Raw genomic sequence first — 112,843 nt, forward strand, 5'->3', positions numbered from 1 at the left:
TCTTGACGACCATAGAGCATTGGAACCACCTGATCCCATCCCGAACTCAGCAGTGAAACGATGCATCGCCGATGGTAGTGTGGGGTTTCCCCATGTGAGAGTAGGTCATCGTCAAGATTAAATTCCAGAGCCCCTGTTTGCTAACGCAAACAGGGGCTTTGTTTTGGGCGGTCGAAAAGTGCAGGTATGAAGGCATCGCGATGCGCCAACGATAATGTGTGCTTTCCTGATAGGCCCAGCTCCCAAACTTCCCGCTACCTCCGGGCCATGGGCGCTAAATCCCGGCCGTACAAAAGCCCAACCCTCTCCCCGAAATCGCCAATATCAGCAAACGCTACGTCCTCCCATTATTGCGCCGCATGCCGCGACGGCCTGCTTGACCAGCGGTTGAATCCGTCCCACAAATTTGCACAGTTATTTCTGAACCAGACCATTAGAATAGGCACCTAACCTTTTTTAGAGTTCGAGCCCTAACTATGCCCGATCCGGTTGATACCCCAGCGGTGTCGGATTTACCCCTGGACGATCTGGTGGCATGCCATGAGTGCGACTTGCTGATGCGCAAGCCCACGCTCGCTCGAGGCGAAAAGGCTCAATGCGCACGCTGCGGTTACGAGCTCTATGCTCACCGCTACAATGTCGTTGAGCGCAGCCTCGCCTTGGTAATCGCCGCACTTTTGCTGTATATCCCCGCGAACTTTTTACCCATCATGCAGCTCAATCTACTCGGGCAGTCCTCAGAGGACACCGTTTGGAGCGGCGTTGTAGGTCTGTTCGATACCGGCATGCAGGGCGTCGCCGCAGTGGTGTTTCTGTGCAGCATGGGCATCCCATTGCTCAAATTGCTCTGCCAATTGGCTGTGCTGTTGAGCATTCGCTGGAAGATCGGCCGCAGCTATGGGTTGTTCCTCTACCGCATTTACCATCACTTGAAAGACTGGGGAATGTTGGAGGTCTACCTGATGGGCGTGCTCGTGGCGATCGTCAAACTCGCCGACATGGCCTCCATCACGGTCGGCCTGGGGCTTATCTGTTTCGTCAGTCTATTAATGGTTCAGGTGCTGCTTGAGGTGGTGATGTCGCCCCACCAGATCTGGCAAGCGTTGTCAGGAGAGGATGATCATGCGGGCGATTGATGCAGGCATTCTGATTTGTACCGAATGCCATGAGCTGAACAAGCAAGAAGCCGACACCGATGAGCAGCTCTGCACCCGTTGCGGTGCGCTGGTCCACGCCCGTCGTCCCAACAGCCTTACGCGTACCTGGGCGTTACTGATCACGGCGGCGATCCTGTATATCCCCGCCAACCTGTTACCAATCATGACCATCAACTCCCTTGGTCAGGGCGATCCAAGTACCATCATGGCCGGCGTGATCCAGTTGGTGCAGCACGGCATGTTCCCTATCGCTGCTGTGGTGTTTATTGCCAGTATTCTTGTACCGACATTCAAGCTGGTGGGCATTGGCCTGCTGTTGTTCTCGGTGCAGCGTCGCCAGCCGTTGTCCGCGCAACAACGGATTATCATGTACCGCTTCATCGAATTCATTGGCCGCTGGTCCATGCTGGATATCTTCGTGATCGCCATCCTGGTAGCGGTTGTTAACTTTGGGCGACTTGCCAGTGTCGAGGCTAATCTCGGTGCTGCAGCGTTCGCCAGTGTGGTGATCTTGACGATGCTTGCCGCAGTAACTTTTGATCCCCGACTGATTTGGGACAACACGGAGTCGGACGACGACCATGAGTGATTTGCCAAAAGCTAAAACCCGCCCGGCCTCCAACTGGTCGGCCATTTGGGTGTTGCCCCTGATAGCCCTGATCATCGGTGGTTGGCTGGGATGGCGTGCCTATTCCCAACAAGGCATCGAGATCCAGGTGCGCTTTGAAAGTGGCGAAGGCATCCAGGCCAACAAGACCGAAGTGGTCTACAAAGGCATGCCCGTGGGCAAGGTCAAGACCCTGGCCCTGGACGACGAGGGCAACAATCGCGGGGTGATCGCCACCATCGAGATGAACAAGGATGTGGAGCAATACCTCAAGACCAACACCCGTTTCTGGCTGGTCAAACCCAGTGTGAGCCTCGCCGGTATCACCGGTCTGGAAACCCTGGTCTCGGGTAACTACATTGCGGCCAGCCCTGGTGACGGCGAGCCGTCGCGCAAATTCAAGGCCCTTTCCGAAGAGCCGCCTTTATCCGACGCCAAGCCCGGCTTGCACCTGACCATCAAGGCCGATCGCCTGGGCTCGCTCAACCGTGGCAGCCCGGTGTTCTACAAGCAGATTCAGGTTGGCCAGGTCAAAAGCTACCTGCTGTCCGAAGACCAGAGTACGGTCGAGATCAAGGTCTACATCGAGCCCACTTACGCCAGCCTGGTGCGCAAACATACGCGCTTTTGGAACGCCAGCGGCATCAGCATCGACGCCAACCTCTCCGGCGTGAAGGTGCGCAGCGAGTCGCTCTCGAGCATCGTTGCCGGCGGCATCGCTTTCGCTACACCCGAGAACCGCAAGGACAGCCCTCCCACCGATCCAAGCCTGCCGTTTCGCTTGTACGAAGACTTCGACGCAGCGGCGGCCGGTCTCAAGGTCAAGGTCAAACTCACCGACTTCGAAGGCCTTCAGGCCGGGCGCACACCGGTCATGTACAAAGGTATTCAGGTTGGTAGCCTGAAGACCCTGAAGATTGACCCTGACCTGTCCAGCGCCAATGCCGAGCTCACCCTCGACCCGCTTGCCGAAGACTACCTGGTGCAAGACACCCAGTTCTGGGTGGTCAAACCGTCCATCTCGCTTGCCGGTATCACCGGCCTGGAAGCGCTGGTCAAAGGTAACTACATCGCCATTCGCCCTGGCGACAAAGGCAGTGCGCCGCAGCGCGAATTCGTCGCTCGGGCCAAGGCACCACCGTTGGACCTGCGTTCCCCCGGCCTGCACATGGTGTTGTTCACCGACAGCCTAGGCTCGCTGGATGTCGGCAGCCCGATCCTCTACAAACAGGTCAAGGTGGGTTCGGTACAGAGCTACCAGTTCTCGCGCAAGAACAAGCAATTGGTGATCGGTGTCCACATCGAGAAGGAATACGAAAACCTGGTCAACGGTTCGACGCGCTTCTGGAATGCCAGCGGCGTGACGCTGACAGGCGGGCTCACCGGGGGCATCCAGGTCAAGAGTGAATCCCTGGCCAGCTTGATGGCCGGCGGTATTGCCTTCGAAACCCCGGAACCGAACGTGCCGCTGAAAAAACGTATCCCGCGTTTCCGTCTGTTTGCCGATCGCGAAGCCGCCAATCAACACGGCACGCTGGTGACCATCAAGGTCGATCGTGCCGACGGCCTGCGCCCCGGCACCGCGGTACGCTTCAAAGGCCTGGACGTGGGCAAGATCGAGAGCGTCGACCTCAGTGCCGACATGCAGTCGGTGTTGCTCAGCGCGCGCATCACCCAAGTGGCAGATCGGATCGCCCGCGCCGGCAGCCAGTTCTGGGTGGTCAAGCCTGAGTTGGGCCTGATGAAAACCTCGAACCTGGAAACCCTGGTCACGGGCCAATACATCGAGGTGCAGCCATCTGCGAAAAACGCTGGCCCACAAAAGAGCTTCGTCGCGTTGGACAAGCCACCGGAGGCGGCCCGTCAGGAGGAAGGCCTGAGCCTGGTACTCAGCGCCGCACGCCGTGGCTCGTTGAAGGAAGGCGTGCCGGTCACCTACCGTGAGGTCACCGTCGGCAAAGTCACCGGCTACGAGCTGGGTCAAACCGCCGACCGCGTGCTGATCCATATCTTGATCGAGCCCAAGTACGCGCCACTGGTGCGCAGTGGCAGCCGCTTCTGGAACACCAGCGGTTTCGGTCTCGACTTCGGCTTGTTCAAAGGTGCGACAGTGCGCACTGAATCCCTGGAGACGCTGGTCGCCGGCGGTATCGCCTTCGCCACGCCAGACGGCGAGCGCATGGGCAATGCTGCCCGGCCGCAGCAGACCTTCCCGCTGTTCGACAAGTTTGAAGATGAATGGCTGACGTGGGCACCTAAGATTTCGCTCGGCAAGTAAACCGAGGCGCGGCCATCGCGGGCAGGCCCGGCTCCCACATTCAAGCGCATTTATCCTGTAGAAATGCGGTCACCTGTGGCAGCGAGCTTGCCCACGAAGAGGCCATAACCGGCGAAAAAAAAAGGCCCCTGGGTACTCACCCAGGGGCCTTTTTGCATTTCAGCTCAGTGGCTCAAACCTCATCCAACTCCGGCTCATCCGCCTGCACATTCACGGTCGCCTTCACTGCATCGTGACGACGGATGTACTTCCAGTCCGCCTCATCAATGTAGATGCCGTTCGGCCCGCTGCCACCTTCCAGGTCGATCGCCACCTGGGCGGACACCTGCGGCTTCACACTGGCCAGAATCGGCACAAAACCCAGCTGCAAACTGGTTTCCAGCAGCGCCGCCTGGTTCTTCTCATCGATGTCCGCTGCCTCATCGAGGTAGTACGGCAAACGCACGCGCCCGGCCTGATCACGGTCCATCAAGTGCAGCAACAAGTACATGTTGGTCAGCGCCTTGATGGTCATGGTGGTGCCGTTGGATGCCGCGCCGTCGATATCGGTGTGAATCACCGGCTGGCCATGCACCTTGGTGATCTCGAACGCCAGCTCGAACAGGTCCTTGAGGCCCAACTGGTTATGGTTGGCGGCCACAAGGCGGGCCAGGTATTCCTTGGCCTCTTCGTTCTTGTTGTCCTGCTCGGCGCTCTGGCTGAGGTCAAACACCGACAACGTCTCGCCTTCTTCATACTGACCGGCACTGTGGATGATCTGGTCGATATGCTTGAGGGCTTCCTTGTTCGGCGCCAGCACAATGCGGAAGCTTTGCAGGTTGGACACCTGGCGCTTGTTGATCTCGCGGTTGAACAAGGCCAACTGGTGTTCCAGGCTGTCGTAGTCGCTGCGGATATTGCGCAGGGTGCGCGCAATATCGGTGACGGCTGCACGGCGCGCCTTGCCCAAGGTCAGGGCTTCGTCAGTGCGGTGCGCATACGCGTTGATCAGCAGTTGCAGGCGGCGTTCGACGTCATCCTCGCTGTCAAACTTGGCCACGCCTTTAAGGCGAACCTGCGCATACAAGGCTTCGATCTGGCCGTCGGCGCGCAGCAAACCCTGCCAGCTGTCCTGATAGTCATTGAGCAGCGGCAGCAGGTTATCCATGGAGTCATCGACCGGGTCCATGAACGGCGTGCCGAACGGCAAGTCTGCCGGTAGCAGCTGGCGACGGCGCAACGCGTCATCCAGGGTGCGTTGCTTGGCTTCCATATCGCCAATCTGACGCCCAACCAATTGCAACTTGGCCGACAGCTGCTGCACGCGTTCGGTGAAGGCGTCGCTGGAGCGCTTCAACTCATCCTGGGCGGCTTCCATTTGCGCCAGGTTTTCCAGCTTCTCGCCTTCTTCAGCGCTCAGGGTCTGGGCGCGACGGAAGTCCTCCAACGCCTTCTGCGCATCCAGCACTTGCTGGTACAGCGCTTCAGTCTGGGTCTTGCTGGCTGCGCGGTCGGAGGCTACGGCCTGCTGGGTCTTGAGTTGCTTGAGTTCTTTTTCCAGGCGCTCTTTCTGGTCGCGCAACGCCGCGCGGTCCGCCAGGGCCTGCAACGCCGGTGGCTCGATGTGCGAGATGTCGATGGACAGCCCCGGCACTTCGAAGCGCTCGCCTTTGAAGCCGTCGAGGATCTGCTCCAGGGATTTGACCCACTGGCCGTCCTCATCCAGCGTAATGCCGTGCTCGCCCAATGGCAGGCTGAACAACGAGCTGTTGAACAGGCGCATCAGACGCTCGACATCCTGCTGCGAAAACTCTTCGCGCAGTTTGGCGTAGCTGTTGTTGTCCGCGTGGTCGAGCTGCTGCTTGACCGACTTCAAGCGTTTTTCCAGATCGCGCAAGCGCTCGTCCAAATCCTCGGCGCTGAACTGCCGCGACTGCGCCAGGGCGCCCGCCAACTCATCGTGAGCATCCTTGGCCGCCAGCAGCTGCTGTTCCAGCACCTTGACGTCATCCACCAGGGCGAAGCGATGCTTGAGCACCGACAGCTCGCCCAGCCAACGCTGGATGCCGCTGATTTCCCGCTCCAGGCGCATCAGCTCCTGGGTGCCACCGCGCTGATCGTTTTGCAGCGCGTCCTGCTCATTGCGGTAATGCTCGGCCTGGATCGTCAGCTCTTCCTTGCGTGCACTGGCGTAGTCCGACCAGGTGCCCAGCAACGAATCCAGCAAGGGCGACAGGCGATGCAGTTTGCCGCGCAGAACATCGCGCTGCCGAACGCCATTTGCCAATGCCTCAACCAACGGGCCGGCAGCCACCAGCGAGTTGTAATCCTGCTCCATGCGTCGTACATCACGGAACGCTTCTTCGCACGCCGCGATGTAGTCCACGCTGCCGGAACGCAGGCTGTGTTCAAAGGCATCCAGGAACAATTGCTTGAGCTTGGCCGCGGTGATTTCGCGCATGTGCAACAGGTTGATAAACAGCGCGCGGAAGGTTTTCAGGCTCTGCTCGCTGGTGGAGCGCAGCGGAATCAGGGTCAGGTCCAGCGGGATCGAAGTGTGGCCGCCCACCAGCAAACGGCGCAGTTCGTCCGGCTTGAGCTCGTAGGCTTTCAGGCCTTCGCGCTCAAGGTTGGTGAACAGCTCTTTCTGACGCAGGCAAGTGTCGTTTTTCTGGTAATGCGCCAGGTCCAGCTTGCCGGCATAGGCAAAGAACTGGTGCCCGAAACCACCGCCCGGGCCACGCCCGACCACGCCGATCACGTGCGGGCCGTGGGGCAGCGAGACTTCCACGAGGATGTAGCTGGTGTCGGTGGCAAAGTAGAAGCGCCGCGATTGCTCCAGGGTGTACTTGCCGAAACTCATGTCCGACATGCGCGCCAGAATCGGGAACTGCAGGGCGTTGATCGAGGCGGATTTACCCAGGTTGTTCGCGCCGTACACCGACAACGGTTCTTCCAGCGGGAACAGGCCCAAACTGTAACCGGCGGTGTTCAATAGGGCGAAGCGGCGGATGCCGTAGCGTTCCTTGCTCATGCGTCGGTCTCCTGTTCTTCGGCAATGGCGCGGGCCAGGGCGTCTTCTTCGCTGTCTTCGTCAAAGTCGCTCAAGTCCAGCGGGTCGTCGGTCTTGAGCAGTTTTTCATCGCTGTCTTCGTCGATGATCACCGGCGCCGGCAAAGGCAGCACGCTGTGCACACTGGCGGCGAGGTCGCGGTCCTGCTGCACCGACAGGCACACGTCGAGGAAACGGTGCATCGGCGGCAGGAAGCGATACACGCCGTTGTCCTCGCTGGCAAAACCCAGCTGGGTCATGCGGCGCATGATTTTTTCTTCAAGTTCTTCCTGGGTCTGCACTTCGGCCTGGATAAACAGATCGCGGTACTTCTCCAGCAACGACGGCAATTCGTCGCGGCCCAGGCTGCCGCCGTCGAGCACGGCGATCGGGTCGCGGCCCTGGTCGGCCAGGTGCTCGACAAGGATGAAGGTGAACAGCGCCAGGCGTTGGGCAGTCTTGTTCACTTGCGCGCTGGCAATCGCCGAGTCCGGCACAAAGTAATAGAAGCCGCGTGTATCGCACACCAGCTCAAAGCCCAGCGCCTTGAACAGCGTGCGGTACTGGTCCTGGAAGTTCGACAGCTGCGCGTACAGCTCCGGGTCGCGGCGGCTGACGTGGTAACCCTTGAACAGCTCGCGAAAGATCGGCGCCAGCTGGGACAGTTCGGATAGATCAAGATGCATGAGGTGTACTCGCAGAATGCTCGGCGGCATCGGTGCCGGCCGGGAGCAGGGCGAAGGAGCGCAGGCTGACCTGGTGCTCGTGTGTGTGGTAGTCGCGGCGTTCCAGGCGTTCGCGCTTGAAGCGTTTTTCACGCGAGAGCCGCGAGAACCAGTACAACAATTCGTCGGTGGCGCCGTCCGGTTCCTGCTCCAGCAGCCAGGTCATCAGGTCTGGCATCGGCAGCGCGTCTTCGCAGCGCTCGAGCATTTCCTTGACCGTGCGCGGTGCACGCTGGGCGTCGCCCTTGTGGGATTTGTGCGCCTTGGGGAAACGCGCCGGTTTCGGCTCGAAATTCGCCAGCGCGTACACATAGGCCTCGACCTGGCTGGCACTGCCGAGAAAGGTGCTTTGCGGTCGCGTGAACATCGGCATCGCCGCTTGCGGCACGGCGTCCAGACCTTTACGGCGGATGGCCGACAAGGCCAGCGCGGCGCCACGGGTCACGGCGTTGTGCCGGCGTGCTTCTTCACGCAACGGCAGCAGCAGTTCGCGCGCATGACGCAAGGTCAGCTGGGCGCTGGTCTGCATTTCGAGGATGCGCGCGTGGGTGCGCAGCAGCATGTCGTCATCGACCAGGTGGCCGAGGCGTTGTTGCTCGGTGAGCATGCGCAACAGCACGTTTTCGACCTTGCGCACGCCTTGTTCAAAGGCGCCGTCGGCGTTCACCAGCTGGATCATCGGCTCGACGTATTCGTCCCAGGTCGCCAGCACTTCGGCATACCGCTGGCGCAACGGAATCTGCCGGTCGCTGGTCTTGGCGCGGTCGGCCACGGCCGCGAGGGCTTGCTCGTCGTTGGCGAGTTTTTTCAATACATCGCGTACGCGCATGTCCAGCAGGCGCAGTTGGCGGGCCAGGTCGTGGCCATCCCGGATGTCGAAGGCGTCCTGAATGTAGCCGGCCAGGCGCTCGAGGTGGCGCAGGTAGGCTTCAATTTCCAGGCACAGGCCAAGCCGGTGCTCCTTGCGAAGATAGGCCAGGAAATCGTGGATCTGTGCGTTGAGCTCGAAACGGTTCGGGCTCTTGGCGACAGGCACCAGGATATCCAGGCGAATCCACACGTCCAGCAGGCTCGTGATGTCCTGGGGCGTGCTGTCCAGTTGTTGGGCGGCCAGTTGCGCGCGCAGTTCGCCAAGGCTCAAGGTGCCTTGGTCGAAGTGTTCGCACAGTGGCTCAAGTAAGGCCCAGTGTTCGGCGAGGGCGCGCAGGACGCGCTTGGGTTCGATCATGGGAATGGCCGGCTGGTTGGCGATTAAAAGTCGCGATTGTACTGCATCAGGCGCGGGATTTATCCACAGCCGGTCAGTGCACAGTGGGCGATTGTTACCGAACAGCGGTAGAATCCCCGCTCTTTAGTTATCCACAAGTGGCCGAGCTGTGCTTATCGAGTCCCGACGTCGCGCTTACTTGACCGCCATGCAGGTGGTCAACTGGCTGCCCCGCACCGAACTGCCGTTTGCCGCCCCATCGCGGCCCGAGCTGCTGCAGGCGCTTGAGCCTTATGAGGCGTTCGACGTGTCGGGGGAAGAGGCGGCTGCGCCGGTGGCCGTGGTCAAGCCCACGCCTGAATCGCGCCCTGTCGTCGAGCGGGTGAAGGTCGAAGTGCCGCGCCCGGCGCCAATGGCCAAGCCAGTGGTGGCCGAAACGGTTGCGCCGGTGGCCAAGGCGCCGGTGGTGCCGCCGCCGCGCTTTGCCCTGCAATTGCTGCGGGCCGGGCGTTGTCTGCTATTGGTGGAGTTACCCACAGGCGAGCGCTTCCAGACGCGCGACCCGGCTTACATGCTGCTCAAGGACATGCTGCGTGCTGCCGGCCTGCCCGACAGCCCGCAAATCGTCGGCGACCCGGTGCGCTGGCCGCTGCTGGTGCGTGGCAACATGGACCAGGGCCCGGAAGCTGCGCGGGATTTTGTGCAAGGTTTTGTTTCGGCGCGCCTCGAAGACGAGCCGTGCGTGTGCCTGTGGTTGATCGGCCTGCCCGCCGTGCGGTTTGCCGGCGAGGCGAATGCCGAGGCCTGGTACCGTGAACTGCAGGTCGAAGGCCTTGGGTCGGTGTGGGCCCTGCCGGGCCTGGAATTATTAATGGAAGAGCCACAGCGTAAGGCTGATGTATGGCAAGCCATGCGCCGGCTGATGGCGCGCTGGAAAAGTACCGATGAGTGAAGCTTTATCTTTCCGCCCAATGACCGAGGCGGACCTCGACGCTGTACTGAAGATTGAATACGCGGCGTTCAGCCATCCCTGGACCCGCGGGATTTTTCTCGACGGCTTGGGCAAGTACCAGATCTGGCTGATGTTTGAAGGTGAGCAGCAGGTAGGCCACGGCGTGGTGCAGATCATCCTCGATGAAGCGCATCTGCTGAACATTACCGTCAAGCCGGAAAACCAGGGCCGGGGTTTGGGCCTGGCGTTGCTGGAACACTTGATGTCCCGCGCTTATGCCGCCAATGCCCGCGAGTGCTTCCTGGAAGTACGCGACAGCAATACGGGGGCGTTTCGCCTGTACGAACGTTACGGTTTCAACGAAATCGGCCGTCGGCGCGATTACTACCCCGCCGTGGGTGGCCGCGAAGATGCCGTTGTGATGGCCTGCACGTTAGTGGACTGAATACACACGCCAATGTGGGAGCGGGCTTGCTCGCGAATACGGTGCATCAGTCAAAGATTTACTGACTGACCAATCGCATTCGCGAGCAAGCCCGCTCCCACATGTTGAACCGCGCTGTATCAGCGGTTGCCGTCGACCGGGTCGATGTCGGCCAGCTCAGCCTCATCCAGCCCGTTGCCGCCGCCGATCTCATCTTCATCGACGATGCTTAGATCGTAATCCGCCGGGTTATCCTCGCCTTCCTCCCGCGCATCCCGCGCACCGTCCTCATGGATAAGGGTTTCGGGGCTCATATCGTCGTCGGTCGGCTCATGGTCCTGCGTAGAGGCCCCGGTCATCCCGGCTTCGCGTACCCGTTCGTCGGGCATCAGGTGCTCGCGCTCGCCTGCCGGGATCTCATCGCCGATTTCCGCGGTCGGTCCTTCCTCGTCAAAATCCAGCTCGCGCATCGAGCCCATGCGGTCTTCGTTGTCGTCAATCGGTTCCGGCTGCGTAGCGCCGTAGGGACGTCGTGATTCAGTCATGGCCAATCCTCATACTGTGGGGCTTATAGTGTGTGGACAGGCACGGCGCCCTAAAGATTCAAGCTAATTACGGCTTGGCGTGACCCGGACGAGCGGTTGTCTGTCACACAGCTGCGCATCATTCCTGAGGCTTTCCCTGATGAACGAACTACAAGACCTGCTTGATAACAACGAACGCTGGGCGGACGCGATCAAACAGGAAGATCCCGAATTCTTCGCCAAGCTTGCCCGCCAGCAAACCCCGGAATACCTGTGGATCGGTTGCTCCGACGCCCGCGTACCGGCCAACGAGATCGTCGGCATGTTGCCGGGTGATCTGTTCGTGCACCGCAACGTCGCCAACGTGGTGCTGCACACCGACCTCAATTGCCTGTCGGTGATCCAGTACGCAGTCGATGTGCTCAAGGTCAAACACATCCTCGTCACCGGCCACTATGGCTGCGGCGGTGTGCGCGCGTCGATGCAGGACCGCCAGTTCGGCCTGATCGACGGCTGGCTGCGCACTATTCGTGATCTTTATTACGAAAACCGTGACCTGCTGGCCCAGCTGCCGACCGAAGAAGAGCGCGTCGATCGCCTTTGCGAGCTGAACGTGATTCAGCAAGTGGCCAACGTCGGCCACACCAGCATTGTGCAAAACGCCTGGCACCGTGGGCAGAGCCTGTCGATTCATGGCTGCATCTATGGCATCAAGGATGGCCGCTGGAAAAGCTTGAACACCACCATCAGTGGTTTTGAGCAGCTGCCGCCGCAATACCGCCTGCGCCCGTTGGGCGAAGCCTAAGGTCGTTTGCGTTCACGCCACCGGGCCATGAACGCCTGACCTTCGCTGTTTAACGGCTCCTGGTTGCCGGTGATCCAGCCCCGGCAGTTCAGCTCGCCGCACAGGCAAGCGAACTGCTGGGGCAGCGCGTCCTCGGTACTGGCGTAATCCAGCGTCAGCAAGGTGCCGGGAGCGATCGGCTGTACGGTCCAGAGCTCCAGGTCTGTGGTGTCGAAAAACACATTCGGGTCGCAGGAGTGCATCAACAGGCCGCAGAACCAGGAGTCATACAGGTGGATACGGGGTGACAGCTGCAGCGTATGCGGGCGCCGCTCCCCCACGGCGTAGCCGGAGACCTTGGCGATGCGCACACGGCTGTCGAAGGCGATGCGAGCCTTGACCCCGGCAGGCAATCCGTTAGCGTCCTGAATGGGCTGGAATTGCTCGGTCGAAGGATAGCCCGGTTCAAAAAGCAGGGTTTTGAAAGGGTAAAGACAGTCCTTTGTGCTGGTTTTAGCCTTATCCATGGCTTGAGTTTTCATAACTCTCCTGGCTTAGGCTGCATCGACCTACTGAGTTGTCTGACGGCCAGTCTTGCAGCGAATGTGTGCGGCCCCAGACTCGCCCAAGTTGAATTCGATTTCTACTGTCAAATCTGACAGTAGAAACCGTTTTGTTTGTGCGTTTTATAGCGCTGGCGCGGTGAGCGACGCTGCCGGCACCACGCCTTTGAGCTGTTTCAACTGGGCCTTGATCGTAGGCGTGGCGCATTTGGCGTTGGCCTGTTCCGGGGTCAGGTTGCGTACCGAGGTGTAAAACAGCTCACAGGTCTGCTCCTTGCGCGTGACCTGCCAGGTGTTCATGCATGCCTTTAGCAACACATTCGGATCGCTGGCGGGCTTCTGCCCCATGCCGGCTTGCCAGCAGGCAGCGCTCAAATCCTGGCCCATCACCTTCAAACCGGCTTCGTCGGCTTTTTGTTCATTGCCGTCGTAGGTGGCAGGGTCTGCCGCGTACCAGATGTAGCTGGGGTGGTTGGCGCCCAGCACCGACACGGGTTTGCCCTCGGTCGGGCTGATCTGCGCCAGGCCCAGCACCGCCACCGTCTGACCGTACTGTTGTTTGATCCAGCTGCGCACCGGCGCACCGAACGCCACCATCGGCAATGAGCCGTTGGCGTGCAGGCTCAGTTCCTTGACCATGCGGGTCTGATAGTCGGTGAAATAGCTGTAGACCGTTTCCAGGTCCTTGCCCGCGTTGGACGGCGCGGCGATGGGGGCGATATCGATGATGGTCTGGTAGGCCGGGGTTTCGGTGGCCGGAATGCCGTTGTCGGTGAGCAACGTGGCCCAGCGATCGGTGGTGGCCGATTCCAGGTAATCCTGGGCCTGGGTCAGCGAGTAATCCGGCGGGAAGTGCAGCAGCTCGATGCTTTTGCGGTTTTCCAGGGCCATGCCCAGCGGCAGGAACAGGTACCAGTTGTAGGCCCATTTGCCGTCGGTGTTGAGCTTGCTGGCGCCTTGGTAGGCCAGGTCAGCGGTGTTGAGCAGCGTGGTGAGGGGCTGGCCGTAGTGGTCGGGTACGCCGCTGAAGGTCGCCACGACCTCGCCGTCATGGGTTTTCACGCTGACCTTGGCGCGGCTGTACCCGTCGCGCTGCAAGCTCTGGTTCAGGTAGTGCTCGGCGGTCTGCTCCAGCGTCCATGGCCGAAAGCAGATCACGTTGCAATTATTGGGAAACGCGAACAATTGGGTGACGCGTTGCGTGCTGCCCAGTGGTACTTCGATATCGGCGTGTACGACCGCACTGGCCAGCAGTGCGACCAAGGTGAAGGACAGCCTGGTCGGTTTGAACATAGTTGGTTCCTTGTCAGCGAAAGCCCGTCTGCGCGGGGTGAAAGCCCACCTCCACACAGTAGCGGCTGACCAGGAAAACCGCGTGCTAAATCGCCAGGCGTGTCGCTATTGGATAAGAAAACCTACACCTTGAATTGCAATGCGTTGCTCAAATCGCCCATGGGCGTCTGGCCGCGGGAAATCATCGCGTCGTCGCGCTGCTTGAGGCCGTCCAGTTTCTCCAGCTGGAACACCCTGGTGATCAAACGCAGGATCGATGCCGTGTCGTAAACCGTGTGGTCCACGGTGCCTTTGCGCGCAAACGGCGACACCACCAGCGCCGGAATTCGCGTGCCCGGGCCCCAGCGGTCGCCTTTGGGCGGCGCCACGTGGTCCCACCAGCCGCCGTTTTCATCGACGGTCACCACCACCACCATGTTTTTCCACTGCGGGCTTTCCTGCAGCACTTTCAAGGCGCGAGCGATATGGCGATCGCCCGAGGCTACGTCGGCGTAACCGGCGTGCATGTTCAGGTTGCCCTGAGGCTTATAGAAGCTCACGGCAGGCAGCTTGCCGGCCTGGGCGTCGGCGAAGAATGTGTTGGTGCTGGCCTCATCACCCAAGCCGCCATCGCGCAGGCGTTTATCACGCTCGGCGCGGTTTTCTGGCCCTTGTTGCTTGAAGTAGTTGAACGGCTGGTGGTGATACTGAAAGTTGGGGATTTTCGGGATGCCGCCCGAATCCTTGAACTGGTCGAGGGTCGCTTGCCACGCCCCGGCGTACCAGGCCCAGTCGACGTTCTTTTTCGACAGCTTGTCGCCGATGTGTTCGTGGGTTTGCGGCACGAGCACGTTGGGCAGGTCGGGTTTGGAGTAATCCGGGTTTTGCGGGTCGCGAATCCAGGTCGGCCAGTACGGCGGGGCGAGGGTGTTCACGCCGTAGCCGTCCGGCGTCAGTGCGCTGGGGCCAAACTGCGGTGGGCCGGTCATGGCACTGGCGGGTGACTTGTCCAGCGGCTTGAGGCGCGGGTCGGCAGGGTCATCGCTTTGCAGCGTGGCAATCTGCGCCTTGGCCACCGACTGCGCGGCGTTTGGATAAAACGGCGCCGTGGCGCTGATCAGGTACTGGTGGTTAAGAAACGAGCCACCAAATGCACCCTGAAAGAAGTTGTCGCACAGCACAAACTCCTTGGCCACATCCCACAGGCGCAAGGAATAACGGCTCTGGGCGTAATGGCCCATCACCAGGCCACCGGAATCGCCCCAGGCCACAAAGTTGTCGTTCTTGCCGCCGTTGATCTGCATCTGGTTCTGGTAGAACACGTGCCACAAATCGCGCGTGACCAGGCTCAAAGGCAGGTCTTCGGCGTTCGGGCCTTTGAGGGCGAACGGTGCGTTGGGCAGGTTTTCCTGGAATTGCACTTCGCTGGGGTAGGTCACCCCATCCACGCTTTGCGGGCCGACTTGCAACACACCGCCCCAGGTTGGCGGCAGGCTGGTCAGCAGGCTGCCGTCGCGGTCGCGTTGCTGGGCCTCGGCGCCGGAGAGTGCCGAGAGTGGTTTTTCCACGCCAGGGAAATCAGCAAACAAATTGTTGAAGCTGCGGTTTTCGGCATAAATCACCACCACGGTTTTCACCTGGTCGTGCAAGGCCTTGTCCAGCTCTTGAGGTGTGAGCGGTCGCGTCACCGGTGTGCTCGGTGTTTCACCGGTGTGGCCACAGGCACTCAAGGTCGCGCCGACCCCCAGCACTGCCGCACCCCCCAAGAAACGCCGGCGGCTGGTGTCTACCGGCGGTTGAGCGATGGAATCGGGGGAAGGGCGGTCTTCGTGCTCGTCACTCATTGCTGGGAGTCCCTGCGCGGTGGTTGTTTCAAGATATTTCGCAGGACGGTAGCAACGCAATGTGACGAAAAGAAGACAGCCGGGTTAAAGCCGCAGATCGAAATAGGGCAGCGGGCTTGCTCGTGAAAGCGCAGTGTCGGCCAACCGTTTCACTGACCCCGCGCATTTTTGCCAGCAAGCCCGCTTCCACCCTGACCGTGTTATGGCATGACGGGTGGCAAATACTTCAATGTCGTCCCCAACGCCCACAACAGGAACAACACCAGCGGCGTGTGCACCAGCAACTGCACAAACGAAAACCCGATCAAATCCCGCGCCTTGAGCCCCAACACGCCCAGCAGCGGCAGCATATAGAACGGGTTGATCAGGTTCGGCAGCGCCTCGGCCGCGTTGTAGATCTGCACTGCCCAGCCCAGGTGGTATTGCAGGTCGTTGGCCACTTGCATCACGTAAGGCGCTTCGATGATCCATTTGCCGCCGCCCGACGGAATAAAGAAGCCCAGCACCGCCGAGTACACGCCCATCAACAGCGCGTAGGTGTCGTGTGAAGCAATAGAGGTGAAAAAGGTCGAGATATGGTGCGCCAGGGTTTGGCCGTCGCCGCCCTTGACCACCGTCATCAGCGCCGCGATGGAGCCATACAGCGGAAACTGGATCAGCACGCCGGTGGTGGTCGGTACGGCGCGCGCCACCGCATCGAGGAAGCTGCGCGGGCGCCAGTGCAGCAGTGCGCCGACCATGATGAACAGGAAGTTATAGGTGTTGAGGCCCGAAATTGCACTGATCGCCGGCTTGGTCGAAAACTCATGGAACAGCCAACCGGCCGCCAGCAACGCCAGCAGAATAGTCAGCAGCGGGCTATGTTCCAGCCATTCGCCCGGGCGGGTGGGCGCTTGAAGCTTAGGCAGGTTGAACGCCGGGTCGACGCCGCAGGCCTTTGCATCACGGGCGCTGTTCGGGCCGGGCGCGGTGGCGTAGGCGATGATCAACGAGACCACGATCAGCGCCAGCAACATCACCCCGGATTGCCACAGGAAAATCGTGTCGGTGAAGGGGATCACCCCCGTAATCGACAGGATCGACGGCGGCAGGCTGGCCGGGTTGGCCTGCAATTGCGCGGCCGACGACGACAGCCCCAGCGCCCACACCGCGCCCAGGCCCAGATAGGCCGCAGCACCGGCTGCGCGGTAATCCATGCGTAAATCCGTGCGGCGGGCCAGTGCGCGCACCAGCAACCCGCCGAACACCAGCGACAAGCCCCAGTTGAGCAGGGACGCGACCATGGAAATCAATGCAACCCAGGCCACCGCCGAGCGGCCGTTTTTGGGGATACGTGCCAGGCGGTCAATCAGTTTCACCGCCGGTGGCGAACTGGCCACCACGTAACCGCCGATCACCACAAAGGCCATCTGCATGGTGAATGGGATCAGGCTCCAGAACCCGTCACCAAAGGCTTTGGCGGCTTCGGTGGGTGCGGCGCCCATGCCCAGGGTTGCCACGGCGACGATGATCACCGCGAGGGCGGCAAACACCCAGGAATCCGGAAACCAGCGTTCGGCAAAGTTGGAGCAACGCAGGGCAAATCGGGCATAGCGGCTTTCTTCGATAGCATCGGCCACGAGTCATTCCTCTTGTATTTATTATGGTGTTGGCAGTTTTACGGCATGTTCCGCTACGGCCATTGATATGGGAATGCAGTTATCTTCATCGATCCATGAGTAAAACAAATATATCCGTCGCGATTGCCATCACCGGACTCAACTCATAACCTGCACGCCATTTTGTTTGTCTGCCGAGCTTGCACATGACTGCCACCTTTTCCCCACAGGCGCAGCGTTTTTCCCGCTCCGACTACAAAACCCTGGGCTTGGCCGCCCTTGGTGGCGCCTTGGAAATCTACGATTTCATCATCTTCGTATTCTTTGCGCTGACCCTCAGCCAACTGTTTTTCCCGCCCGAAATGCCCGAGTGGCTGCGCCTGCTGCAAAGCTTCGGGATCTTCGTGACGGGCTACCTGGCGCGCCCGCTGGGCGGCATCCTGATGGCGCACTTTGCTGACCATCTGGGGCGCAAACGCGTGTTCAGCCTGAGCATCCTGATGATGGCGTTGCCGTGCCTGCTGATCGGGATCATGCCGACCTACGCGCAAATCGGCTACTTCGCCCCGCTGATCCTGCTGATGCTGCGCGTGCTGCAAGGCGCCGCAGTGGGCGGCGAAGTACCCAGCGCCTGGACATTCGTTGCCGAGCACGCACCGCGTCATCATCGCGGCTACGCGCTGGGTTTCCTGCAAGCCGGCCTGACCTTCGGCTACCTGCTGGGCGCACTCACTGCCACGCTGCTGGCGCAAGTCTTCACCCCAGCCGAAATCCTCGATTACGCCTGGCGCTTCCCGTTCCTGCTCGGTGGCGTATTCGGCGTGATCGGCGTGTGGCTGCGCCGCTGGCTCAGCGAAACTCCGGTGTTCCTCGACATGCAGGCCCGCCGCCAGGCGGCCGCCGAACTGCCGCTGCGCACCGTGCTGCGCGACCATCGCGCCGTGCTGCTGCCGGCCATGATCCTCACCTGCGTGCTCACCTCGGCCGTGGTGGTGCTGGTCGTCATCACCCCGACCCTGATGCAAAAAACCTTCGGCATGAGCCCCAGCCACACCTTCGCCTTGAGCGCGCTGGGTATTGTCTTTCTGAATATCGGCTGCGTCCTCGCCGGCCTGCTGGTGGACCGCATCGGCGCCTGGCGCGCGGTGCTGGTCTACAGCCTGTTGCTGCCAGTGGGGATTGCGCTGCTGTACGCGAGCCTTATCAACGGCGGCGTGTGGCTGGGCGCGGCGTACGCCGTGGCGGGCTTGAGTTGTGGCGTGGTGGGCGCGGTGCCGTCGGTGATGGTCGGCCTGTTTCCGGCGCATGTGCGAGTGTCGGGGATTTCCTTCACCTACAACATTGCCTACGCGTTGTGGGCGAGTACGACGCCGTTGTTGCTGATCGCGCTGATGCCCACGCGCCCGTGGATTTGCGTGGGCTATTGCGTGGTGATGGGCGCGGTCGGGGTGGCGAGTGTGGCGCTGTTTGGCAAGCGCCACACCTTGGTTACCTGAAGCTCAGGTCAGAAAGTGCCAGAGCAACAGCGTGCCGACCAGGCCGACCACGGAAACGATGGTTTGCAGCACCGACCACACCCAGATCGTCTGCTTCAATTGCAAGCCAAAGTACTCGCGCACCATCCAGAACCCGGCGTCGTTGACGTGACAGAAGAACACCGAGCCTGCGCCAATCGCCAGCGCCACCAGTGAACTCTGCGTCGCCGCCAAACCCGCCATCATCGGCGCGAGAATGCCCGCCGTGGTTGTCGTGGCGACGGTCGCCGAACCAGTGGCCTGGCGCAGGGCCACGGCAATCAACCAGGCCAGCAGCAGATACGGCATGTGCGCGCCTTCGGCGACTTTACTGATGGTCTGGCTGACGCCGGCATCCAGCAACGTTTGCTTGAGGCCGCCGCCGGCGCCGATGGTCAACAGCAACACGGCGATGGGCGCGAGGGCTTTGCGCAGCGTATTGCCGACCTCGGCGCGTGGCATGCCGGCGGCCCATCCCAGGCAGATCACGGCGGCGATGACAGCCAGGCCGAGGGCGATCAGCGGTTCACCGAGAAACTTCAAGGTCAGTGCCAGCGGGTTTTCCGGCGCCATCGCAACTTTGGCCAAGGTGCTGCCGAGCATCAAAATCACCGGCAACAAAATGATCAGCAACGACACCCCGAAACTCGGCTGGCGCGGTGCCTTGGGCGGTGCGCTGAACAGCGCGCCGATGTCGGCCGGTTCATCCACCTGCATGCGCTTGGACAGCCAGTTGCCATACAGCGGGCCCGCGAGAATCACTGCTGGCACCGCCAGGCAGAAGCCCAGCAACATGGTCAGGCCCAAGTCGGCGTGCAATGCGCTCACCGCAATCAGCGGCCCCGGGTGCGGTGGCATCAGGGCGTGCAAGGTGGTCATGCCCGCCAGTGCCGGAATGGCGATTTTCAGCAGTGGCTGATTCGAACGTTTGGCCATTACGAAGATGATCGGCACCATCATTACCAGCCCGACTTCGAAGAACAGCGGCAAGCCAATCACCATCGCCACCAATGCCATCACCCAAGGCAACGACTTGCCTTTGCCCAGCCCGAGCAAGGTGGTGGCGATACGGTCGGCGGCGCCGGATTCGGCCATTAACGCACCGAGCATCGAACCCAGAGCAATGATGATCCCGGCCTCACCGAGGATTGCCCCGGCGCCTTTGCTGAAGGCCTTGGCGACTTCTTCCGGCGGCAACCCCGCGCCGACGCCGGCGATAAACGTACCGATCAGAATCGATAAAAATGGCGGCAGCTTGGTCGCGCTGATCAACACAATGATGCTGGCGATGGCCAGCAGAACGCAGAACATGAGACGGGTGTCGTGAACCATCCACGCGGCAGTCGATAACTCCAAAACGGGACTCCTTATCGAACAGGTTGGCTAATTTGTTTCTTTTTGTTTCCTGCTCGAAAAGCATACCTGATAGAACTGTTGCAGAGCGTCCATGTGCGATTTTGGTGCGCGCGATATAACGACGAGCTGTCGCGCAGATGACAAATTTGCAACCCCTGCGCGGGGATCTGGCCTATAGCTCTATGATCAACGAACCCCACTTATCGAGGAATTTTCATGAGCGCAGGACATAACCACGGTCAGGTACGCGCCGGCCACGAGCGTCTTCTATGGATCGCCCTGGGGCTGACCAGCAGCTTCATGATTGCTGAGGTGATCGGCGCGTTTATCACCGGCAGCCTGGCGCTGTTGTCCGACGCCGCGCACATGATGACCGACGCCCTGGCGCTGGCGATTTCTCTGGTGGCCATCCAGGTCGCCAAGCGCGCGGCCGACCGCAAGCGCACCTTTGGCTACGCGCGTTTCGAGATCCTCGCGGCGGCGTTCAATGCGCTGCTGTTGTTTGGCGTGGCGTTTTACATTCTGTATGAGGCCTATCAACGGCTGCAGGCACCGGCTGAGATCCAGTCAACCGGCATGCTGGTGATTGCGTTTTTGGGGCTGATCGTCAACCTGATCTCGATGAAACTGCTGAGTGCCGCCAGCGGTGAAAGCCTGAATGTGAAGGGCGCTTATCTGGAGGTCTGGAGCGACATGCTCGGTTCCATCGGCGTGATGATCGCGGCAGTGGTGATCATGTTCACCGGCTGGGGCTGGGTTGACTCGGTGGTGGCGGCGGCGATTGGTTTCTGGGTGTTGCCGCGCACTTGGACGCTGCTCAAGGAAAGCATGAACGTGCTGCTGCAGGGCGTGCCGGACGGCATCGATATCGATCAGGTCGAGCAGGCCATTCGCGGTGTGCCGGGGGTCAAGGACGTGCACGACCTGCATATCTGGGCCCTGACCAGCGGCAAGAATGTGCTGAGCACGCACTTGGTGGCGGATGCTGCGCTGAACACGGAGCAAAAAATCCTTAGTCAGGTGACGGAATTGCTGCACGAACAATTCGATATTTCCCACGCCACGATTCAGGTGGAAGGCGAAGGTTTTGTGCACGACGAGCATGACGAGGTGCATGCCTGAGCCCGGCTAACGGATTTGTAATGTTTCGCCCACGGCCCTGATAAGTACCGAAAGCTACATTGCCCCCCGCTGGGAAATCTCAGCGACTTCATGGGCGTGGAACTTTCGTTATGGCACTTTCCGTTAGAACACTTTTGGGGGCAGCAGCGTTGTGGGTGGCCGCAGGCGCTGCCCAGGCGCAAACCCTCTCTCTGGATGCAGCCCTGCAAGCCGCCTTCGCCAACAACCCTGACCTGGCCGCTGCGCAATGGGAAATCGACATTGCCCAGGGCGGTCGCCAGCAGGCCGGCTTGATCCCCAACCCGGTGGCTTCCTGGGATGCCGAAGACACTCGCCGCAACACGCGCACGACCACCCTCAAACTCAGCCAGACCCTGGAACTGGGCGGCAAACGTGGCGCGCGCATTGACGTCGCGACGCGCGCCCAGGACGCCGCGGCGCTGACCCTGGAGCAGCGTCGCAATGGCCTGCGCGCCGACGTAATCGACAGTTACTACAGTGCTTTGCGGGCCCAGCAGCGCCTCGACTTGGCGCAACGCTCGATGGCCCTGGCCGAGCGTGGCCTGGTGGTCGCCAAAGGTCGCGTCACCGCCGGCAAATCATCGCCGGTGGAAACCACTCGCGCGCAGGTGCAGGTGTCGCAGATCCGCCTGGAATTGAACCGCGCGCAAATCGGCCTCAGCGATGCCTATCGGCGCCTGGCCGCCAGCACCGGCAGCGCCACGCCTGACTTTGAGGCCGTGGCCGCGCAAAGCCAATCCGCGCCGCCCTTGCCGGCCGCCGCGCAATTGCTCGCGCGGCTCGAGCAAACCACCGAACTGCGCCTGGCCGACCTGCACATTATTCAAAGCGAAGCCAGCGTGGGCCTGGAAAAGGCCCAGCGGATTCCCGACCTCGATGTGTCCATCGGCAGCCAGTACGACGCCAGCGTGCGTGAACGCGTGAACCTGGTGGGCGTGTCGATGCCGATCCCGCTGTTCAACCGCAACCAGGGCAATGTGCTCGCCGCCAGCCGCCGTGCCGACCAAGCCCGCGACTTGCGTAACGCGGTCGAACTGCGCCTGCGCACCGAAACCCGCCAGGCCCTGGACCTGTGGCAAACCGCCGATACCGAAGTGCGCGCATTCAACCAACACATCCTGCCCGCCGCCCAGAGCGCGGTGGACAACGCCACCCGTGGCTTCGAGATGGGCAAGTTCAACTTCCTCGACGTGCTCGACGCCCAGCGCACCTTGATCGCAGCCCGCACCCAATACCTGGTGGCGACCGCTCAGGCGACCGACGCCTGGGTGCGCATCGAACGTATTTACGGCGACCTCGCCCGGTTTTGATCTTTTCTGGAGTCTTTTATGAAGCCTAAACACGGTGTGGCGCTCGCCGTCGCCCTGAGCCTGATGCTGTCCGGTTTTGCACAGGCCGAGGAGGAGGAAGGCACACTCGAACTCACCGAGCAACAGATCCAGGCGGCCGGTATTCAGCTCGCCCAAGCCCAACCGCGGGCGATCAGCACGCTGCTGACGCTGCCGGGAGAAGTGCGTTTTGACGAGGACCGTACCTCGCACATCGTGCCGCGTGCGGCCGGTGTGGTGGAGGCGGTAAAGGTCAACCTTGGCCAGTCGGTGAAAAAGGGCGAGGTGTTGGCCGTGATCGCCAGCCAGCAGATTTCCGACCAGCGCAGCGAGTTGGCCGCCAGCGAGCGACGCGTCGAGCTGGCGCGTACCACCTTTGAGCGTGAGCGCCAGCTGTGGAAGGACGAAATCTCCGCCGAGCAGGATTACCTGCTGGCGCGCCAGACCTTGCAGGAAGCGGAAATCGCGCTGAACAACGCGCGTCAGAAGATGACGGCGCTCAGCGGCAGCGCCGTACTGGCCGGCGGTAATCGCTACGAGCTGCGCGCGCCATTCGCCGGTGTGGTGGTGGAAAAACACCTCGGCGTGGGCGAAGTGGTAGGCGAAACCAGCAACGCCTTCACGCTCTCGGATTTGTCCCAGGTGTGGGTCACGTTCGGCGTGTTTCCCAAGGACCTGAACAAGGTGCGCGTCGGTAAACCGGTGAAGGTCAGCTCCACGGAAATGGGCACCGACGTTCAAGGCACCGTGGCCTACGTCGGCAACCTGCTCGGCGAGCAGACGCGCACCGCTACCGTGCGCGTGACTGTGCCCAACCCTGACGATGCCTGGCGCCCAGGGTTGTTTGTGACTGTGCAACTGGCCACCGACACCTACCAGGCCAAGGTCACCGTGCCGCAAACCGCCATCCAGACAGTCGAGGAAAAACCCTCGGTATTCGTGCGCACGGCGGACGGTTTCATCACCCGCCACCTCGAACTGGGCGTGAGTGAAAACGGCTACGTCGAAGTGCGCCAAGGCCTGGAAGCCGGTGCGCAAGTGGCGACCGAAGGCAGCTTCATCCTCAAGTCCGAACTGGGTAAAGGCTCGGCCGAGCACGCCCATTGATCCTGCGAGTGATTCCCCATGTTTGAGCGCCTTATCCAATTTGCCATCGAGCAGCGCATCATCGTGCTGCTGGCGGTGCTGTTGATGGCCGGTGTCGGCATCGCCAGTTATCAGAAGTTGCCCATCGACGCGGTGCCCGACATCACCAATGTGCAGGTGCAGATCAACTCGGCGGCAGCCGGCTTCTCACCGTTGGAAACCGAGCAGCGCATTACCTTTCCCATCGAAACCGCCATGGCCGGCCTGCCGGGTTTGCAGCAGACGCGTTCGTTGTCGCGCTCTGGCCTGTCCCAGGTCACGGTGATCTTCAAAGACGGCACTGACCTGTTCTTCGCCCGCCAATTGGTCAACGAGCGCCTGCAGGTGGCCCGCGAGCAATTGCCCACCGGCATCGAAACCGCGATGGGGCCGATTTCCACTGGCCTCGGGGAGATTTTCCTGTGGACCGTCGAAGCCGAAGACGGCGCGCTCAAGGAAGATGGCACGCCTTACTCGCCGACCGACCTGCGCGTGATCCAGGACTGGATCATCAAGCCACAACTGCGCAACGTGCCGGGTGTGGCCGAGATCAACACCATCGGCGGCTTTGCCAAGGAATACCAGATCGCGCCGGACCCAAAACGCTTGGCAGCCTACAACCTGACGCTGACCGATTTGGTCACCGCGCTTGAGCGCAACAATGCCAACGTTGGCGCCGGTTACATCGAGCGCAGCGGCGAGCAGCTGTTGATTCGCGCACCGGGGCAAGTGGCGTCGATCGATGACATTGCCAACATCGTGATCACCACGTCGGACGGCACGCCGATCCGCGTGCGCAATGTGGCGCAAGTCGACATCGGCCGTGAGCTGCGCACCGGCGCCGCCACCGAAAATGGCCGTGAAGTGGTGCTGGGCACGGTGTTCATGCTGATCGGTGAAAACAGCCGCACCGTGTCCCAGGCGGTGGCGAAAAAACTCGAAGAGATCAACCGTTCGCTGCCCCAGGGCGTGGTTGCCGTGACCGTTTATGACCGCACCAACCTGGTCGAAAAAGCCATCGCCACGGTGAAGAAAAACCTCTTCGAAGGTGCGCTGCTGGTGGTCGCGGTGCTGTTTCTGTTCCTGGGCAATATCCGCGCGGCGTTGATCACCGCGATGGTGATTCCGCTGGCGATGCTGCTCACCTTTACCGGCATGTTTACCAACAAAGTCAGTGCCAACCTGATGAGCCTTGGCGCGCTGGACTTCGGGATTATTGTCGACGGCGCGGTGGTGATCGTCGAAAACGCCATTCGCCGGCTGGCCCATGCGCAGCAGCGCCACGGCCGCTTGCTGACCCGCAGCGAGCGCCTGCACGAAGTGTTCGCTGCGGCCAAGCAAGCGCGGCGCGCACTGATCTTCGGGCAACTGATCATCATGGTGGTGTACCTGCCGATCTTCGCCCTCACCGGGGTGGCCGGGAAGATGTTCCACCCCATGGCGTTCACCGTGGTCATCGCTTTGCTCGGTGCGATGATTCTGTCGGTGACCTTTGTGCCGGCCGCGATTGCGCTGTTTGTCACCGGCAAGGTCAAGGAAGAGGAAAACCTGGTGATGCGCACGGCGCGTCGGGCCTATGCGCCGGTGCTGGATTGGGTCATGACGCGCCGCCCGCTGGTGTTCGGCCTGGCGGTGCTGACCATCGTCGCTTCGGGCGTGGTGGCCAGCCGCATGGGCAGCGAATTTATCCCCAGCCTCAGTGAAGGCGACTTCGCTCAACAGGCCCTGCGCGTACCCGGCACCAGCCTCACGCAATCGGTGCAGATGCAGCAGCAGCTGGAAAAAACCTTGATGGCCCAGGTGCCGGAAATCGAGCGAGTCTTTGCGCGCACCGGTACCGCGGAAATCGCTTCCGACCCGATGCCGCCGAATATTTCCGACAGCTATGTGATGCTCAAGCCCAAGGACCAGTGGCCTGATCCAGCGAAATCCCGCGAGGCGCTGATCGAAGATATCCAGCGCGCCAGTGCGATTGTGCCGGGCAGTGCGTATGAGCTGTCGCAGCCGATCCAGTTGCGCTTCAACGAGTTGATTTCCGGGGTGCGCAGTGACGTGGCGGTGAAGGTGTTTGGCGACGACATGGCAGTGCTCAACAAGACCGCCGCAGAAATCGCCGAGACCTTGCAGACGCTTGATGGCGCCTCGGAAGTGAAGGTCGAGCAGACCGCTGGCCTGCCGGTGCTGACCATCAATATTGATCGCGACAAGGCCGCGCGGTTTGGCCTGAACGTGGGCGACGTGCAGGACACCATCGCCGTCGCCGTGGGTGGGCGCCAGGCCGGCACGCTGTACGAGGGTGACCGCCGCTTCGACATGGTCGTGCGTTTATCCGATGCGCTGCGCACCGATATCGAGGGCTTGTCGCGGCTGTTGATCCCGGTGCCAGCGCTGGCCAGCAACGCCTCGGGCCAGTTGGGGTTTATTGCCTTGTCCCAGGTCGCCAGCCTGGACCTGGTGCTGGGCCCGAACCAGATCAGCCGTGAGAACGGCAAGCGCCTGGTGATTGTCAGCGCCAATGTGCGCGGGCGTGATATCGGTTCGTTCGTCGAAGAGGCCGAGTCTGCCATCAGCACTCAGGTGAAGGTCCCGGCGGGTTACTGGACCACCTGGGGCGGCCAGTTCGAACAGCTCAAGGAGGCCTCCGAGCGCTTGCGTATCGTGGTGCCGGTGGCGTTGCTGCTGGTGTTCGGGCTGTTGTTCATGATGTTCAACAACCTCAAGGATGGCCTACTGGTGTTTACCGGGATTCCGTTCGCGTTGACCGGTGGGATCATGGCGCTGTGGCTGCGCGATATTCCGTTGTCGATCTCGGCGGGGGTGGGGTTTATTGCGTTGTCGGGGGTGGCGGTGCTTAACGGGCTGGTGATGATTGCCTTCATCCGCAACCTGCGTGAGGAAGGGCGTCCACTGTCGGTGGCGATCCATGAAGGGGCGCTCACACGTTTACGCCCGGTGTTGATGACTGCGCTGGTGGCATCCCTGGGGTTTATCCCCATGGCCTTGGCCACCGGCACCGGCGCCGAAGTACAGCGCCCGCTGGCGACGGTGGTGATCGGCGGGATTATTTCTTCTACGTTGCTGACCTTGCTGGTGCTGCCGGCGTTGTATCAGTGGGCGCACCGCAAGGAGGAATGATGCGGGTGGGGTGAGCGGGCTCTCTGTGGTGAGCCCGCTTACTGTGGCGAGCGGGCATGTTGTGGCGAGCGGGCTTGCCCCGCGTTGGGTGGCGAAGCCGCCCCAAATCTTTCGCCACGGTATATCAGGGATACCGAGGTGGGCCTGATGGGGTCTGCTGCGCAGCCCAACGCGGGGCAAGCCCGCTCGCCACAACAAGCACGCTCAGCCTTGAGGGGCTCATACCTGAGGAAACACCAGGCGAAACACGGTGAAAGCGCCGGGCGAACTGCGCACGTCGGTTTGCCCCTGGTGCAGGGTCATGATCGATCGCACGATGGCCAGTCCCAGGCCGGTGCCGCCCTCGGTTCGCGCGCGGCTGCTGTCGACACGGTAGAACCGTTCGAACAGGTGCGGCAGGTGGTGCGCTTCAATCCCCGGGCCTGGGTTGCTCACAGACAACGATACGCTGTTGCCGTAAGCCTCCACTCGCAACGAGATATGCGCGCCCGCTGGGCTGTGGCGGATCGCATTGGACAGCAGGTTGGAGAGCGCGCGTTGAATCATCAGGCGATCGCCGTGCACCTGGGCCTCGCCGCTGAGGGTCAGGTGCAGTTGTTTGTCTTCGGCACTCAGGGCGAATAAATCCATGACCCGATGAGCTTCGTCCGCCAGCGATACTGCGGTAAACGAAGCACGCGCTGCCGGGTGGCTGACCTGGGCCAGGAACAACATGTCGGAAACGATGCGTGCCAGGCGCTCCAGCTCTTCGGTGTTGGATTCCAGCACTGCTTTGTATTCGTCCGGTGGGCGTTGACGCGACAACGTGAGCTGGGCTTTGCCCATCAGGTTGGTCAGCGGTGCACGCAATTCGTGAGCAAGGTCGTCGGAGAATTGCGACAGTTGCTGCACCCCGGCGTCCAGGCGGTTGAGCATCACATTGAAGCCTTGCGCCAACTCGCCCAGCTCCTTGGGCAGGTTGTCGACGGACAAGCGATGGGTCAGGTCCTGGGTGGTGACTTTGGCCGCCACATGGCTGAACTGCTTCAACGGCGCAAGCCCGCGCTGCACCAGCCACCAGGCGCCCATGCCGATCAGCATCAACAACATGGGCAAGGCGATCACGGTGGCGCGCAGGTAGGCACTGAGCAGCGCCTGATCGTCCATGCGGTCCAGCGACAACAGCACGCGTACGCGTTCGCCGCTGGCCAGGCGCATCAGGCTGGAGGCGCTGAGCACCTGGTTGCCATTGCTGTCGGCCCAATTGAGGTAGCCGAGCGTTTCTCGCGGTGTGAAGTTTGTCAGCAGCGGCTCCTGAGGCTTGGCACCGATGCTCAGCAACACCGTTTCATCGGGCGCGGTGCCGACGATAGTGAGGTAAAAATTGTCATGGCCGATCACCAGGTCCATCAGCGAATGCGGGCGCGCCCGGATGGCGTGGGCGTCGAGGCCTTGAGACAGGCTGTGCTGGATCTGTTCCATCTTGCTTTCCAGGCCTTTGCGCGCCAGTTTTTCCAGTTCGTGGGTCAGGGCGAGATACGCCAACGTCGCCAGCAACAGCACCAGGCCCGCGCCCATGAGGCTGACCGTCAACCCCAGACGCATCGACAAACTGCCGGTTTTCATGGCCGTGCTTCCAGCACGTAACCCACGCCGCGAATGGTGTGGATCAGCTTGACGTCGCTCTGATCGTCCACCTTGGCCCGCAGGCGGCTGATGGAGACTTCCACGACGTTGGTGTCACAGTCGAAATTCATGTCCCACACCAGCGAAATGATCTGCGTGCGCGTCAGCACTTCACCGGTCTGGCGCATCAGCACCTGCAGCAGTGCGAACTCCTTGGTGGTCAAGTCAATGCGCCGTGTGCCGCGGTACGCGCGATGGCGGCGGGGGTCCAGTTCCAGGTCCGACACGCTGAACACTTCCGGCTGTGGGATGTGCTCGCTGCGCCGCAGCAGGGTGCGTACCCGCGCCAGCAATTCGGGAAATTCGAAGGGTTTGACCAGGTAGTCATCGGCGCCCATGTCCAGGCCCTTGATCTTGTCGGCCAGCCGCCCGCGGGCGGTCAGCATCATCACGCGCTGGGTGCCGTTGCGGCGCAATTGCTCCAGCACTTCCCAGCCATCCTTGCCCGGCAGGTTGACGTCAAGAATCACCAACTCATAGGCGTGCTGCTCAGCCAGGTGCAGGCCATCAATGCCATTGGACGCGCAGTCCACGACGTAGCCACTTTCATTCAGGCCTTGCTGCAGGTAGTCAGCGGTTTTTTGCTCGTCCTCAACCACAAGGATACGCATGGGGATTTACCTTTTACTGAAAGAGAAGGGTTCCATTTCCCTATGGATTCGGGTGTGTTGTGAGTAGGAAAATTCTGAAGTGTGAAGCAGCTTCAGGGTCAACTGCGGCAATGGGTCGCGACTAAGCCTGCGCGCAAAAAAAACGCCCCAGAGGGGCGTTAAAAAAATCATCTCTTTCCAAAGGAGCTAAAAAAAGCTTCAGAGACGAATGTTGCTCGGTGCTGACACGTTGAAGCGAGTATAGGAAGTTCAACTTAACGGGACGCTGGGGCCAATGTTACAGTTTTGATAGATAGCAATTTGTGAACAGATGTTAGTCAAGCGCGAACGAATGTAAGCACTCGACTGGGCGATTGTTCAAAGTGCGACCAATGGGTATTGCGCAATTAGGCGAACTTCTTCCAGGTCTGACTCAAACGCACTGGAGCGCACGGTGGCCTGGCGCAAGCGCAATGACAAATCTTTCAGGCTGCCGCTTTGCACCACGTACTCGGCCTCGACATCCCTTTCCCAGCGGCGTTGATCTGTCAGCGGGTTGCCGGATGCATCGCGGCGCATGTACACCGCGTTGGCGTGGCTGTAATCGGCGCCGGTGCCTTTGGCATAACGGGTCATGAACGACAGGCCAGGTATACCGAACGCCTGCATGTCGAGGTCGTAACGGGCCATCCACGAACGCTCCTTGGGCGAATTGAAGTCGCTGTACTGGATCGAGTTATTGAGGAAAATCGAGTCCGATTGGCGCAGGTAATCGAAGTCGTCATCGCCGTTGTTGCGCTGGTGCGAGAGGGCCAAGCTGTGAGCACCGACCTTTACGCCGAGCCTGGCACTCCAGATGGTGTTGTCGAATTTGCCCAGCAGCTGTTTGCCTTCGTCCACGGCCTTGTAATAGTTGAAATCGCCGAATAACGACACGTCGTCGGTCAGTGGGTAACTGGCGGCACTGCCGACGTAGTACTGGTCCCAGGCGTCCTTCAGGCGGCTGCTGTAGAGGCTCACGTTCAGGTGTTTGCTGACGGCGTACTCCCCCCCGAAATAGCCGATCTAGGGTGAGTCGACCTTGCCCGCGTAGAAGGTCGCGAAGCCCTTGTTCATCCCGCTTTCGCTTGGCTGGCTCATGCCGCTCAGGCGTCCGCCTTGCAGGCTCAAGCCCTCAAGGCTGGTGTTCTGCGCGGTGACGCCGCGAAAGCTTTCCGGCAACAACCGCGAATCGCCGTAGGCCACCACCGGCGTAAGCGGGAACACATCGCCGGCCTTGATAACCGTGTCCAGCACGCGCAATTTCGCCGCGCCGCCGACTTTGCTGTAGCTGCCTTCGGGGTGATTGTCGCTGTCCACCGGCAGCACGCCGAACGAACCCTTGCCGCCGCTGCGACCGGTGCCCGAGTCGAGTTTCAGGCCGTACATGGCAAACGCATCCAGGCCAAAGCCTACGGTGCCTTGAGTAAAGCCGGATTCGAATTTGCCGATCAGACCCTGCGCCCAGGCTTGGGAATACCCATTGCCGGTCGGGCTGGACTGGCCCTTGCGGTCATCGCGATTGAAGTAAAAGTTGCGCGCCAGCACGGTTACGCTGCTGCCTTGGATAAAACCATCGGGCGTGTCTTCCACCGCCACGGCTGCCAGAGGCAGTGCAACAATCAATGAAAAGGGAAGGGTGTAGTAAGCAATGCTCATGTTTCGCTCCTGGGTGTTGGCAGTTTTCAGCTTCTTATAGGTAGGGGCGTTTTTATTGATCTGGCCCCGGCTGATAGTTGCAAACAGTGGATAACGGTCAGGTGGCGCGAACATTACAATTCTGGAAGCTCACCGCGATCTAACAGATAAGTAATGTTTTGGTGAACATGGCGACAGGGTTGATTGATTAGTCTCGTGACTGAACTTATCAACCGAGGAACCTGTAATGACATTTTATAAAATTGGCTTGGGTGTATTAGCTGCAGTCCTGTCACTGAGTGCGATGGCCGAAGGCGGAGGCGACCGCACGTTTGCGCTGATGATGGAGCGTAATCAAAAAGCCATGGCGGCTTACGCGCAAAAAAACGGCCAGCCAGCACCCCAGGTGCAGGCGTATCGCTATGGCATGGCGCTGGATATTGCCAAGGTCGTCAACGTTACGCCGCCGATCAGTTCGTGCAATGCCGTGCCTTCACGCATGACCTATGAAGACTCCAGCGGCAAGCTCAATACGGTGGAATACAAGGTGATGGGTGTTTGCCGAAACAACGGCAGTTAATGGATCCAAAAAAACAGTTGGGCGCGCCACACAAAAGCGCTTCAGAAAACCTCGTCAGCGCCGATGCAGGTCAGATCCATCTCCCCAAATGACCATCGGTGCCCCATGTTCAACACCCGTTTGAAGCAGGAGCTGTCGGCTCTTCGCGAAGAGTTGTCCAGCTTGCAACAGGTCAAGGAGAGCCTGGAAAGCGAAATGCTGTGCCTGACGCTGGACGCCGAAGGCCGGGTGGAGTGGGCAAATGCCAACTTCCTGCAAGAGCTGTCGTACCAGGCCTCCAACATAGTGGGGCGGCACATAGACGAGCTGGTGCCCACGCACCTGCGCCAGGACGAATTCCAGCAGCGCTTTCGCAATGCCCTGGTGCGCGGCGAACACTTCGCCGGCACCGTGCGCCTGATGCGCGGCAACGGCAAAGAGGCATGGTTGCGCTCGATCCTGCAACCGGTGCGCAGTTCTGACGGGCGCATCAAGCATTTTTCGATTTACTCCAGCGACCTCACCCGCACCATCGAGGGGTCGCGCGAGCATGAGAACCTGATCACCGCGCTGGTGCGTTCTACTGCAGTGATCGAGTTCGACCTCGGCGGCCATGTGCTGACCGCGAACGACCGGTTCCTCGGTGGCATGGGCTACAGCCTGGCGCAGATCCAGGGCAAACATCACCGTATGTTCTGCGAACCGGAGGAATACAACAGCGCCGAGTACCAGCATTTCTGGAAACGTTTGAACGCCGGTGAGTTTGTGGCGGCGCGCTTCAAACGGGTCGACAGCCATGGCCGTGTGGTGTGGCTGGAGGCGACCTACAACCCGGTGCTGGATGCCAATGACCGCCTTTACAAAGTGGTCAAGTTCGCCACGGTGATCACCGACCAGGTCAACCAGGAACAGGCCGTGGCCGAAGCCGCAAACATCGCCTACAGCACTTCGCTGCAAACCGACAACAGTGCCCAGCGCGGCACCACTGTCGTGACGCAGGCGGTGGATGTCATGCGTGATCTGGCCAGGCACATGCAGCAGGCCGGTGATGGCATCGAGGCGCTGAACGCTCAGTCCCAAGTGATCGGCACCATCGTCAAGACCATCAGCGGCATCGCTGAGCAAACCAACTTGCTGGCGCTCAACGCGGCCATCGAAGCGGCGCGGGCCGGCGAGCAGGGCCGTGGCTTTGCGGTGGTGGCCGATGAAGTGCGTCAGTTGGCCTCGCGCACCAGCAAGGCCACCGAGGAGATCGTCGGCGTGGTTCGTCAGAACCAGGACATGGCCCGCGATGCGGTGTCCTTGATGAACGAGGGCCGTTTGCAGGCCGAGCAAGGCTTGGCCCTGGCGGCCGAGGCGGGCACGGTGATTGTGGAAATCCAGGACGGTGCACAAAAAGTGGTGAGCGCGGTCGGGCAGTTTGCCAATCAGCTGTCGAGCTGACCCGCAGGGCTTGTGCTTGAGGTATCGTAGGTTTTTTCTTGCTTGAAGAGCCGTCCCTCCATGAGCCCTACCCACCGTCGTCCCGTACCTTTGTCCAAGGCCTACCGTTTGCTCAATCACGGGCCGACCGTATTGGTGAGCGCGGCCCACGATGGCAAGCGCAATATCATGGCTGCTGCCTGGGCCATGCCGCTTGATTTCGAACCGCCGAAGGTCGCCGTGGTGCTCGACAAGGCCACCTGGACCCGCCAACTGCTGGAAGCCGCCGGCACCTTTGTGCTGCAGGTGCCTTGCGTGGCCCAGGCCGATCTGGTGCAGACGGTCGGCAACACCACGGGCGCAGACACCGACAAATTCGCCACCTATGGCTTGCAGACATTCAGCGGTGAACACACCGAAGCGCCGCTGCTGGAAGGTTGCGTAGCGTGGCTGGAATGCCGCCTGCTGCCCGAGCCTCACCACCAACAGACCTACGATTTATTCCTCGGCGAAGTCGTCGCGGCCTATGCCGACGCGCGCGTGTTCAGCGACGGGCACTGGCATTTCGAAGGCCATGACGAATTGCGCACCTTGCACCATGTCGCGGGCGGAAATTTCCTGAGCATCGGCGAGCCGGTGGTCGGGCGCCAGCTGTAGGCTTTACCAGCGGGCGTTTGCCAGTGCTTGGGCAAACGCCATCAGCTTGGGCGAATACTGCCGGGACGGCGGATAGACCAGTGAGATCGCGCGACTGCGCCCGGCCACGTCTTCCAGCAACGGCACCAGGCGCCCGGCGGCCATGGCCTCGCGCACCGCAAAATCCATCACCTGGGCGATGCCGAACCCCCCCACCGCGCCGTCTACCAGCGCATCGCCGCTGTCGAAAATAAGCCGCCCCTCGACGCTCACGTCCTGCACTTTGCCCTCGCTCATGAACTGCCAATCCACCATGCGCCCGCTGCGCAAGTTACGCACAGTGAGGCAGCTGTGGTCCTTGAGTTCGTCCACCGTTTGCGGCGTGCCGCAACGCGCCAGATAAGCCGGCGAGGCCACCGTGACCCAGCGCAACGGCGGCAGGGCACGGGCGATCAGGCGTTGATCCTGGATCTCGCCCGTGCGCAACAGGGCGTCGAAACCTTCGTCGACGATATCCACCAGCCGGTCAGTCATCACCGCTTCGATGCGCAATTGGGGATAGCGCAATGTCAGCTCGCCGATCACCGGCATCACCACCTTGCGACCGAACAACGACGGTGTGCTGATTTTCAACAGGCCGGACGGGCTGCTGCGTCGGTCGAGCATCAGCTTTTCGGTTTCAGCCAGTTCTGCCAGTAACGGCGCGCTGCGCTCGTAGAGCATCTGACCGTCGGGCGTAAGGCTGACGCTGCGCGTGTTGCGCTGCAGCAAGCGCACACCCAGCTGGCTTTCCAGGCGCGAGATGGCGCGGGACAGCCCGGACTGAGTCAGCCCCAATTCGCCGGCCGCGCGGGTAAAGCTGCGGGTTTCGGCCACGCGGACCAAGAGTCGAACAGCGTTCAGATCCATGATTAAAGTCATTACTGAAAGAGTGATAGCGCTATTTATCATCTGTCAGGCATGAAAGAAACTGGCACCTCTTATTTTCGGACTGGACGCTGTGATGTCTCCCTCTCGACCCTCTGGCTGGATGCTTTTATTGCTGGCCACCGCACAACTGATCATCGCCCTGGATGCCACCATTGTGTTTGTCGCCCTGCCGCAGATTGGCGCGCACCTGGATTTTTCCGCGCAGCAATTGCAATGGGTGGTGAGCGCCTACAGCGTGGCGTTTGGTGGCTTTCTGTTGCTGGGTGGCAGGGCGACGGACTTGCTTGGCAAGCGCCGTTTTTACCGGGTGGGCCAGTCGCTGTATGCGCTGGCCTCCCTGGCGGCGGTGCTCGGCGGCAGCGCGGTGTTGCTGGTGCTGGCGCGGGCGGTGCAAGGCGTGGGCGGGGCATTGTTGTTCCCGGCCACGTTGGCGTTGATCAACACGCACTATGCCGAAGGCCCTGCACGCAATCGGGCGTTTGCGGTGTGGAGTGCAGCCTCGGCAGCGGGGCTGGCACTCGGTGCATTACTGGGCGGCGTGCTGACTCAGGTGTGGGGATGGGAGGCGGTGTTTCTGGTGAATGTGCCGTTGGCGGGCGGCTGCGCGTGGGCGGCGCGTTACTGGATTCCAGCCGATGGCGAGCGTGTACGTGGGCGCAAATTCGACATCGTCGGCGCCTTGACTGTGACCGTCGGCGGCACGTTGCTGGTATTCGCGCTGGTGCAAGGCCCCGAGTGGGGCTGGTCGGCGCCGCAGACGCTGGGCTGCATCGCCTTGGCGCTGGCGTTGCTTGGGTTGTTCGCGTGGATCGAGCACCGCGGCAGCGATCCGCTGATGCCGCTGCGTTTGTTTGCCTACCGCGAACTGCGCATGGCGATGCTGCTCACGGCGGTGTTCATGAGCAGTTTTGGCGTGCAGTACTACTTCCTGGCGCTGTATTACCAGCAGGTCTATGGCTACAGCGTATTGCAGGCCGGTTTGGCGTTTTTACCGGCGACCCTGGTGTGCACGCTCGGCATCTGGTTGGCAGAGCGTTCGCTGGCCAGGCTGGGGTTGCGCAACACTTTGGTCAGCGGGCAACTGGCGGGCGCGGTGGGCATTGCACTGGTGTGTTGGGCGTTGCCGAAGGGCGTAGGGTTTTGGTCGCTGTTGCCGGGCATCTTCATTTTGAGCATCGGGCAGGGCATGACCTGGACAGCGATGTGGGTGGCGGCGGGGTTGGGCATTCGGCCTGGGGAGCAGGGCGTGGCGGCGGGGATGGCGTCTACCAGCCAGCAGATCGGCGGGGCGTTGGGCCTGGCGGTGCTGGTGTCGGTGGCGAATGCGGGCGGGATCGAGCTGGCGCTGTGGTGGAGCGCGGCAATTGCCTTGGTGGGCGCGGTGGTGGCGTTGCGCCTCAAAACGCAAGCGCCCGCGCCGAATGCGATAGTGGAAACAACATAGAACCCATGTGGGAGCGGGCTTGCTCGCGAAGGCGGTGGATCAGTCACTCATAAGTCGACTGACACTGCGCTTTCGCGAGCAAGCCCGCTCCCACATTTTGAATGCGTTTCACATCAGCGCCCGAGCATCTTCACCCAGCGCGACGGCGGCATGCCGTAGGTGCTGCGAAACTGTCGAGTCATATGGCTCTGGTCGGTGAAACCGGCGGTCAGCGCCGCGTCCACCAGCGATTGGCCCTGGGCCAGCAAGCCGCGCACCAGGTCCAACCGTCGCATGGTCAGGTACCGATAGGGACTGGTGCCGAACAACAAGCGAAAATCCCGCGACAGCGCCCAGCGATCACGGCCGCAATGGTCGGCCATTTCATCCAGGGTGATGCTGCGGCCCAAGGCGCTGTGGATAAATTCCCGCGCGCGCTCGGCGGCGACGTAATCGAAGGATTTACGGCTGATGATCACCCCCGAGGCCGCGCTCAGGGCTTGCGCCAGGTCGTACAGCGCGTCCTGTTCCTGCATCGGGTCAATCGGGCAGTCCAGGCTTTGGAGCAACACCTCGCTGGCGCGGAACAGCCGTGGGTCAGTCGACAAGCCGTTGTGGATAAACGGCAACGGCCGGCCGCCGAGAATCTGCTGGATCAGCGCCGGCTCCACATAAATCATGCGGTACTTGAAGCCTTCCACACTGCTGGCGCGGCCGTCATGGGATTCGTCGGGGTGAATCACCATGGTCGTGCCGGGCAGGCTGTGGGTCATGCAGCCACGGTAGTGATAACTCTGCACGCCAAACAAGGTGCGCCCGATGGCGTAGGTGTCATGGCGATGCGGGTCGAATGCAAAGCCGGCAAAATACGCTTCGATACGGTCCAGGCCGCTGGCGTGTGGGGCGCGGTGCAACCAATCGAGGGTGGAAGTGGGTTGGCCCATGGTGACTTGTCACAAATAGAGGTGGGAAACACGTTAACCCAGTCTGGCGTGCCGTGTCTGTCGAGGTCTTGAACGATTGTGCGTGCTTGAGAGGAGGTATTCGGCAGCGTAAATGTTGATCTGGGTTAATAAATGATTGTTTTACGATAATTAATCTATTATTTTTGCGACCTCACTCATTGATCGAGGTTGCTTATGAATACCCAACGTCTGGCTCAACTCAGCCAGCGCATGTCGCTGCTTACGCTCTTGCTGATTGTCGTCATGCTGGTGCTCAACACTGGCGTCTGGCTGTTTCCGGTGCTGGGTTCTTCCGCCGATGGCCTGGGCCTCAGCTTTTCCTTGAGTGACCGGATTCAGGACAGCGGCGTGCAAATCGCGCTGCTCCCGTGGTGGCAAAAACTCGGCGGGATTGTTCTTTCCAGCATCCCGCTGGTGGCCTTGGTGTCGGGCTTGAACCATCTGCGCCAGCTGTTTCGCAACTACGCGCGGGGCGAGTATTTCTCCAGCGCGGCGGCGCAGCACTTGGGCAAAGTCGGTCGCGCCGTTGCCTTGTGGGTACTGCTGGACTTTTTATGCGAGCCGTTGCTGGGCCTTTGGGTCTCGATGAACGAGCCGTTGGGCCAGCGATTTTTCACCTTGAGTCTGACCCCGCCGAGCTTCGTCGCGTTGTTTCTCGCTGCCTGTATCGCAGTAATCGCGCGTATCCTGTGGCAGGCCAGCGAAGTGGATTCTGAAAACCGCACTTTTGTTTGAGATCGAAATGCCCATTGTGATTGAACTGGACGTTATGCTTGCCCGGCGCAAGGTCAAATCCAAAGACCTGGCAGCCGCCATCGGGATTACCGAACAGAACCTGTCGTTGCTCAAACAAGGCAAGGTCAAGGGCATACGGCTGGGTACGCTGGATGCGATCTGTGCCTACCTGGACTGCCAGCCTGGCGACCTGCTGGTGCACACGCCTGAACCTGCGGGCGAATAGGTTTAACCATTTACCAAGAGGGATCGCCCCATGCTGTTCTCCGATCTGCCGTATGTCGCGCCGTTGTTGTCGCTGGGGCTGCTTTGGACCGTCGCGGTGGTGACGCCGGGGCCGAACTTCTTCAATACTGCCCAACTGGCGGCGAGCTGTTCGCGTCGGCATGGCGTGGTGGCGTCTGCCGGAGTGGCCACGGGCACGGTGATCTGGGGGCTGGCGGGCGGTTTGGGCATCAAGTCGCTGTTCACTGCGGCGCCCATGCTCTATCTGGCATTCAAGATCATCGGTGGCTGCTACCTGATCTACCTGGGGCTGAAACTGTTCAAGCGTTCGGCGCCAACCGCGAGCCAGACAGTGTTGCCCGACGAACCCACGCGCTCGTTGTTCTCCGCCTGGCGCTTCGGTCTGCTGGGCAACTTGTCCAACCCCAAGGCCGCGCTGTTCGTCGCCACGGCCTTCGCTTCGACCATGCCGCCTTCACCGTCGCCGACATTGTTGGCCCTGGCGGTGATTACCATGGCCACCTTGTCATTCAGTTGGTACACCAGCGTAGCCCTGGTGTTTTCCAGCGAGCGCATGGCCAATCTCTACAGCCGTTCACGCAAGTGGCTCGACCGGTTTGCCGGTGGGTGCTACCTGTTGTTCGGCGCACATCTGGTAGCGAATCGCTGACCGCTCATGGTAAGAAGCCTTACTTTCAACAGTGAGGCCGAGTCATGAGCAAGGTGCGGGTAGGTATTATTTTTGGTGGCCGTTCGGCCGAGCACGAGGTCTCGCTGCAGTCGGCGCGCAACATCGTCGATGCACTGGACCGCTCGCGCTTCGAGCCGGTTCTGATCGGCATCGACAAGGCCGGCCACTGGCACCTGAACGAAACCTCGAACTTCCTGATCAACCAGGAAAACCCGGCCCTGATCGCTCTCAACCAGTCCAACCGCGAACTGGCGGTGGTGCCGGGCAAGACCAGCCAGCAAGTGGTGGAAACCTGCGGGCAAAGCCTGCTGGAACACATCGATGTGATCTTCCCTATCGTCCACGGCACCCTTGGCGAAGACGGCTGCCTGCAAGGCCTGCTGCGCATGGCGGACCTGCCTTTCGTGGGCTCCGACGTGCTGGGCTCGGCGGTGTGCATGGACAAGGACATCAGCAAACGCCTGTTGCGCGATGCCGGTATTGCCGTTACCCCGTTCATCACCCTGACGCGTCGCAACGCGGCGCGCAGCGCTTTTGATACAGCAGTGAACAAGCTTGGCTTGCCGATGTTCGTCAAACCCGCCAACCAGGGTTCCTCGGTGGGCGTGAGTAAAGTCACCAACGAGGCCGAGTACCATGCCGCGGTCGAACTGGCCCTGGGCTTCGATGAAAAAGTGTTGGTGGAGTCCGCTGTCCAGGGGCGTGAAATTGAATGCGCCGTGCTGGGCAACGACAACCCTGTCGCCAGCGGTTGCGGCGAGATCGTGGTGGGCAGCGGTTTCTATTCCTACGACAGCAAATACATCGACGCCCAGGCCGCCCAAGTGATGGTGCCGGCTGATATCAGCCTTGAGGCCAGTGAGCGTATTCGCCAACTCGCCATTGAAGCGTTTGAGCTACTGGGCTGCGCCGGGTTGGCGCGAGTCGACGTGTTCCTCACCGACGGCGGCGAAGTGCTGATCAACGAAATCAACTCACTGCCCGGCTTCACCCGCATCAGCATGTACCCCAAGCTGTGGCAGGCGGCAGGCATGAGTTACAGCGAGTTGGTAAGCCGCTTGATTGAGTTGGCGCTGGAGCGACATGCGGGGCGCAAGGGGCTGAAGATCAGCCGCTGATAATCGTTGGGCCCGGACGAACGCTGTGGCGAGCGGGCTTGCCCCGCGTTGGGCTGCGCAGCAGCCCCATAACCAGGCTGCTCGTTTCTGTCTGAGACAACAGGGTGAGTTTGAGGGGGCTGCTGCGCAGCCCAACGCGGGGCAAGCCCGCTCGCCACAACAGCCCTGCTAGCCACAACAAGCTCGTTTGCCATAACGAGCCTGCCAACCATCGCAGGGTCAGGGGGCTTTTCAGGATTTGCGGGCGATCCACGAATAGATCAGCGTCTTTGGCTCCTCAGGGTGGTGAGTTCTCCTGCGGTAGCTGGCGAAGGTTGGTGATGTGCAATACGTGCACACCTCGCTGACGTCGATCTGCTCACGCTCAAGGCCCGCCGCTTGCAACAGCATCACCCCGTAACCACTCAAGTCGAACCACGCACTTCCCGCTTGCCGCGCGTGGGGCGGTGCAATCTGGGGTGACAGCCGTGGCGTCGGTTGCTCGAAGCACCATGGCGCCTGACCGTCACGCCACACGTGGCCCTGGCTCGCCTGAAATTGCGCGATAAACTCGGCGCTCACTTCATAACAACACGGCTTGATCGACGGCCCGATCGCCACCCGCAACTGGTCAACGGCAATGCCCTCGGCAGCCAATTGTTTCACCGCGTTGGCGATGATCCCCCCTTGCAAGCCCTTCCAGCCGCCATGCACGGCGGCAACCCGATCACCACTGTGTGCGGCGATAAGAATGGGCAGGCAGTCAGCGGTGATCACTGCAATTGGCGCAGACGCGTGCGTGAACACGCCGTCTGCCTCAATGGTATTGGCCACCTGTTCCGCCTGCCATTGGATCACCGAAGCACTGTGCACCTGCTTGCAGATGAACACCCCGTCCGGCCGCAATGGATCATTGATCGAACAAAAACCGTGGTCGACGCCGGGGATGGCGCCGAGATTGTTTGCCTGTTGCAAGGGGCTCTCTCCGCTCAATAAAGTCAGTCGCCGACCGCTTCGCCTTCGCGCCGAGGGTCGGCGCCGCCGCTCAGCGACGCCTTACCCTGGGCGTCTGGCGTGCGAACGATGGCCTGCACGCCGCTGGTCATATCAATCTCGCTCAGTGCATGGCCTTTGACCCTCAGCGCCTGCTTCAACTCGGGGCTGAACATCCCGGCCTCAAGCTCGGTGGCGCCGTTACGGCTACCAAAGTTGGGCAAGCTGATGGCCGCTTGCGGGTCGAGGTTCCAGTCGAGCATCGCCACCAGGGATTTACTCACATACTCGATGATCTGCGAACCGCCCGGCGATCCGACGGTGGCCAGCAACTCGCCGCTCTTGCGGTCGAACACCAGCGTCGGCGCCATGGCCGAGCGCGGACGTTTGCCCGGCTCGACGCGGTTGGCGACCGGCTGGCCGTTTTCTTCGGGGATGAACGAGAAGTCAGTCATCTGGTTGTTCAGCAAAAAGCCCTGAACCATCACGTGCGAACCAAACGCCGCTTCCACCGTGGTGGTCATCGACACGGCGCCGCCCAGGTCATCCACCGCCACCACTTGCGAGGTCGAGATGCGCAAGGGCGAGCGGTCCGGCGCGTACGCCACCTGGATGCCCGCAGGCGTGCCTGGCTTGGCGATGCCCATGCTGCGGTCGCCGATCAGTGTGGCGCGTTTGGCCAGGTAGTCCGGGGCGATCAGGCCTGCGGTCGGCACCGGCACGAAGTCGGCGTCGGCCACGTACAACCCACGGTCGGCGAAGGCCAGGCGACCGGCTTCGGCCAGCAGGTGCACGGCTTCAGGTGTGGGTTCAAAGCCGGCAGGCGATGTGCTTTTGACCGGCTTCATCGGTGCGATGGCCAAGCGCGGGTCGCGGGTTTCCAATGCCTGCAACGTACCGAGGATCTGCGCGACAGCAATCCCGCCCGACGACGGCGGTGGCATGCCGCACACCTGATAGCGCTTGTAGTCGGTGCACAGTGGCGCGCGCTCTTTGGCGGTGTAGCCCTTGAGGTCCGCCTGCGACAGGCTGCCCGCGTTGCGGTTGCCCTGGACCTTGCGTGCGATCTCATCGGCAATCGGCCCCTGGTACAACGCGTCCGGACCTTCCTTGGCGATGCGCTTGAACACGTTGGCCAACGCCGGGTTTTTCAACAGCGTGCCGGCGGCTTTGGGCGTGCCGTCGGCGTTCAGAAAATACGCCGCCATCTCGGGCGATTGCGCGATGTAACGGTCGGCAGCGATCAGCGCGTGCAGGCGCGGGGAAATCGCGAAGCCTTGCTCTGACAGCCGAATCGCCGGTTCAAACAGCTTGGCCCATTGCAGGTGGCCGGTCTTTTTGTGTGCCATCTCCAGTGCGCGCAACACGCCTGGCGTGCCAACCGAACGCCCGCCAATCTGCGCCTCGGGAAATGCCATCGGCGTGCCGTCGGCTTTAAGGAACAAGCGTTCGGTAGCTCCCGCGGGCGCCGTCTCGCGGCCGTCATACGCGTGCACGGTTTTGCCGTCCCACAGCATGATGAACGCGCCGCCGCCGATGCCGGATGATTGCGGCTCCACCAGGGTCAACACGGCCTGCATCGCAATCGCCGCGTCGATGGCCGAGCCGCCCTGGCGCAGCATTTCGCGCCCGGCTTCGGCAGCCAGCGGGTTGGCGGCGGCGGCCATATGGCGCTCGGCGTGGCGGGTGGTGAGGTCGGTGCGATAACCCGAACCCAGCTCCGGCGCGGGCGGTTGTTCATTGACGGGGGTATGGCAGCCAGCCAGGGCGAGGGCGGCGGCAATCATTGACAGTTGACGGCGGGAAATCGAAAACACGCGCTGAACTCCGTTCATTTTGAGAATGATCTGTTGTCCTTGGGTTACGGCTTTTTACAGGTATATCGTGCCTTGCAGGTAGAGCACCGCGTGGCCGGAGATAATCACGCGGTCGTCCTTGAGCTCGCAACGCAGTTGCCCACGGCGCTTGCCGCCTTGTTCGGCGGTCAACTGCGACTTACCCAAACGCTCGGCCCAGAAGGGCGCCAGCGAGGTGTGCGCCGAACCTGTGACCGGGTCTTCATTGACGCCCACGTTGGGGCCGAACCAACGGGATACAAAATCAAACCGCGTGCTTTTGGCTGTCACCGCAATACCGCGTTTGGGCAGGCCCTTGAGGCGCGCGAAGTCCGGCGTCAGGGCGGCGACTTGAGCTTCGTCGTCGACCAGCACGAGGTAGTCGTCGGTGGCAAACACCTCGGCATGCTCAATCCCCAATGCGCTCAACATGCCGCTTGGCGGCTCGCAGCGCTGGGGCTGTTTGGCCGGGAAGTCCATCGCCAGTTCGTCGCCATTGCGCGTCACGCGAAGCTCGCCGCTGCGGGTGGCAAAGCGCAAGACGTGCGGTGCATCCGCCAATTGATGAATCAGCACCCAGGCTGCGGCCAGCGTGGCATGGCCACACAGGTCCACTTCGACCTCCGGGGTGAACCAGCGCAACTCATAGAAATCGCCACGGGGTACGAAGTAGGCGGTTTCGGAGAGGTTGTTTTCAGCCGCGATATTCTGCAGTTGCTCGTCGGGCAGCCACTCGGTGAGCGGACAGACTGCCGCCGGGTTGCCGCCGAAGGGGTGTTGGCTGAAAGCATCGACTTGATAGATATCCAGTTTCATCAAGGGCACTCCGAGTAGGGAGGCTGGACACTAACAGTGGGTCTTTAAGGCGTCAAAATACAGATACGGAGTTTTTTTGCGCGCATGCGCCTCGCTCATCCCAGGCGCAACACCATCGCCCCGGCGGCGATCACGCACGCGGCCAGGATGCGCACGCGGGTCAGGCCCTCTTTGAGCACCCAGGCCGAGATCACCACGCCAAACAGGATCGACGTTTCGCGCAGGGCCGAAACGGTCGCGATGGGGGCTGCGGTCATGGCCCACAGCGCCAGGCCATACGAGGCGATCGTACCCACACCACCGACGATGCCCAAGCGCCAGTTATGCGCGAGGTAATCACAGAACAGCGTGCGCCGCGAAGCTAGCGCCCACGTCGCCAGCGGGACGCCGGTCAGCAGGAAAATCCACAGCGTGTAGGCCACAGGCGCACCGGACTTGCGCACGCCCAAGCCGTCGATAAGGGTGTAGCTGGCGATCACGCCGGCGTTGATCAGCGCCAGAACCAAGCCTTTTCTTGGCCCTGAAGAAGGCGCCAGGGCCATGCTCAAGATGCCCAGTGAGATCACCGCAATGCCAAGCCAGGCGGAGGTCGAGAGCGGCTCGGCCAACACAAACACGCTCACCGTCGCCACCAGCAGCGGCGCTGTGCCGCGCATGATCGGGTAGGTCTGGCTCATGTCGGCAATGCGGTAAGTCGAGGCCACCAGCACGAAATACAGCACTTGGAGAAGCACCGACGCGCCGATGAACGGCCAGCTCTCTCTTGCCGGCAGCGGCAGAAACGGGGTGGCGGCCAACGCGATCTACGAGGCGACGGAGGCGATCATGCAGGTGGTCAACAGCTTGTCGGCGCCGCCTTTGACCACGGCGTTCCAGGTGGCGTGGAGCGCGGCGCCCAAAAGGATGATGGCGAATACGCTGAGGCTCATCAGTCGCTCTCTGCGTGGTTGATCAGCGACGTCAACACGTGGTCCGCCCACACGCCGTTAATCTTGAGATAGGCCCGCGCTTGACCCTCGCGCTCAAACCCCAGCCGTTCCAGCAGGCGTGCACTGCGTGCATTTTCGGGGCGGTAGTTGGCCATGATTCGATGCAGTTTCATGGCATCGAACCCATAGGCAATCGCAGCCTTCAGCGCTTCGTGCATCAGGCCCTGGCCCTGAGCCGATTCGTCCAGCGCGTAGCCCAGGTGGCAGGCTTGAAACGCACCGCGCACGATATGGGTGAAATTGCAGGCGCCGATGATCTGACCGTCGCGCCGTATCAGCAGGTGCAGCGCTTCGCCGCTGGCGGTCTTTTCGGCCATGGTTTCGAGGCGTTGAGTGATGGCGTCAAGTGCAAAGAAGTCATCGTCGCGCGTGGGTTCCCAGGGTTGCAGGTAAGCGCGGTTTTGCAGCAGGTAGGTGTGCAGGGCGCGAGCGTGAGACGGCTGGGCGGCTTGCAGTATCAGCCGTTCGGTGGCAATGCCATGGGTGGGGAAGTGCGTGTTCACCAATCGCCTCCTTGTGGTTGGGGGCGAGTATGCCTGAGGGCTTTTATTCAGGCATAAAAAAACGGCTTACCTTTCGGTAAGCCGTTTTTAGTACTTGGTGGCTACACAGGGACTTGAACCCCGGACCCCAGCATTATGAATGCTATGCTCTAACCAACTGAGCTATGTAGCCAAGTGGCGCGCATTATTCGCGTAGAACGGGAATGCGTCAAGCACTTTTATCGAAATTTTTTCTACGCTTTCAATTGTTTAACCGGAATCGCCAGCTCTGGCGACGAGTGGCTTGTCATTCGTCCGCCTGTCGGGCCGCGTGGGGGCGCGGGCTTTCAATTGAGCGACCCTTCACGATCGTGGTGATTTTCTGCAGATGCCATCCGGCGTCGATCGTGGCGTTGCAAGAGCGTGCCGCAGTCGAGAACGGTAGCGCAAGCGCTGAGCATCAGGTGGGAAAGGTAGGGCTGGACGTCTTCGCCGCTGAGGTTGTTATCGGCGCTGAGGCAGTCGGTAGGGATGGGGTGTTCGGGCGGTTGGTGATCGCGTCGCAGTGGACGAGAGAAGCAAAATTCGGTTGGGCAGATATCCCTGCCGCCCAACAATTACCCTCTAGAGGGCCTTACGGTTGCGACGGGTTATGCGTGACGCGCTTGAGGTGTTCACGCGCGCGTGACAAGCGTGAGCGAACGGTGCCGATGGGTATGTCCAATACGTCGGCGGTGTCCTGGTAGCTGCCGTCGGTCTCCAGTGAGGCGTACAACGTCTTGCGCATTTCTGTGGGCAGGTGGTCGATGGCGGTCAGGGTTTTCTCCAGTCGGCGGTTGATCTCGAACTGCCAATCCAGGTTCTTGGTTTCCTCCTGCCCATGCCACAGCGACTCATCGAATTCGCAGTGCACAGGCTTGGCGTACAGGCGGCGGAAGTGGTTGCGTACCAGGTTCTGAGCAATCCCGCACATCCAGGTACTGAGGCTCGCCTGACCACTGAAGCGCTCCCTGTTGCGCCAGGCTTCCAGGTAAGTCAGTTGCAGTATGTCGTCTGCATCTTCGGGGTTGAGTACGCGCTTATGAATAAAACGCCGGAGTTTTTTCTGTTGGTCGTCCGTCAGTTGGAGCATAAATTGAGGCGAGCTGCCAACCAGGTGCGCTAAAGCTTCAATTGGGATATTCACGTTTTTTTCCTCGGGGTAGACGCTATCGAAATAAGTTCGATGGAAACCCCTTTAGCACTGGGTGTGCCAAATGGAAAAAGATCGCAACTAGCTGATTATTAAAGGTAAATATCTTGAAATGGAGAGATATTGCGCAGTAGTTTGCAAAAAGCGCCGAGGGTTTGTGCCGGTCTTGTCAAACCTCTCGATAGCCGCGTTCTGATGGAACCGTATCGGTAGGCATTGCCACATAGGGACACACTCTTCCCGTCTTGGCATGCTTATGAAAGTCGAATCCCCTAAAGATGCGCCCTCTGCCCAGCGCCTGGATCAATCCGCCGTTGCGCCTGTGTCCACGCCCGCACCCGCGAAGGTTGATGAGCTTACTTCGCTCTTCGACCAGGAAGTGATTGCCAACAACCGCGCTCAGCGCGCGATGTCGATTCGCGTGCCCCCCACCGAGCAGCTTGCGCAACTTTATGAACAGCTGGGCCATCCTGCTCAGGAGTCCCTGGCGACTATTTCGCGGCGGTTCAGGCACCAATTGCAGCAGCATCCCAGTGTCGACAAGCTGGTAGAGCTCGCCGAGGGCGACCCCGCACGCGCCTACGTGGTGCTCAAACATCTGGAAGCCCAGGCGGACAATGATGTGCGCCCGACCGAAGCTGCCTTGGCGCGGGATGCTATTGGCATGCTGGCGGTGGGCTTTAAAGGGGAGATCCAGGCTGGCCTCAAATTCGCCACGGCGTTGATGGAGGCCGGTGGTGATCCACAGGAGCGCCAAGCGCTGCGCGCGCTTTATTACGCCAGCGTGGCCACGCGCCAATCCCTGGCGACGATGATGCAGGCGCTGTTGGGCGTATACGGCGGCGATACATTTTCCGTCAGGCTCATCAGCATGCGTAAAGCCTTGGCTGACGACATCGCGGTCCTGGTTTCGTCAATGACCACGCCGCGTTTGCGCACCTTGTTGCTGGCGCTGCAAAGCTGTGGGCAACTGAGCACCGTGTTGGCCGGTTGCCACGCGTTGATCCAGCGCCTGGGCATCGGCTACGACGCCGTCAGTCTTTTGCAGCGCCTGCTGGGGTATGCCGGCAGCGGCATCGATGCGGGCGAGATCCTGCGACTTGGGCATGATCTGGGCAGTGGCCCGAGCCCCCGGCAAGTGATTGTTCTCAACGCGCTTTACCCTCTGGTCCGGCAATTGCCTTTGGCCTTGTGGCCTGACAGTCGAACCCGCCAGGGCGCGCTGGACAGCTTTTTGGCCGTGATGGGGGAACTGGAGCGGATCGAGCGCGGCCCGATCAAGTTTGCCGGTGACCTGGGGGCGTCGGCGTGACTGCACTGTCAGCCATCAACGCTGTACTGCTCAAAATGGCCCAACGTGCCGAAGTCCTGGGCGCAGTGGTGATTCTGGGCATCGTGTTTATTTTTATCGTGCCGTTGCCCACCTGGCTGGTGGACATTCTGATCGCGCTGAACATTTGCATATCCTGTCTGTTGATCGTGCTCGCGCTGTATTTGCCAGGCCCCTTGGCGTTCTCGTCGTTCCCATCAATTTTGCTGCTGACCACCATGTTCCGTCTGGCGCTGTCGATCGCCACGACGCGCTTGATTCTGCTGGAACAGGACGCCGGCGACATCGTCGAGGCCTTCGGCAATTTCGTCGTGGGCGGCAATCTGGCGGTGGGGATGGTGATCTTTCTGATCCTGACCCTGGTCAACTTTCTGGTCATCACCAAGGGTTCGGAACGGGTCGCCGAGGTGGCGGCGCGGTTCAGCCTGGACGCGATGCCGGGTAAACAGATGTCCATCGACAGTGACCTGCGTGCCGGGCTGATCGACGGCACGCAAGCGCGGGACAAACGTGAGCAGTTGTCCCGCGAGAGTCAGCTGTTCGGTGCCATGGACGGTGCGATGAAATTCGTCAAGGGCGATGCCGTCGCCGGTTTGATCATCGTTGTGGTCAACCTGTTGGGTGGCTTCACCACGGGCATGTTTCAACACGACTTGAGCGCTGCCGAGTCGATACGGCTGTATTCGGTGCTGACCATCGGCGATGGCCTGATCGCGCAGATTCCGGCGCTGCTGATCTCCCTGACCGCCGGCATGATCATCACCCGCGTGGCTCCGGACGGGCGCAAGGGTATCAGTAACATGGGCGCCGAAATTGCCCGGCAAATGACCAGCGAACCCAAGAGTTGGATGATTGCATCGGTGGGGATGCTCGCGTTTGCTGCGGTGCCCGGCATGCCTACCCTGGTGTTTATCCTGATTTCGATGGTCACCGGCGGCCTGGGTTATTACTTGATGCGCCAGCGTCAACGACTAGAACAGCCGGCCGCCGAAGCCGCTGACGCCGTGCGCCCGGAGCAGAACGGTGATGAAGACTTGCGCGGGTTTGATCCGTCGCGACCGTACTTGCTGCAGTTTTCCCCGGTCTTGCGCGGAACCCCTGAGGTCACCGAGCTTATCCATGGGATACGCCAGGCCCGAAACACGCTGGTGGCCAATATCGGTTTGACCTTGCCGCCGTTTGAAGTCGAACTTGATGACGCCCTGGCCGCTGATGAAATGCGCTTTTGTGTGCACGAAGTGCCGATGGTCAAGGCCTCGGTCGTCAACCATTTGGCCGTGGAACGCAAGGCGCTGGCGGTTGAACCCGAGCACGCAATACCGGGCAAGGCCGACCGCGATGAACAGGATTGGCTATGGTTGGCGCCTGATGATCCGCTGCTCGATGACCCGCAGCTGGAGCGCTTTACCGCGACGAGCCTGATCATTGAGCGCATGAGGCAGGCGATGATGCTCAGCGGGCCGCAGTTCCTGGGGATCCAGGAGAGTAAATCGATCCTCAGTTGGCTTGAGCACAACCAGCCGGAACTGGTGCAGGAACTGCAACGCATCATGCCGCTCTCGCGGTTTTCGGCGGTCCTGCAACGCCTGGCCAGCGAAGGGGTGCCACTGCGTGCCGTGCGGCTGATTGTCGAGTCGTTGATCGAGTACGGCCAGCATGAGCGCGAGCCCGAAGCGCTGGCTGACTACGCGCGCATTGCCCTCAAGGCGCAGATTTTCCACCAGTACAGCGAGGAAGACGGCCTGCACGCCTGGCTGCTGTCGCCCCATACCGAAAACATCCTGCGCGAGGCGTTGCGTCAGACGCAGACCGGGGTTTTCTTTGCGCTTGATAACGAAAGCAGCGCCGCGTTGATCAACCTCCTCAACCAGGCCTTCACCTTACGCGCCAAAAGCAAAAGTGTGATGTTGGTGGCACAAGACCTGCGCAGTCCCTTGCGCACTCTGCTTCTGGAAGAGTTCAACCATGTGCCGGTGCTGTCCTTCGCCGAGTTGGGAAGCACCTCCAAGGTGAAAGTGCTGGGGCGTTTTGACCTGACCCAGGATGAGCTGGCGCGCGGTGCGCTGGCATGAATCTCCAGTCGGGCTCAACGCGCCGGAGCGCTCGATAATGTTTGAGTTACGGGTGCTCAATGGTCTGCGCCAGGGCGCCGCGTTGCCGCTTTTTGGCGAGCAATGGAGCATCGGCGCTCACCCTGACGCCGACCTGATGCTGAATGATCCTGGCATCGCCGAGCAGCACGCGCGGTTGCGGCTGATCAACGCAAACTGGTCAGTGCAGGCCGAAGCCGGGCTGCTGCAAGGTGATGAAGGGCAGGTGCTGGCCCAGATTGCGAGCCTGGTGCTGAACGTACCGTTTTCAGTCGGGGCTGTGCGGCTGTGCGTCACCTGGGCCGATCAGCCATGGCCCGAGGCACCCGCCCCAGCGCCGCCGACCCCTGAAGCGCCGCGGGCGCTGCAACTTTCGTCCATCTCGCACGCGCAGCAAAAGCGCCTGATCAGCGTGGCGCTGGTGGTTGCGATCATCGTCGTGGTGGTGGGCATCGCGTCCACGGGTGAGCGTGAGGCCCAGGCCTCATTGATGCCGCCTGTGGTGGTCAAACACGAGTTGGCGACGCCGTTTGAAGTGCGCCAGCAGTTGCTGAAGATGCTCAATGAGCGCGAATTGAGCCAACGGGTCAGCCTGCAAGTGATCAATGGCCAGGTCGCGCTCAACGGCGACGTGTCGCAGGACGATGTGGAGCTGGTGTCGCGCATGCTCAGCCGGTTTGTCGAGCTGTTCGACAGCGCGGTGCCGGTGATCAGCCGTGTGCGTGTCAGCGACGGCGCGCTGCCGTTCAAGATCGTGCAGATCGTCGGCGGCCCCAATGGCCACGTCGTCCTGGAAGAGGGCAGCCGGGTGTTTGTCGGTGATGAAGTGGACGGCCTGCGCCTGGTGCTGATCGACAACAGCAAAGTGGTGTTCGATGGCGCCCGGCGTTATGAGGTGCGCTGGTGAACGAAGAACTGAATGCACGTCTCGATGCCTGGCAACAGCGCCAGGCCCAGGCACTGGCCAACCTGATGCCGGTGACCCTGCGCGGTCGGGTTCAGCGCGTCAACGGCATGTTGTTGCAATGCCGGTTGCCAAGCGCGCGTATTGGCGACTTGTGCCAGGTCGAGAAATCTGCCGACGACTACATGCTGGCGGAAATCATCGGCTTCGATCAGCAGGATGCCGTGCTCAGTGCCTTGGGCAACCTTGAAGGCGTGCGCGTGGGCGCCAGTGTGCAGCGTCTGGGTGTTTCGCATCGAGTGCGCGTCAGTGATGCGTTGCTGGGCCAGGTGCTCGATGGGTTCGGGCGGCCGATTACTGGCGTTGGCCCCAATGCCTTCGCTGACACCGACAGCCCGGATGCGAGCATGGTGCTGTGTGAGGCGCCGTTGCCGACCGAACGGCCGAGGATCCACCGGGCCCTGGCGACTGGGGTGCGCTCGATCGATGGTCTGTTGACGCTTGGCGAAGGTCAGCGCGTGGGCCTGTTTGCCGGTGCCGGCTGTGGCAAGACCACCTTGCTCGCGGAGATTGCCCGTAACGTCGAGTGCGATGTGATTGTGTTCGGCCTGATCGGTGAGCGCGGCCGGGAACTGCGCGAATTTCTCGACCATGAACTGGATGATCAGTTGCGCGCCAAGGCCGTGCTGGTGTGTGCGACATCCGACCGCTCAAGTATGGAACGCGCCCGCGCGGCGTTCACCGCAACGGCGCTGGCTGAGGGCTATCGACGCAAAGGCAAGCGGGTGTTGCTGCTGATCGACTCCTTGACGCGTTTCGCCCGCGCGCAGCGAGAAATCGGCCTGGCAGCCGGTGAGCCCTTGGGGCGCGGGGGCTTGCCGCCTTCGGTGTACAGCTTGCTGCCGCGTTTGGTGGAGCGCGCCGGGTTGACCCGCGACGGCGTTATCACCGCAATCTACACCGTGCTGATCGAACAGGACTCCATGAGTGACCCCGTGGCCGACGAAGTTCGCTCGCTGCTGGACGGCCATATTGTGCTGTCGCGCAAGTTGGCCGAGCGCGGTCACTACCCGGCGGTCGATGTGCTGGCCAGCCTTTCGCGAATTCTGAGCAATGTCGCCACCCCTGAGCACATCCAGGCGGGGACCGGGCTGCGCCGTTTGTTGTCGGCGTATCAGCAGATCGAGCTGATGCTCAAGCTGGGTGAATACCAGGCCGGCAATGATGCCCTGACCGACTTGGCGGTGGACAGCCGTTCGGCGGTGGATGGCTTTTTGCGCCAGGACTTGCGTGAGCCTTCACCGATGGCGGCGACCCTGGATCAGCTGACGGAGCTGACCGCCTATGTTCCTTTCTGAGCTGGAAACCCTGAGGCGTCTGCGCAAACACCGCGCGGACCGGGCTGAGCGCGCATTGGGTGAGGCTAAAAGGCATCAGCGTGCACTGCAGTTGCATGTTGAGCAGGCGCAGCAGCGCCTTGAGGACACTCGCCTGCAGGAAGCCGAGGAAGCGGCGCAGCTATTGAGCAAGCATCAAGGGCACGTGCTCTCGTTTCAGGAACTCAAGTCGTGGAATACCCAAGAGCGCTCATTGTCCGCCAGCACGCAGCGTGAAGAGGCGCAGTTACAAGCGTTACAGGGGCAGCAGGAACAGCAAGTGGTGCATATCGACAGCATGCAAAAGCAGGCCAGCCAGTATTTGCGCGAGGTCGAAAAACTCTCGGAATTATCCCAGTTACTGGTGCAGGAGCGTCATGAAACGATTGCCTGTGAGCAGGTCTGAGCGGCCGCGCGTGCGCGAGCCCAGGGACGACCGTGAGAGAGGCGTTGAGGCCGTGGTGCCGTGGGTTCATGTGCACGTCTTCGCGCAACTGTTTGCCAGGGACGATGGCTCGGGCGGTTACGTTTCCAGCCTGCCAGCGCAAAGTGTGGCGACGGATAAATTGATGATTGAGGCGTTGGCGGGGCAGTTGGCGCTTCGCGTTCAAGGCGGCACGCAATGGCCGTTGCTGGCGGTGCTTTACCTGCCACGGCTGGGGCGAATCAACGCCAGTGTGCAGCGGCAGTCGGGCGCGTGGAACGTCGAGTTGGACGCCGAAGAACCGCGCACCGCGCATTGGCTCGCCACGGTGCAAAAACGTTATCAGGACAGGCTGACCGAGGCGTTGGGCCAGCCAGTCGATATCCACATCAACAGCACGGGGCCCGCATGATCATGTTGGCGGTGACACCGCCCCTGGTTGAGGCGGCAAGGGTTGCGGCGTTGCATCGGCTGGGGCGCGGATTACGCATGCCGTTCCAGGTCGGCGATCAGCAGGGGGCGTTTGTGCTCGAGCCCGGCCGCGCGCCTGAAGGGCGAAGCCCGGTGTGTTTCGAGAGTGCCGTCGGTGTACTGGGGTTCTCGGAACCCGAGGCGATGTTCAGCCTGATGGGCGAATGCCCGGTCACCCTGGCAGAAGCCGGCAATGACTCGACGTCGTGGTTCTGGGAATTGTTCCAGCATCACCTCAGCCCGCAAGTAGTGGCGTTGTTCGGTTATCTGCGCTTGCTGCCTGCAGCCAAAACGTTGGGCTTTGGTTGCCGCTTCACCGTGATCTTGGGGGCCTCCAAGGTCGCCGGCTACCTGTGGCTGGCCCCGCAGAGCTTGCTGGCAATGTGTGCGGCGGGCGCTTGGCGGTCCACGGCCAGCTCATTACCCGCATCGTTTCCCCTGGCAATCGCCGTGACCGTGGGCCGCTTGAACTTGCCCGTCGGGCAGTTGCGCAGCGTGCGTGCGGGGGACGTGCTGATGCCTGAACAGGCGTTTTTTGATGCGCAGGGCCGTGGCCACGTGCGTATCGGGCGTCGCCATCTGCAAGGGCGTATTGACGATGAATCCGGGCCGTTGTGCCTGAACCTTTTTGCGATTGAGGAAGCGTCCATGGACGAGCACTTTGTAGTGGAAGAATACCCGGGGCCTGAACAGGACCAACCGGTGGAGGATGTCTTTGGCCGTGAGCCCTTTGACGAATTGAGTATGGCGCTGACGGTGCGCTGTGGTGTCCTGAGCCTGACCCTGGGCGAGCTGCGCAATCTTGCTCCCGGTGCGGTGCTGGGCATCACCGGGTACGCCCCGGGCATGGCCGGCCTGTATTACGGCGAGCGGCCCATTGGCCAGGGGCAACTGGTGGAAGTGGATGGGCGACTCGGCTTGCAAGTGTCTCGCGTGGTGTTTTCCCGATGATATTCCAGGGCGTTGACCCGGTCGTCCTGGCTTTGTTTTTCGGGGCGTTGTCGCTGCTGCCGATGCTGCTGATCATCTGCACCGCGTTCTTGAAGATCGTCATTGTGCTGATGATTACCCGCAACGCTATCGGCGTGCAGCAGGTGCCCCCGAGCATGGCGATCAATGGCATAGCGCTGGCCGCTACGCTGTTTATCATGGCCCCCGTGGGTTACCAGGTCGCCGAAAACCTCAAGGGCGCGCCCCTGGACATGAGCACCGTGCAGACCCTTCAACAGACGGGGCTTGTGGCCATACAGCCGCTGCGTGCGTTTATGAAACGCAACACCGATCCGGATGTGTTGACCCACATGCACGAAAACAGCGCGCGTATGTGGCCACCTGAAATGGCGCAAAGCACCCAGCGCGATGACCTGATCCTGTTGGTCCCCTCCTTTGTGCTGTCGCAGTTGCAGGCCGGGTTCGAGATCGGCTTCCTCATCTACATTCCGTTCATCGTCATCGATCTGATTGTGTCCAACCTGCTCTTGGCGCTGGGGATGCAAATGGTCTCGCCCATGACCATTTCCCTGCCGCTCAAACTGCTGTTGTTCGTCATGGTCTCCGGATGGTCGCGATTGCTCGACAGCCTTTTCCTTTCCTACCTTTGAGTGCCCCATGGAACCGATCGTACTGTTCAAGCAGGGCATGCTGCTGGTGGTGGTGTTGTCGGCACCACCGCTGATTGTGGCGGTGATCGTCGGCGTGCTGACGTCGCTGGTGCAAGCCCTCATGCAGATACAGGATCAGACCCTGCCCTTTGGCATCAAGCTGGTTGCGGTGGGCATCACGCTGATATTGACGGGGCGCTGGATTGGCGTGGAGCTGATTCAACTGATCAATCTGATGTTCGACATGATCGCTCGCTCGGCACTGAACTGAGGGCATGCACGTGCTGCTTTATCTTGAATATCTGCCAAGTCTGCTGGTGGCCATGGCGCGCATTTATCCCTGCGCGATCCTGGTGCCGGCGTTCTGTTTCCAGCATCTGCGCGGCATGCCCCGGCACGTGATCGTGATGGTCATGGCGTTCATTCCGGCTCCCGGCATCCATGCGGTACTGGCGGGCCAGGACTATTCGGCGCTGATGATCATCGGGCTGATGCTCAAGGAGGTCGCCCTGGGCTTTTTGCTGGGGGTCTTGTTGGCCATGCCTTTCTGGATGTTCGAGTCGGTTGGCGCGCTGCTGGACAACCAGCGTGGCGCCCTGGCGGGTGGCCAGCTCAACCCGTCATTGGGGCCGGATGCAACACCTGTGGGGCATCTGTTCAAACAGCTGGTGATTTACTTGCTGATCGCAGTCCTGGGCCTGAGCGTGCTTACCCAAGTGATCTGGGACAGTTACCTGCTATGGCCGGCCACCGCTTGGGTGCCGCTGCCGGCAGTCAATGGTTTCAGTATTTTCCTGGGGCTGCTCGGCGATACCTTTACCCACATGATGCTCTACGCTGCGCCGTTCATTGCGGTGCTGATGTTTCTGGAGTTCGGTATCGCGCTATTGGGCGTCTACAGCCAGCAGCTGCAAGTGAGCACGCTGGCGCCGCCGGTCAAATGCCTGGCGGGTATCGGGATTCTGTTGCTGTACTTTGCGTTGCTGCAGGACCTGATCGTTGGGCGCTTGAATGTGCTTGGCGATCTTAAACACTCACTCGGGCTGATGTTCCAGGTCTCGACGCCATGAGTGACTCCGGTGAAAAGAAGCACCCGGCCTCAGCCAAGAAACTGCGCGATCAACGCAAGAAAGGTCAGGTTTCCCAAAGCCAGGATGTCAGCAAGCTGCTGGCGCTGACGGCCATCAGTGAGGTTGCGTTGTTCACCGCCGAAACCAGTTTGCAGCGCTTTCAGCAACTGATGGTGTTGCCAATGTCGAGTATGGCTCAGCCTTTTACGCGGGCGCTGGAGACGGTGCTGTTTGAAGGGTTGATGATGTTTTTCGCGTTCGCTCTGTTGATGGCCGGATTGGCAATTGCCGCGAAGCTGATCAGCAGTTGGATGCAGTTCGGGTTTCTGTTTGCTCCCGAGACCTTGAAGCTCGATTTCAATCGGCTCAATCCCCTCAAGCAGCTCAAACAGATGTTTTCCGCGCAATCGGTCATGAACCTGTTGATGAGCCTTACCAAGGCAGTTCTACTGGGCGTGATTTTGTACGTGGTGATCAAACCTTCTTTGGGCGCGCTGATTAACCTGGCCAGCAGTGACCTGCAAACCTACATCCTGGCGTTGATCATTCTGTTCCGTCACTTGTTGCATGCCTGCCTGGGGCTTTTGCTGGTGATGGCGCTTATCGACCTGGCGTTGCAAAAACACTTCTTCGCCAAGCGCATGCGCATGACCCAGGTCGAGGTCGTCAAAGAGTACAAAGACATGGAGGGTGACCCGCATGTGAAGGGGCAGCGCCGTTCATTGGCCCAGCAACTGGCCCAGGAGGAACCGAAGGTCAAGCTGCCCAAGCTGGAAGAGGCCGATATGCTGGTGGTCAACCCGACGCATTTTGCCGTGGCGCTGTACTACCGCCCGGGTGAGACGCCGCTGCCCATGCTGGTATGCAAAGGCACGGATGACGCGGCGCGCGAACTGATCCACCAGGCCAAGGCCGCTGAGGTGCCGGTGATTCAGTGCGTGTGGCTGGCGCGCACGCTCTACACGAACAAACTGGGCGCGAGCATCCCCCGCGACACCCTGCAGGCCGTGGCGCTGATCTATCGCACGTTGCGTGAGCTGGATGATGAAGCCAAGCGCGAAACCCTGGAGCTGCCGGCGCTGGAGGTGCGCTGATCAGCGCACCGAACCTGCGCGAAGCCAGGGTCAGGTGAGCCGCCGCGCTGCTCACCTGGCGGCCCGGCAACAGCCGGCGTTGATCGCGGAACACTCATCGTTCCAGCGAAATTGTCTGGTAATCCGCGCACTCTCCTGAAGGGCCGGGCTCGACGCGCATCTGCGGCGGCCACCAGATTACCAACGTATCTTTGGTCGATTGCGGGCGTGAGCAGGAGTCGCCTTTGCACGTGGGAGCGCAGCCGGCGATGAGCAGCACGGTGCCGATCAGGGTGATGCACAACAGGTGGCGTTTCATGGGGCGACCTTCTTCTGAGTGGGAGTGATCAAGGAAGGGCGGGGCACGCCGATGTGTTCATCCTTCACCACCGGGCGCATGGCGATAAAGACCTCGGCTTCTTCACCCGGTTTGAGCCAGGCACGTGGCCATACCGTGACGGCCAGGGTCTGCGAATTGCTGCACTCCTTTTCGTCGATACGCACATTGCGCTTGATCTGATTGCGCACCACCACCACCGCCACATTGAACTGCGGGCCGGCGTACCACTGGCTGCGCTCGGTGTTCATGGCCAGTAGATCGCGGGTGTTGCACAAGGTGTCCAGGCCCAATGGCATCGGTGCCGCCTTGAAGGCCAGGGGCACTTGCCCGGTCACCAGATTGGCCAGGGTGCTGGTGATGTCGCTGCGCTTGATAACCGGCGGGTGTTCGGCGTAACGCCTGGCCAGGGGCTTGAGTGCGGCCTGCAGCTCCACTTGATCTTCCTGCGGCAAATACCGTGAAGGGTCCGCCTGATCGCCGATGACGCGTGGCGTCAGGATGAACAAACGCTCGCGGCGGTTGTTCTGGCGTTCGCTGGAGGAAAACAGCGCCTTGCCCAGCAACGGTATGTCGCCCAGCAGTGGAACCTTGTTGCGCTTGTCGGTGCTTTCGGTGACATGGAAACCACCGACCACCAGCGAGCGTTTTTCCGCCATTACTGCCTGGGTGCTGACATTGCCCCGACGCACGTCGGGGCCGATGCGATCCGGGTTGGATTCATCGAAGTTGCCGTCCTCGATATCCACCATGAGGTGCACCTGATGAGTGCCACGGGTGGTAATCACCCTGGGTATCACTTGCAGGCTGGTACCGACCGTGATCGGCAGGATCGTTGCGACCTCCGTGCCTGCGGTCAGGTATTGGGTGCGGTTGAAGTCAATGACCGAGGGCTGGTTTTCCAGGGTGAGCACCGAGGGGTTGGACACCATGGTTGCCAGGCCGCGCTGCTCCAGGGCGCGTATCTTGGCAAAGAAGCGGTCACGGTTTTCGATCGACAGCTGCGATGAACTCCCAGGGGCCATTCTCATGTCGCTGCTGAAATGGCTGTTGCCCCAGTTGACCCCGAATTCGCGCAGTTGAGAGCGCTCTATGTCGAGGATGATTGCGTCGATTTCCACCATTTTGCGCGCCACGTCGAGCTGGGTAATCAGCTCTCGGTACATGACCTGCCGTTCCGGGAGGTCGTAGATCAGGACGGCGTTGTTGCGCACGTCGGCCTCTACGCGGATTTTGCCTGCCGACACCGGAGCGCGCGGGGAGAGCGTGGCGCCAGAGGCCAACTGGCCTGGGTCCGCTGTCTGGCCGAACATTTGCCCGAGCATGGGATTGCTCAACCGCGCAAAGTTCGGCGTGATGGGCGAGGGCTGTGAGGCAAAGGGGCGCGGGGTAAGCGTCGACAGGGATGCCGTCGCCCGCGGCTCCAATAAGCCCTTCAGCATGCTGGCAACGCCAGGGATGACTATTTTTTCGCCGCGGTAATCGATCTGGCGATCTCCCGCGTTGGCGAATTTCAGCGGGTAGCTGAGCACGCTTTGTTTTTCGTCGGGTGATTTACGCTGGCTGCTGAATTGCTTGATCTGTTCGATGTAGCGCTTGGGGCCAGAGACCAGCACCACCCCGTCATCGGGCAGTTCACCCCAGCCGAAACGACTGTCGAGCAAGCCGATATCGGTCAGGGCCCGCTTGAGGTCGGCGACGGTCTCGGAAGAAACCTCCAGGCGCGCGGACTCTTGCAGGTCCAGGGTGCTGATATAGAGGGTGTTGTTGTACAAGTACCACTGAAAACGGTGTTCAACGCCCAGCCTGTCGAGTAACGACTGCGGGGTATTGGCGCGTATCTTGCCATTTACGATGCCCTCCAGCAGACCGTCGACTTGCAGTTGCGTGCCAAACGTCTGGGCGAAGTCCTCCAACACATCCCGCAGGGGCTTATGCTCGGCTTCATAGGCGTAGGCGGTGTTTTTCCATTCGGATGGGATGGCGGCGAGGGGGCTGTGCAGCGGCGCCAACAACAAGGGCAGCGCAAGCAAACAACGCCAGTGGGCGCGTTTTGCCAGAGCCGCGGGCGAGTTTAAACGCAAGCCAGTGTGCTTGTTGATCTTGCTATACATGACAGGTTCTCTGTTTCAGTGCGAAAGCGTCGTAATGAAGTGGGCCGAATTTGCGCCCAGCCGTTGTCAGGCGCGCCGTTGCGCTGCGCCAGGTGTCACGTTGGTTGAGAGGTACTTCAAGGGTTTGCTATCAAGTGGCGGGCATTGCACCCACCGGAGATGGCGTATGGCCCGAGCCCGGGCAAGGGCTGACTTGCGGTTCAAGTCGCCGCCTGGTCTGTTCACGACCACCCAAGCCGTCAGTCAGCGTTTGCCACCAGCCACTAAACGACATTGATGGCCGATTTAACCGTTTCGTGTTTGTAACTGAGGTAGGTCGAACTCACGGCAAAGTTGTTAACCAGGGCGGACTTTTCCTCAATGAGTTGTTCGAAGAGCCGCGCGCTGTCTTCGCTTCCTTCGCTGTACGGAATGTCGGCGCTGATCTGGTCAAGGTTTTTTTCGGCTTGCGATTGCTGCCTGTAGAGACTGCTGAGTACGCGTGAGTCAGTATTCATGGCGTTATCTCCAGTGGGTGTGTATCTCTGTGTGGCGGCAGATTGCTCACCAGTTCCAACAACAGGCCTGTGTGGTTAAAAAGAACTGCGTTTACCCAGCAACGTTGTCACTTGATTTGGCCAAGGGTGGAATCGCCACCAGGTTGTCCAGGGCATGCGCCCAGTTGATGTGAAACCCGCCATCTTCCGTCTCAAGCAGCAGCGACTGGGCGGCGATCCCGTCTTCGACTCGAAGCGTCCAGGGCACGCTGCTGTGAAGGTTGAGCCATAGCTCGACGTGTTCACGGTCCAGCGGATTGCACACCAGGTGCGCCTCAACGGTGGGCAGTTGAGCCTCCAGCAGTTTGTTGAGCAGTGTTGTGAGGCGTTGAACAGGCACAGTCTCCTCCAGCAGGGTTCGAATGGCCGCGCTGATGACTGAGCTGGCGACCTGTTCCAAACTTGCCAGCATTGCCTGGCGCTCTGACTCCCAGCGGTGCAGCTGGGTATTGGCGCGTTGCCAGAACTCATCACTGGCACTTTCGAGTATTTTTTCGCATTGCGCCTGGGCCTGGCTGATGCGCGTTTGTGCTTGAGTTTCTGCGTGTTCCAACAGCTGACGGGCCTGGGTGTATTCAGACAGCATTTCCCTGGGGATCAGGGCCGTGGGCAGTTCGTGGGCGGGGGTGTTCAGCTCAATCGTGTGGGCGCAAAACATGGTCGGGGTTCTCGCGAGGGGCGGGCGGCGCGTCATCGACAGCGGTGGAGGTTGCGCGCCAGATCGTGGCTTTCCACAGGGTATCCAACCGGCCGTGGGTGTCTGCCAGTCGAGGATGCTGCTCTAACGTCAGCACCCTTGGGCGAGCAAAATTCAGCCGTAGCCGCTGCCAGACATTGGGCGCGACCCACGCGCGCAGGTAGTGCAATGGGTCGTCGACGTCCACCGGTGTTGAGCCCGTGGGCAGTGCCTTGGCCAGGCGCTGGCACCACAGCAGCTGCTCTTGATTCAACCGGCTGTCGTGGGGCGCGTTGTACACCGCATTAACCAGTGTCAGTGCGAGGTCGCGTTGTTGCGCGCTGCTCAACACCCATTGGAGGAGGGCTGGAGACGTGGGAGGGGCAAGCTCGGGCGCGATGTCGAACAGGCTGCTCACGCGGCGATGATAGGCGCGTGAAAGCGCTGCGGTTTCCACAAAACCCGTTTGCGTGAGCCAGTCGATGTGGGCGTTTTTCCAGGGGAAAGCCCACCATGTTACCCAGCTGAGGTCGTCACTCATGGGCGTGTGCCGGCGCGGTTTGCGGGGTGGGTGTGAAGACTTTTCTGCGGCGCCAGAACAGCCAGGCAATGCCTGCTGACAGAGCGATGATCAGCGGCGCAATCAGGCTGGCGCGCCAGAAACCAAGGTCTTGCTCGGGCACCAGAAAAGGGCCGAGGTAGGTCAGCTGTTGCTGCTCGGTGTAGGCGGTGGCCGGTACAAAAATGACGGTCAGTTTTGTCGTGTTGTCTATGGCCGAGGCCATGCCCGGGATGCTGCTGGCTACCAGTCTGCGCACGCGCGGATTGATATTGTCAGGGTCCAGTCGCGGGTCGTGCTTGATGAAAACCGACGCGGACGCCGGCTGTACCGGCTCGCCTGGCGCGACGCGCTCAGGCAGTACCACATGCACACGCGCGACGATCACACCGTCTATGTTGGATAAGGTCGATTCCAGCTCTTGGGACAGCGCGTAGATGTAGCGTGCGCGCTCTTCCAGCGGGGTGGAGATGACGCCTTCCTTGCGAAAGATATCCCCCAGCGTCGAGCGGGCCGTTTTGGGCAGCCCCGCCGCATCCAGGGTACGCACAGCTCGGCTGATGTCACTTGCCTTGACCCGAACAGCGACCCCGTCTTTGCCGGGCACCTTCTGGGCCCGGATTTGCTTGTCTGCCAGCTCCGCGATGACTTCGTTGGCTTCCTGCTCAGAAATATTGCGATGAAGCTCTACGCTGTCACCGCAACCGGACAGCATCAACACTAATGAAAACAAGAATGGGGCGGTTAGACGGCGGTACATGCAGCTATCCCATGCTTGAAATTTTGTCGACGCCTTTCGCGACGGCGCCAATGACCTTGACGCGTGACATCACGTCGATATGCGCTTCGGCGAGCGACTGGGGGAACTCGTTCGCGTCCTTGGTCTTTTTGTTCAGGCTCGCGTCACGAAAGCCTTTGGATACGCGTCTGGATAAAGTGTCCGAGGCTGTCGCGTCCCACGACTGAGCAGGGGACGCCACGGCAGGCACGATGCCTTTAACGGGCTGCTCGGCCTGGCTGAGTTGGGCGTTGAAAAAGTTGATGTCAGACGCCCGGTTGATCGCGCCAGGCGCCTCGGCTTGAGGGAGAGTGCTGCTGTTTTCCGATTGCCCAGGGGTGGTGATGTACATGTGAATCTCCATCGAACGTATCGAGTGTTACGTGCGTCGTGACGATGAAAACCTCCTCGACCTGGGCAGAGGAGGTCGCGCTGACTTAAGCGAATCGCAAAGACTTAATGCGGCCCGCTTTCGCTGTAGTCAGTTCTTGTTCAGCAGTCTTCTTGGCCTCTTCGACGACTTTCCTTTCTTTATCTGCGTTGATTGCGTCCAGTTGCGCCTGGTTACCCGCGCTGGAACCACCAATACCTGAGATTGAGGACATAGATCACCTTCTTGATTTCAAATGAAGTCTGATAGCGAGTGTTAGCTACCGTCGCGTGTTGAGTGCCTGTGAAGTCACCCACTTATAAGTGGTGCAAGGAAATAAAGCGTTCCAGTATTTATATGTTTAAAATTATTTCCAGTGCTGTTTGCTGAGAAATCATTGTTGTAATGCTTGATGCTATGTATGCGCTAAAGTGCCCGAGGAGGTGCGAGTGGGTAAGTTTTGCCGCACTGCGTCAACTGCACTGTTTCGGTTATAGGTCGAGTTGTTTGATTCGGTGGTAGAGCGTGCGTTTGGCGACACCTAATTCAAATGCGGTGATATCGACACAATGATCATTGCGCCGCAACGACTCTTCAATCAGTGCTTTTTCGATTTGTTGCAGGCGTTCCTTCAGGCTCAGCTTTCCGTCGTGCGGGCTGCTCATGGGCGTAGAGAACGGTGGCAGGCCCAGCACGAAGCGCTTGGCGGACGAACGTAATTCGCGAATATTGCCCAGCCAGGCGTGGCACAGCAGTTGTTGCAATAGCTGGCCGGGAACAGACGGTACGGTGCATTTGAAGTGCTCGGCTTCTTCCCGGACCATCTTCATGAACAGCGGAATGATGCGCTCCCGCTGGTGGCGCAAGGCCGGAAGTTCGAGGCTGACCACATTCAGGCGAAAGTACAGGTCACGCCTGAAGGTACCCAATTCGACCATGTGGTGCAGTGACTGCTGAGCCGAGGCAATAACGCGCATGTCCACCGGGATGAAGCGGGTTGAACCTAGACGCTCCACGCCCCGCGACTCCAGCACCCGCAGCAGTTTGGCCTGCAGGCTCAATGGCATGCTGTCGACCTCATCGAGGTACAAGGTGCCCAGATGAGCCGCTTCGACAAAGCCGGCCCGCGATTGCACAGCCCCGGTAAAAGCGCCGCTGTTGACCCCGAACAATTGGCTCTCCGCGAGGCTTTCCGGGATAGCGGCGCAGTTCACGGCAATGAAGTTACCGCGCCGCCCCGACAAGCGATGGACCCGTTGGGCCAAGGTGTCTTTCCCGGTGCCGGTTTCACCGAGTAGCAGAATGTCGATATTGAGTGACGCTGTGCTGTTAAGGGTGTTTTCAATACCTGAGCTGTCACTGATTGAGATGTCTGTTTCAACTTCCCTATGGTAGGCATCCGACATCAAGTAAGTGCTCCATTATCACTGTGCATCATTCAGGCAACGGTCGACAGGCAAAGGCCTGCAGGTCGCGAATTATAGTTATTTTGTTGTTGTTCTGAAGTAGGAACTTACGCGCAAGACGTAGGAGAAATGAGATAGGTTTGGGGATTATTTTGCTGGGGTGTGTAGTTAGTAAAATGCCGAGGGTTAATAGGATAATTCTTAAGCGTCAGGTTGTTCAGATGGACGTCCATAAGTAGTCACCCACAAAAAAGCCGATGCACTGCATCGGCTTTTTTGTTTGCGGCAATTACCGCAAGGTTACTTATACGTTGAAACGGAAGTGCATGACGTCGCCATCTTTGACGATGTATTCCTTGCCTTCAAGGCGCCACTTACCGGCTTCCTTGGTACCGGCTTCACCCTTGTACTGAATGAAGTCGTTGTAGGCGATGACTTCGGCACGGATAAAGCCTTTTTCGAAGTCGGTGTGGATCACGCCGGCAGCCTGTGGCGCGGTAGCGCCGACCTTGACGGTCCAGGCGCGGACTTCTTCGACACCGGCGGTGAAGTAAGTCTGCAGGTGCAGCATTTCGTAGCCGGCGCGGATCACACGGTTCAAGCCAGGCTCTTCCAGGCCCAGCGCCTCGAGGAACATGTCTTTTTCTTCGCCGTCATCCAGCTCGGCAATTTCGGCCTCGATCTTGTTGCACACCGGCACCACGATCGCGCCTTCTTCCTCGGCGATGGCCTTGACCACGTCGAGCAATGGGTTGTTCTCAAAGCCGTCTTCAGCGACGTTGGCGATGTACATCACCGGCTTGGTGGTCAGCAGGTGGAAGCCTTTGATCACCGCTTTTTCATCGGCATTCATGCTCTTCATCAGGCTGCGCGCTGGCTTGCCCAGGGTGAAGTGAGCGATCAATTGCTCCAGCAGGCCTTTCTGAACCACGGCATCCTTGTCGCCGCCCTTGGCGTTACGCGCGACTTTCTGCAGTTGTTTCTCGCAGCTGTCGAGGTCGGCGAAGATCAGTTCCAGGTCGATGATCTCGATGTCGCGTTTCGGGTCGACGCTGTTGGATACGTGAATCACGTTCTCGTCTTCAAAGCAGCGGACCACGTGGGCGATGGCATCGGTTTCACGGATGTTGGCCAGGAACTTGTTGCCCAGGCCTTCACCTTTCGACGCGCCGGCCACCAGGCCTGCGATGTCGACGAATTCCATGGTGGTCGGCAGGATGCGCTTTGGATTGACGATAGCCGCCAACTCCTGCAGGCGCGGGTCCGGCATGGCCACGATACCGCTGTTGGGTTCGATGGTGCAGAAGGGGAAGTTCTCCGCCGCAATACCGGACTTGGTCAAGGCGTTGAACAGGGTGGATTTGCCGACGTTGGGCAGGCCGACGATGCCGCAATTGAATCCCATGGTGTTTCCCCTCGGTAAGAGTCAGGCCTTCTGGCTGTGCAGGTTTTTCATCGCACGGTTCCATTCACCGGCGAAGATATCCGGCAGCACGCCGAGGGCAAAGTCGATGCTGGCATCGAGTTTTTCCTGTTCGGCGCGTGGCGCACGACCCAGGACGAAATTTGAAACCATACTGGCAACGCCTGGGTGGCCAATGCCGAGCCGCAGACGGTAAAAATTATTCTGATTGCCCAGCTGCGCGATGATGTCGCGCAGGCCATTGTGCCCGCCATGCCCGCCGCCTAATTTGAGTTTGGCAACGCCGGGTGGCAGGTCCAGTTCGTCATGGGCCACCAGGATTTCTTCGGGTTTGATCCGGAAGAAGCCCGCAAGCGCCGCGACGGCTTGGCCGCTGCGGTTCATGTAGGTGGTGGGAATCAGCAGACGAACATCCTGACCTTGATGCGAAAAGCGTCCGGTCAGGCCAAAATATTTGCGATCGGCCACAAGGTTTACGCCTTGGGCGTGGGCGATACGCTCAACAAAAAGGGCCCCCGCGTTATGCCGGGTCTGTTCGTATTCGGCGCCTGGATTTCCCAGGCCAACGATCAGTTTAATGGCAGTCACGACAGGGGCCCTTCCTTTGGAGTTGTGGATAACATCGCCGCAACCTGCGTGCGGCGAAAGTGGACGACAAGAGATCATTTACTCAAGAGTAAACGCCGCGTTATCGCCCGCTTTCTCGCTACGTTTCGGTCCGCGATGTTTCCTCAAGCTCCGGCAATACAGAGTGAATTACTCTGCAGCGCCTTCTTCTTCAGCTTCTGGAGCAACGCGTGGAGCGTGAACGTTGGCAACAGCTTTGTCATCACCGTGAGCCAGTGCGACAAATTCAACGCCTTTAGGGGCCTTGAGGTCGGACAGGTGAACGATTGCGCCGATTTCCAGAGCCGACAGGTCGACTTCGATGAACTCAGGCAGGTCTTTCGGCAGGCAGGTCACTTCGATTTCGTTCAGGACGTGCGAGATCTCGCCGCCTTTCTTGACCGGAGCTTCTTCGCCAACGAAGTGCACTGGAACGATAGCGGTCAGTTTCTGACCGGCTACAACGCGTACAAAGTCAGCGTGCAGCACGTGGCCTTTGGCCGGGTGACGTTGCAGAGCTTTGATGATCACGTTTTGCTTGGTGCCGCCAACGTTCAGTTCGATAACGTGGCTGTAAGCAGCATCGTTTTCGAGCAGTTTGGCGATTTCTTTAGCCAGCATGCTGATGGATTCAGGGGCTTTTTCGCCACCGTAAACTACAGCTGGAACCAGGCTTGCGAGACGACGCAGGCGGCGGCTCGCACCTTTCCCCAGGTCGGAACGCAGTTCAGCATTCAAAGTAAAATCGTTCATGTTGTATCTCCAAAATAACCACATTCGCCCCAGCGTTTGCGACCAGCGCTAAAGGCGATATGGGCAAAAAAGCCCCGCCCCAACAGTATGCTGGGGCGGGGCGCTTTTCGTCAGGTTGATGTCGCTAAGGCGTGAACCTTAACGGAACATCGCACTGATCGATTCTTCGTTGCTGATGCGGCGAACCGCCTCGGCAACTACCGGTGCGATATCCAATTGACGGATACGCGAACAGGCTTGAGCTGCTGCGGACAACGGGATGGTGTTAGTCACCACCAGTTCGTCCAGCATGGAGTTCTCGATGTTCTCGATCGCTCGGCCCGACAGCACAGGGTGTGTGCAGTAGGCGAAGACTTTTGCGGCACCGTGCTCTTTCAAGGCTTTCGCCGCGTGGCACAGTGTGCCGGCGGTGTCGACCATGTCATCAACCAGAATACAGGTACGCCCTTCGACATCACCGATGATATGCATCACTTCAGAGTGATTGGCTTTCTCACGGCGTTTGTCGATGATCCCGAGGTCAACGCCCAGGGATTTGGCAACAGCCCGTGCACGCACGACGCCACCAATGTCCGGGGACACGATCATCAGGTTTTCAAAGCGCTGGTCTTCGATGTCATCCACCAGTACTGGGGAGCCGTAGATGTTATCTACCGGGATATCGAAGAACCCTTGAATTTGGTCAGCGTGCAGGTCAACCGTGAGAACACGGTCGATGCCTACCACGGTCAGCATGTCAGCAACGACTTTCGCGCTGATAGCCACACGTGCGGAACGCGGACGGCGATCCTGACGGGCATAACCAAAGTAAGGGATTACAGCTGTGATTCGAGTCGCTGAGGAGCGGCGGAAGGCATCAGCCATCACGACGAGTTCCATCAGGTTATCGTTGGTCGGAGCGCAGGTCGGCTGAATAATGAAGACATCTTTACCGCGGACGTTTTCATTGATCTCGGCTGTAATTTCACCGTCGGAGAATTTACCGACAGAGATGTCACCGAGAGGGATATGCAGCTGACGTACGACACGTCGAGCCAGATCGGGGTTGGCATTCCCCGTAAAGACCATCATCTTGGACACGCGCAGTACCTAGAGGCTGAGGGTAACCTGGATGAGTATTAGAAAATGGCAGGGGCGGCTGGATTCGAACCAACGCATGGCAGGATCAAAACCTGCTGCCTTACCGCTTGGCGACGCCCCTGTATCTGTTGCAACGAGTACCCAGTACTCGGTTCCTTTAGAGCAGACTTTGCAGCTTGCGATGCAACATCGAAACGTTGCTTCCCTTTGCTACAAACCCTGTAAGGGTCTCTGTAAGAAGGGCCGAGACTTTATCAGCTTCAGCTTTGCTTGGGAAGCCCCCAAACACACAACTTCCAGTTCCGGTTAATTTTGCTTCGGTAAATTTACCTAACAAATTCAAAGCGTTACGTACCTCTGGATAACGCCTTGCTACAACCGGTAAGCAGTCATTTCGACTGTTTCCCTTGGGAACGGGGCGCACTTTAATGGGAGGAGAGTTACGTGTCAACAGTGGATCTGAAAAAATTTCTGCTGTACTTACAGATACTTGCGGAACAAGCACGACATACCACGGCTCTTCGGGGTATTCCGGGGTGAGTTTCTCCCCCACGCCCTCGGCAAAAGCGGCGTGTCCACGCACGAAAACCGGGACGTCAGCGCCCAGCGTCAGGCCCAGCGTAGCCAAGCGATCGTGGTCCCAACCCAGTTGCCACAAGTGATTGAGGCCGAGCAGCGTCGTCGCGGCATTTGAGCTGCCACCGCCGATGCCACCGCCCATGGGCAAAATTTTATCGATCCAGATGTCGATGCCCAGGGGGCACCCGGATTGTTCCTGAAGTTTTTTTGCGGCCTTCACAATCAGGTTGCTGTCGTGGGGCACGCCTGCGAATTCGGTGTGCAGCTGAATCACGCCATCATCGCGTACGGCGAAGGTCAGTTCATCGCCGTAGTCCAGAAATTGAAACAGCGTCTGCAGCTCGTGGTAGCCGTCTTCACGGCGACCCAGAATGTGCAGCATCAAGTTGAGTTTGGCGGGGGAGGGCAGCGTCAGCGTTGTAACAGTCACGTTTATTGCCCCAGCTTGCGCGGTTGCCAGTCCTTGATCACCAGTGTGACGTCAAGGTCGGTGCCATGCAGCTTGATGCGCTCGGGCAGCCAATAACCGCTCTGTTGCACGTAGCTGAGGTACTCCACCTGCCAGCCGTCTTGCTCAAGCGTGGCCAGCCGACTGTCGCCATTGAGGCTCAGGCGACTTTTGCTGTCCGGCGCGGGCAAACCGCGAACCCACCACACCAGGTGCGAAACGGGCAGCTTCCAGCCTATTTGCTGCTCCAGCAATTCTTCCGGCGACGCCGCTTCATAGCGTCCCTGGTTGGCCACTTCCAGGCTGACTTGCCCCGGGCGTCCCGTCAGGCGAGCCGCGCCGCGGCCCAGTGGGCCGGACAGGCGAATATCGTAATAGTCCTGACGCTGCAGCCAGAACAACGTGCCGCTGCCGGAATCTTTTGGCGCGCGAACCCCGACCTTGCCTTCGATCTGCCAGCCATCAATGCTGCTGAGCTGATCCTTGTGTTGTTTCCATTGCGCCGGGTTGCCCTGGCCTTCAACGGATTCGCGAGCGCCGAAACCCGCGCAACCGGCGAGCAGGGCGATGAAGCTGAAAACAATTACGTGGCGCAAGAACATAAGCTTAAAGGGTCTCGGATCCGGTCAGGCGCTTGATGGTGCCGCGCAGGATGGGGCTTTCGGGTTGTTCCTTGAGGAATTTTTCCCAGATTTGTCGCGCTTCGCGCTGCTTGCCATTGGCCCACAGCACTTCGCCAAGGTGGGCGGCCACTTCCTGGTCGGGGAAGCGTTCCAGTGCCTGGCGCAGCAAGCGTTCGGCTTCGTCCAGGTTGCCCAGGCGGTAATTGACCCAGCCCAGGCTGTCGAGTACGGCCGGGTCTTCCGGGTTGAGCTTGTGGGCTTGCTCGATCAGCACCTTGGCTTCGGCGTAGCGCGTCGTACGGTCGGACAAGGTGTAACCGAGGGCGTTCAGCGCCATGGCGTTGTCCGGGTCACGCTTGATGATCAGGCGCAGGTCTTTTTCCATCTGCGCCAAGTCATTGCGTTTTTCCGCCTGCATGGCGCGGGTGTACAGCAGATTCAAATCGTCGGGGTATTGCAACAAGGCCTGTTGCAGCAGTTTCCAGGCGCGTTCGCCCTGCTTGTTGGCCGACAAGGTTTCGGCCTGGATCAGGTACAGCTGGATCGCGTAGTCCGGTTCGGCATCGCGCGCTGCGGCCAGGCGTTTTTCCGCCTCGTCGGTGCGGCCGTTGCTCATCAGGATGTCAGCTTGGCGCAATTGGGCCGGCAGGTAGTCGTTGCCAGGGCCGACCTGAGCGTACTCAAGCAGGGCCGCCTGCGGGTCGTTGCGCTCTTCAGCGATACGGCCGAGGTTCAGGTGCGCCGAATCCACATGGCTTTCGCGTTGGATCAGCTCTTCCAGATAACCCTTGGCCTCGTCCCAGGCTTTGGCCTCCAGGCACACCAATGCCAGGGAGTAGCGCAATTCATCGTCGTCCGGGTATTGCTGGACCAGATTGGCGAACTGCACTTTGGCGTCTTCCATACGGTCCTGCTCAACCAGCGTGCGCGCATAAGTCAGGCGCAGGCGCTTGTCGTCCGGATACTTCTTGATGCTCTTTTCCAGCAGAGGAATCGCTTCCTTGCCGCGATTGAGGTTCTGCAGCAGGCGTGCACGCAGCAAAATCGGTGCGATCTCGCCGTCTTCCGGCGGGTTCTGCTCCAGCAGCTTGAGTGCGGCGTCGGCTTCATCATCCTGTTGCAGCAGCAACGCCTTGCCGAAAATCAGCTGGCTGTTTTTCGGGTGCTTTTGCAGCAGGCGGTCGAAACTCTTCATCAGGCCATTGCGCGTGTCCTGGTCGGTGTCGGCAGCCGACAGCGCGAGGAAGTCGAAATGCGTGTCGCCCTTGCCCAGCAGGACTTTCTCCATATAGACCATGGAGTCGTCATAGCGCCCCGCGCGCGCCAGTTGAATGGCCGCGGCCCGCTGCGCTTCCAGGTCGTCCGGTGCGTTTCTCGCCCAGATCAGCGAAGTGTCCAGCGCAGCCTGGTCAGCGCCCAGGTATTCGGCGATGCGAAACGCACGCTCCGAAATACCCGGATCCTGAGTGTTGATGGCCTGGGTCACGTAGTTATCCAGGGCAATATCGAAACGATTGCGCTGGCCGGCGAGTTCGGCGGTCAGCAGGCTGTAGATCGTTTCTTCATTGAACGAGGAATAAACCTTGGGCTTTTCAGGGGCGGGGGTGCTGTCTTCAACCGGCGGCGTACCGTCCGGCGACACGGGTGCCAAGGCCTGGCAGCCGCTGAGGAAGACAAAAGCAAGGAGCAACGCGGAAGATCTATTCATATAGGAAGAGGACGACTAACCTGCGGTCGGATCATCATGACACAAGCCTTCGGCCAAACATAACCGAGTCTCAGTTGGCGCCTTTATAGACACAAGGCATTAGGACAATAGCCTACGGTGGTTGTTCTGAATCATTCGAAGTAGGACAATTGTCGGCTTCCCGACATCATCAGCGATATTGAATGGCCTTCCTCGCACTCGGTATTAACCACAAGACTGCTTCCGTAGACGTGCGCGAGCGCGTGGCGTTTACGCCAGAGCAGTTGGTTGAGGCCTTGCAGCAGCTCTGCCGGCTCACCGACAGCCGCGAAGCTGCGATCCTTTCGACCTGCAATCGCAGTGAGCTTTATATAGAGCAGGAACATCTTTCAGCGGATGGGGTGCTGCGCTGGCTGGCCGATTATCACCATTTGAGCCTCGATGACCTGCGCGCCAGTGCGTATGTGCACGAAGAGGATGCGGCAGTTCGTCACATGATGCGCGTCGCCTCAGGGCTCGACTCGCTGGTGTTGGGCGAACCGCAGATCCTTGGCCAGATGAAATCTGCCTATGCCGTGGCCCGCGAGGCCGGCACCGTGGGGCCACTGTTGGGGCGGTTGTTCCAGGCCACCTTCAACTCGGCCAAGCAGGTGCGCACCGACACCGCCATCGGTGAAAACCCGGTGTCCGTGGCGTTTGCCGCCGTCAGCCTGGCCAAACAGATTTTCAGCGACTTGCAGCGCAGCCAGGCCCTGCTGATCGGCGCCGGCGAAACCATCACCCTGGTGGCGCGTCATCTGCACGACCTGGGTGTAAAGCGCATTGTGGTCGCCAACCGAACCCTGGAACGCGCGAGCATTCTTGCCGAGCAGTTTGGCGCGCATGCGGTGCTGCTGTCGGATATCCCGGCTGAACTGGTGCGCAGCGATATCGTCATCAGCTCCACCGCCAGTCAGTTGCCGATTCTTGGCAAAGGCGCGGTCGAGAGCGCGCTGAAGCTGCGCAAGCACAAACCGATCTTCATGGTGGATATCGCCGTTCCCCGCGATATCGAGCCGGAAGTCGGCGAGTTGGACGACGTTTACCTCTACAGCGTCGACGATCTGCACGAAGTGGTTGCCGAAAACCTCAAGAGTCGCCAGGGCGCCGCCCAGGCCGCCGAGGAGATGGTCAGCACCGGCGCTGAAGACTTCATGGTGCGCCTGCGCGAACTGGCAGCGGTCGACGTGCTCAAGGCGTATCGTCAGCAGGGCGAACGTCTGCGTGACGAGGAATTGATCAAGGCCCAGCGTCTGCTGGCCAACGGCAGCAGCGCCGAAGAGGTGCTGATGCAGCTGGCGCGTGGCTTGACCAACAAGTTGCTTCACGCTCCCAGCGTTCAGTTGAAAAAGCTTACCGCCGAAGGCCGCCTCGATGCGCTGGCCATGGCCCAGGAACTCTTTGCCCTCGGTGAGGGCGCGTCAGATAGCTCTTCGGATAAAAAACCGCAATGAAAGCGTCACTGCTCAATAAACTGGACGTGCTCCAGGACCGTTTCGAAGAACTGACCGCCTTGCTCGGCGATGGCGAGGTCATCTCCGATCAGGCCAAGTTCCGCGCCTATTCCAAGGAATACGCCGAAGTTGAGCCCATTGTGGCCACCTACAAACAGCTGATGAAAGTGCAGGCCGACCTCGAAGGCGCTCAGGCGCTGCTCAAAGACAGCGACCCGGACATGCGCGAAATGGCCGTGGAAGAAGTCCGCGAGGCCAAGGAAAAGCTGGCCGAGCTGGAAGGCGACCTGCAGCGCATGCTGCTGCCCAAGGACCCCAACGACGGGCGCAACGTGTTCCTCGAAATCCGCGCCGGCACCGGTGGCGACGAGGCGGCGATCTTCTCTGGCGACCTGTTCCGCATGTACTCGCGCTACGCCGAGCGCCGTGGCTGGCGCGTCGAGATCCTGTCCGAAAACGAAGGCGAACACGGCGGCTATAAAGAAGTCATCGCCCGAGTTGAAGGCGACAACGTCTACGGCAAACTGAAATTTGAATCCGGCGCGCACCGCGTGCAGCGGGTTCCGGCGACGGAGTCCCAGGGCCGTATCCACACCTCGGCGTGCACCGTGGCCGTGTTGCCCGAGCCGGACGAGCAGGAAGCCATCGAGATCAATCCGGCGGATTTGCGTGTCGACACCTACCGCTCATCGGGCGCTGGTGGTCAGCACGTCAACAAGACCGACTCGGCGATCCGCATCACGCACTTGCCGTCGGGCATTGTGGTGGAGTGCCAGGAAGAGCGTTCCCAGCACAAGAACCGTGCGCGGGCCATGTCCTGGCTGTCGGCCAAGCTCAACGACCAGCAGACCAGCGCCGCCGCCAACGCGATTGCCAGCGAGCGCAAGTTGCTGGTGGGTTCGGGCGACCGCTCCGAGCGCATCCGTACCTACAACTTTGCCCAGGGCCGGGTCACCGACCACCGGGTCAACCTCACGCTTTACTCCCTCGACGAGATTCTCGCCGGCGGTGTGGATGCGGTAATCGAACCGTTGCTCGCCGAATACCAGGCCGACCAATTGGCGGCGATAGGTGAATAAATGACCATCATTGCCAGCCTGCTGCGCGCCGCCGACCTGCCCGACTCGCCCACTGCGCGGCTGGATGTGGAGTTGTTGTTGGCCGCAGCCTTGGGTAAATCGCGCAGCTACCTGCACACCTGGCCGGAAAAAATCGTCAGCAGCGAACATGCGCTGGCCTTTGCTGACTATTTGCAACGTCGTCGGGCCGGTGAGCCGGTGGCGTATATCCTCGGCCAGCAAGGCTTCTGGAAGCTGGACCTGGAGGTCGCACCTCACACGCTGATCCCGCGTCCGGAAACCGAGCTGCTGGTGGAGGCCGCGCTGGAACTGTTGCCCGCCACGCCTGCCAGGGTTCTGGACCTGGGCACCGGCAGCGGCGCCATCGCCCTGGCCTTGGCCAGCGAACGTCCAGCCTGGCAGGTTACGGCGGTCGACCGCGTGCTCGAAGCCGTGGCCCTGGCTGAACGCAATCGCCAGCGCCTGCACCTGAAAAACGCCACGGTGTTGAGCAGCCATTGGTTCAGCGCCCTGCAAGGCCAAACCTTCGACCTGATCATCAGCAACCCCCCGTACATTGCCGATAACGATCCCCATCTGGTGGCCGGCGACGTGCGGTTTGAACCGGCCAGCGCGCTGGTGGCGGGGCATGATGGCCTGGATGACTTGCGGTTGATCATTGCCCAATCTCCAGTCTACTTGAATGCGGCTGGCTGGCTGTTACTCGAACATGGCTACGATCAGGCGGCGGCCGTACGTGATCTGTTGCTTGGCGCAGGCTTTGAAGCGGTACACAGCCGCCTTGACCTCGGCGGCCACGAGCGCATCACCCTGGGACGCCGGCCGTGCTGACCGATCAGGAGCTGTTGCGCTATAGCCGACAGATTCTGTTGCAACATGTCGACATCGAAGGCCAATTGCGCCTCAAAAACGCCCGCGCGCTGATTGTCGGCCTGGGCGGTTTGGGCGCGCCTGTCGCGCTCTACCTCGCCGCTGCCGGTGTGGGCGAGCTGCACCTGGCCGACTTCGACACCGTTGACCTGACTAATCTGCAACGCCAGATCATCCACGACACCGACAGCGTCGGGCAGACCAAGGTCGATTCGGCCCTGCGTCGTCTCGCGGCGATCAACCCTGAAGTCAAACTGCTTGCTCACCGCGCAGCGCTGGATGCCGATTCACTGGCCGCAGCAGTAGCGGCGGTGGACGTGGTGCTCGATTGCAGCGACAACTTTTCTACCCGTGAAGCGGTGAACGCTGCCTGTGTTGCTGCCGCCAAGCCATTGATCAGCGGCGCGGCGATTCGCCTCGAAGGGCAGTTGTCGGTGTTCGACCCGCGCCGCGCCGACAGCCCGTGCTACCACTGTTTGTACGGGCACGGCAGCGACACTGAACTGACCTGCAGCGAAGCCGGCGTCGTCGGTCCGTTGGTTGGCGTGGTCGGCAGCCTGCAAGCCCTGGAAGCCTTGAAATTGCTGGCCGGTTTCGGTGAGCCGTTGGTGGGTCGCTTGCTGCTGATTGATGCGTTGACCACACGTTTTCGCGAATTGCGCGTCAAGCGCGACCCCGGTTGCAGTGTCTGCGGGACGCAGCATGGTTAAGAGCGCGCCCATCGGTGTGTTCGATTCCGGCATCGGCGGCTTGACCGTGCTGGACGAAATTCAGCAGTTATTGCCCCATGAAACGCTGCTGTACGTGGCTGATTGCGGGCATATCCCCTACGGCGAGAAAACCCCTGCATTCATTCTTGAGCGCTCCCGGCGTGTCGCCGAATTTTTCCGCGAGCAAGGCGCCAAGGCGTTTGTGATTGCCTGCAACACGGCGACCGTCGCCGCCGTCGCCGATTTGCGCGAGGACTATCCGGACTGGCCCCTGGTAGGCATGGAGCCCGCCGTCAAACCCGCTGCCGCCGCCACTCGCAGCGGCGTGGTCGGTGTACTCGCCACCACCGGCACCCTGCAAAGTGCCAAGTTCGCCGCTTTGCTTGATCGCTTCGCCACCGACGTGCGTGTGATCACCCAGCCGTGCCCGGGCCTGGTGGAGTTGATTGAAAGCGGCGACCTCGACAGCCCCGAGCTGCGCCAGATGTTGCGCGGCTATGTCGAACCGCTGCTCAGCGCCGGTTGTGACACGATTATTCTGGGCTGCACCCACTATCCCTTCCTGAAGCCGCTTCTGGCGCAGATGCTTCCCCAAAGCATCATCCTGATCGATACCGGCGCTGCCGTGGCACGCCAGCTCAAGCGTTTGCTGGGCGAGCGTGACCTGTTGGCCCGCGGCAACCCTGAGCCGGCCCGGTTCTGGACGAGCGGTAACGTCGATCATTTAAGAAATATCCTACCGACACTATGGAAACATCCCGGAGTTGTGCGAAGCTTCGACGCGTGAAAAATTCGTGAAATACCGGGGTTAGACGCTGAACTTCTGGCTATGCGCGCGCTTCTATAGCGAGTTAGCTTGTACAAAACCATACAACTTCGTTCTCAAGGACTGTTTCTTATGAAGCGCTTGTTCTGTTTGGCTGCGATTGCGGCCGCCGTGGTAGGACACTCTGTTTCGGCCCAGGCCGCTGGCCTGGAATTTGGTGTGGGGAGCACCAGCGATTCGACCATGACCTATCGGTTGGGGCTGACATCGGATTGGGATAAAAGCTGGTGGCAGAGCGATACCGGCCGGCTGACCGGCTACTGGAGCGGCGCTTACACCTATTGGGAGGGCGACAAACGTGCGGGCGCCAGCAGCCTGTCGTTCTCGCCAGTGTTTGTGTATGAGTTTGCCGGGGCATCGGTAAAACCTTACATCGAGGCCGGCATCGGGGTGGCGGCATTCTCGCGCACACGCCTGGAAGACAACAACATCGGCCAGTCCTTCCAGTTTGAGGACCGCCTGGGCTTTGGTTTGCGTTTTACCGGTGGGCATGAGGTGGGCATTCGTGCCACGCACTATTCCAACGCGGGCATCAGCAGCAATAACGACGGCGTAGAAAGCTACGCGTTGCACTACACCATGCCGCTGTAAACCAGCGCAGTTTTCCAGAACCCTGCAAAACCAAATGCGGGAGCGGGCTTGTTCGCGAAGGTGGTGTATCAGTCAATTATTCGGTGACTGACACCCAGCCTTCGCGAGCAAGCCCGCTCCCACATTTAATCCTCGTAACGTTCAGCGCTAGCGATACGCCGTGGCAATTCCTTCACGCTCGGTCAGGCATTCCGGCGCACCCATCTCGAACTCCCGGCAGATCAGCGGCCGTCGCTCGTAAATCGTGCACATCATGGTGTCCCGGTCCAGCGCCGCACACCAGCCATCATCCAGACGCAGCATCACTTCGCCGCCCCAATCGTCGGTATCGATATAGCGCTCCGGCACGCCGGTGTCGGTGATCAACATCACTTCCAATTGGCAACAGCAGGCCGCGCACGTCGAGCAAGTGACGGCGGGTTCGGTGATTTGAGTGTGGGGGATGTTGGTCATAGGCGCGCAGTGTAAGGCAAGCGTGTCAGGTAGGTGTAAAAGCTCTGACGGACGTCAGTGCCCCAGTTGTCGGGCGATCCAGTGCAGCACCGGGAACACCAGCGCCCAAAGCAGCGCCAGGCCGACCAGGGTTGGCGCCGTGCCGTAACCGAAATTCACGCCGGCCAATTGGCTACCCGCGTAATAAGACAACGGCCCGCCGACTGCGCCCAACACGCTGGCGCGCCACCAGGGCTGGGCACTCCAGGCCAGGCAATGGCGTAGCGTGGTGGCGAGCAACGCCCACAGCAGCACCAGCCAAAACGGAATCAGCGGCCCCGGAAAACTGAAATGAAAGACGCCAAAGGTGCGCAATGCGGTATCCACCACAGTGCCCAGCAGCGTGACGGCGAGGATCACCTGGCCTTCCCGCGACCATGAACTTATCCACAGCAGGTGAATAGCCAGCACTGCACCGACTACCAGCAACCATCCGCTGTCGCCCCCCAGCACACAGGCAAACCAGCCGCACTGGAACAGTACGGCGTTCGCCAGCGATTTAAGCACTGAAACGCCCGAGCAAGGGTGGGTTGATTGCCGCAGGTTTTGCCAGCAGCAACTGCGCGGTGCCTATCGTACGTTCCATGAACCCGCCTTCGCAGTAGCACAAATAGAATTCCCACAAGCGCAGGAAGTATTCATCGTAGCCCAACTCGGCGAGCCGGCCATGGGCGCGGCGGAAGTTCTCATGCCACAGGCGCAGGGTTTTTGCGTAGTGCAGGCCGAAGTCTTCCATGTGCAGCAGGTTCATGTCGGTGTCGCGGCTGACGATGTGCAGCATGTTCTGCACGCAGGGCAGGGCGCCGCCGGGGAAAATATAGCGCTGGATGAAATCGACGCTGTTCTTGGCCTGCTCAAAACGCTGCTCGCGAATGGTGATGGCTTGCAGCAGCATCAGGCCGTCGCTCTTGAGCAAATGCGCGCATTGCTTGAAGTAGGTCGGCAGGAAGCGATGGCCCACCGCTTCGATCATCTCGATGGACACCAACTTGTCGTATTGACCGGTCAGGTCGCGGTAGTCCTGCAACAACAGGGTCACCTGGTCCTGCAGTCCCAGGGCCTCGATGCGCTTTTGGGTGTAGGCAAACTGCTCTTTGGACAAGGTCGTGGTGGTGACTTTGCAGCCATAGTGCTGCGCTGCGTACAGCGCCATGCTGCCCCAGCCGGTGCCGATTTCGAGCAGATGGTCGGTGGGCTTGAGTGCAAGCTTTTGGCAGATGCGCTCCAGCTTGTTCAATTGCGCCTGTTCCAGGGTGTCATCGGGCGTCAGAAATTGCGCCGCCGAGTACATCATGGTCGGGTCGAGGAATTCTTCGAACAGGTCGTTGCCCAGGTCATAGTGGGCGGCGATGTTTTTCTGCGAGCCCTTGCGCGTATTGCGGTTGAGCCAGTGCAGGCCTTGAGTGAAGGGGCGTGCCAGGCGCGCCAGGCCCCCTTCCATGGCGTCGAGCACCTCAAGGTTGCTGACCATCACGCGCACCACGGCGGTCAAGTCCGGGCTGGTCCAGTAACCGTGGATAAACGCCTCACCGGCGCCGATCGAGCCGTTGGCCGCCACCAGACCCCACACTGCCGAGTCGAGGATCTGGATTTCCCCCAGCAGGTGCGCTTCGCGGGCGCCGAACACTTGGCGTTCGCCGTCCTCGATCACCACCAGTTGGCCGTGGCGCAGTTGGCTGAGTTGGCGCAGCACGGCCTTGCGCAGCAATGCGCTGGTCATGCCGTTGACGTTCAGGCGATTGGTCTTGACCGATAAGCTAGGGGATTTCATGGCGGCGATCCTTGGTATACCCGACTGCGGTGCGAGAGGCGCCATCGGCGGCCTGATGGGAAAAAATCGGTGTGCGTTTGAGCAACAGGCGCATGGCCTGCCAGTAAATGGCCAGGCACGTCTTGGCGGTCATCCACGGGAAGCGCCACAGGTAGCGATGCAGGCTGGCGCGGTTCAACGCCTCCTTGTGCAGGCTCAGCGTGGCGTCGAAAACCTTCAGCTCACCTTGCCAGTCGGCCATGTGCACGCCGAGCTTGGCGGCGGGCGGGCTGAAACTCATGCGGTACTCCAGGTCGCGCGGCAAAAACGGCGACACATGGAAGGCCTTGGCCACGGCGAAGTGCTGATGCTCATCGGCGCCGAGCGCCTGGGCCGGCAGCACGTAGTGATAACGCTCGCGCCATGGGGTGTTGGTCACTTCACACAGGATCGCGGCCAGTTGCCCATCGGCCTCGAAGCAGTAGAAGAAACTCACCGGGTTAAAAGCCAGGCCCCAACTGCGAGCCTGGGTCAGTAGGCAGATAACGCCCTGGGGCTCGCGCCCCAGCGCCTTGCCAACTTCCTGGCGCACGGCATCGCTCAAGCTCATGCCGTGGCGCGTGAATTCACGCAGGTAGTCCTGCTGGCGAAAGCCGAAGGGCGCCAGGCGGCTGTTGCCGGCCAGGGGCGACAGCCCGAGCACTTCGTCCTGTTCGCTCAAATCCAGGTACAGCAGGCCGATGCGGTAGCGAAAGGCGTGAGCCTTGGGCGCAAACCGGCGATGGGCGATCCAGCCGCTGTACAGGGCGCTGTTCACAGGGTTTCTCCAAAGGCTTGAGCCACGCGCAATGCGCTGACCACGCCGTCTTCGTGGAAACCATTGGCCCAGTAGGCGCCGCAAAAAAAGGTGTTGCGCGTGCCCGCCAATTCTTCCCAGCGCGCTTGGGCAGCGACCGCCGCGAGGCTGTATTGCGGGTGCGCGTAGGTGAAGCGCGCGAGGATCTTCAGCGGGTTGATCATTGGCGTCTGGTTAAGGCTGACGCAAAAGGTGGTGGCGCTGTCGATGCCTTGCAGAATGTTCATGTCGTAAGTGACGGCGGCCTGGATTTGGGTATCGCCGCTCAGCCGATAATTCCAGCTGGCCCAGGCGAGCTTGCGGTCCGGCAGCAGGCGCGTGTCGGTGTGCAGCACCACATCGTTGTCGGCGTAAGGCAGCGCGCCGAGGATTTCCTGTTCAGCCGTGCTGGGGTCGGCCAGCAAGGCCAGGGCCTGGTCGCTGTGGCAGGCCAGCACGACCCGGTCAAAGGTCTCGCTGCCGGCGGCGCTGTGGATCACAACGCCATCGTCGGTACGCTCGACGTTATGCACCGGGCAATTGAGGCGCACCTGTTCGCGAAAGCTGCGCGTCAGCGGTTCGATGTAGCTGCCCGACCCGCCCTCGATCACGCACCACTGCGGCCGGTTGTTCACCGAGAGCAAACCGTGGTTCTTGAAAAAGCGCACAAAGAACTGCAACGGAAAGCCGAGCATGTCAGCCAGGGACATCGACCAGATCGCCGCGCCCATCGGCACGATGTAATGCCGGATAAAGCGTGGGCCATAGCCGCCGGCTTCGAGGTAATCGCCCAGGGTCATCTGGGCGCTGATGCGCTGTTCCTGCAGGTCCAGCGGTGCCTGGCGATTGAAGCGCAGAATGTCGCGCAACATGCCCCAGAACCCTGGCGACAGAATATTGCGGCGTTGGGCAAACAGGCTGTTGAGGTTGTTGCCGTTGTACTCGAATCCGGCGCTTTGGTCGCACACCGAAAAACTCATTTCGGTGGGTTTGAAGGTGACGCCAATCTGCCCCAGCAAGCGAATGAAGTTGGGGTAGGTCCAGTCGTTGAACACGATAAACCCGGTGTCCACCGCGTAGCGTTTACCCTCAACCGTGACGTCGACCGTGTGGGTATGCCCGCCGATGCGCTCGCCCGCTTCGAACACCGTGATGTCGTGGCGACGGCTGAGCAGGTAAGCACTGGTCAGCCCGGCGATGCCGCTGCCGATAATGGCGATCTTCACAGGTCGTCCTTCTTCGGTGGCGGGCTGCGCAACATGCGTTTGCCGATGATCAGTTGCGCACGGTTGGGCAGCTTCGACAGCGGCCACAAAGTGGCGATAAACATGGCGGGAAAGGCAATTTCCAGCGGACGTTTTGCCAGCTTGGCGAAGATGTGCCGCGCGGCCTTGTCGGCGGACCAGCTCAGGGGCATCGGGAAGTCGTTGCGTTCGGTCAGCGGGGTGTCGACAAAGCCCGGGCTGATCACCGTGACGTCAATGTTCTCCGGCGACAGGCTGATGCGCAGGGATTCGAACAGGTAGCGCAGCCCGGCCTTGGACGCACCATAGGCTTCGGCGCGGGGCATGGGCAGGTAGGTGACAGCGCTGGCCACGCCGACCAGGTGCGGGGAATGCCCGGCGCGCAACAGCGGCAGCGCAGCTTCGATGCAATAGCTGCTGGCCAGCAAGTTGGTGCGCACCACGTACTCGACAATCGATGCATCAAATTGCTTGGCATCGACATATTCACAGGTGCCGGCGTTGAGAATCACCGTATCGACGGAGCCCCAGACCACGCCGATGTGCTCGCCGATCTCACGCACGGTCTGGCTGTTGGTCAGGTCGCCAGCCACCACCAGCACTTGGCCTGGATAACGTTGGGCGAGGGCTTCCAGCGGGCCTTTCGTGCGTGAGCTGAGGGCCACGTGGGCGCCGCTGTTGAGCAGCTCGACGGCCAGCGACGCGCCGATGCCACTGCTGGCGCCGGTCAGCCAATATCGGCGAGGCGGTGTAAGGCTCATCCCATTCTCCTTTTCAGCCAACTGACGACGCGGCCGAGTACTGGCAGGTGTTCGTAGAGCAGAGCGCCTGCATCGAAATAATCCCGGTGCCGGTACACCTTGTCGCGCCACATCAGGTGTGAGCAGCCTTCAACCCGGATCACCTTGGCGCTGTTCAGGCGCGGGTGGCAAAAACTCATCTTCCAGCGCAGGTAGCCTTCGCCTTCGGCCACTTGGTCGAAGCCGTGAAAGTCAAAACGCAGCTGGCTCACATTGCCATACAGCTCGGTGAAATAGCGGTGCAGCGCCGTCAGCCCGTGCACTTCATGCAGCGGGTCGGTGAAGGCGATGTCCTTGCTGTAGAGGCTGTCGAGCAGGTGCAGGTTGTGCTTGTCCAGCGTCGCAAAGGCCTGGGCGAACCGGTGCAGGAAGTCACTCATGTTCGGCAACCCCCTGGCGCGAGGGCAGGCTGCGGAAGGCGGCCAGGGCGCGCTCGCGGGACTTTTTCAGGTCGACGATAGCGCGTGGGTAGTCGGCCACGCCAAACAGGCCGCCGACCGCCTCGGGGTTGTGCACTTCCTTCTTGTTCAGCGCCGCCAGTTCCGGCAGCCAGTGCTTGATGAACACGCCTTCGCTGTCGAATTTTTCCGACTGGCTCAGCGGGCTGAAAATCCGGAAATACGGCGCCGAGTCGGTGCCGGTGGAGGAACTCCACTGCCAGCCGCCGTTGTTGGCAGCCAGATCGCCGTCGATCAGGTGGCGCATGAAGAAGCGCTCGCCTTCGCGCCAGTCGATCAGCAGGTTCTTGGTCAGGAACATCGCGACCACCATGCGCAGGCGATTGTGCATCCAGCCGGTTTCGAGCAACTGGCGCATGGCGGCGTCGATGATCGGCAAGCCGGTGCGCGCTTGCTGCCAGGCGGCGAGATCCTTGGGCGCATCGCGCCAGGCCACCGCTTCGGTCTCGGGACGGAACGCACGGTGGCGTGACACTCGTGGATAGCCGACCAGAATATGTTTGTAGAACTCGCGCCAGAGCAGCTCGTTGATCCACGTGATCGCGCCGATATCGCCACTTTCAAACTCGCCCTGGTTGGTTTGCAAGGCGGCATGCAGGCACTGGCGGGGCGAGACTACGCCAGCGGCAAGGTAGGCGGACAGTTGGCTGGTACCGGGTTTGGCAGGGAAGTCGCGCTCATCTTTGTAGTAGCTGATTTGTTGATCGGCGAAGGCGTCGAGACGGCGGCGTGCTTCGTCTTCACCGGCCGGCCAGAGCGCGCGCAAAGCTTCGCTGGGCGGCTCGAACCCTTCGACCTGTGCAGGTATCGGATCGCTTTTCAGCTTGATCGGCGCCTGGGCTTTGGGTGTCGCCACCACGCGGGGAAGGGCGCTGTGCAGGCGGCTGTAGCAGACTTTGCGGAACTGGCTGAAGACCTGAAAGTACGTGCCGGTTTTGGTCAGCACGCTGCCGGGCTGGAAGAACAATTGGTCCAGGTAGCTGTGGAACGTCACGCCCTGGGTTTCCAGAGCCTGGGCCACGGCGGCATCGCGGCGGGTTTCGTGGATGCCGTATTCCTCGTTGACGTGGACCGACTCGACCGACAGCTCCCGACACAGCGTGCCCAGTACGGCGGGCGCCTGGTCCCAGGTCGCGGTGGTGCGGATCAGCAGGGGAATGTTCAGCTCGCCGAGCGTCTGGCTCAAGTGCTGCAGGTTGCGCAGCCAGAAGTCGACTTTGCACGGTGCGTCGTCGTGGGCCAGCCACTGTTCGGGAGTGATCAGGTACACGGCCGCAACCGGGCCTCGCTGGCAGGCGGCGGCCAGGGCGGTGTTGTCGTGTACGCGCAAGTCGGTGCGCAGCCAGATCAAATGCATTTAAAGAAGTCCACGCTGGATCAGAATCAAGTGGGCCGACAACGGGTCTTCGGCCACGAACAATTCAGGGGTTTCACGGGTTAATACGGCCAACTCGGCCTGGTGGATGCATACCGTTGGTCCGGCAATCAGCGTCGGGCAATCGACGCCGCCCAGCAGTTTGGTGAGCGTCGACACCTGCAGGGCCTTGCTCGAATACAGCAGCACGGCCCGCGGTTGCAGGTGCTCCACCGCTAACGCCAACTCACCGACCGGCAACGGCCAATCGAAGACTTCCACTGGGCAATCGGCGCTGCTGGCCAGCCAGGCGCTGAGCCACACGTGCGGCTCCAGCGGCAAGTCCGAGTGGTTGACCAGCAGCAGCGGGGCGCCTTGCAGCTGGCGATTGTTGTGATAGATGCGCGCACCGAACTTGCTGCGCAGCCAGGACAGGAAAAATACCCGCTCCATTTGCGCGCCGAACTGGCCTTGCCAGCGTTGTTCGAGTTCCTGGAGCAGCGGCAGCAGCAGCTGCTCGCACAGGGTACGTGGCGGGTACAACGCCATGGCTTGGTTGAACGCATCGTCGACCCGGCGCTCGGCCAACGCGCTGATGGCGTTCACCAGGGTCTGGCGCAGCGCGTGCCATTCGTTTTCGACGGTGTCGGGGCTGGCCTGGGCGGAGTCGATCAAGCCTTTGACCTGGCTGACGGGCACGCCGCGGTTGAGCCAGGTCAGGATGGTGTGGATGCGTTGCACGTGTTCGGCGCTGAACAGCCGGTGGCCCTTGGGCGTGCGCTGGGGCACGATCAGGCCGTAGCGGCGTTCCCAGGCGCGCAGGGTCACGGCGTTGACGCCGGTCTGGCGAGCCACTTCGCGAATGGGCAGCCAACCGTCCTGGAGGGCTTGGGCGATGTCTTCGCCGGGTTCGTCTTGCAGGTCAGCTTTCATAATGTACTTTTCATGGGTCAGATCGCATTACGCAGGCTGAGATTTTCAGGGTGCGGTTGCAGGTAGGCCTGCTGCGCGATGTAACGGTCCGGGTGTTGGCGGAAGTGGTGTTTGAGCAGGGTCAATGGCACCACCAGCGGTACGATGCCGGTACGGTACTGGCCGATGACGGTTTGCATTTCCTGCTTGTCGTCGGCGCTGATGGCCTGTTTGAGGTAGCCGCTGATGTGTTGCAGCACATTGGTGTGCGTGCCGCGGGTGGCGCATTTTTTCAGGCCGGTCATCAGCTCGCTGAAATAGCCGGCGGCCAGTTCGTCGAGACGGGTGTCCTTGGCCATGCTGCCCAGCAGGTGGCCGAGGCTTTTGTAATGCACCGGGCTGTGGGCCATCAGCAGGTATTTGTAGCGCGAGTGAAATGCCAGCAGGCGGTGGCGGGTCAGGCCCTCGGCCAGCAGTTGTTGCCAGCTGGCGTACACAAAGACGCGGGTCAGGAAGTTCTCCCGCAACACCGGGTCATTCAGCCGACCGTCTTCTTCCACCGGCAGGTTGGGGTGGCGTGCGCAGAACGCCTGCGCGTAGATGCCGCGCCCGCCGCCGTCGACAGGTGTACCGTTTTCACGGTAGACCTTGACCCGTTCCAGGCCACACGACGGCGACTTCTGCATAAAGATGTAGCCACACAGGTCGGTGTGTTCCAGCGCCATCTGCTGGCCGTATTCGTCCAGTGGCTGCGTGACGTTGAGTTCACGGCGCACCGTGCCGACGGCCTGCGGCTGGGCAGGGTCGCCCACCAGGCGGATCGGTTCGCGGGGGATGCCCAGGCCGATTGCAACTTCAGGGCACAGCGGCACGAAGTCGAAGTAGTCAGCGAGCGTCTGGCTGCACAGCAGGGATTGTTTGTGTCCGCCATTGAAGCGCACGTTCTCGCCTAACAGGCACGCGCTGATGGCGATCTTCGGTTTTCCAGTGCTGGACATGTTCAAACCTCTTCGAAATTCCTGTACAAACTCTTGAGTCTGTACAACTAAATCTCATCATAGGTTTGATGCTGTACAAGTCAAATATTTTGTACAAGTATTTTCAGGCGAACTACTTCCAGCCAATTCGCCAGTCTTCGGCATTTTGCAACGTTTGCCAGGCCAGGCGTTCAGCACGGCGAGTCATGACGGCTTGCAGCTCGATTTCCAGCACAGTGCCTTCCTCGTCACGGAACAATTCTGTGACCAAGAAGTGTTTCTCCTTGTTGCGAGGACGAGCTGCTGTCCACTTCGACAGCAGCAGTTTGGCGGGATTGATGCGGTTCATTGCAGGTGCTCGATCAAACGTCGCGCCGCTTCCTGGCCGCTGAGCCAAGCGCCTTCGACCCGGCCGGACAGGCACCAGTCGCCGCACACATACAAGCCCAGGTCAGCATCGGCCAGGACCCCGAATTCATGCGCGCTGGAGGGTCGCGCGTACAGCCAGCGATGCGCCAGGCTGAAAGAAGGCGCGGGCATGGCGCTGTGCAGCAGCTCTGCGAAGGCGCCGTGCAGGTGTTCGATCACGGCTTCTTTGGGCAAGTCCAGGTGCGCCTTGCTCCACGCGCTGGTGGCGTGCAGCACCCACGTGTCGAGGGTGGTATCGCGTCCCGGTTTGCTGCGGTTGCGCGCGAGCCAGTCAAGCGGGCTGTCCTGGACGAAACAGCCTTCCATTGGTGTATCCAGAGGTTTGTCGAAAGCCAGCGCGATGGCCCAGGTCGGGTCCATTTTCACACCCGCAGCGGCACCCGCCAGCTTCGGCGCGGCGGCGAGCAGCGCGGTGGCCTGGGGCGCCGGCGTGGCAATCACGACGTGACTGAACGGGCCGTGATTGCCGCCGTCGGCGTCCAGCAGGTTCCAGTGCTGTTTGCCCTGGAACACTTCGGTGATGCGGCAACCGAATTCCACCGGCAAGTCATCCAGCAGCGCACGGGTGATAGCACTCATCCGCGGCGTACCGACCCAGCGGATTTGCTCGTCGGGAGAGGGCGTGAGCTGACCGGACTTGAAGTTGTACAGCTGGGGTTTCCACTGCTCGGCCCAGCCATTGCTTTGCCAGCGTTGCACTTCGTTGACGAAGCGCCGGTCGCGGGCTGTGAAGTATTGCGCACCCATGTCCAACGCGCCGGCGTCGCTGCGCTTGCTGGACATGCGGCCGCCGCTGCCGCGGCTTTTATCGAAGAGTTGTACAGCGTGCCCCGCGTCTCTTAACGCTCGGGCGGCGGAGAGACCGGCGATGCCGGTGCCGATGATCGCGATGGGAACAGTCATGGGAGGCCTCGTTTTACCGTTGGGTACAGACTACGCCGACACCAATAGCTGTACAATATTGTTTTTTGGTATAAGTTTTGGCGTACCTGTTCTTACGGCGTGGCCTATGGTTAAAGCTAAGGCTCAACCAAGAGCCACGCCCGATTGCAATTGATCCCTGCTTATAAAATAGACCAGTGATCGGCGGCGAACGTTACAGGAGGAGTGTCCCATGCATATTTTGCTGACCGGCGGTACCGGCTTGATCGGTCGCCAGCTGTGCCAACGCTGGCTTGCCCAAGGGCATCGCTTGACCGTTTGGAGCCGTGAACCGGACACCGTTGCCAAGTGGTGCGGTGCGCAAGTGTTGGGCGTTGGCCGCTTGCAAGACGTGATCGGCAGCGTGGATGCGGTGGTCAATCTGGCCGGCGCGCCCATTGCTGATCGGCCCTGGACCAAAAAGCGCAAGGCCTTGTTGTGGAGCAGCCGCATCAGTCTCACCGAAACGCTGTTGGCGTGGATGGAAGGCCAGGCGCAAAAACCGCAGGTGCTGATTTCCGGTTCGGCGGTCGGTTGGTACGGCGACGGCGGCGAGCGCGAATTGACCGAGGCCAGCGGCCCGGTGCAGGACGACTTCCCGAGCCAGCTGTGTATCGCCTGGGAAGAAACGGCCCTGCGCGCCGAAGCCATGGGCATCCGCGTAGTGCTGGTGCGCACCGGCCTTGTGCTGGCGGCGAAGGGCGGCTTTTTGTCGCGGCTGTTGCTGCCGTTCAAGCTGGCGCTGGGCGGGCCGATCGGCGATGGTCGGCAGTGGATGCCGTGGGTTCATATCAAAGATCAAATCGCCCTGATTGATTTTCTTCTGCACAAGGCGGACGCCAGCGGTCCTTATAATGCCTGCGCGCCACACCCGGTGCGCAACCGCGAATTCGCCAAGACCCTGGGCCAGGTGCTGCACCGTCCCGCGTTCATGCCGATGCCGGCGTTTGCATTGAAGGTCGGGCTGGGTGAGTTGTCCGGGTTGTTGCTCGGCGGGCAAAAAGCTGTGCCCGAACGGCTGTTGGCGGCCGGTTTCACTTTTCAGTTCACTGAGTTGCACGCGGCCCTGGAAGACTTGTCCAGCCGCCTCTAGAGATAGGATGTTGCATGACGGATCACGCGTTGTTACTGGTCAACCTGGGTTCACCGGCCTCCACTTCGGTGGCCGATGTGCGCAGCTACCTCAATCAGTTCCTGATGGACCCTTACGTGATCGACCTGCCGTGGCCGGTGCGGCGGTTGCTGGTGTCGCTGATCCTGATCAAGCGCCCCGAGCAGTCGGCGCATGCCTACGCGTCGATCTGGTGGGACGAGGGTTCACCGCTGGTAGTCCTGAGTCGGCGTTTGCAGCAGCAAATGACCGCGCAGTGGACGCAGGGCCCGGTGGAGCTGGCGATGCGTTATGGCGAACCGTCGCTTGAAACGACGCTGACGCGCCTGGCTGCCCAGGGGATCAAGAAAGTCACCCTGGCGCCGTTATACCCGCAGTTTGCCGACAGCACCGTGACCACCGTGATTGAAGAAGCCAAGCGTGTGGTGCGCGACAAAAAGCTCAACGTGCAGTTTTCGATCCTGCAGCCCTTTTACGATCAGCCGGAATACCTCGAGGCACTGGTTGCGAGCGCCCGGCCGTACGTCGAGCAGGATTACGATCATTTGCTCCTGAGTTTTCACGGCCTGCCCGAGCGTCATCTGAAAAAGCTCGACCCCACCGGCGGGCATTGTTTCAAGGATGCAAACTGCTGCCAGAACGCGTCGCCCGAGGTGCTTGCCACCTGCTATCGCGCGCAATGCTTCAGCGTTGCACGGGAATTTGCCGCGCGCATGGGCCTGCCGGATGGCAAGTGGTCGGTGGCATTCCAGTCGCGCCTGGGCCGGGCAAAATGGATCGAGCCCTACACCGAAGCCCGCCTGGAAGCCCTGGCCCAGCAAGGCGTGAAAAAGCTGCTGGTGATGTGCCCGGCGTTTGTTGCCGATTGCATTGAGACGCTGGAAGAGATTGGGGATCGTGGGTTGGAGCAGTTCCGCGAAGCAGGCGGCGAGGAGTTGGTGTTGGTGCCGTGCCTCAATGATGACCCGCAGTGGGCTGCGGCGCTGAACACGTTGTGTGAAAGAGCGCCGCTGGCACTCTAACCCGTTTGTCGAAACGATGGAGATCAACTGTGGGAGCGGGCTTGCCCGCGAATGCGCGTTGTCAGTCAACGACTGTATTGACTGTGCCACCGCCCTCGCGAGCGAGCCCGCTCCCACAGTGTTTTGTAGGGCTTATTCGTGATGCGGCTCACCCAGGAACGTCAGCGAACTGAACAGCCCGCGCGTCGCCACATCGGCATTGTCCTTGAGCGGGATCTCCACCTGCGCCGCGATCACATTCAACCCTTCGTTACGCACCAGCACCTGGGCGCGACCGTCTTTGTCGGTCTCGGTGCTCAAGGTGTTCGGTGCATTGCGATAGTCGCCCACCAGCTTGATCCCCGCCGCAGGTTTGCCATCCAATAGCACCCGTACCGACAGTGACCGGCCAGGTCCTACAGTCAGCGGGTCCACTTCAGGCAGGATCAGCAGCTTGATCTGATCCAGCTTCGGCAACTTTGCCCCCGGCTGATAAATCGCCAGGCTGTATTTGAAGGTCTGGGTCGATGCAATCGCTCCCGGCACATGGCTGCGGCCCTGGTTGATCCACTTCTTGTCCGGCGTCTGCGACCACATGCCGTTATCCAACGCCACGGCTAAAACGGCGGGCGATTTGAGCGGCTTGAGGCGCGCGTGGTCGGCAAGGCGTTCTACGGTGACCGGAATCATCTTGGCGCTGGCGTCATACGCCCAGGCGCCGCTGATTTTCTCGGCCTTGAAGGCGTTGTCCTCGGCGCCGTGGCCGTAGATCACTTCGATATTGCCGCGCCGCTGTTCGGTCCACAGGCCGTGGGCAGAAACTTGGCTGGCACACAGCAGGCCGAGCACGGCCAGGGATTTTAAGGCTTGCATGGGAGCGTCCTTTTACAGGTTGAGGGTCAGGCTGACGGTGACGTTGCGCGGCTCACCGGGCGTGACCCAGTAATTGCTGTAGGAGCGCTCGTAGTACTTTTCGTCGAATAGGTTGTTGAGGTTCAGGCCCACGGTGACGCTGTCGCTGGCTTTGTAATGCGCCAGCAGGTCGACGGTGTGGTAAGCAGGCAGTTCGAAACGGCTGCCAGCCTCGCCGGAGCGGTCACCGACGTAGGTGAACGCTGCGCCCAGGTCCGAGCCGCGCAACACGCCATTCTGGAATTCATACACGCCCAGCAGGCTGGCGCTGCGCTTGGCCACGCCGAGAATTCGGCTGCCGGTAGGGATGGCTTTGTCACCCTTGGTCACTTCGGCGTCGATGTAGGCGAAGGCGCCGATGACGCGTACGGCGTCGGTCACTTGCCCACTCATTTGCAGGTCAACACCCTGGCTGCGCGCCTTGCCCATGGCGCGCTGGGTATCGGTGGCGGGGTCGAGAGCGAGGACATTTTTCTTTTCGATGTGGAAGGCGGCGAGGGTGGTGCTCAGGCGATCGTCGAACAGCTCGCTCTTGAGCCCAATTTCATAACCGACGCCTTCTTCTGGCTCGAAGGATTTACCGCTGGCATCCAGGCCGTTGTTCGGTTTGAACGATGTTGACGCGTTGGCGAACACGCCGACTTGCGGCGTGAGCTGGTAGAGCAAGCCGGCGCGCTGGGTCAGGGCATCATGGGTTTGCCGGCTCTTGGCGTGGTTGCGGGTGAAGTCATCGGTGCTTTGTTCGACGTGTTCGAAGCGCGCACCGAGCATGCCGCGCAGGCGGTCGGTGAAGACGATCTGGTCCTGCAGGTTCAGTGCCTGGCTCTTCACCTGTTCGAAGACGTCGGTGCCGGAGCGCGCGCCGTTGGGTTTGGCCTGGCCATAGATCGGTTTATAGATGTCGATGGGGTAGAGGCTGCCGGCAATCGCCGTCACGCGTTCTTTTTTGCGGTAATCCTCGTATTCGCTGCCGATCAGCAGTTCATGCTGCCAACTGCCGATGTCGAACAGGCCGCGCAGTTCGAGCTGGGTAATGCTGTCATGCCAACCGGTGGAGCGTTCGCGATAGCGGCGGTTGACGGTGTGGCCGTCGGCATTCAGCGCGCGGCTTTCCGAGGCGTCGCCCCACAGGCTGCCCTGTTTATAGTGGCTGGCGAGGCGCAGTTGCCAGGCGTCGTTGAGGTGGTGTTCCACGGCGGCCTGGAGGCGGTTGTTGTGGTTGCGGATGTTGCCGTCGTTGGGCTCGCCGAGGAAGGTGGAGCGGGACATGCCATGGGGCGCAACGATGCCACGGTCGAAGGTTGAGCTGTGGCGCACGAACTCGCTTTCCACAAGCAGGCGGGTGTCCGGGTCCAATTGCCAGCTGAAAGATGGCGCGACGAATACGCGCTTGGCGTCAACGTGATCGCGAAAGCTGTGATTGTCTTCCACCGCCAGGTTCACGCGCGACAGCATGCGGCCGTCGCTGTCCAGTGGCGTGTTCACATCAAGGGCTGTGCGGTAGCGGTCCCAGCTGCCGGCACTGGTTTGCACGGTGGTGAAGGCTTGCGGTTGGGGTTTTTTGCTGACGATGTTGACGGTACCGCCGGGATCGCCACGCCCGTAGAGGCTGGCGGCAGGACCTTTGAGCACTTCAATGCGCTCGATATTGGCCGCGTCTGGCGTGCTCGGGTAGCCACGGTTGGCGCTGAAACCATCCTGGTAGAACTGCGAAGTAGTGAAGCCGCGCACGCTGTACTCGTAAAGCGTCAGGCCGCCGAAGTTGTTTTGCCTGGACACGCCGCCGGCAAATTCCAGGGCGCGTTCCACGCTGGTGCTGCCCAAGTCGTTGAGCACCGTGGCGGGAATCACGCTGATCGATTGTGGGATGTCACGCAGGGCCGTGTCAGTTTTGGTCGCGCTGGCAGAGCGGGTGGCGCGATAGCCTTTGACGGGGCCCGTGGCAGATTCATAGGCGTCGCCGGTGACGCTGATGGTGTCCAGTTCGACAGTGTTGTCTTGGAGGTAGTTGTCTTCGGCGTAGGCGGGGTCGAGCAGCAATCCCAAGGCCAGACCAGCCAGTGGGGTAAATCTACGAGGCGGCATGATAGAGCGTTCCAATGTCTATATTGAAACAATATAACATGCCTAATGAGAATGGATTTCTTTTGAAATATTAGGTTACAGGAGCCCGTGAACGGGCTCCCAATCCCGTTATTCCTCTTCTTTCACCGGCGCCGGCGGTGGACGCAGGCCGATTTCTGCCAGCAGTTTGATCTCTTTGCCGTTGCGCATTACCTGGATTGCCACCTTGTCGGTCGGCTTGATCCGCGCGACCTGGTTCATCGACTTGCGGCCATCACCGGCCGGTTCGCCATCGATGCTGAGGATCACATCGCCCAGTTGCAGGCCGGCTTTCTGGGCCGGGCCGTCGCGGAAGATCCCGGCGACCACGATGCCAGGGCGTCCGGTCAAACCGAACGACTCAGCCAATTCCTTGGTCAGCGGCTGTACTTCGATGCCCAGCCAGCCACGAATCACCTGGCCGTGCTCGATGATCGACTTCATCACTTCCATGGCCAGCTTCACCGGGATCGCAAAACCGATGCCCTGGGAGCCGCCGGATTTGGAGAAAATCGCCGTATTGATGCCGGTCAGGTTGCCATTGGCATCCACCAAGGCGCCGCCGGAGTTGCCCGGGTTGATCGCCGCGTCGGTCTGGATAAAGTCTTCGTAGCTGTTGAGCCCCAACTGATTACGCCCGGTGGCGCTGATGATGCCCATGGTCACCGTCTGGCCGACGCCAAACGGGTTGCCGATCGCCAGTGCCACGTCACCGACGCGCAGCCCTTCAGAGCGGCCGATGGTGATCGAGGGCAGGCTTTTCAAATCGATCTTCAGCACCGCGAGGTCGGTTTCCGGGTCGCTGCCAACCACACGGGCCAGGGTTTCGCGCCCGTCGCGCAGGGCCACGACGATCTGGTCGGCACCCGTGGTCACGTGGTTGTTGGTGAGGATGTAGCCTTCGGGGCTCATGATCACCCCGGAACCCAGGCTGGATTCCATGCGGCGCTGCTTGGGGCCGTTGTCGCCGAAATAGCGGCGAAATTGCGGGTCTTCAAACAGCGGATGCGCCGGTTTGTTGATGACCTTGGTGGTGTACAGGTTGACCACGGCGGGCGCGGCGATGACCACAGCGTCCGCATAAGTCACCGGACCTTGCACCACCGAACTGGTTTGCGGAGCCTGTTGCAGGTTCACATCAAGGCTGGGTAGGCCCACCCACTGGGGATAACGCTGAATAATCAGCATCGCGATCAGCACGCCAGCCAACAATGGCCATCCAAAAAAACGCAGTGCCTTGAGCATCAAGTAAGTCCTGACAGGTTGCAGGGGGCGGGAGAGCGCCCATAATGTCGCGCATTATACGAGGCTGCGAGCGCCTCGGAACGGGATATTTAGGAGTCTTTTATGGCCGTCCCCCTTACCACCCTCGTCGAGGAAGCGGACCGCTACCTTGGCAGCGCAAAAATTGCCGATTATTGCCCCAATGGCCTGCAGGTCGAGGGCCGTCCGCAGGTGATGCGCATCGTCAGCGGCGTGACCGCAAGCCAGGCGCTGCTGGATGCCGCGGTCGAAGCCCAGGCCGACCTGGTGCTGGTGCACCACGGTTATTTCTGGAAGGGCGAAAACCCATGCATCACCGGCATGAAACAGCGCCGCCTGAAAACCCTGCTCAAGCACGACATCAGCCTGCTCGCCTACCACCTGCCGCTGGACCTGCACCCTGAAGTCGGCAACAACGTGCAACTCGCCCGGCAACTGGACATTACCGTCGAAGGTCCGCTGGACCCGAGCAACCCCAAAATCGTCGGCTTGGTCGGTTCCCTAGCCGAGCCCCTGTCGCCTCGCGACTTTGCTCGCCGTGTGCAGGATGTGATGGGCCGTGAGCCGCTGCTGATCGAAGGCAGCGAAATGATCCGCCGCGTCGGTTGGTGCACGGGCGGCGGTCAGGGTTACATCGACGACGCGATTGCCGCTGGCGTCGACTTGTACCTGAGCGGCGAGGCGTCCGAGCAAACCTTCCACAGCGCGCGGGAAAACGACATCAGCTTTATCGCCGCAGGCCACCATGCCACTGAGCGTTATGGCGTGCAGGCGTTGGGCGATTACCTGGCCCGGCGGTTTGCGCTGGAGCACCTGTTCATCGATTGCCCGAACCCGATCTGAGCCTCACAGCAGGCCCCTGTGGGAGCTCGCTTGCCTGCGACAGCATCACCGCCATTTGCCTGACTGACCGAGGTGCCTGTATCGCAGGCAAGCCAGCTCCCACAAAAAGCCCGCTCCCACATTCGACCGAGTTGGGCCAAACCCAGCGGCATATTCATATACCGTTTCGATCTAGCCGGCTCCCTGAATAGAAGAAGGTGCTGTGCTAGCATGCCCCGCTCGAACACGGCCCGCTGGCCGTCCATAAGATCGTTTTTCCGTGAGTAGCCATGGTCGACAAACTGACGCATCTGAAACAGCTGGAGGCGGAAAGCATCCACATCATCCGCGAGGTCGCCGCCGAGTTCGACAACCCGGTGATGCTCTACTCGATCGGTAAAGACTCCGCCGTGATGCTGCACCTGGCGCGCAAGGCCTTCTTTCCGGGCAAGTTGCCGTTCCCGGTGATGCACGTCGACACCCGCTGGAAATTCCAGGAGATGTACAAGTTTCGCGACAAAATGGTCGAAGAGCTTGGCCTGGACCTGATCACCCACGTCAACCCGGACGGCGTGGCGCAGGGCATCAACCCGTTCACCCACGGCAGCGCCAAGCACACCGACATCATGAAAACCGAAGGCCTCAAGCAGGCCCTGGACAAGCATGGTTTCGACGCAGCCTTCGGCGGTGCCCGTCGCGATGAAGAGAAATCCCGCGCCAAAGAGCGCGTGTACTCGTTCCGCGACAGCAAGCATCGCTGGGACCCGAAAAACCAGCGCCCGGAGCTGTGGAACGTCTACAACGGCAACGTCAACAAGGGTGAGTCGATCCGTGTGTTCCCGCTGTCCAACTGGACCGAGCTGGACATCTGGCAGTACATCTACCTGGAAGGCATTCCGATTGTGCCGCTGTACTTCGCCGCCGAGCGCGATGTGATCGAAAAGAACGGCACGTTGATCATGATCGACGACGACCGCATCCTCGAGCACCTGTCCGACGAAGACAAAGCCCGAATCGTCAAAAAGAAAGTACGTTTCCGTACCCTTGGCTGCTACCCGTTGACGGGCGCGGTGGAGTCCGAAGCCGAGACGCTGACGGACATCATTCAGGAAATGCTCCTGACGCGAACTTCCGAGCGCCAGGGCCGTGTCATCGACCACGATGGCGCAGGCTCGATGGAAGATAAAAAACGTCAGGGTTATTTCTAAGGGGCTGTCACCAATGTCGCATCAATCTGATTTGATCAGCGAGGACATCCTCGCCTACCTGGGCCAGCACGAGCGCAAGGAAATGTTGCGCTTCCTGACCTGCGGCAACGTCGACGACGGCAAGAGCACCCTGATCGGGCGCCTGCTGCACGACTCCAAGATGATCTACGAAGATCACCTGGAAGCCATCACCCGCGATTCGAAGAAATCCGGTACCACCGGCGATGACATCGACCTGGCCTTGCTGGTCGACGGCCTGCAGGCCGAGCGCGAGCAGGGCATCACCATCGACGTGGCCTACCGCTATTTCTCTACCGCCAAGCGCAAATTCATCATCGCCGACACTCCCGGCCATGAGCAGTACACCCGCAACATGGCCACCGGCGCCTCCACCTGTGACCTGGCGATCATCCTGATCGACGCGCGTTACGGCGTGCAGACCCAGACCCGTCGCCACAGCTTCATCGCCTCGTTGCTGGGCATCAAACATATCGTGGTGGCCATCAACAAGATGGACATCAACGGCTTCGACCAAAGCATCTTCGAGCAGATCAAGGCCGATTACCTGAAGTTTGCCGACGGTATCGCGTTCAAGCCAAGCACCCTGGCCTTCGTGCCGATGTCGGCGCTCAAGGGCGACAACGTGGTGAACAAGAGCGAGCGTTCGCCCTGGTACACCGGCCAGTCGCTGATGGAGATTCTCGAAACCGTCGAGATCGCCAACGACCGCAACTACACCGACCTGCGTTTCCCGGTGCAGTACGTCAACCGTCCTAACCTGAACTTCCGTGGTTTCGCCGGCACCCTGGCCAGCGGCATTGTGCACAAGGGCGACGAAGTCGTGGTGCTGCCGTCGGGCAAGAGCAGCCGCGTCAAATCCATCGTCACCTTCGAGGGTGAGCTGGAGCACGCAGGCCCGGGCCAGGCCGTGACCCTGACCATGGAAGACGAGATCGACATCTCCCGTGGCGACCTGCTGGTGCATGCCGACAACGTGCCGCAAGTGACCGACGCCTTCGACGCCATGCTGGTGTGGATGGCCGAAGAGCCAATGCTGCCGGGCAAGAAATACGACATCAAACGCGCGACCAGCTACGTGCCGGGTTCCATCACCAGCATTGTGCACCGTGTGGACGTGAACACCCTGGCCGAAGGCCCGGCGAGTTCGCTGCAACTGAACGAAATTGGCCGGGTCAAGGTCAGCCTCGACGCCGCCATCGCGCTGGACGGTTACGACAGCAACCGCACCACCGGTGCGTTTATCGTCATTGACCGTTTGACCAACGGCACTGTGGCCGCAGGCATGATCATCGCGCCGCCGGTCAACCATGGCGGTTCGGCGCAACACGGCAGCCTTGCTCATGTCGCCACTGAAGAGCGCGCTCTGCGTTTCGGCCAGCAGCCGGCCACCGTGTTGTTCAGCGGCCTGTCGGGCGCGGGCAAGAGCACCTTGGCCTACGCGGTTGAGCGCAAGCTGTTCGACATGGGCCGTGCGGTGTTTGTACTGGATGGCCAGAACCTGCGTCACGACCTGAACAAAGGCTTGCCGCAGGATCGAATCGGCCGTACTGAAAACTGGCGCCGCGCCGCTCACGTGGCGCGCCAGTTCAACGAAGCCGGTCTGCTGACCCTGGCCGCGTTCGTTGCCCCGGATGCCGAGGGCCGCGAACAGGCCAAGGCGCTGATCGGTGCCGACCGCCTGCTCACCGTGTACGTGCAAGCGTCACCGCTGGTGTGCGCCGAGCGTGATCCACAAGGCCTGTACGCGGCGGGTGGGGATAACATCCCTGGCGAGTCCTTCCCGTACGATGTGCCATTGAATGCCGACCTGGTCATCGACACTCAGGCTTTGTCGCTGGAAGACAGCGTCAAGCAAGTGCTGGAACTGTTGCGTCAACGCGGCGCGATCTAAACCTCGCCGCGACAAAAAAGCCCGCCACCGATGACTCGGTGGCGGGCTTTTTCATGGAGTCTTGAAAACAACTCGGTCAATTGTGGGAGGGGGCTTGCCCCCGATGGCAGTGTGTCAGTCAGTACGTCTGTTACTGATGCGCCGCTATCGGGGGCAAGCCCCCTCCCACAGTTGATTATTGTTTGCCTGGGAAATCGGTGTGCAGTTTGTCCAGCAGCGCATCCTTGTCTTCCCACAGCTGGTTGATCCAGCCCTGAAACGCCAACCGGTACTCCCCATCCTGCTCATAATTCTTGCCGATAAACCCGGCCGGAATCTGCACTTCTTCAAAGTGCACCACCACCTCCTTCACATTCCCGCAGAGCAAATCCCAATAGCCTGGGCGCCCGGCAGGGTAGTGAATAGTCACGTTCACCAGTGACTTCAATTGCTCGCCCATGGCGTCCAGCACAAACGCAATCCCGCCGGCTTTAGGCTTGAGCAGGTAGCGAAATGGGGATTTCTGCTGAGTATGCTTGCCCGGCGTAAAACGTGTGCCTTCGGCAAAGTTGAAAATGCCCACCGGGTTGTCGCGAAATTTCGCACAGGTTTTGCGCGTGGTTTCCAGGTCTTTGCCTTTCTTTTCCGGGTGTTTCTCGAGGTAAGCCTTGGTGTAGCGCTTCATGAACGGAAAGCCCAGCGCCCACCAGGCCAGGCCTATCACCGGCACCCAGATCAGTTCCTGCTTGAGGAAGAACTTCAGCGGGCGAATCCGCCGATTGAGCACGTACTGCAACACCATGATGTCCACCCAGCTCTGGTGGTTACTGGTCACCAGGTACGAGTGCTCGTAGTCCAGCCCCTCAAGGCCGGTCAGGTGCCAGCGCGTGCGCCGTACCAGGTTCATCCAGCCCTTGTTATTGGTGACCCAGGCTTCGTGGGTGTGGTTCATCAGCCATTCGCTGAAGCGCTTGGCAAATGGCAGCGCCTTGAACAGCGCGACGATAAACAGAAACGAGCACAGCAAGATCGTGTTCAGCGCCAACAACAAGGACGCGATCACCCCGCGCACGGCGGCAGGTAGAAAATCCAGCATTTAAATATCCATAGGTCGGTTGGCGGCTTGAATCGCAGTCAGGGCGATGGTGTACACGATGTCGTCGACCTGAGCGCCGCGCGGCAGGTCGTTCACCGGTTTGCGCAGGCCTTGCAGCATCGGCCCCAGGCTTACGCAATCGGCGCTGCGTTGCACGGCCTTGTGCGTGGTGTTGCCGGTGTTCAGGTCCGGGAACACAAACACCGTGGCCTTGCCGGCGACCAGGCTGTTGGGCGCCAGCTGCCGGGCCACCGTTTCGTTGGCGGCGGCGTCGTATTGCAACGGCCCGTCGATCAGCAGCGAGCTTTGTTGTTCGTGGGCAAGCAGGGTGGCTTCGCGGACTTTCTCCACTTCTTCGCCACTGGCCGAATCGCCGCTGGAATAGCTGATCATCGCCACGCGCGGCGTAATGCCGAACGCGGCGGCCGAGTCGGCGCTTTGCAAGGCGATTTCCGCCAATTCCGCCGCGCTCGGGTGTGGGTTCATCACACAGTCGCCGTAGACCAGCACCTGCTCGGGGAACAGCATGAAGAACACCGACGACACCAGGGTGCAGCCCGGCGCCGTTTTAATCAGCTGCAGGGCAGGGCGGATGGTGTTGGCGGTGGAGTGGATGACGCCGGAGACCAGGCCATCCACTTCGTCCAGCGCGAGCATCATGGTGGCGATCACCACCGTGTCTTCCAGTTGCTGCTCGGCCATCGGCGCGTTGAGGCTCTTGCTCTTGCGCAGCGCGACCATCGGTTCGACATAACGCTGGCGAATCAGGTCCGGGTCGAGAATCTCCAGGCCTTCGGGCAGCTCGATGCCGTGGGCGCGGGCCACCGCTTCCACGTCCGCCGGTTTGGCCAGCAGCACGCAACGGGCAATGCCGCGGGCCTGGCAGATGGCGGCAGCTTGCACGGTCAACGGCTCGCTGCCTTCGGGCAACACGATGCGTTTGTTAGCGGCCTGGGCGCGCTGGATCAGCTGATAGCGGAACACGGCCGGCGAAAGGCGCATCTCCCGTGGCGTGCCGCAACGTTGGTGCAGCCAGCGTGCATCGAGGTGGCTGGCGACGAAATCAGTGATGATTTCTGCGCGCTCGCGGTCATCAATCGGGATTTCTTTGTTGAGGCTGTTGAGTTGGTTGGCGGTGTCGTAGGAACCGGTGCTCACCGACAACACCGGCAGCCCGGCCTGGAACGCGCCCCGGCACAGATCCATGATGCGCGGGTCGGGCAGGGTGTCGCTGGTCAGCAGCAGGCCGGCCAGCGGCACGCCGTTGATCGCGGCCAGGCTGACGGCGAGGATGATGTCGTCGCGGTCGCCTGGGGTCACCACCAGCACGCCGGGCTTGAGCAGCTCCACGGTGTTACGCATGGTGCGCGCGCAGATGATGATTTTGGTCATGCGCCGGGTTTCGTAGTCGCCGGCATTGAGGATCTGGGCGCCCATCAGGTCGGCCACGTCGCGGGTGCGCGGCGCGTTGAGTTCGGGCTGGTAGGGGATGCAGCCGAGCAGGCGGAAGTCGCCGCTGCGCAACAGTGGCGAATGCTCTTTGAGGCGCGCCGAGAACGCTTCCATGCTTTCGTCGGTGCGTACTTTGTTGAGAATCACGCCCAGCACTTTCGGGTCTTTCGGGCCGCCGAACAGTTGCGCCTGCAGCTCCACCCGGCCAGAGAGTTCGGTGAGCACTTCGTTTTCCGGCGCCGAGACCAGGATTACTTCCGCATCCAGGCTCTTGGCCAGGTGCAGATTGACCCGCGCCGCATAGCTGGCGCTGCGGGTTGGCACCATGCCTTCGACGATCAGCACGTCCTTGCCCACGGCGGCTTGCTGGTAAAGGGTGATGATTTCTTCCAGCAGCTCGTCCAGCTGGCCGTCGCCGAGCATCCGCTCTACGTGGGCCAGGCCCAGCGGTTGTGGCGGTTTCAGGCCGTGGGTGCGGGCCACCAGCTCGGTGGAGCGCTCGGGGCCGGTGTCGCCTGGGTGAGGTTGGGCAATGGGTTTGAAGAAGCCGACTTTCAGTCCGGCCCGTTCAAGGGTACGCACCAGCCCAAGGCTGATGGAGGTCAGACCCACACCAAAATCGGTGGGCGCGATAAAAAAAGTCTGCATGCGAATTCTCTGGAGGTGCATGGCTTCGGTGGCGCTCTATGGTTGAGCACCTACCGGGAATCAGACGCCAAGGTTATCGTTATTCGAGCGCTTGCGCACACCAGCCACACGCAAAGGGTTGGCCTATTTTTTCAAGGCGTTGCGCAGGATCCAGGACCCAGGCGCGCGACTGCCATGGCGGTTGGTGGCGCAGGTGCTGGGTGTGGCCGCAGGACAGCTCGGCGACCCAGTGCCGGTCGTCATCCTGGTGGAATCCGAGGATGAAGGATGCCGTTGATCGGCCCCGTCTGTCCGGGTTGTGTTCGCTTTCGGGCAAATCCTTGTTTAGACTTGTCCGTTCTTCATTCTTATGCAAAAGGTCTCGCCCCATGACGATCGCCGCTAACAAGGCTGTCTCCATCGACTATACCCTGACCAACGACGCTGGTGAGGTCATCGACAGCTCCGCCGGCGGCGCGCCGCTGGTCTACCTGCAAGGCGCAGGTAACATCATCCCGGGCCTGGAAAAGGCTCTGGAAGGCAAGAACGTCGGTGACGAACTGACCGTCGCCGTAGAACCTGAAGATGCCTACGGCGAATACTCCGCCGAACTGGTCAGCACTTTGAGCCGCAGCATGTTCGAAGGCGTTGACGAGCTGGAAGTGGGCATGCAGTTCCACGCTTCCGCACCGGACGGCCAAATGCAGATCGTCACCATCCGCGATCTGGACGGCGATGACGTGACTGTTGACGGTAACCACCCTCTGGCTGGCCAGCGCCTGAACTTCCAAGTGAAGATCGTTGCCATCCGCGACGCTTCCCAAGAAGAAGTGGCCCACGGCCACGTTCACGGTGAAGGCGGTCATCACCATTGATTGTGGTTTGATCAATAGGTAGCAAAACGCCCCGACTGGTTCGGGGCGTTTTTTTTTGGCTTGAAAATGTACCCAGTCCAAATGTGGGAGCGGGCTTGCCCGCTCCCACAAGGAGAACTGTGGTGATTCTGCAAGCAAACAAAAATGCCCCGCACCTTTCGGTACGGGGCATTTCTTAACTGTTACGCAACCTGGGCTACGTGGCAGTTTTTACCACTTAGGCTGCTGCAGCGACGTTCAGAGCCTTGATGTGGCCATTCAGGCGGCTCTTATGACGAGCGGCCTTGTTCTTGTGGATGATGCCTTTATCGGCCATACGGTCGATAACTGGCACGGCCAGAACGTAAGCAGCTTGGGCTTTTTCAGCGTCTTTGGTGTCGATGGCTTTAACTACATTCTTGATGTAGGTACGAACCATGGAACGCAGGCTGGCGTTGTGGCTGCGACGCTTCTCAGCCTGTTTTGCACGTTTTTTGGCGGAAGGTGTGTTGGCCACCGTCGAGCTCCTCGAAAGACTTTTTAGGAAATAGCAAACAAAATAGGCCGCGAATCATGCCGATGACTTGATGGGTTGTCAAGGGCGGCTGATGCGAACTGCTGAGTGGTCGATCTGAAGAGGCGGGTGATTTATTTCCGGCGCTTGACCTGTAAACTCGCGAGCTTTGGCTCTGTGCTGTTGCAGGCGCGCAGTATCGCATAAGTGGGCGCTTTGTTCGCCTGCTCTTTATCTATAGGCGCAAACTCTTTCAATGAATCTGCTCAAATCGTTGGCTGCCGTCAGCTCTATCACGATGATCTCCCGGGTTTTGGGGTTCGTGCGTGACACCCTGCTGGCGCGCATTTTTGGCGCCAGCATGGCCACGGATGCGTTCTTTATTGCCTTTAAATTGCCCAACCTGCTGCGACGGATCTTCGCCGAGGGAGCATTTTCCCAGGCGTTCGTGCCAATCCTGGCCGAGTACAAAACCCAGCAGGGCGAAGAAGCCACCCGCACCTTTATCGCGTACGTTTCGGGCCTGCTGACCCTGGTGCTGATGCTGGTCACCATCGCCGGCATGCTTGCCGCGCCCTGGGTGATCTGGGCCACGGCGCCGGGTTTTGCCAATACCCCGGAAAAATTCGCGCTGACCACTGATCTGCTGCGCGTGACCTTTCCTTATATATTGCTGATTTCCCTGTCATCCCTGGCTGGGGCGATCCTCAACACCTGGAACCGCTTCTCGGTGCCGGCCTTCGTGCCGACGCTGCTGAACGTCAGCATGATTATTTTTGCGCTGTTCCTCACGCCGTACTTCGATCCGCCGGTGATGGCCCTGGGGTGGGCGGTGCTGGCGGGTGGCCTGGCGCAATTGCTGTACCAGCTGCCGCACCTGAAAAAGATCGGCATGCTCGTGCTGCCGCGCCTGAACCTCAAGGACACCGGCGTCTGGCGCGTGATGCGCAATATGTTGCCGGCGATCCTCGGGGTCTCCGTCAGTCAGATTTCGCTGATCATCAACACCGCGTTCGCCTCGCTGCTGGTTTCAGGCTCAGTGTCCTGGATGTACTACGCCGACCGTCTGATGGAGCTGCCGTCCGGCGTGCTCGGCGTGGCCCTGGGCACCATTTTGCTGCCAACCTTGTCGCGCACCTATGCGAGCAAGGACCGCCAGGAGTATTCGCGGATCCTCGATTGGGGCCTGCGCCTGTGTTTTATGCTGGTACTGCCGTGCTCTCTGGCCTTGGGCATCCTGGCCGAACCGCTGACCGTGTCGCTGTTTCAATACGGCCAATTCAGCGCGTTTGACGCCTCGATGACCCAACGTGCGCTGGTCGCCTACTCCGTCGGGCTGCTCGGCATTATTGTGATCAAGGTGCTGGCGCCGGGGTTCTACGCCCAGCAAAACATCCGCACACCGGTCAAGATCGCAATCTTCACCCTGATCCTCACTCAACTGCTTAACCTGATATTCATCGGTCCGCTGGCTCACGCCGGCCTGGCCCTGGCCATCAGCGCTGGTGCTTGCATCAATGCCGGCCTGTTGTTTTACCAACTGCGCAAACAACAGATGTACCAGCCTCAACCAGGCTGGGGGATGTTCGCCCTCAAGCTGCTCGTGGCGGTGGCGACCATGTCGGCCGTGTTGCTGGGCCTGATGCACTTTATGCCCGCCTGGGACCAAGGCCATATGCTGGAGCGCTTCATGCGCCTGGGCATTTTGGTGGTTGCCGGCGTGGTGGTGTACTTCGGGATGTTGCTGCTGCAAGGCTTTCGTCTGCGTGATTTCAATCGCAAGTCCCTGGGATAGAGACTTTGCCGCGATAAAACGGTTGTTTTATCGATTCGATCCATTTGGCCTGCGCTGTTGCCTGTCGTCCGGGGCCGGGTGTGGTTATAATCGACCACTTTATGAGCAAGAAGCGCGTTATGCAGCTGGTTCGAGGTCTCCACAACCTGCGCCCCGAGCATCGGGGCTGCGTCGCCACTATTGGCAACTTTGACGGTGTTCACCGTGGCCACCAGGCTATCCTGGGCCGGCTGCGTGAACGCGCGGTCGAGTTGGGCGTGCCCAGCTGCGTGGTGATTTTTGAGCCGCAGCCACGGGAATTCTTTACCCCGGAAACGGCGCCGGCACGTTTGGCGCGTTTGCGCGACAAGCTGCAGCTGCTGGCGGAAGAGGGCGTAGACCGTGTGCTTTGCCTGGCCTTCAACCAGCGTTTGCAAAGCCTCAGCGCCGCCGAGTTCGTCGACCGTATTCTGGTGGATGGCCTGGGCGTACAGCACCTGGAGGTCGGCGACGACTTCCGTTTCGGTTGCGACCGCGTCGGGGATTTCGACTTCCTGCAGCACGCCGGTGTCAATCAAGGTTTTACCGTCGAAGCCGCGCAAACCGTCGAACTGGACGGCCTGCGCGTGAGCAGTACCCAGGTGCGTAATGCGCTGGCCGCTGCCGACTTCGCCTTGGCCGAGCGTTTGCTCGGCCGCCCGTTCCGCATTGCCGGGCGGGTACTGCACGGCCAGAAGCTGGCGCGCCAACTGGGCACGCCAACCGCCAACGTGCAACTCAAGCGCCGTCGTGTGCCACTGACCGGGGTTTACCTGGTGAGCGTCGACATCGACGGCCAATCGTGGCCGGGAGTCGCCAACATAGGCGTCAGGCCCACGGTTGCAGGTGATGGCAAGGCCCACCTGGAAGTTCACCTTTTGGATTTTGCCGGTGATTTGTATGACCGGCGTTTGACGGTGGTTTTCCACCAGAAGCTGCGTGAAGAGCAGCGTTTCGCCTCGCTTGAGGCGTTGAAAACGGCGATCAATGCGGATGTCGCCGCCGCCCGTGCACTAGCCGCACCTAGCGCCCATCGCTAACCGAAGAGCCTTAAATGACCGACTATAAAGCCACGCTAAACCTTCCGGACACCGCCTTCCCAATGAAGGCCGGCCTGCCACAGCGCGAACCGCAGATTCTGCAGCGCTGGGACAGTATTGGCCTGTACGGAAAGTTGCGCGAAATTGGCAAGGATCGTCCGAAATTCGTCCTGCACGACGGCCCTCCTTATGCCAACGGCACGATTCATATCGGTCATGCGCTGAACAAAATTCTCAAGGACATGATCCTGCGCTCCAAAACCCTGTCGGGTTTCGACGCACCTTATGTTCCGGGCTGGGACTGCCACGGCCTGCCGATCGAGCACAAAGTCGAAGTGACCTACGGCAAGAACCTGGGCGCGGATAAAACCCGCGAACTGTGCCGTGCCTACGCCACCGAGCAGATCGAAGGGCAGAAGTCCGAATTCATCCGCCTGGGCGTATTGGGCGAGTGGGACAACCCGTACAAAACCATGAACTTCAAGAACGAGGCCGGGGAAATCCGCGCCTTGGCCGAAATCGTCAAGGGCGGTTTCGTGTTCAAGGGCCTCAAGCCCGTGAACTGGTGCTTCGACTGCGGTTCGGCCCTGGCCGAGGCGGAAGTCGAGTACGAAGAGAAGAAGTCGTCGACCATCGACGTGGCCTTCCCGATTGCCGACGACGCCAAGCTGGCCGAGGCCTTTGGCCTGGCGAGTCTGAGCAAGCCGGCTGCCATCGTGATCTGGACTACCACCCCGTGGACCATCCCGGCCAACCAGGCGCTCAACGTGCACCCGGAATTCACCTACGCCCTGGTGGACGTCGGTGATCGCCTGCTGGTGCTCGCTGAAGAAATGGTCGAAGCCTGCCTGGCGCGTTACGAGCTGCAAGGTGCGGTGATCGCCACCACCACTGGCACATCGCTGGAATTGATCAACTTCCGTCACCCGTTCTACGACCGCCTGTCGCCGGTGTACCTGGCTGACTACGTTGAGCTGGGTTCGGGTACTGGCGTGGTTCACTGCTCGCCCGCTTATGGCGTGGACGACTTCGTGATCTGCAAGAAGTACGGCATGGTCAACGATGACATCATCAACCCAGTGCAGAGCAATGGCGTGTACTCGCCGTCGCTGGAGTTCTTCGGCGGCCAGTTCATCTTCAAGGCCGACCAGCCGATCATCGACAAGCTGCGTGAAGTCGGTGCGCTGATGCAAACCGAGACCATCAAGCACAGCTACATGCATTGCTGGCGTCACAAGAGCCCGCTGATCTACCGCGCCACCGCGCAGTGGTTCATCGGCATGGACAAAGAGCCGGTCAGCGGCGACACCCTGCGTGTGCGCTCGCTCAAAGCCATCGAAGACACCAAGTTCGTCCCGGCCTGGGGCCAGGCGCGCCTGCACTCGATGATCGCCAACCGCCCGGACTGGTGCATCTCCCGCCAGCGTAACTGGGGCGTGCCGATTCCGTTCTTCCTCAACAAGGAAAGCGGCGAGCTGCACCCACGCACCGTCGAACTGATGGAAGAAGTCGCCCTGCGTGTTGAGCAGGAAGGCATCGAGGCCTGGTTCAAGCTGGACGCCGCCGAGCTGCTGGGCGATGAAGCGCCACAGTACGACAAGATCAGCGACACCCTCGACGTGTGGTTTGACTCCGGCACCACCCACTGGCACGTATTGCGCGGCTCGCACCCGATGGGCCACGAGACCGGCCCGCGTGCCGACCTGTACCTGGAAGGTTCGGACCAACACCGCGGCTGGTTTCACTCCTCCTTGTTGACCGGCTGCGCCATCGACAACCACGCGCCATACCGCGAACTGTTGACCCACGGCTTCACCGTCGATGAGACGGGCCGCAAGATGTCCAAGTCGCTGAAAAACGTGATCGAGCCGAAAAAGATCAACGACACCTTGGGCGCCGACATCATGCGTCTGTGGGTAGCGTCGACCGATTATTCGGGCGAAATCGCCGTGTCGGACCAGATCCTGGCCCGTAGCGCCGATGCCTACCGCCGTATCCGTAATACCGCACGCTTCCTGCTGTCGAACCTGACCGGTTTCAACCCGGCTACCGACATCCTGCCGGCCGAGGACATGCTCGCCCTGGACCGTTGGGCCGTGGACCGTACCCTGTTGCTGCAGCGTGAGCTGCAGGAGAACTACGGCGAATACCGCTTCTGGAACGTGTACTCCAAGATCCACAACTTCTGCGTGCAGGAGCTGGGTGGTTTCTACCTCGACATCATCAAGGACCGCCAGTACACCACCGGCGCCAACAGCAAGGCACGCCGTTCGGCGCAGACCGCGCTGTACCACATCTCTGAAGCGCTGGTGCGCTGGATCGCGCCGATCCTGGCCTTCACCGCCGACGAGCTGTGGGAATACCTGCCGGGCGAGCGTAACGAATCGGTAATGCTCAACACCTGGTACGAAGGCCTGACCGAACTGCCGGCCGACTTCGAACTGGGCCGCGAGTACTGGGAAGGCGTGATGGCCGTCAAAGTGGCGGTGAACAAGGAGTTGGAAGTTCAGCGTGCGGCCAAGGCCGTCGGTGGCAACCTGCAAGCCGAAGTCACCCTGTTTGCCGAGGAAGGCCTGAGCGCCGACCTGGCCAAGCTGAGCAACGAACTGCGCTTTGTGCTGATCACCTCGACTGCCAGCCTGGCACCGTTTGCTCAGGCACCTGCAGACGCTGTGGCCACCGAAGTGCCGGGCCTCAAGCTTAAAGTGGTCAAGTCGGCCTTCCCTAAGTGCGCCCGTTGCTGGCACTGCCGTGAAGACGTTGGCGTGAACCCTGAGCATCCGGAAATCTGCGGTCGTTGCGTCGACAACATCAGCGGTGCTGGCGAGGTTCGCCACTATGCCTAACACCAGCCGTTTCGGACGTCTGGGCTGGCTCGTACTGAGCGTGCTGGTGCTGGTCATTGACCAGCTCAGCAAGGCTCACTTCGAAGGCGCCTTGCAGATGTACCAGCAAATCGTGGTCATCCCTGACTACTTCAGCTGGACCCTGGCCTACAACACCGGCGCTGCCTTCAGCTTCCTCGCTGACAGCTCCGGCTGGCAGCGCTGGCTGTTCGCGTTGATCGCAGTAGTGGTCAGTGCAGTCTTGGTGGTCTGGCTTAAGCGCCTGGGTCGCGATGACACCTGGCTCGCCATTGCCCTGGCCCTGGTGCTGGGCGGCGCGCTGGGCAACCTGTACGACCGCATTGCCCTGGGCCATGTGATCGACTTTATCCTGGTGCATTGGCAGAACCGCTGGTATTTCCCAGCGTTCAACTTTGCCGACAGCGCCATCACCGTCGGTGCGATCATGCTGGCGTTGGACATGTTCAAAAGCAAGAAAACCGGAGAGACCGTCAATGACTGATCAGGTATTGGCTGAGCAACGCATCGGCCAGAACACGGAAGTCACTTTGCACTTTGCACTGCGCCTGGAGAATGGCGACACGGTCGACAGCACGTTCGACAAAGCCCCGGCGACCTTCAAGGTCGGCGACGGCAACCTGCTGCCGGGCTTTGAAGCGGCGCTGTTCGGTTTCAAGGCCGGCGACAAGCGTACCCTGCAGATCCTGCCGGAAAACGCCTTTGGCCAGCCCAACCCGCAAAACGTGCAGATCATCCCGCGTTCGCAGTTCCAGGACATGGACCTGTCGGAAGGCCTGTTGGTGATCTTCAATGATGCGGCCAATACCGAGCTGCCTGGAGTGGTGAAAACCTTCGATGACGCGCAAGTGACCATCGACTTCAACCACCCGTTGGCCGGTAAAACCTTGACGTTTGACGTTGAAATCATCGACGTTAAAGCGCTCTGATCAACGACGCTGGCTCCTGTGGGGGCTGGTTTATGTGGGAGCTGGCTTGCCTGCGATAGCATCACCTCGGTGTACGTGATACACCCGGTCGTCTGCATCGCGGGCAAGCCCGGCTGCCACAGGGGCTCACTCTCCTAGAGTTGAGTTGATCCTATTTCTTGCCCTGCAAGACACGAGGCACAGCATGCAAATCAAACTCGCCAACCCCCGTGGCTTTTGCGCCGGTGTGGACCGCGCGATCGAAATCGTCAATCGCGCTCTGGAAGTCTTCGGGCCGCCGATTTACGTGCGTCATGAAGTCGTCCACAACAAATTTGTGGTTGAAGACCTGCGCGCACGCGGTGCCATCTTTGTCGAAGAGCTCGAGCAGGTGCCGGACGACGTTATCGTCATTTTCAGCGCGCACGGTGTTTCCCAGGCCGTGCGTACTGAGGCTGCCGGCCGCGGCCTTAAGGTATTCGACGCCACCTGCCCCCTGGTGACCAAGGTGCATATCGAGGTCGCGCGCTACAGCCGTGACGGCCGTGAATGCATCCTGATCGGCCATGCCGGCCACCCGGAAGTCGAAGGCACCATGGGCCAGTACGACGCCAGCAATGGCGGCGCCATTTACCTGGTCGAAGACGAAAAGGACGTTGCCAACTTGCAGGTGCAAAACCCTGAGCGGCTGGCCTTTGTCACGCAGACCACCTTGTCGATGGACGATACCAGCCGTGTAATCGATGCCTTGCGCACGCGATTCCCGGCCATCGGTGGCCCGCGCAAAGACGACATCTGCTATGCCACACAAAACCGTCAAGATGCGGTCAAGCAACTGGCCGATGAGTGCGACGTCGTGCTGGTGGTCGGCAGCCCCAACAGTTCCAACTCCAACCGCTTGCGCGAACTGGCCGAGCGCATGGCCACGCCGGCCTACCTGATCGACGGCGCTGAAGACATGCAGCGCAGCTGGTTCGACGGTGTCGAGCGTATCGGCATTACCGCGGGCGCGTCGGCTCCGGAAGTACTGGTGCGCGGTGTGATCCAGCAATTGCAGGCATGGGGTGCCACCGGTGCCGATGAATTGGCTGGTCGTGAAGAGAACATCACGTTCTCCATGCCCAAGGAGCTGCGGGTTCGCTCGCTGCTGTGAGTGCCAAGGTGCCGGAGTCTTTCCGGCATAACGCCTGCTCAGTGGCGTCACTGCGCAGGCTGATGCGCCCGCTGGGGGCAAGGACCACCTGAAACAGGCTTTGCGCCTGATCCGCGTCGCACACGTGCACCGTGCCTGCACGGAACCCTCCTGCTGAAAAAATCGGCTCGCCCAATCCGCTGAAGCGTACCTCGCTCTTCACGGGCCCATTGCCAACGATCGCTACGTGCCCGCTGTCCTGTCGTTCCAGCAGCACCGGATTGTTCTCGTCCAGGTGGCCGCGTCCGCTTTCGTCCAGTATTACTCGCCATCCCTGGCTCCAGTTTTCATCCCGCGCGTGAATGATCACCGCACGATTGCGTGTAATGGCCTCGGTGCGCGCATAACGCATGCCGCTGGCCAGGGCCTGCGCAGCTGTTTGTCGTTGCTGCGACTCAAGCAAGCCTTTGAAACCGGGTACTGCGAGATTTGCCAGGATACCGCTCAGCAACAGGCTCAGCAGAAGCTCGACCAGGGTGAATCCGCGTTGCGTCATGTGTTGTCCCTCCATGGACGGGTTCACTGTTTCAGGTGACAGGCATAGGTATAGCCGCCCGTTCCTGGCGTGGAGTGGTGGCCTTTATGTCCAAAGTATTTCCCTTTGTTCCGGCGGCAGCGCCAGCCGAAAACCGACGCTAGTCTTGGGCCGCACAGCAGGTTTTTCCTGCTTTTCTCCGGCCTTCGACAGGGATGACGACGGTGATGCTTGTTTGTCCGCACATTAAATTTGCCTGCGTCTTACCTCGCCACCAATCCGGTATGACGCTGATCGAGGTGCTGGTGGCCGTGCTGATTCTTGCGGTCGGGTTGCTGGGCGCTGCAGTGATCCAGCTCAACGCCCTCAAATACACCGACAGCTCAAGGATGATCAGCCAGGCCAGTTTCATTGCCTACGACATGCTGGACCGGGTTCGCGCCAACTCGGGCGCCGACTATTCATGGAGCCGAACCGAAGGCGCACCGCTCGGTACGGCCAGCGCCAGCGTGCGTGACCTGGACCTGCATGACTTCGAAGCGAATATCGTCGGGTTTGCCGGAGCGAGTGCAAAAGGCTCCGTCGTGGTCAGTGGCAGCGAGGTGACCGTCAGTATCAGTTGGGACGACGCCAGGGGAGCGAACCGCAGCGGCGCTAGGGAAACCTTCACCCTTACCAGTCGCATTGCCGGCGAGTCTGGGGTCGCGCAATGAATCGCTTTGCACGAGGATTCAGCCTGGTGGAGTTGTTGCTGGCGCTGTCCGTCGGGTTGGTGCTGATACTCGGGGTCAGCCAAGTCGTTATCAGTGTTCGAACCACCCACGCCAGCCAGCAGGCAGCCATGTTGCTGCAGGATGATGCGCGGTTTGTGCTGGGCAAGATGACTCAGGATATTCGCCAGGCGGGTGTGTTTGGCTGCTTGGCGACGGCCGCTATCGATAATGCGCCGGCGGCCTTTGATCGACCGGTCGGCTGGAGCACCTCGGGCAGCGCGAGGTCACTGACGTTAGTCACCGCGGATGCAAGTGGAGAGGGTGGCAGGCCAGACTGGACGGTACTTTCCGACTGCATGACCACGGCCCAGGCTTATGCGGGCAACTCGCCGACGCCCGTGCCAGGCCAGACCCGGTTTGCGATACGCCAGCTCACCTACACCTTTGAAGCGGGCCAACTGAAGGTCAGTACACCGGCTGCGCCGGCCAAGGCGGTTCTGGTGGATAACGTAGAGGCGTTCGACCTCAGTTTCGGTGTGGCAGCCAAGCCCGGCTCGGCTCGCGTTGTGCGCTATGACCCCACCCCGGCCGACGAATCGCTGATACGCAGCGTGCGTATTCGGATGACGCTGAGAGACCCGTCGGGGCGCGTTCAGGATCAGGCCTACAGCGTCGTGGCAGCGCTGCGCAACAGGTTGGAGTAAAGCGATCATGCGCAGTTGTCACGGCTTCCATCCACGGCAGACGGGCATGGTCCTCTTGATCAGTCTGGTGTTTTTGCTGGTGTTGTCACTGATTGGCTTGGCCTCGATGCAAGGGGCTGTGTCCCAGCAAAGGATTGCCGGCGGCGTCTGGCATCGCAATCAATCCTTTCAAAGTGCCGAAAGCGGCCTGAGGTTGGGAGAGTCCATGGTCCGGCGTGCGGGTTCGGCGTTGCCGTTATGTCAGTCGATCAGCGCCTGCGCACCGCCACAGGCGTCTTTTGCTGTGGTTGGCGCCGGGCAGCGTTCTGTTTCAGCGGTCACTTGGGTTGCCTTGAAGGGCGGCCTGTATGGCATTCAAGCGTTGGGGCAGGGCACAGGGCTGGCGGGTTTACCTCCGTACACATCTGCCAGGTTATACCGGGTGACGGCGGTGGGCGTCAGTGGCCAATCGCGCACCGTTCTGGAGACGGTATATGCGCAGGTCAACGAAGAAGCAGGGTCGAGATTTCGTCGGATTTTATGGCGGCAACTTCAATAAGGAGCGTATCAATGGGCAAGGATTGCCAAGGTTTTACCCTGATCGAGTTGTTGATCGCTGTAGCGATCATCGCATCTCTGGCCGGGATCGCTTATCCGGCGTATACCGGCCATGTAAAAAAAGCCTATCGCGCAGAAATCGTTGCGTTGTTATCCGAGCAAGTCCATTACCTGGAACGCTTTTACACGCGCAACGGTACTTTTATTGATGCAAACGGCGTCAGTGCGGGCAATGATCGCTATAGAATCGGCGCTGCATTGAACCCTCAGGACTTCACCCTGGTGGCCACGCCTGCCGTTGGCTCAGTCATGGCAGGTGACCCTTGTGCTGAATTCAGCCTGACCAGCTCCGGCGTGCGCAGCAACCCGGGCGCGGCACCTGGAATGTCGCGCAAGGCATGCTGGGGGCAATGATGAGAGTGCTGGATGAGTGGGCGCCGGGTGCGCTTTTCCCTTTTTATCGGCTGGATCAAATGATGGCTAAGCAACAGCAAGTGGTGATTGTCGGTGGCGGAGTAATCGGGTTGTTGACGGCGTACAACCTGGCCACCCAAGGGCAGGCCGTCATACTGCTGGAGCGCTCCGGGCTTGGCCAGGAGTCCTCCTGGGCGGGCGGCGGGATCGTGTCGCCGTTGTACCCGTGGCGCTATAGCCCTGCGGTTACTGCACTGGCGCATTGGTCCCAGGATTTTTATCCGCAATTGGCAGAACGTCTGCTCACGGCCACGGGTGTTGATCCAGAGGTTCACACCACGGGCCTGTACTGGCTGGACCTGGAAGACGAGGCCCAGGCGTTGGCCTGGGCTGTCCGCGAGGGGCGGCCGCTGAGCAAAGTGGATGTGTCGGCTGCGCACGATGCGGTGCCGGTACTGGGCGGCGGGTATTCCCAGGCAATCTATATGGCGGACGTGGCCAATGTTCGCAACCCGCGCTTGGTCAAATCCCTCAAGGCGGCGCTGTTGGCGCTACCCGGTGTGACCCTTCATGAGCAGTGCGAAGTACAAGGTTTTGTACTTGAGGGCGAAGCCGTAGTGGGCGTGAATACCGCGGCGGGACCGATCCTTGGCGACCAGATAGTGTTGGCTGCGGGTGCCTGGAGCGGCGAGTTGCTCGGCAAGTTGGGCTTGGTGCTGCCAGTAGAACCGGTCAAAGGCCAAATGATTTTGTACAAATGCGCCTCGGATTTCCTCTCGAGCATGGTTCTGGCCAAAGGGCGTTATGCGATCCCACGGCGTGATGGGCACATTCTGATCGGGAGCACGCTTGAACACGAAGGATTCGACAAGACCCCGACCGACTCGGCGCTGGAAAGCCTCAAGGCTTCGGCGGTGGAGTTGATTCCAGCCTTGGCGGGCGCCGAGGTCGTGGGGCATTGGGCCGGTTTGCGGCCCGGCTCACCGGAAGGTATCCCTTATATCGGTGAAGTCCCAGGCTTCAAAGGGTTGTGGCTCAATTGCGGGCATTACCGCAATGGCTTGGTGCTTGCCCCGGCATCCTGCCAGTTGTTTGCCGACTTGTTGCTGGGGCGTACGCCGATCATTGACCCGTCCCCTTATGCGCCCGCAGGTCGACTCAACGCGGGATAGACTTCGGCCCTTGTTCCAGGTGTGGCTGACTGCAATACCACTCCTGGCGTGAACTCAGCGCGCGATCCTGCGGCAAGTGCACGCCGCAGTGGGCGCAGCGCACCATCAGGGCTGCGTCCGGCTCGCTGGCACGTTGCTGCCTGGCGGCCGGGCTTTTGAATTTGCGCCAGAACCATACCGCGGCAGCAATGACGGCAATCCAGAACAGTAGACGAAGCATGATGGGCAGTTTCTCGACAAGGAATGCGCCAGTTTAGCCAAGGTCGTGGCAGGCGCACAGCGCAATAACGCCGGGTAATAAAAAAGGAGCCTCGAAAGGCTCCTTCTTGATGACGCTGAGTGTAATCAGTCGAATACGCCGAACGTCATGTAGCTGAACCACGAACGATCTTCGTTGTTGCCAAGGGCCTGCGGCTCTTGCTCTTCGATCACATCGCCATTCTCGTCATGCGGCTTGAGCTCCGAAGGAATCGCTTCCTTGGCGTCCTGGAACTGCTTGATCACGTCCTGGTTGGCGCGGGTTTCGCCCGGCGGCAAGGGTGGACGGGAGCTGATCAGGCCCAGGGTGTACTTGCTCAACCACGAGCGGTTGTCCGTTTCGGCAACCCGCGGC

110 protein-coding genes, 2 tRNA genes, 1 rRNA gene and 3 pseudogenes (1 of these 116 cut by a window edge) are annotated in these 112,843 nt (G+C 60.7%); 55 read left to right on the forward strand and 61 right to left on the reverse strand.

What is annotated here, in order from left to right; genetic code table 11:
- Position 1: 1 nt before the first annotated feature.
- The 4 genes from rrf to AACU78_RS26010 all read left to right on the forward strand — a co-directional run bounded on the left by rrf (position 2) and on the right by AACU78_RS26010 (position 4,042).
- Positions 2-117 (forward strand): 5S ribosomal RNA (rrf, locus tag AACU78_RS25995).
- 359 nt (positions 118-476) lie between these two features.
- The gene (locus tag AACU78_RS26000; RefSeq protein ID WP_106578502.1) at positions 477-1,136 is read left to right on the forward strand and encodes a paraquat-inducible protein A; all 660 of its coding nucleotides are present in this window, start codon (positions 477-479) and stop codon (positions 1,134-1,136) included.
- Positions 1,123-1,746 carry a paraquat-inducible protein A gene (locus AACU78_RS26005; protein ID WP_106578503.1) on the forward strand — a complete coding sequence of 208 codons (624 nt, stop codon included), beginning with the start codon at positions 1,123-1,125 and terminating at the stop codon, positions 1,744-1,746. The genes AACU78_RS26000 and AACU78_RS26005 overlap by 14 nt, the downstream gene beginning before the upstream one ends.
- A complete protein-coding gene (locus AACU78_RS26010) occupies positions 1,739-4,042 on the forward strand; it encodes a PqiB family protein (RefSeq protein WP_106578504.1) in 2,304 nt (767 codons plus the stop codon). Before AACU78_RS26005 ends, AACU78_RS26010 begins: the two co-directional genes overlap by 8 nt.
- Before the next feature lie 172 nt (positions 4,043-4,214).
- Here the strand turns inward: AACU78_RS26010 and mksF are convergent, their stop codons facing one another.
- Genes mksF through mksB form a run of 3 tightly spaced genes read right to left on the reverse strand, consistent with a single transcriptional unit; the run spans position 4,215 to position 9,026 of the window.
- On the reverse strand, positions 4,215-7,055 hold the full coding sequence (gene mksF / locus AACU78_RS26015) for an Mks condensin complex protein MksF (RefSeq protein ID WP_106578505.1): 2,841 nt from the start codon (positions 7,053-7,055) through the stop codon (positions 4,215-4,217).
- Entirely contained in the window at positions 7,052-7,759 is a 708-nt protein-coding gene (gene mksE / locus AACU78_RS26020) for an Mks condensin complex protein MksE (protein WP_106578506.1), read from the reverse strand. The genes mksF and mksE overlap by 4 nt, the downstream gene beginning before the upstream one ends.
- Positions 7,749-9,026 (reverse strand): Mks condensin complex protein MksB, encoded by a 1,278-nt coding sequence (gene mksB, locus AACU78_RS26025; RefSeq protein ID WP_106578507.1) that lies wholly within the window; start codon positions 9,024-9,026, stop codon positions 7,749-7,751. The genes mksE and mksB overlap by 11 nt, the downstream gene beginning before the upstream one ends.
- Before the next feature lie 187 nt (positions 9,027-9,213).
- Here mksB and AACU78_RS26030 point away from each other — a divergent pair, with 187 nt between their 5' ends.
- Entirely contained in the window at positions 9,214-9,957 is a 744-nt protein-coding gene (locus AACU78_RS26030; protein WP_106578508.1) for an energy transducer TonB, read from the forward strand.
- Positions 9,950-10,402 (forward strand): ribosomal protein S18-alanine N-acetyltransferase, encoded by a 453-nt coding sequence (gene rimI, locus AACU78_RS26035; protein WP_003188286.1) that lies wholly within the window; start codon positions 9,950-9,952, stop codon positions 10,400-10,402. Before AACU78_RS26030 ends, rimI begins: the two co-directional genes overlap by 8 nt.
- Positions 10,403-10,521: 119 nt before the next feature.
- On the opposite strand, the gene AACU78_RS26040 is transcribed toward rimI, so the two are convergent.
- Positions 10,522-10,926 carry a serine kinase/phosphatase gene (locus AACU78_RS26040; RefSeq protein WP_106578509.1) on the reverse strand — a complete coding sequence of 135 codons (405 nt, stop codon included), beginning with the start codon at positions 10,924-10,926 and terminating at the stop codon, positions 10,522-10,524.
- Positions 10,927-11,065: 139 nt separating this feature from the next.
- On the opposite strand from AACU78_RS26040, the gene can reads away from it, so the two are divergent.
- A complete protein-coding gene (gene can / locus AACU78_RS26045) occupies positions 11,066-11,710 on the forward strand; it encodes a carbonate dehydratase (RefSeq protein ID WP_010213394.1) in 645 nt (214 codons plus the stop codon).
- On the opposite strand, the gene AACU78_RS26050 is transcribed toward can, so the two are convergent.
- The 4 genes from AACU78_RS26050 to AACU78_RS26065 form a co-directional block, all read right to left on the reverse strand.
- Positions 11,707-12,231, reverse strand: a complete 525-nt coding sequence (locus AACU78_RS26050) for an SET domain-containing protein-lysine N-methyltransferase (protein ID WP_106578510.1) — start codon at positions 12,229-12,231, stop codon at positions 11,707-11,709. The genes can and AACU78_RS26050 overlap by 4 nt on opposite strands.
- 144 nt (positions 12,232-12,375) lie before the next feature.
- On the reverse strand, positions 12,376-13,545 hold the full coding sequence (locus AACU78_RS26055) for a hypothetical protein (RefSeq protein ID WP_106578511.1): 1,170 nt from the start codon (positions 13,543-13,545) through the stop codon (positions 12,376-12,378).
- A 122-nt stretch (positions 13,546-13,667) separates the two neighbouring features.
- On the reverse strand, positions 13,668-15,368 hold the full coding sequence (gene acpA, locus AACU78_RS26060; protein WP_106578512.1) for an acid phosphatase: 1,701 nt from the start codon (positions 15,366-15,368) through the stop codon (positions 13,668-13,670).
- 200 nt (positions 15,369-15,568) lie between these two features.
- Entirely contained in the window at positions 15,569-16,987 is a 1,419-nt protein-coding gene (locus AACU78_RS26065; protein ID WP_106578513.1) for a short-chain fatty acid transporter, read from the reverse strand.
- A 185-nt stretch (positions 16,988-17,172) separates the two neighbouring features.
- Here AACU78_RS26065 and AACU78_RS26070 point away from each other — a divergent pair, with 185 nt between their 5' ends.
- Complete coding sequence (locus AACU78_RS26070; protein ID WP_106578514.1) at positions 17,173-18,462, forward strand: MFS transporter; 1,290 nt, start codon at positions 17,173-17,175, stop codon at positions 18,460-18,462.
- Positions 18,463-18,465: 3 nt separating this feature from the next.
- Here the strand turns inward: AACU78_RS26070 and AACU78_RS26075 are convergent, their stop codons facing one another.
- On the reverse strand, positions 18,466-19,836 hold the full coding sequence (locus AACU78_RS26075; protein WP_106578515.1) for a GntT/GntP/DsdX family permease: 1,371 nt from the start codon (positions 19,834-19,836) through the stop codon (positions 18,466-18,468).
- Between the two features lie 216 nt (positions 19,837-20,052).
- Here AACU78_RS26075 and AACU78_RS26080 point away from each other — a divergent pair, with 216 nt between their 5' ends.
- The 4 genes from AACU78_RS26080 (at position 20,053) to AACU78_RS26095 (ending at position 26,567) form a co-directional block, all read left to right on the forward strand.
- A complete protein-coding gene (locus tag AACU78_RS26080) occupies positions 20,053-20,958 on the forward strand; it encodes a cation diffusion facilitator family transporter (RefSeq protein ID WP_106578516.1) in 906 nt (301 codons plus the stop codon).
- A 110-nt stretch (positions 20,959-21,068) separates the two neighbouring features.
- Entirely contained in the window at positions 21,069-22,289 is a 1,221-nt protein-coding gene (locus AACU78_RS26085) for a TolC family protein (protein ID WP_106578517.1), read from the forward strand.
- Positions 22,290-22,307: 18 nt separating this feature from the next.
- Positions 22,308-23,414, forward strand: coding sequence for an efflux RND transporter periplasmic adaptor subunit (locus AACU78_RS26090; protein WP_106578518.1), 1,107 nt, complete (start codon positions 22,308-22,310; stop codon positions 23,412-23,414).
- A gap of 18 nt (positions 23,415-23,432) precedes the next feature.
- Positions 23,433-26,567: a CusA/CzcA family heavy metal efflux RND transporter gene (locus AACU78_RS26095; RefSeq protein WP_106578519.1), complete on the forward strand. Its 3,135-nt coding sequence runs from the start codon at positions 23,433-23,435 to the stop codon at positions 26,565-26,567.
- Between the two features lie 219 nt (positions 26,568-26,786).
- On the opposite strand, the gene AACU78_RS26100 is transcribed toward AACU78_RS26095, so the two are convergent.
- From AACU78_RS26100 to AACU78_RS26110, 3 genes and pseudogenes are all read right to left on the reverse strand, one after another.
- On the reverse strand, positions 26,787-28,172 hold the full coding sequence (locus AACU78_RS26100) for a heavy metal sensor histidine kinase (RefSeq protein ID WP_106578520.1): 1,386 nt from the start codon (positions 28,170-28,172) through the stop codon (positions 26,787-26,789).
- Positions 28,169-28,843 carry a heavy metal response regulator transcription factor gene (locus tag AACU78_RS26105; protein ID WP_106578521.1) on the reverse strand — a complete coding sequence of 225 codons (675 nt, stop codon included), beginning with the start codon at positions 28,841-28,843 and terminating at the stop codon, positions 28,169-28,171. Before AACU78_RS26105 ends, AACU78_RS26100 begins: the two co-directional genes overlap by 4 nt.
- A 357-nt stretch (positions 28,844-29,200) precedes the next feature.
- Positions 29,201-30,520, reverse strand: a pseudogene (locus AACU78_RS26110) (OprD family porin).
- 226 nt (positions 30,521-30,746) lie between these two features.
- On the opposite strand from AACU78_RS26110, the gene AACU78_RS26115 reads away from it, so the two are divergent.
- The 4 genes and pseudogenes from AACU78_RS26115 (at position 30,747) to AACU78_RS26125 (ending at position 33,137) form a co-directional block, all read left to right on the forward strand.
- Positions 30,747-31,079 (forward strand): DUF2790 domain-containing protein, encoded by a 333-nt coding sequence (locus AACU78_RS26115; protein ID WP_106578522.1) that lies wholly within the window; start codon positions 30,747-30,749, stop codon positions 31,077-31,079.
- Between the two features lie 195 nt (positions 31,080-31,274).
- A pseudogene (locus AACU78_RS30185) lies at positions 31,275-31,961 on the forward strand (PAS domain-containing protein); the annotation flags it as partial.
- Between the two features lie 108 nt (positions 31,962-32,069).
- A pseudogene (locus AACU78_RS30190) lies at positions 32,070-32,501 on the forward strand (methyl-accepting chemotaxis protein); the annotation flags it as partial.
- Between the two features lie 60 nt (positions 32,502-32,561).
- Positions 32,562-33,137, forward strand: coding sequence for a flavin reductase family protein (locus tag AACU78_RS26125; RefSeq protein WP_106578524.1), 576 nt, complete (start codon positions 32,562-32,564; stop codon positions 33,135-33,137).
- A 3-nt stretch (positions 33,138-33,140) separates the two neighbouring features.
- Here AACU78_RS26125 and AACU78_RS26130 read toward each other — a convergent pair whose 3' ends face one another.
- Positions 33,141-34,025: a LysR family transcriptional regulator gene (locus AACU78_RS26130; protein WP_106578525.1), complete on the reverse strand. Its 885-nt coding sequence runs from the start codon at positions 34,023-34,025 to the stop codon at positions 33,141-33,143.
- 121 nt (positions 34,026-34,146) lie between these two features.
- On the opposite strand from AACU78_RS26130, the gene AACU78_RS26135 reads away from it, so the two are divergent.
- Positions 34,147-35,490, forward strand: a complete 1,344-nt coding sequence (locus AACU78_RS26135) for an MFS transporter (RefSeq protein WP_106578526.1) — start codon at positions 34,147-34,149, stop codon at positions 35,488-35,490.
- Positions 35,491-35,603: 113 nt separating this feature from the next.
- Here the strand turns inward: AACU78_RS26135 and AACU78_RS26140 are convergent, their stop codons facing one another.
- A complete protein-coding gene (locus AACU78_RS26140; protein ID WP_106578527.1) occupies positions 35,604-36,413 on the reverse strand; it encodes an AraC family transcriptional regulator in 810 nt (269 codons plus the stop codon).
- A 195-nt stretch (positions 36,414-36,608) separates the two neighbouring features.
- On the opposite strand from AACU78_RS26140, the gene AACU78_RS26145 reads away from it, so the two are divergent.
- The 4 genes from AACU78_RS26145 to ddlA are packed head-to-tail and all read left to right on the forward strand — an operon-like array spanning position 36,609 to position 39,203.
- On the forward strand, positions 36,609-37,169 hold the full coding sequence (locus AACU78_RS26145) for a DUF2975 domain-containing protein (protein WP_106578528.1): 561 nt from the start codon (positions 36,609-36,611) through the stop codon (positions 37,167-37,169).
- A gap of 7 nt (positions 37,170-37,176) precedes the next feature.
- A complete protein-coding gene (locus tag AACU78_RS26150; RefSeq protein ID WP_106578529.1) occupies positions 37,177-37,395 on the forward strand; it encodes a helix-turn-helix domain-containing protein in 219 nt (72 codons plus the stop codon).
- 30 nt (positions 37,396-37,425) lie between these two features.
- Positions 37,426-38,064 carry a LysE family transporter gene (locus AACU78_RS26155; RefSeq protein ID WP_106578530.1) on the forward strand — a complete coding sequence of 213 codons (639 nt, stop codon included), beginning with the start codon at positions 37,426-37,428 and terminating at the stop codon, positions 38,062-38,064.
- Between the two features lie 44 nt (positions 38,065-38,108).
- Positions 38,109-39,203, forward strand: a complete 1,095-nt coding sequence (gene ddlA, locus AACU78_RS26160) for a D-alanine--D-alanine ligase (protein ID WP_106578531.1) — start codon at positions 38,109-38,111, stop codon at positions 39,201-39,203.
- A 231-nt stretch (positions 39,204-39,434) separates the two neighbouring features.
- Here the strand turns inward: ddlA and pgeF are convergent, their stop codons facing one another.
- From pgeF to AACU78_RS26200, 8 genes are all read right to left on the reverse strand, one after another.
- Entirely contained in the window at positions 39,435-40,157 is a 723-nt protein-coding gene (gene pgeF / locus AACU78_RS26165) for a peptidoglycan editing factor PgeF (RefSeq protein ID WP_106578532.1), read from the reverse strand.
- 23 nt (positions 40,158-40,180) lie between these two features.
- Entirely contained in the window at positions 40,181-42,010 is a 1,830-nt protein-coding gene (gene ggt / locus AACU78_RS26170) for a gamma-glutamyltransferase (protein ID WP_106578533.1), read from the reverse strand.
- A 36-nt stretch (positions 42,011-42,046) separates the two neighbouring features.
- The gene (locus AACU78_RS26175; RefSeq protein ID WP_106578534.1) at positions 42,047-42,826 is read right to left on the reverse strand and encodes a PhzF family phenazine biosynthesis protein; all 780 of its coding nucleotides are present in this window, start codon (positions 42,824-42,826) and stop codon (positions 42,047-42,049) included.
- A 95-nt stretch (positions 42,827-42,921) separates the two neighbouring features.
- The gene (locus AACU78_RS26180) at positions 42,922-43,623 is read right to left on the reverse strand and encodes an EamA family transporter (RefSeq protein WP_256586981.1); all 702 of its coding nucleotides are present in this window, start codon (positions 43,621-43,623) and stop codon (positions 42,922-42,924) included.
- Positions 43,624-43,629: 6 nt separating this feature from the next.
- Complete coding sequence (locus AACU78_RS26185) at positions 43,630-43,755, reverse strand: hypothetical protein (protein WP_256586982.1); 126 nt, start codon at positions 43,753-43,755, stop codon at positions 43,630-43,632.
- A complete protein-coding gene (locus AACU78_RS26190) occupies positions 43,755-44,318 on the reverse strand; it encodes a GNAT family N-acetyltransferase (RefSeq protein ID WP_256586983.1) in 564 nt (187 codons plus the stop codon). The genes AACU78_RS26185 and AACU78_RS26190 overlap by 1 nt, the downstream gene beginning before the upstream one ends.
- A 95-nt stretch (positions 44,319-44,413) precedes the next feature.
- Positions 44,414-44,490: transfer RNA gene (locus tag AACU78_RS26195), tRNA-Met, on the reverse strand.
- Positions 44,491-44,931: 441 nt separating this feature from the next.
- On the reverse strand, positions 44,932-45,483 hold the full coding sequence (locus AACU78_RS26200; protein ID WP_106578536.1) for an RNA polymerase sigma factor: 552 nt from the start codon (positions 45,481-45,483) through the stop codon (positions 44,932-44,934).
- A 262-nt stretch (positions 45,484-45,745) separates the two neighbouring features.
- On the opposite strand from AACU78_RS26200, the gene AACU78_RS26205 reads away from it, so the two are divergent.
- Genes AACU78_RS26205 through sctU form a run of 11 tightly spaced genes read left to right on the forward strand, consistent with a single transcriptional unit; the run spans position 45,746 to position 55,849 of the window.
- Complete coding sequence (locus AACU78_RS26205; protein ID WP_177410106.1) at positions 45,746-46,801, forward strand: TyeA family type III secretion system gatekeeper subunit; 1,056 nt, start codon at positions 45,746-45,748, stop codon at positions 46,799-46,801.
- Positions 46,798-48,891 carry a type III secretion system export apparatus subunit SctV gene (sctV, locus tag AACU78_RS26210; protein ID WP_106578538.1) on the forward strand — a complete coding sequence of 698 codons (2,094 nt, stop codon included), beginning with the start codon at positions 46,798-46,800 and terminating at the stop codon, positions 48,889-48,891. Before AACU78_RS26205 ends, sctV begins: the two co-directional genes overlap by 4 nt.
- Positions 48,892-48,928: 37 nt before the next feature.
- Complete coding sequence (locus AACU78_RS26215) at positions 48,929-49,816, forward strand: FHA domain-containing protein (RefSeq protein ID WP_106578539.1); 888 nt, start codon at positions 48,929-48,931, stop codon at positions 49,814-49,816.
- Complete coding sequence (locus AACU78_RS26220; RefSeq protein WP_106578540.1) at positions 49,813-51,171, forward strand: FliI/YscN family ATPase; 1,359 nt, start codon at positions 49,813-49,815, stop codon at positions 51,169-51,171. Before AACU78_RS26215 ends, AACU78_RS26220 begins: the two co-directional genes overlap by 4 nt.
- On the forward strand, positions 51,158-51,595 hold the full coding sequence (gene sctO / locus AACU78_RS26225) for a type III secretion system stalk subunit SctO (RefSeq protein WP_106578541.1): 438 nt from the start codon (positions 51,158-51,160) through the stop codon (positions 51,593-51,595). Before AACU78_RS26220 ends, sctO begins: the two co-directional genes overlap by 14 nt.
- Positions 51,567-52,025, forward strand: coding sequence for a type III secretion system HrpP C-terminal domain-containing protein (locus AACU78_RS26230; protein WP_106578542.1), 459 nt, complete (start codon positions 51,567-51,569; stop codon positions 52,023-52,025). The genes sctO and AACU78_RS26230 overlap by 29 nt, the downstream gene beginning before the upstream one ends.
- Positions 52,022-53,035, forward strand: coding sequence for a FliM/FliN family flagellar motor switch protein (locus tag AACU78_RS26235; protein WP_106578543.1), 1,014 nt, complete (start codon positions 52,022-52,024; stop codon positions 53,033-53,035). The genes AACU78_RS26230 and AACU78_RS26235 overlap by 4 nt, the downstream gene beginning before the upstream one ends.
- A complete protein-coding gene (sctR, locus tag AACU78_RS26240; RefSeq protein ID WP_106578544.1) occupies positions 53,032-53,685 on the forward strand; it encodes a type III secretion system export apparatus subunit SctR in 654 nt (217 codons plus the stop codon). Before AACU78_RS26235 ends, sctR begins: the two co-directional genes overlap by 4 nt.
- A 7-nt stretch (positions 53,686-53,692) precedes the next feature.
- Positions 53,693-53,956 (forward strand): type III secretion system export apparatus subunit SctS, encoded by a 264-nt coding sequence (gene sctS / locus AACU78_RS26245; protein ID WP_058411467.1) that lies wholly within the window; start codon positions 53,693-53,695, stop codon positions 53,954-53,956.
- Positions 53,957-53,966: 10 nt separating this feature from the next.
- Positions 53,967-54,755 carry a type III secretion system export apparatus subunit SctT gene (sctT, locus tag AACU78_RS26250; protein ID WP_106578737.1) on the forward strand — a complete coding sequence of 263 codons (789 nt, stop codon included), beginning with the start codon at positions 53,967-53,969 and terminating at the stop codon, positions 54,753-54,755.
- Complete coding sequence (gene sctU, locus AACU78_RS26255) at positions 54,752-55,849, forward strand: type III secretion system export apparatus subunit SctU (protein ID WP_106578545.1); 1,098 nt, start codon at positions 54,752-54,754, stop codon at positions 55,847-55,849. Before sctT ends, sctU begins: the two co-directional genes overlap by 4 nt.
- A gap of 94 nt (positions 55,850-55,943) precedes the next feature.
- Here sctU and hrpT read toward each other — a convergent pair whose 3' ends face one another.
- The 17 genes from hrpT to AACU78_RS26340 all read right to left on the reverse strand — a co-directional run bounded on the left by hrpT (position 55,944) and on the right by AACU78_RS26340 (position 69,824).
- Positions 55,944-56,147 carry an HrpT family type III secretion system protein gene (gene hrpT / locus AACU78_RS26260; RefSeq protein ID WP_106578546.1) on the reverse strand — a complete coding sequence of 68 codons (204 nt, stop codon included), beginning with the start codon at positions 56,145-56,147 and terminating at the stop codon, positions 55,944-55,946.
- Positions 56,144-58,279, reverse strand: coding sequence for a type III secretion system outer membrane ring subunit SctC (gene sctC, locus AACU78_RS26265; protein ID WP_106578547.1), 2,136 nt, complete (start codon positions 58,277-58,279; stop codon positions 56,144-56,146). The genes hrpT and sctC overlap by 4 nt, the downstream gene beginning before the upstream one ends.
- A gap of 263 nt (positions 58,280-58,542) precedes the next feature.
- A complete protein-coding gene (locus AACU78_RS26270) occupies positions 58,543-58,776 on the reverse strand; it encodes a hypothetical protein (protein WP_106578548.1) in 234 nt (77 codons plus the stop codon).
- Between the two features lie 91 nt (positions 58,777-58,867).
- Positions 58,868-59,473: a type III secretion system stator protein SctL gene (gene sctL / locus AACU78_RS26275; protein ID WP_106578549.1), complete on the reverse strand. Its 606-nt coding sequence runs from the start codon at positions 59,471-59,473 to the stop codon at positions 58,868-58,870.
- Positions 59,451-60,032, reverse strand: coding sequence for a type III secretion protein (locus AACU78_RS26280; protein ID WP_106578550.1), 582 nt, complete (start codon positions 60,030-60,032; stop codon positions 59,451-59,453). The genes sctL and AACU78_RS26280 overlap by 23 nt, the downstream gene beginning before the upstream one ends.
- On the reverse strand, positions 60,025-60,810 hold the full coding sequence (sctJ, locus tag AACU78_RS26285; protein ID WP_106578551.1) for a type III secretion system inner membrane ring lipoprotein SctJ: 786 nt from the start codon (positions 60,808-60,810) through the stop codon (positions 60,025-60,027). Before sctJ ends, AACU78_RS26280 begins: the two co-directional genes overlap by 8 nt.
- 4 nt (positions 60,811-60,814) lie before the next feature.
- A complete protein-coding gene (locus AACU78_RS26290) occupies positions 60,815-61,180 on the reverse strand; it encodes a hypothetical protein (protein ID WP_106578552.1) in 366 nt (121 codons plus the stop codon).
- Positions 61,181-61,265: 85 nt separating this feature from the next.
- Positions 61,266-61,433, reverse strand: a complete 168-nt coding sequence (locus AACU78_RS26295; protein ID WP_157986803.1) for a hypothetical protein — start codon at positions 61,431-61,433, stop codon at positions 61,266-61,268.
- Positions 61,434-61,689: 256 nt separating this feature from the next.
- The gene (locus tag AACU78_RS26300) at positions 61,690-62,604 is read right to left on the reverse strand and encodes a sigma 54-interacting transcriptional regulator (protein WP_106578553.1); all 915 of its coding nucleotides are present in this window, start codon (positions 62,602-62,604) and stop codon (positions 61,690-61,692) included.
- A 304-nt stretch (positions 62,605-62,908) separates the two neighbouring features.
- Positions 62,909-64,009: a redox-regulated ATPase YchF gene (ychF, locus tag AACU78_RS26305; RefSeq protein WP_101266309.1), complete on the reverse strand. Its 1,101-nt coding sequence runs from the start codon at positions 64,007-64,009 to the stop codon at positions 62,909-62,911.
- A gap of 21 nt (positions 64,010-64,030) precedes the next feature.
- A complete protein-coding gene (pth, locus tag AACU78_RS26310) occupies positions 64,031-64,615 on the reverse strand; it encodes an aminoacyl-tRNA hydrolase (RefSeq protein WP_010213318.1) in 585 nt (194 codons plus the stop codon).
- A 168-nt stretch (positions 64,616-64,783) separates the two neighbouring features.
- Positions 64,784-65,386, reverse strand: a complete 603-nt coding sequence (locus AACU78_RS26315) for a 50S ribosomal protein L25/general stress protein Ctc (RefSeq protein WP_106578554.1) — start codon at positions 65,384-65,386, stop codon at positions 64,784-64,786.
- A 138-nt stretch (positions 65,387-65,524) separates the two neighbouring features.
- A complete protein-coding gene (locus tag AACU78_RS26320; RefSeq protein WP_003208392.1) occupies positions 65,525-66,466 on the reverse strand; it encodes a ribose-phosphate pyrophosphokinase in 942 nt (313 codons plus the stop codon).
- Positions 66,467-66,512: 46 nt separating this feature from the next.
- Positions 66,513-66,587 (reverse strand) — tRNA-Gln (locus tag AACU78_RS26325).
- A gap of 36 nt (positions 66,588-66,623) precedes the next feature.
- The gene (gene ispE / locus AACU78_RS26330; RefSeq protein WP_218911254.1) at positions 66,624-67,427 is read right to left on the reverse strand and encodes a 4-(cytidine 5'-diphospho)-2-C-methyl-D-erythritol kinase; all 804 of its coding nucleotides are present in this window, start codon (positions 67,425-67,427) and stop codon (positions 66,624-66,626) included.
- 50 nt (positions 67,428-67,477) lie between these two features.
- Entirely contained in the window at positions 67,478-68,095 is a 618-nt protein-coding gene (lolB, locus tag AACU78_RS26335; RefSeq protein WP_106578556.1) for a lipoprotein insertase outer membrane protein LolB, read from the reverse strand.
- 4 nt (positions 68,096-68,099) lie between these two features.
- A complete protein-coding gene (locus AACU78_RS26340; RefSeq protein WP_106578557.1) occupies positions 68,100-69,824 on the reverse strand; it encodes a tetratricopeptide repeat protein in 1,725 nt (574 codons plus the stop codon).
- 182 nt (positions 69,825-70,006) lie between these two features.
- Here AACU78_RS26340 and hemA point away from each other — a divergent pair, with 182 nt between their 5' ends.
- From hemA to AACU78_RS26370, 6 genes are all read left to right on the forward strand, one after another.
- Entirely contained in the window at positions 70,007-71,296 is a 1,290-nt protein-coding gene (gene hemA / locus AACU78_RS26345) for a glutamyl-tRNA reductase (protein WP_106578558.1), read from the forward strand.
- Positions 71,293-72,375, forward strand: a complete 1,083-nt coding sequence (gene prfA, locus AACU78_RS26350; RefSeq protein WP_106578559.1) for a peptide chain release factor 1 — start codon at positions 71,293-71,295, stop codon at positions 72,373-72,375. Before hemA ends, prfA begins: the two co-directional genes overlap by 4 nt.
- Positions 72,376-73,206 carry a peptide chain release factor N(5)-glutamine methyltransferase gene (gene prmC, locus AACU78_RS26355; protein ID WP_106578560.1) on the forward strand — a complete coding sequence of 277 codons (831 nt, stop codon included), beginning with the start codon at positions 72,376-72,378 and terminating at the stop codon, positions 73,204-73,206.
- Entirely contained in the window at positions 73,200-73,955 is a 756-nt protein-coding gene (gene moeB, locus AACU78_RS26360; protein ID WP_106578561.1) for a molybdopterin-synthase adenylyltransferase MoeB, read from the forward strand. The genes prmC and moeB overlap by 7 nt, the downstream gene beginning before the upstream one ends.
- Entirely contained in the window at positions 73,948-74,742 is a 795-nt protein-coding gene (murI, locus tag AACU78_RS26365) for a glutamate racemase (protein WP_106578562.1), read from the forward strand. Before moeB ends, murI begins: the two co-directional genes overlap by 8 nt.
- Positions 74,743-74,853: 111 nt before the next feature.
- On the forward strand, positions 74,854-75,372 hold the full coding sequence (locus tag AACU78_RS26370) for an acyloxyacyl hydrolase (protein ID WP_106578563.1): 519 nt from the start codon (positions 74,854-74,856) through the stop codon (positions 75,370-75,372).
- Between the two features lie 147 nt (positions 75,373-75,519).
- On the opposite strand, the gene AACU78_RS26375 is transcribed toward AACU78_RS26370, so the two are convergent.
- The 12 genes from AACU78_RS26375 to AACU78_RS26430 all read right to left on the reverse strand — a co-directional run bounded on the left by AACU78_RS26375 (position 75,520) and on the right by AACU78_RS26430 (position 85,526).
- Positions 75,520-75,825: a YkgJ family cysteine cluster protein gene (locus AACU78_RS26375; RefSeq protein ID WP_016977069.1), complete on the reverse strand. Its 306-nt coding sequence runs from the start codon at positions 75,823-75,825 to the stop codon at positions 75,520-75,522.
- A gap of 54 nt (positions 75,826-75,879) precedes the next feature.
- Positions 75,880-76,371: a DUF2878 domain-containing protein gene (locus AACU78_RS26380; protein ID WP_106578564.1), complete on the reverse strand. Its 492-nt coding sequence runs from the start codon at positions 76,369-76,371 to the stop codon at positions 75,880-75,882.
- Positions 76,364-77,635, reverse strand: coding sequence for an SAM-dependent methyltransferase (locus tag AACU78_RS26385; RefSeq protein WP_106578565.1), 1,272 nt, complete (start codon positions 77,633-77,635; stop codon positions 76,364-76,366). The genes AACU78_RS26380 and AACU78_RS26385 overlap by 8 nt, the downstream gene beginning before the upstream one ends.
- The gene (locus AACU78_RS26390; RefSeq protein WP_106578566.1) at positions 77,622-78,431 is read right to left on the reverse strand and encodes a DUF1365 domain-containing protein; all 810 of its coding nucleotides are present in this window, start codon (positions 78,429-78,431) and stop codon (positions 77,622-77,624) included. Before AACU78_RS26390 ends, AACU78_RS26385 begins: the two co-directional genes overlap by 14 nt.
- The gene (locus AACU78_RS26395) at positions 78,428-79,675 is read right to left on the reverse strand and encodes an NAD(P)/FAD-dependent oxidoreductase (RefSeq protein ID WP_106578567.1); all 1,248 of its coding nucleotides are present in this window, start codon (positions 79,673-79,675) and stop codon (positions 78,428-78,430) included. Before AACU78_RS26395 ends, AACU78_RS26390 begins: the two co-directional genes overlap by 4 nt.
- A complete protein-coding gene (locus tag AACU78_RS26400; RefSeq protein WP_106578568.1) occupies positions 79,672-80,454 on the reverse strand; it encodes an SDR family NAD(P)-dependent oxidoreductase in 783 nt (260 codons plus the stop codon). Before AACU78_RS26400 ends, AACU78_RS26395 begins: the two co-directional genes overlap by 4 nt.
- A complete protein-coding gene (locus AACU78_RS26405; protein ID WP_106578569.1) occupies positions 80,451-80,873 on the reverse strand; it encodes a nuclear transport factor 2 family protein in 423 nt (140 codons plus the stop codon). Before AACU78_RS26405 ends, AACU78_RS26400 begins: the two co-directional genes overlap by 4 nt.
- Entirely contained in the window at positions 80,866-82,308 is a 1,443-nt protein-coding gene (gene phrB / locus AACU78_RS26410; protein ID WP_106578570.1) for a deoxyribodipyrimidine photo-lyase, read from the reverse strand. Before phrB ends, AACU78_RS26405 begins: the two co-directional genes overlap by 8 nt.
- Entirely contained in the window at positions 82,309-83,238 is a 930-nt protein-coding gene (locus AACU78_RS26415; RefSeq protein ID WP_106578571.1) for a MerR family transcriptional regulator, read from the reverse strand.
- A 17-nt stretch (positions 83,239-83,255) separates the two neighbouring features.
- On the reverse strand, positions 83,256-84,215 hold the full coding sequence (locus AACU78_RS26420) for a YbgA family protein (protein ID WP_106578572.1): 960 nt from the start codon (positions 84,213-84,215) through the stop codon (positions 83,256-83,258).
- A gap of 112 nt (positions 84,216-84,327) precedes the next feature.
- Positions 84,328-84,543 carry a TIGR02450 family Trp-rich protein gene (locus tag AACU78_RS26425; RefSeq protein WP_106578573.1) on the reverse strand — a complete coding sequence of 72 codons (216 nt, stop codon included), beginning with the start codon at positions 84,541-84,543 and terminating at the stop codon, positions 84,328-84,330.
- On the reverse strand, positions 84,540-85,526 hold the full coding sequence (locus tag AACU78_RS26430; RefSeq protein WP_106578574.1) for an NAD(P)/FAD-dependent oxidoreductase: 987 nt from the start codon (positions 85,524-85,526) through the stop codon (positions 84,540-84,542). The genes AACU78_RS26425 and AACU78_RS26430 overlap by 4 nt, the downstream gene beginning before the upstream one ends.
- Positions 85,527-85,737: 211 nt before the next feature.
- Between AACU78_RS26430 and AACU78_RS26435 the strand changes: the two genes are divergently transcribed.
- The gene (locus AACU78_RS26435) at positions 85,738-86,637 is read left to right on the forward strand and encodes a TIGR01777 family oxidoreductase (RefSeq protein ID WP_106578575.1); all 900 of its coding nucleotides are present in this window, start codon (positions 85,738-85,740) and stop codon (positions 86,635-86,637) included.
- 14 nt (positions 86,638-86,651) lie between these two features.
- Positions 86,652-87,677, forward strand: coding sequence for a ferrochelatase (hemH, locus tag AACU78_RS26440; RefSeq protein ID WP_106578576.1), 1,026 nt, complete (start codon positions 86,652-86,654; stop codon positions 87,675-87,677).
- A 132-nt stretch (positions 87,678-87,809) separates the two neighbouring features.
- Here the strand turns inward: hemH and AACU78_RS26445 are convergent, their stop codons facing one another.
- The 3 genes from AACU78_RS26445 to algW all read right to left on the reverse strand — a co-directional run bounded on the left by AACU78_RS26445 (position 87,810) and on the right by algW (position 91,916).
- Positions 87,810-88,529: a DUF4198 domain-containing protein gene (locus AACU78_RS26445; protein ID WP_106578577.1), complete on the reverse strand. Its 720-nt coding sequence runs from the start codon at positions 88,527-88,529 to the stop codon at positions 87,810-87,812.
- A 12-nt stretch (positions 88,530-88,541) separates the two neighbouring features.
- Positions 88,542-90,653 (reverse strand): TonB-dependent siderophore receptor, encoded by a 2,112-nt coding sequence (locus AACU78_RS26450; RefSeq protein ID WP_106578578.1) that lies wholly within the window; start codon positions 90,651-90,653, stop codon positions 88,542-88,544.
- A gap of 108 nt (positions 90,654-90,761) precedes the next feature.
- Positions 90,762-91,916 carry a Do family serine endopeptidase AlgW gene (algW, locus tag AACU78_RS26455; protein ID WP_106578579.1) on the reverse strand — a complete coding sequence of 385 codons (1,155 nt, stop codon included), beginning with the start codon at positions 91,914-91,916 and terminating at the stop codon, positions 90,762-90,764.
- 102 nt (positions 91,917-92,018) lie between these two features.
- Between algW and AACU78_RS26460 the strand changes: the two genes are divergently transcribed.
- The 3 genes from AACU78_RS26460 to cysN all read left to right on the forward strand — a co-directional run bounded on the left by AACU78_RS26460 (position 92,019) and on the right by cysN (position 95,876).
- Positions 92,019-92,777 carry a Nif3-like dinuclear metal center hexameric protein gene (locus AACU78_RS26460; RefSeq protein ID WP_106578580.1) on the forward strand — a complete coding sequence of 253 codons (759 nt, stop codon included), beginning with the start codon at positions 92,019-92,021 and terminating at the stop codon, positions 92,775-92,777.
- A 269-nt stretch (positions 92,778-93,046) separates the two neighbouring features.
- A complete protein-coding gene (cysD, locus tag AACU78_RS26465) occupies positions 93,047-93,964 on the forward strand; it encodes a sulfate adenylyltransferase subunit CysD (RefSeq protein WP_017137614.1) in 918 nt (305 codons plus the stop codon).
- Positions 93,965-93,977: 13 nt separating this feature from the next.
- Positions 93,978-95,876 (forward strand): sulfate adenylyltransferase subunit CysN, encoded by a 1,899-nt coding sequence (gene cysN, locus AACU78_RS26470; RefSeq protein ID WP_106578581.1) that lies wholly within the window; start codon positions 93,978-93,980, stop codon positions 95,874-95,876.
- Between the two features lie 175 nt (positions 95,877-96,051).
- Here cysN and AACU78_RS26475 read toward each other — a convergent pair whose 3' ends face one another.
- The 3 genes from AACU78_RS26475 to AACU78_RS26485 all read right to left on the reverse strand — a co-directional run bounded on the left by AACU78_RS26475 (position 96,052) and on the right by AACU78_RS26485 (position 99,421).
- Positions 96,052-96,951 carry an acyltransferase gene (locus AACU78_RS26475; RefSeq protein ID WP_106578582.1) on the reverse strand — a complete coding sequence of 300 codons (900 nt, stop codon included), beginning with the start codon at positions 96,949-96,951 and terminating at the stop codon, positions 96,052-96,054.
- Positions 96,952-99,051: a phosphate acetyltransferase gene (gene pta, locus AACU78_RS26480; protein WP_106578583.1), complete on the reverse strand. Its 2,100-nt coding sequence runs from the start codon at positions 99,049-99,051 to the stop codon at positions 96,952-96,954.
- Between the two features lie 79 nt (positions 99,052-99,130).
- Positions 99,131-99,421, reverse strand: a complete 291-nt coding sequence (locus tag AACU78_RS26485; protein ID WP_106578584.1) for a DUF3565 domain-containing protein — start codon at positions 99,419-99,421, stop codon at positions 99,131-99,133.
- Here AACU78_RS26485 and AACU78_RS26490 point away from each other — a divergent pair.
- Entirely contained in the window at positions 99,420-99,905 is a 486-nt protein-coding gene (locus AACU78_RS26490) for an FKBP-type peptidyl-prolyl cis-trans isomerase (protein ID WP_003188398.1), read from the forward strand. The two genes, AACU78_RS26485 and AACU78_RS26490, sit on opposite strands and share 2 nt — an antisense overlap.
- A gap of 217 nt (positions 99,906-100,122) precedes the next feature.
- Here AACU78_RS26490 and rpsT read toward each other — a convergent pair whose 3' ends face one another.
- A complete protein-coding gene (gene rpsT, locus AACU78_RS26495) occupies positions 100,123-100,401 on the reverse strand; it encodes a 30S ribosomal protein S20 (protein ID WP_003171647.1) in 279 nt (92 codons plus the stop codon).
- Between the two features lie 253 nt (positions 100,402-100,654).
- Here rpsT and murJ point away from each other — a divergent pair, with 253 nt between their 5' ends.
- The 6 genes from murJ (at position 100,655) to ispH (ending at position 108,176) form a co-directional block, all read left to right on the forward strand.
- Entirely contained in the window at positions 100,655-102,193 is a 1,539-nt protein-coding gene (murJ, locus tag AACU78_RS26500) for a murein biosynthesis integral membrane protein MurJ (protein ID WP_106578585.1), read from the forward strand.
- A 119-nt stretch (positions 102,194-102,312) separates the two neighbouring features.
- Positions 102,313-103,251, forward strand: a complete 939-nt coding sequence (ribF, locus tag AACU78_RS26505) for a bifunctional riboflavin kinase/FAD synthetase (RefSeq protein WP_064450635.1) — start codon at positions 102,313-102,315, stop codon at positions 103,249-103,251.
- A gap of 14 nt (positions 103,252-103,265) precedes the next feature.
- Entirely contained in the window at positions 103,266-106,097 is a 2,832-nt protein-coding gene (gene ileS / locus AACU78_RS26510) for an isoleucine--tRNA ligase (protein WP_106578587.1), read from the forward strand.
- Positions 106,090-106,599 carry a signal peptidase II gene (gene lspA, locus AACU78_RS26515; protein WP_106578588.1) on the forward strand — a complete coding sequence of 170 codons (510 nt, stop codon included), beginning with the start codon at positions 106,090-106,092 and terminating at the stop codon, positions 106,597-106,599. The genes ileS and lspA overlap by 8 nt, the downstream gene beginning before the upstream one ends.
- Positions 106,600-106,606: 7 nt before the next feature.
- Positions 106,607-107,044 (forward strand): FKBP-type peptidyl-prolyl cis-trans isomerase, encoded by a 438-nt coding sequence (fkpB, locus tag AACU78_RS26520; RefSeq protein WP_010213263.1) that lies wholly within the window; start codon positions 106,607-106,609, stop codon positions 107,042-107,044.
- Between the two features lie 184 nt (positions 107,045-107,228).
- Complete coding sequence (gene ispH / locus AACU78_RS26525) at positions 107,229-108,176, forward strand: 4-hydroxy-3-methylbut-2-enyl diphosphate reductase (RefSeq protein WP_106578589.1); 948 nt, start codon at positions 107,229-107,231, stop codon at positions 108,174-108,176.
- On the opposite strand, the gene AACU78_RS26530 is transcribed toward ispH, so the two are convergent.
- Positions 108,130-108,711, reverse strand: coding sequence for a GspH/FimT family pseudopilin (locus tag AACU78_RS26530; RefSeq protein WP_106578590.1), 582 nt, complete (start codon positions 108,709-108,711; stop codon positions 108,130-108,132). The genes ispH and AACU78_RS26530 overlap by 47 nt on opposite strands.
- Before the next feature lie 206 nt (positions 108,712-108,917).
- Here AACU78_RS26530 and pilV point away from each other — a divergent pair, with 206 nt between their 5' ends.
- The 5 genes from pilV to thiO all read left to right on the forward strand — a co-directional run bounded on the left by pilV (position 108,918) and on the right by thiO (position 112,230).
- A complete protein-coding gene (gene pilV / locus AACU78_RS26535) occupies positions 108,918-109,403 on the forward strand; it encodes a type IV pilus modification protein PilV (protein ID WP_106578591.1) in 486 nt (161 codons plus the stop codon).
- Positions 109,400-110,107 (forward strand): PilW family protein, encoded by a 708-nt coding sequence (locus tag AACU78_RS26540; RefSeq protein WP_106578592.1) that lies wholly within the window; start codon positions 109,400-109,402, stop codon positions 110,105-110,107. Before pilV ends, AACU78_RS26540 begins: the two co-directional genes overlap by 4 nt.
- 46 nt (positions 110,108-110,153) lie before the next feature.
- The gene (locus AACU78_RS26545; RefSeq protein ID WP_106578593.1) at positions 110,154-110,645 is read left to right on the forward strand and encodes a pilus assembly PilX family protein; all 492 of its coding nucleotides are present in this window, start codon (positions 110,154-110,156) and stop codon (positions 110,643-110,645) included.
- Between the two features lie 11 nt (positions 110,646-110,656).
- Positions 110,657-111,058, forward strand: coding sequence for a type IV pilin protein (locus AACU78_RS26550; protein ID WP_106578594.1), 402 nt, complete (start codon positions 110,657-110,659; stop codon positions 111,056-111,058).
- A 62-nt stretch (positions 111,059-111,120) separates the two neighbouring features.
- Positions 111,121-112,230 (forward strand): glycine oxidase ThiO, encoded by a 1,110-nt coding sequence (gene thiO / locus AACU78_RS26555; protein ID WP_106578738.1) that lies wholly within the window; start codon positions 111,121-111,123, stop codon positions 112,228-112,230.
- Here the strand turns inward: thiO and AACU78_RS26560 are convergent.
- Positions 112,217-112,450 carry a PP0621 family protein gene (locus AACU78_RS26560; RefSeq protein WP_106578595.1) on the reverse strand — a complete coding sequence of 78 codons (234 nt, stop codon included), beginning with the start codon at positions 112,448-112,450 and terminating at the stop codon, positions 112,217-112,219. The genes thiO and AACU78_RS26560 overlap by 14 nt on opposite strands.
- Before the next feature lie 125 nt (positions 112,451-112,575).
- Positions 112,576-112,843, reverse strand: the 3' portion of a protein-coding gene (locus tag AACU78_RS26565) for an outer membrane protein assembly factor BamD (protein WP_106578596.1). 758 nt of this gene lie beyond the right edge of the window; 268 of the gene's 1,026 nt are visible here — the last part of the coding sequence; its start codon lies beyond the right edge, outside the window; it ends in the stop codon at positions 112,576-112,578.

Origin of the sequence: Pseudomonas sp. R9.37 (assembly GCF_963878885.1) — a bacterium.
GTDB lineage: Bacteria > Pseudomonadota > Gammaproteobacteria > Pseudomonadales > Pseudomonadaceae > Aquipseudomonas.

Bases quoted from the DNA above. Each gene is read 5' to 3' on its own strand.
- thiO (WP_106578738.1), top strand. From the start codon at position 111,121: ATGGCTAAGCAACAGCAAGTGGTGATTGTCGGTGGCGGAGTAATCGGG.
- ggt (WP_106578533.1), bottom strand. From the start codon at position 42,010: ATGAACGGAGTTCAGCGCGTGTTTTCGATTTCCCGCCGTCAACTGTCA.
- AACU78_RS26135 (WP_106578526.1), top strand. From the start codon at position 34,147: ATGCTTTTATTGCTGGCCACCGCACAACTGATCATCGCCCTGGATGCC.
- AACU78_RS26145 (WP_106578528.1), top strand. From the start codon at position 36,609: ATGAATACCCAACGTCTGGCTCAACTCAGCCAGCGCATGTCGCTGCTT.
- AACU78_RS26415 (WP_106578571.1), bottom strand. From the start codon at position 83,238: ATGAAAGCTGACCTGCAAGACGAACCCGGCGAAGACATCGCCCAAGCC.
- AACU78_RS26155 (WP_106578530.1), top strand. From the start codon at position 37,426: ATGCTGTTCTCCGATCTGCCGTATGTCGCGCCGTTGTTGTCGCTGGGG.
- AACU78_RS26000 (WP_106578502.1), top strand. From the start codon at position 477: ATGCCCGATCCGGTTGATACCCCAGCGGTGTCGGATTTACCCCTGGAC.
- AACU78_RS26400 (WP_106578568.1), bottom strand. From the start codon at position 80,454: ATGAGCCTTACACCGCCTCGCCGATATTGGCTGACCGGCGCCAGCAGT.
- AACU78_RS26100 (WP_106578520.1), bottom strand. From the start codon at position 28,172: ATGAAAACCGGCAGTTTGTCGATGCGTCTGGGGTTGACGGTCAGCCTC.
- ileS (WP_106578587.1), top strand. From the start codon at position 103,266: ATGACCGACTATAAAGCCACGCTAAACCTTCCGGACACCGCCTTCCCA.
- murJ (WP_106578585.1), top strand. From the start codon at position 100,655: ATGAATCTGCTCAAATCGTTGGCTGCCGTCAGCTCTATCACGATGATC.
- AACU78_RS26475 (WP_106578582.1), bottom strand. From the start codon at position 96,951: ATGCTGGATTTTCTACCTGCCGCCGTGCGCGGGGTGATCGCGTCCTTG.
- AACU78_RS26550 (WP_106578594.1), top strand. From the start codon at position 110,657: ATGGGCAAGGATTGCCAAGGTTTTACCCTGATCGAGTTGTTGATCGCT.
- sctU (WP_106578545.1), top strand. From the start codon at position 54,752: ATGAGTGACTCCGGTGAAAAGAAGCACCCGGCCTCAGCCAAGAAACTG.
- AACU78_RS26215 (WP_106578539.1), top strand. From the start codon at position 48,929: ATGTTTGAGTTACGGGTGCTCAATGGTCTGCGCCAGGGCGCCGCGTTG.
- sctO (WP_106578541.1), top strand. From the start codon at position 51,158: ATGTTCCTTTCTGAGCTGGAAACCCTGAGGCGTCTGCGCAAACACCGC.
- AACU78_RS26405 (WP_106578569.1), bottom strand. From the start codon at position 80,873: ATGAGTGACTTCCTGCACCGGTTCGCCCAGGCCTTTGCGACGCTGGAC.
- AACU78_RS26040 (WP_106578509.1), bottom strand. From the start codon at position 10,926: ATGACTGAATCACGACGTCCCTACGGCGCTACGCAGCCGGAACCGATT.
- AACU78_RS26090 (WP_106578518.1), top strand. From the start codon at position 22,308: ATGAAGCCTAAACACGGTGTGGCGCTCGCCGTCGCCCTGAGCCTGATG.
- pilV (WP_106578591.1), top strand. From the start codon at position 108,918: ATGCTTGTTTGTCCGCACATTAAATTTGCCTGCGTCTTACCTCGCCAC.
- AACU78_RS26445 (WP_106578577.1), bottom strand. From the start codon at position 88,529: ATGCAAGCCTTAAAATCCCTGGCCGTGCTCGGCCTGCTGTGTGCCAGC.
- AACU78_RS26560 (WP_106578595.1), bottom strand. From the start codon at position 112,450: ATGCTTCGTCTACTGTTCTGGATTGCCGTCATTGCTGCCGCGGTATGG.
- hrpT (WP_106578546.1), bottom strand. From the start codon at position 56,147: ATGAAACGCCACCTGTTGTGCATCACCCTGATCGGCACCGTGCTGCTC.
- AACU78_RS26385 (WP_106578565.1), bottom strand. From the start codon at position 77,635: ATGAAATCCCCTAGCTTATCGGTCAAGACCAATCGCCTGAACGTCAAC.
- AACU78_RS26300 (WP_106578553.1), bottom strand. From the start codon at position 62,604: ATGTCGGATGCCTACCATAGGGAAGTTGAAACAGACATCTCAATCAGT.
- AACU78_RS26430 (WP_106578574.1), bottom strand. From the start codon at position 85,526: ATGACTGTTCCCATCGCGATCATCGGCACCGGCATCGCCGGTCTCTCC.
- AACU78_RS26070 (WP_106578514.1), top strand. From the start codon at position 17,173: ATGACTGCCACCTTTTCCCCACAGGCGCAGCGTTTTTCCCGCTCCGAC.
- algW (WP_106578579.1), bottom strand. From the start codon at position 91,916: ATGCTCAAGGCACTGCGTTTTTTTGGATGGCCATTGTTGGCTGGCGTG.
- cysN (WP_106578581.1), top strand. From the start codon at position 93,978: ATGTCGCATCAATCTGATTTGATCAGCGAGGACATCCTCGCCTACCTG.
- AACU78_RS26295 (WP_157986803.1), bottom strand. From the start codon at position 61,433: ATGTCCTCAATCTCAGGTATTGGTGGTTCCAGCGCGGGTAACCAGGCG.
- AACU78_RS26125 (WP_106578524.1), top strand. From the start codon at position 32,562: ATGAGCCCTACCCACCGTCGTCCCGTACCTTTGTCCAAGGCCTACCGT.
- ispE (WP_218911254.1), bottom strand. From the start codon at position 67,427: ATGCTGCACATTCTGGGTCGCCGTGAAGACGGCTACCACGAGCTGCAG.
- sctC (WP_106578547.1), bottom strand. From the start codon at position 58,279: ATGTATAGCAAGATCAACAAGCACACTGGCTTGCGTTTAAACTCGCCC.
- cysD (WP_017137614.1), top strand. From the start codon at position 93,047: ATGGTCGACAAACTGACGCATCTGAAACAGCTGGAGGCGGAAAGCATC.
- mksE (WP_106578506.1), bottom strand. From the start codon at position 7,759: ATGCATCTTGATCTATCCGAACTGTCCCAGCTGGCGCCGATCTTTCGC.
- lolB (WP_106578556.1), bottom strand. From the start codon at position 68,095: ATGTTCTTGCGCCACGTAATTGTTTTCAGCTTCATCGCCCTGCTCGCC.
- AACU78_RS26050 (WP_106578510.1), bottom strand. From the start codon at position 12,231: ATGAAAACTCAAGCCATGGATAAGGCTAAAACCAGCACAAAGGACTGT.
- ychF (WP_101266309.1), bottom strand. From the start codon at position 64,009: ATGGGATTCAATTGCGGCATCGTCGGCCTGCCCAACGTCGGCAAATCC.
- acpA (WP_106578512.1), bottom strand. From the start codon at position 15,368: ATGAGTGACGAGCACGAAGACCGCCCTTCCCCCGATTCCATCGCTCAA.
- AACU78_RS26280 (WP_106578550.1), bottom strand. From the start codon at position 60,032: ATGAGTGACGACCTCAGCTGGGTAACATGGTGGGCTTTCCCCTGGAAA.
- rimI (WP_003188286.1), top strand. From the start codon at position 9,950: ATGAGTGAAGCTTTATCTTTCCGCCCAATGACCGAGGCGGACCTCGAC.
- AACU78_RS26205 (WP_177410106.1), top strand. From the start codon at position 45,746: ATGAAAGTCGAATCCCCTAAAGATGCGCCCTCTGCCCAGCGCCTGGAT.
- AACU78_RS26105 (WP_106578521.1), bottom strand. From the start codon at position 28,843: ATGCGTATCCTTGTGGTTGAGGACGAGCAAAAAACCGCTGACTACCTG.
- AACU78_RS26375 (WP_016977069.1), bottom strand. From the start codon at position 75,825: ATGACCAACATCCCCCACACTCAAATCACCGAACCCGCCGTCACTTGC.
- AACU78_RS26055 (WP_106578511.1), bottom strand. From the start codon at position 13,545: ATGTTCAAACCGACCAGGCTGTCCTTCACCTTGGTCGCACTGCTGGCC.
- AACU78_RS26140 (WP_106578527.1), bottom strand. From the start codon at position 36,413: ATGGGCCAACCCACTTCCACCCTCGATTGGTTGCACCGCGCCCCACAC.
- AACU78_RS26235 (WP_106578543.1), top strand. From the start codon at position 52,022: ATGATCATGTTGGCGGTGACACCGCCCCTGGTTGAGGCGGCAAGGGTT.
- ribF (WP_064450635.1), top strand. From the start codon at position 102,313: ATGCAGCTGGTTCGAGGTCTCCACAACCTGCGCCCCGAGCATCGGGGC.
- AACU78_RS26290 (WP_106578552.1), bottom strand. From the start codon at position 61,180: ATGTACATCACCACCCCTGGGCAATCGGAAAACAGCAGCACTCTCCCT.
- hemH (WP_106578576.1), top strand. From the start codon at position 86,652: ATGACGGATCACGCGTTGTTACTGGTCAACCTGGGTTCACCGGCCTCC.
- AACU78_RS26340 (WP_106578557.1), bottom strand. From the start codon at position 69,824: ATGAATAGATCTTCCGCGTTGCTCCTTGCTTTTGTCTTCCTCAGCGGC.
- sctL (WP_106578549.1), bottom strand. From the start codon at position 59,473: ATGTTTTGCGCCCACACGATTGAGCTGAACACCCCCGCCCACGAACTG.
- AACU78_RS26485 (WP_106578584.1), bottom strand. From the start codon at position 99,421: ATGGGGCGAGACCTTTTGCATAAGAATGAAGAACGGACAAGTCTAAAC.
- AACU78_RS26115 (WP_106578522.1), top strand. From the start codon at position 30,747: ATGACATTTTATAAAATTGGCTTGGGTGTATTAGCTGCAGTCCTGTCA.
- ispH (WP_106578589.1), top strand. From the start codon at position 107,229: ATGCAAATCAAACTCGCCAACCCCCGTGGCTTTTGCGCCGGTGTGGAC.
- AACU78_RS26175 (WP_106578534.1), bottom strand. From the start codon at position 42,826: ATGAAACTGGATATCTATCAAGTCGATGCTTTCAGCCAACACCCCTTC.
- sctJ (WP_106578551.1), bottom strand. From the start codon at position 60,810: ATGTACCGCCGTCTAACCGCCCCATTCTTGTTTTCATTAGTGTTGATG.
- prfA (WP_106578559.1), top strand. From the start codon at position 71,293: ATGAAAGCGTCACTGCTCAATAAACTGGACGTGCTCCAGGACCGTTTC.
- murI (WP_106578562.1), top strand. From the start codon at position 73,948: ATGGTTAAGAGCGCGCCCATCGGTGTGTTCGATTCCGGCATCGGCGGC.
- lspA (WP_106578588.1), top strand. From the start codon at position 106,090: ATGCCTAACACCAGCCGTTTCGGACGTCTGGGCTGGCTCGTACTGAGC.
- AACU78_RS26425 (WP_106578573.1), bottom strand. From the start codon at position 84,543: ATGAACCGCATCAATCCCGCCAAACTGCTGCTGTCGAAGTGGACAGCA.
- AACU78_RS26270 (WP_106578548.1), bottom strand. From the start codon at position 58,776: ATGAATACTGACTCACGCGTACTCAGCAGTCTCTACAGGCAGCAATCG.
- AACU78_RS26010 (WP_106578504.1), top strand. From the start codon at position 1,739: ATGAGTGATTTGCCAAAAGCTAAAACCCGCCCGGCCTCCAACTGGTCG.
- can (WP_010213394.1), top strand. From the start codon at position 11,066: ATGAACGAACTACAAGACCTGCTTGATAACAACGAACGCTGGGCGGAC.
- ddlA (WP_106578531.1), top strand. From the start codon at position 38,109: ATGAGCAAGGTGCGGGTAGGTATTATTTTTGGTGGCCGTTCGGCCGAG.
- hemA (WP_106578558.1), top strand. From the start codon at position 70,007: ATGGCCTTCCTCGCACTCGGTATTAACCACAAGACTGCTTCCGTAGAC.
- AACU78_RS26095 (WP_106578519.1), top strand. From the start codon at position 23,433: ATGTTTGAGCGCCTTATCCAATTTGCCATCGAGCAGCGCATCATCGTG.
- AACU78_RS26545 (WP_106578593.1), top strand. From the start codon at position 110,154: ATGGTCCTCTTGATCAGTCTGGTGTTTTTGCTGGTGTTGTCACTGATT.
- mksF (WP_106578505.1), bottom strand. From the start codon at position 7,055: ATGAGCAAGGAACGCTACGGCATCCGCCGCTTCGCCCTATTGAACACC.
- sctR (WP_106578544.1), top strand. From the start codon at position 53,032: ATGATATTCCAGGGCGTTGACCCGGTCGTCCTGGCTTTGTTTTTCGGG.
- AACU78_RS26080 (WP_106578516.1), top strand. From the start codon at position 20,053: ATGAGCGCAGGACATAACCACGGTCAGGTACGCGCCGGCCACGAGCGT.
- AACU78_RS26085 (WP_106578517.1), top strand. From the start codon at position 21,069: ATGGCACTTTCCGTTAGAACACTTTTGGGGGCAGCAGCGTTGTGGGTG.
- AACU78_RS26150 (WP_106578529.1), top strand. From the start codon at position 37,177: ATGCCCATTGTGATTGAACTGGACGTTATGCTTGCCCGGCGCAAGGTC.
- AACU78_RS26030 (WP_106578508.1), top strand. From the start codon at position 9,214: ATGCAGGTGGTCAACTGGCTGCCCCGCACCGAACTGCCGTTTGCCGCC.
- pta (WP_106578583.1), bottom strand. From the start codon at position 99,051: ATGCAGACTTTTTTTATCGCGCCCACCGATTTTGGTGTGGGTCTGACC.
- mksB (WP_106578507.1), bottom strand. From the start codon at position 9,026: ATGATCGAACCCAAGCGCGTCCTGCGCGCCCTCGCCGAACACTGGGCC.
- AACU78_RS26460 (WP_106578580.1), top strand. From the start codon at position 92,019: ATGGCCGTCCCCCTTACCACCCTCGTCGAGGAAGCGGACCGCTACCTT.
- AACU78_RS26450 (WP_106578578.1), bottom strand. From the start codon at position 90,653: ATGCCGCCTCGTAGATTTACCCCACTGGCTGGTCTGGCCTTGGGATTG.
- AACU78_RS26005 (WP_106578503.1), top strand. From the start codon at position 1,123: ATGCGGGCGATTGATGCAGGCATTCTGATTTGTACCGAATGCCATGAG.
- prmC (WP_106578560.1), top strand. From the start codon at position 72,376: ATGACCATCATTGCCAGCCTGCTGCGCGCCGCCGACCTGCCCGACTCG.
- AACU78_RS26420 (WP_106578572.1), bottom strand. From the start codon at position 84,215: ATGTCCAGCACTGGAAAACCGAAGATCGCCATCAGCGCGTGCCTGTTA.
- AACU78_RS26130 (WP_106578525.1), bottom strand. From the start codon at position 34,025: ATGGATCTGAACGCTGTTCGACTCTTGGTCCGCGTGGCCGAAACCCGC.
- AACU78_RS26435 (WP_106578575.1), top strand. From the start codon at position 85,738: ATGCATATTTTGCTGACCGGCGGTACCGGCTTGATCGGTCGCCAGCTG.
- sctS (WP_058411467.1), top strand. From the start codon at position 53,693: ATGGAACCGATCGTACTGTTCAAGCAGGGCATGCTGCTGGTGGTGGTG.
- AACU78_RS26540 (WP_106578592.1), top strand. From the start codon at position 109,400: ATGAATCGCTTTGCACGAGGATTCAGCCTGGTGGAGTTGTTGCTGGCG.
- AACU78_RS26230 (WP_106578542.1), top strand. From the start codon at position 51,567: ATGAAACGATTGCCTGTGAGCAGGTCTGAGCGGCCGCGCGTGCGCGAG.
- AACU78_RS26315 (WP_106578554.1), bottom strand. From the start codon at position 65,386: ATGAACGATTTTACTTTGAATGCTGAACTGCGTTCCGACCTGGGGAAA.
- AACU78_RS26370 (WP_106578563.1), top strand. From the start codon at position 74,854: ATGAAGCGCTTGTTCTGTTTGGCTGCGATTGCGGCCGCCGTGGTAGGA.
- phrB (WP_106578570.1), bottom strand. From the start codon at position 82,308: ATGCATTTGATCTGGCTGCGCACCGACTTGCGCGTACACGACAACACC.
- AACU78_RS26185 (WP_256586982.1), bottom strand. From the start codon at position 43,755: ATGAGCCTCAGCGTATTCGCCATCATCCTTTTGGGCGCCGCGCTCCAC.
- AACU78_RS26530 (WP_106578590.1), bottom strand. From the start codon at position 108,711: ATGACGCAACGCGGATTCACCCTGGTCGAGCTTCTGCTGAGCCTGTTG.
- AACU78_RS26490 (WP_003188398.1), top strand. From the start codon at position 99,420: ATGACGATCGCCGCTAACAAGGCTGTCTCCATCGACTATACCCTGACC.